Annotated in this window: 130 protein-coding genes and 11 pseudogenes (2 of these 141 cut by a window edge); 36 read left to right on the plus strand and 105 right to left on the minus strand. The window is 41.3% G+C overall.

Translation table 11 applies throughout. The features are described 5' to 3' along the window. From NYE53_RS12390 to NYE53_RS12430, 9 genes are all read right to left on the minus strand, one after another. Positions 1 to 108, minus strand: the 5' end (the start) of a protein-coding gene (locus tag NYE53_RS12390; protein ID WP_327829294.1) for an LTA synthase family protein. 1809 nt of this gene lie to the left of the window's left edge; the window shows 108 of its 1917 coding nt (coding positions 1-108); its start codon is at positions 106 to 108; its stop codon lies off the left edge, out of view. A 116-nt stretch (positions 109 to 224) separates the two neighbouring features. Beyond that, positions 225 to 1190, minus strand: coding sequence for a glucose kinase GlcK (gene glcK, locus NYE53_RS12395; RefSeq protein ID WP_153256917.1), 966 nt, complete (start codon positions 1188 to 1190; stop codon positions 225 to 227). A 10-nt stretch (positions 1191 to 1200) separates the two neighbouring features. Then, the gene (locus tag NYE53_RS12400) at positions 1201 to 1416 is read right to left on the minus strand and encodes a YqgQ family protein (protein ID WP_004399107.1); all 216 of its coding nucleotides are present in this window, start codon (positions 1414 to 1416) and stop codon (positions 1201 to 1203) included. Between the two features lie 109 nt (positions 1417 to 1525). Further along, positions 1526 to 3049, minus strand: coding sequence for a rhomboid protease YqgP (gene yqgP / locus NYE53_RS12405; RefSeq protein WP_327829293.1), 1524 nt, complete (start codon positions 3047 to 3049; stop codon positions 1526 to 1528). 89 nt (positions 3050 to 3138) lie between these two features. Beyond that, positions 3139 to 3312 (minus strand): hypothetical protein, encoded by a 174-nt coding sequence (locus tag NYE53_RS12410; RefSeq protein WP_003230126.1) that lies wholly within the window; start codon positions 3310 to 3312, stop codon positions 3139 to 3141. Positions 3313 to 3378: 66 nt separating this feature from the next. Continuing rightward, positions 3379 to 3942: a 5-formyltetrahydrofolate cyclo-ligase gene (locus tag NYE53_RS12415; protein WP_327829292.1), complete on the minus strand. Its 564-nt coding sequence runs from the start codon at positions 3940 to 3942 to the stop codon at positions 3379 to 3381. 84 nt (positions 3943 to 4026) lie between these two features. Continuing rightward, positions 4027 to 4176, minus strand: coding sequence for a 50S ribosomal protein L33 (gene rpmG / locus NYE53_RS12420; RefSeq protein ID WP_003153056.1), 150 nt, complete (start codon positions 4174 to 4176; stop codon positions 4027 to 4029). Positions 4177 to 4259: 83 nt separating this feature from the next. Next, complete coding sequence (locus tag NYE53_RS12425; RefSeq protein ID WP_327829291.1) at positions 4260 to 5339, minus strand: glycosyltransferase family 4 protein; 1080 nt, start codon at positions 5337 to 5339, stop codon at positions 4260 to 4262. Further along, positions 5336 to 5806, minus strand: coding sequence for a hypothetical protein (locus NYE53_RS12430; RefSeq protein ID WP_046160593.1), 471 nt, complete (start codon positions 5804 to 5806; stop codon positions 5336 to 5338). The genes NYE53_RS12425 and NYE53_RS12430 overlap by 4 nt, the downstream gene beginning before the upstream one ends. A 179-nt stretch (positions 5807 to 5985) precedes the next feature. On the opposite strand from NYE53_RS12430, the gene NYE53_RS12435 reads away from it, so the two are divergent. Both NYE53_RS12435 and NYE53_RS12440 read left to right on the plus strand, forming a co-directional pair. Continuing rightward, positions 5986 to 6339, plus strand: coding sequence for a hypothetical protein (locus NYE53_RS12435; RefSeq protein ID WP_014477348.1), 354 nt, complete (start codon positions 5986 to 5988; stop codon positions 6337 to 6339). Next, positions 6336 to 6800, plus strand: a complete 465-nt coding sequence (locus NYE53_RS12440) for an endolytic transglycosylase MltG (RefSeq protein ID WP_024571927.1) — start codon at positions 6336 to 6338, stop codon at positions 6798 to 6800. Before NYE53_RS12435 ends, NYE53_RS12440 begins: the two co-directional genes overlap by 4 nt. A 29-nt stretch (positions 6801 to 6829) precedes the next feature. On the opposite strand, the gene pstB (NYE53_RS12445) is transcribed toward NYE53_RS12440, so the two are convergent. The 9 genes from pstB (NYE53_RS12445) to NYE53_RS12485 form a co-directional block, all read right to left on the minus strand. Next, entirely contained in the window at positions 6830 to 7612 is a 783-nt protein-coding gene (pstB, locus tag NYE53_RS12445) for a phosphate ABC transporter ATP-binding protein PstB (protein ID WP_327829290.1), read from the minus strand. A gap of 10 nt (positions 7613 to 7622) precedes the next feature. Continuing rightward, positions 7623 to 8432: a phosphate ABC transporter ATP-binding protein PstB gene (gene pstB, locus NYE53_RS12450; protein ID WP_251187929.1), complete on the minus strand. Its 810-nt coding sequence runs from the start codon at positions 8430 to 8432 to the stop codon at positions 7623 to 7625. Between the two features lie 20 nt (positions 8433 to 8452). Next, on the minus strand, positions 8453 to 9337 hold the full coding sequence (gene pstA / locus NYE53_RS12455) for a phosphate ABC transporter permease PstA (protein ID WP_339244962.1): 885 nt from the start codon (positions 9335 to 9337) through the stop codon (positions 8453 to 8455). Then, positions 9337 to 10266 carry a phosphate ABC transporter permease subunit PstC gene (gene pstC / locus NYE53_RS12460; RefSeq protein ID WP_251187928.1) on the minus strand — a complete coding sequence of 310 codons (930 nt, stop codon included), beginning with the start codon at positions 10264 to 10266 and terminating at the stop codon, positions 9337 to 9339. Before pstC ends, pstA begins: the two co-directional genes overlap by 1 nt. A gap of 68 nt (positions 10267 to 10334) precedes the next feature. Next, positions 10335 to 11237: a phosphate ABC transporter substrate-binding protein gene (locus NYE53_RS12465; protein ID WP_014477353.1), complete on the minus strand. Its 903-nt coding sequence runs from the start codon at positions 11235 to 11237 to the stop codon at positions 10335 to 10337. 155 nt (positions 11238 to 11392) lie between these two features. After that, entirely contained in the window at positions 11393 to 13543 is a 2151-nt protein-coding gene (gene pbpA / locus NYE53_RS12470; protein ID WP_080529551.1) for a penicillin-binding protein 2A, read from the minus strand. Positions 13544 to 13656: 113 nt separating this feature from the next. After that, a complete protein-coding gene (locus tag NYE53_RS12475) occupies positions 13657 to 14949 on the minus strand; it encodes an MFS transporter (RefSeq protein ID WP_003230095.1) in 1293 nt (430 codons plus the stop codon). A gap of 109 nt (positions 14950 to 15058) precedes the next feature. Continuing rightward, on the minus strand, positions 15059 to 15667 hold the full coding sequence (gene sodA / locus NYE53_RS12480) for a superoxide dismutase SodA (RefSeq protein ID WP_004398583.1): 609 nt from the start codon (positions 15665 to 15667) through the stop codon (positions 15059 to 15061). A gap of 180 nt (positions 15668 to 15847) precedes the next feature. Then, entirely contained in the window at positions 15848 to 16330 is a 483-nt protein-coding gene (locus NYE53_RS12485; protein ID WP_004398518.1) for a DUF456 domain-containing protein, read from the minus strand. 109 nt (positions 16331 to 16439) lie between these two features. Here NYE53_RS12485 and NYE53_RS12490 point away from each other — a divergent pair, with 109 nt between their 5' ends. The 3 genes from NYE53_RS12490 (at position 16440) to ispG (ending at position 18851) form a co-directional block, all read left to right on the plus strand. Next, a complete protein-coding gene (locus NYE53_RS12490) occupies positions 16440 to 17201 on the plus strand; it encodes a DUF1189 domain-containing protein (RefSeq protein ID WP_015384107.1) in 762 nt (253 codons plus the stop codon). A 94-nt stretch (positions 17202 to 17295) separates the two neighbouring features. Beyond that, positions 17296 to 17595, plus strand: coding sequence for a LysM domain-containing protein (locus NYE53_RS12495; protein WP_003230087.1), 300 nt, complete (start codon positions 17296 to 17298; stop codon positions 17593 to 17595). 122 nt (positions 17596 to 17717) lie between these two features. Continuing rightward, the gene (ispG, locus tag NYE53_RS12500; RefSeq protein ID WP_010886567.1) at positions 17718 to 18851 is read left to right on the plus strand and encodes a flavodoxin-dependent (E)-4-hydroxy-3-methylbut-2-enyl-diphosphate synthase; all 1134 of its coding nucleotides are present in this window, start codon (positions 17718 to 17720) and stop codon (positions 18849 to 18851) included. 25 nt (positions 18852 to 18876) lie between these two features. On the opposite strand, the gene NYE53_RS12505 is transcribed toward ispG, so the two are convergent. Then, a complete protein-coding gene (locus tag NYE53_RS12505; protein ID WP_339244966.1) occupies positions 18877 to 19266 on the minus strand; it encodes a DUF308 domain-containing protein in 390 nt (129 codons plus the stop codon). A gap of 132 nt (positions 19267 to 19398) precedes the next feature. On the opposite strand from NYE53_RS12505, the gene NYE53_RS12510 reads away from it, so the two are divergent. Then, positions 19399 to 19980, plus strand: coding sequence for a nucleotidase (locus NYE53_RS12510; protein WP_003246215.1), 582 nt, complete (start codon positions 19399 to 19401; stop codon positions 19978 to 19980). 42 nt (positions 19981 to 20022) lie between these two features. Here the strand turns inward: NYE53_RS12510 and zur are convergent, their stop codons facing one another. Next, positions 20023 to 20460, minus strand: a complete 438-nt coding sequence (gene zur / locus NYE53_RS12515) for a zinc uptake transcriptional repressor Zur (protein WP_070547543.1) — start codon at positions 20458 to 20460, stop codon at positions 20023 to 20025. 137 nt (positions 20461 to 20597) lie between these two features. After that, positions 20598 to 21479, minus strand: coding sequence for a YitT family protein (locus NYE53_RS12520; RefSeq protein ID WP_003230077.1), 882 nt, complete (start codon positions 21477 to 21479; stop codon positions 20598 to 20600). Between the two features lie 115 nt (positions 21480 to 21594). On the opposite strand from NYE53_RS12520, the gene NYE53_RS12525 reads away from it, so the two are divergent. Further along, complete coding sequence (locus NYE53_RS12525) at positions 21595 to 21849, plus strand: DUF2624 domain-containing protein (protein WP_335388701.1); 255 nt, start codon at positions 21595 to 21597, stop codon at positions 21847 to 21849. Between the two features lie 26 nt (positions 21850 to 21875). Here NYE53_RS12525 and NYE53_RS12530 read toward each other — a convergent pair whose 3' ends face one another. Together NYE53_RS12530 and cshB are read right to left on the minus strand one after the other, a co-directional pair. Next, positions 21876 to 22769, minus strand: a complete 894-nt coding sequence (locus NYE53_RS12530) for a deoxyribonuclease IV (protein ID WP_009967756.1) — start codon at positions 22767 to 22769, stop codon at positions 21876 to 21878. Between the two features lie 9 nt (positions 22770 to 22778). Further along, positions 22779 to 24095, minus strand: a complete 1317-nt coding sequence (gene cshB / locus NYE53_RS12535; RefSeq protein ID WP_251187925.1) for a DEAD-box ATP-dependent RNA helicase CshB — start codon at positions 24093 to 24095, stop codon at positions 22779 to 22781. A 168-nt stretch (positions 24096 to 24263) separates the two neighbouring features. On the opposite strand from cshB, the gene NYE53_RS12540 reads away from it, so the two are divergent. Together NYE53_RS12540 and NYE53_RS12545 are read left to right on the plus strand one after the other, a co-directional pair. After that, positions 24264 to 25007, plus strand: coding sequence for a YqfQ family protein (locus NYE53_RS12540; RefSeq protein ID WP_038829716.1), 744 nt, complete (start codon positions 24264 to 24266; stop codon positions 25005 to 25007). A gap of 122 nt (positions 25008 to 25129) precedes the next feature. Beyond that, positions 25130 to 26074, plus strand: coding sequence for a 4-hydroxy-3-methylbut-2-enyl diphosphate reductase (locus tag NYE53_RS12545; protein ID WP_014477361.1), 945 nt, complete (start codon positions 25130 to 25132; stop codon positions 26072 to 26074). 22 nt (positions 26075 to 26096) lie between these two features. On the opposite strand, the gene NYE53_RS12550 is transcribed toward NYE53_RS12545, so the two are convergent. From NYE53_RS12550 to rpsU, 25 genes are all read right to left on the minus strand, one after another. Beyond that, on the minus strand, positions 26097 to 27218 hold the full coding sequence (locus NYE53_RS12550; protein ID WP_021480046.1) for a Nif3-like dinuclear metal center hexameric protein: 1122 nt from the start codon (positions 27216 to 27218) through the stop codon (positions 26097 to 26099). Beyond that, on the minus strand, positions 27211 to 27861 hold the full coding sequence (gene trmK, locus NYE53_RS12555) for a tRNA (adenine(22)-N(1))-methyltransferase TrmK (protein ID WP_069837638.1): 651 nt from the start codon (positions 27859 to 27861) through the stop codon (positions 27211 to 27213). Before trmK ends, NYE53_RS12550 begins: the two co-directional genes overlap by 8 nt. Before the next feature lie 258 nt (positions 27862 to 28119). Next, positions 28120 to 28482 carry a cytochrome c550 gene (gene cccA, locus NYE53_RS12560; RefSeq protein WP_003230068.1) on the minus strand — a complete coding sequence of 121 codons (363 nt, stop codon included), beginning with the start codon at positions 28480 to 28482 and terminating at the stop codon, positions 28120 to 28122. A 328-nt stretch (positions 28483 to 28810) separates the two neighbouring features. Next, a complete protein-coding gene (gene rpoD / locus NYE53_RS12565; protein ID WP_003226225.1) occupies positions 28811 to 29926 on the minus strand; it encodes an RNA polymerase sigma factor RpoD in 1116 nt (371 codons plus the stop codon). Between the two features lie 198 nt (positions 29927 to 30124). Beyond that, complete coding sequence (gene dnaG, locus NYE53_RS12570) at positions 30125 to 31936, minus strand: DNA primase (protein WP_014480290.1); 1812 nt, start codon at positions 31934 to 31936, stop codon at positions 30125 to 30127. A gap of 33 nt (positions 31937 to 31969) precedes the next feature. Next, positions 31970 to 32464 (minus strand): YaiI/YqxD family protein, encoded by a 495-nt coding sequence (locus NYE53_RS12575; protein ID WP_003230065.1) that lies wholly within the window; start codon positions 32462 to 32464, stop codon positions 31970 to 31972. Between the two features lie 253 nt (positions 32465 to 32717). After that, positions 32718 to 33530, minus strand: coding sequence for a pyruvate, water dikinase regulatory protein (locus NYE53_RS12580; protein ID WP_003230064.1), 813 nt, complete (start codon positions 33528 to 33530; stop codon positions 32718 to 32720). A 25-nt stretch (positions 33531 to 33555) separates the two neighbouring features. After that, positions 33556 to 34194, minus strand: a complete 639-nt coding sequence (gene ccpN / locus NYE53_RS12585; protein ID WP_003237058.1) for a transcriptional regulator CcpN — start codon at positions 34192 to 34194, stop codon at positions 33556 to 33558. A 132-nt stretch (positions 34195 to 34326) separates the two neighbouring features. Next, positions 34327 to 36366: a glycine--tRNA ligase subunit beta gene (glyS, locus tag NYE53_RS12590; RefSeq protein ID WP_339244972.1), complete on the minus strand. Its 2040-nt coding sequence runs from the start codon at positions 36364 to 36366 to the stop codon at positions 34327 to 34329. Beyond that, positions 36359 to 37246: a glycine--tRNA ligase subunit alpha gene (glyQ, locus tag NYE53_RS12595; protein ID WP_003226213.1), complete on the minus strand. Its 888-nt coding sequence runs from the start codon at positions 37244 to 37246 to the stop codon at positions 36359 to 36361. The genes glyS and glyQ overlap by 8 nt, the downstream gene beginning before the upstream one ends. 297 nt (positions 37247 to 37543) lie before the next feature. Next, the gene (recO, locus tag NYE53_RS12600) at positions 37544 to 38311 is read right to left on the minus strand and encodes a DNA repair protein RecO (RefSeq protein WP_015384118.1); all 768 of its coding nucleotides are present in this window, start codon (positions 38309 to 38311) and stop codon (positions 37544 to 37546) included. A gap of 36 nt (positions 38312 to 38347) precedes the next feature. Further along, positions 38348 to 38491: a YqzL family protein gene (locus NYE53_RS12605; protein ID WP_003230053.1), complete on the minus strand. Its 144-nt coding sequence runs from the start codon at positions 38489 to 38491 to the stop codon at positions 38348 to 38350. A 147-nt stretch (positions 38492 to 38638) separates the two neighbouring features. After that, the gene (gene era, locus NYE53_RS12610) at positions 38639 to 39544 is read right to left on the minus strand and encodes a GTPase Era (protein ID WP_003230051.1); all 906 of its coding nucleotides are present in this window, start codon (positions 39542 to 39544) and stop codon (positions 38639 to 38641) included. Next, positions 39525 to 39935 carry a cytidine deaminase gene (locus NYE53_RS12615; RefSeq protein ID WP_339244976.1) on the minus strand — a complete coding sequence of 137 codons (411 nt, stop codon included), beginning with the start codon at positions 39933 to 39935 and terminating at the stop codon, positions 39525 to 39527. Before NYE53_RS12615 ends, era begins: the two co-directional genes overlap by 20 nt. Positions 39936 to 40053: 118 nt before the next feature. Next, a complete protein-coding gene (locus NYE53_RS12620; RefSeq protein ID WP_015384119.1) occupies positions 40054 to 40425 on the minus strand; it encodes a diacylglycerol kinase family protein in 372 nt (123 codons plus the stop codon). Further along, complete coding sequence (ybeY, locus tag NYE53_RS12625; protein WP_003230039.1) at positions 40406 to 40879, minus strand: rRNA maturation RNase YbeY; 474 nt, start codon at positions 40877 to 40879, stop codon at positions 40406 to 40408. Before ybeY ends, NYE53_RS12620 begins: the two co-directional genes overlap by 20 nt. Next, the gene (gene pgpH / locus NYE53_RS12630) at positions 40880 to 43015 is read right to left on the minus strand and encodes a cyclic-di-AMP phosphodiesterase PgpH (RefSeq protein WP_339244977.1); all 2136 of its coding nucleotides are present in this window, start codon (positions 43013 to 43015) and stop codon (positions 40880 to 40882) included. Between the two features lie 78 nt (positions 43016 to 43093). Further along, positions 43094 to 44053, minus strand: a complete 960-nt coding sequence (locus NYE53_RS12635; RefSeq protein ID WP_014477373.1) for a PhoH family protein — start codon at positions 44051 to 44053, stop codon at positions 43094 to 43096. Next, positions 44050 to 45246: a sporulation protein YqfD gene (gene yqfD / locus NYE53_RS12640; RefSeq protein ID WP_339244980.1), complete on the minus strand. Its 1197-nt coding sequence runs from the start codon at positions 45244 to 45246 to the stop codon at positions 44050 to 44052. The genes NYE53_RS12635 and yqfD overlap by 4 nt, the downstream gene beginning before the upstream one ends. Before the next feature lie 18 nt (positions 45247 to 45264). Next, positions 45265 to 45546 carry a sporulation protein YqfC gene (yqfC, locus tag NYE53_RS12645; protein ID WP_003226191.1) on the minus strand — a complete coding sequence of 94 codons (282 nt, stop codon included), beginning with the start codon at positions 45544 to 45546 and terminating at the stop codon, positions 45265 to 45267. 56 nt (positions 45547 to 45602) lie between these two features. Then, entirely contained in the window at positions 45603 to 46022 is a 420-nt protein-coding gene (locus NYE53_RS12650; RefSeq protein WP_339244982.1) for a hypothetical protein, read from the minus strand. A gap of 24 nt (positions 46023 to 46046) precedes the next feature. Beyond that, positions 46047 to 47042: a flotillin-like protein FloA gene (gene floA / locus NYE53_RS12655; protein ID WP_251187919.1), complete on the minus strand. Its 996-nt coding sequence runs from the start codon at positions 47040 to 47042 to the stop codon at positions 46047 to 46049. A gap of 21 nt (positions 47043 to 47063) precedes the next feature. After that, a complete protein-coding gene (locus NYE53_RS12660) occupies positions 47064 to 48377 on the minus strand; it encodes a nodulation protein NfeD (protein ID WP_339244985.1) in 1314 nt (437 codons plus the stop codon). 130 nt (positions 48378 to 48507) lie between these two features. Beyond that, a complete protein-coding gene (locus NYE53_RS12665) occupies positions 48508 to 48954 on the minus strand; it encodes a GatB/YqeY domain-containing protein (RefSeq protein WP_003230022.1) in 447 nt (148 codons plus the stop codon). Positions 48955 to 48968: 14 nt separating this feature from the next. Further along, positions 48969 to 49142, minus strand: coding sequence for a 30S ribosomal protein S21 (gene rpsU / locus NYE53_RS12670; protein ID WP_003152957.1), 174 nt, complete (start codon positions 49140 to 49142; stop codon positions 48969 to 48971). Between the two features lie 172 nt (positions 49143 to 49314). Between rpsU and NYE53_RS12675 the strand changes: the two genes are divergently transcribed. Then, positions 49315 to 50238 (plus strand): Na/Pi symporter, encoded by a 924-nt coding sequence (locus NYE53_RS12675; RefSeq protein ID WP_339244988.1) that lies wholly within the window; start codon positions 49315 to 49317, stop codon positions 50236 to 50238. Between the two features lie 35 nt (positions 50239 to 50273). Here NYE53_RS12675 and mtaB read toward each other — a convergent pair whose 3' ends face one another. The 12 genes from mtaB to gpr all read right to left on the minus strand — a co-directional run bounded on the left by mtaB (position 50274) and on the right by gpr (position 64209). Further along, complete coding sequence (gene mtaB, locus NYE53_RS12680; protein ID WP_339244990.1) at positions 50274 to 51629, minus strand: tRNA (N(6)-L-threonylcarbamoyladenosine(37)-C(2))-methylthiotransferase MtaB; 1356 nt, start codon at positions 51627 to 51629, stop codon at positions 50274 to 50276. After that, positions 51629 to 52399 (minus strand): 16S rRNA (uracil(1498)-N(3))-methyltransferase, encoded by a 771-nt coding sequence (locus tag NYE53_RS12685; protein ID WP_339244993.1) that lies wholly within the window; start codon positions 52397 to 52399, stop codon positions 51629 to 51631. The genes mtaB and NYE53_RS12685 overlap by 1 nt, the downstream gene beginning before the upstream one ends. A gap of 22 nt (positions 52400 to 52421) precedes the next feature. Further along, positions 52422 to 53357: a 50S ribosomal protein L11 methyltransferase gene (gene prmA, locus NYE53_RS12690; RefSeq protein ID WP_004398884.1), complete on the minus strand. Its 936-nt coding sequence runs from the start codon at positions 53355 to 53357 to the stop codon at positions 52422 to 52424. A 24-nt stretch (positions 53358 to 53381) separates the two neighbouring features. Continuing rightward, positions 53382 to 54509 (minus strand): molecular chaperone DnaJ, encoded by a 1128-nt coding sequence (gene dnaJ / locus NYE53_RS12695; protein WP_003230010.1) that lies wholly within the window; start codon positions 54507 to 54509, stop codon positions 53382 to 53384. A gap of 199 nt (positions 54510 to 54708) precedes the next feature. Next, the gene (gene dnaK / locus NYE53_RS12700) at positions 54709 to 56544 is read right to left on the minus strand and encodes a molecular chaperone DnaK (protein ID WP_014477380.1); all 1836 of its coding nucleotides are present in this window, start codon (positions 56542 to 56544) and stop codon (positions 54709 to 54711) included. 23 nt (positions 56545 to 56567) lie between these two features. Further along, positions 56568 to 57131: a nucleotide exchange factor GrpE gene (grpE, locus tag NYE53_RS12705; protein ID WP_339244997.1), complete on the minus strand. Its 564-nt coding sequence runs from the start codon at positions 57129 to 57131 to the stop codon at positions 56568 to 56570. A gap of 71 nt (positions 57132 to 57202) precedes the next feature. Then, complete coding sequence (gene hrcA, locus NYE53_RS12710; RefSeq protein ID WP_003246126.1) at positions 57203 to 58234, minus strand: heat-inducible transcriptional repressor HrcA; 1032 nt, start codon at positions 58232 to 58234, stop codon at positions 57203 to 57205. An 80-nt stretch (positions 58235 to 58314) separates the two neighbouring features. Continuing rightward, positions 58315 to 59454, minus strand: a complete 1140-nt coding sequence (hemW, locus tag NYE53_RS12715; RefSeq protein ID WP_015714284.1) for a radical SAM family heme chaperone HemW — start codon at positions 59452 to 59454, stop codon at positions 58315 to 58317. A gap of 53 nt (positions 59455 to 59507) precedes the next feature. Next, positions 59508 to 61346 carry a translation elongation factor 4 gene (gene lepA / locus NYE53_RS12720; protein ID WP_003229999.1) on the minus strand — a complete coding sequence of 613 codons (1839 nt, stop codon included), beginning with the start codon at positions 61344 to 61346 and terminating at the stop codon, positions 59508 to 59510. A 133-nt stretch (positions 61347 to 61479) separates the two neighbouring features. Continuing rightward, a complete protein-coding gene (locus tag NYE53_RS12725; RefSeq protein WP_032726189.1) occupies positions 61480 to 61818 on the minus strand; it encodes a YqxA family protein in 339 nt (112 codons plus the stop codon). 16 nt (positions 61819 to 61834) lie between these two features. Then, positions 61835 to 63040 (minus strand): spore autolysin SpoIIP, encoded by a 1206-nt coding sequence (gene spoIIP / locus NYE53_RS12730; protein ID WP_339245000.1) that lies wholly within the window; start codon positions 63038 to 63040, stop codon positions 61835 to 61837. A gap of 62 nt (positions 63041 to 63102) precedes the next feature. Continuing rightward, positions 63103 to 64209: a GPR endopeptidase gene (gene gpr, locus NYE53_RS12735; RefSeq protein ID WP_109962781.1), complete on the minus strand. Its 1107-nt coding sequence runs from the start codon at positions 64207 to 64209 to the stop codon at positions 63103 to 63105. Positions 64210 to 64412: 203 nt separating this feature from the next. On the opposite strand from gpr, the gene rpsT reads away from it, so the two are divergent. Continuing rightward, positions 64413 to 64679 (plus strand): 30S ribosomal protein S20, encoded by a 267-nt coding sequence (gene rpsT, locus NYE53_RS12740; RefSeq protein WP_003229989.1) that lies wholly within the window; start codon positions 64413 to 64415, stop codon positions 64677 to 64679. A 14-nt stretch (positions 64680 to 64693) separates the two neighbouring features. On the opposite strand, the gene holA is transcribed toward rpsT, so the two are convergent. After that, entirely contained in the window at positions 64694 to 65737 is a 1044-nt protein-coding gene (gene holA / locus NYE53_RS12745) for a DNA polymerase III subunit delta (RefSeq protein WP_339245003.1), read from the minus strand. A gap of 39 nt (positions 65738 to 65776) precedes the next feature. Then, complete coding sequence (locus NYE53_RS12750) at positions 65777 to 65926, minus strand: hypothetical protein (protein WP_003229985.1); 150 nt, start codon at positions 65924 to 65926, stop codon at positions 65777 to 65779. A 40-nt stretch (positions 65927 to 65966) separates the two neighbouring features. Between NYE53_RS12750 and NYE53_RS12755 the strand changes: the two genes are divergently transcribed. Beyond that, on the plus strand, positions 65967 to 66101 hold the full coding sequence (locus NYE53_RS12755) for a YqzM family protein (RefSeq protein ID WP_003229983.1): 135 nt from the start codon (positions 65967 to 65969) through the stop codon (positions 66099 to 66101). Positions 66102 to 66140: 39 nt separating this feature from the next. Here the strand turns inward: NYE53_RS12755 and NYE53_RS12760 are convergent, their stop codons facing one another. From NYE53_RS12760 to comEA, 3 genes are all read right to left on the minus strand, one after another. Then, positions 66141 to 68471: a DNA internalization-related competence protein ComEC/Rec2 gene (locus NYE53_RS12760; protein WP_339245005.1), complete on the minus strand. Its 2331-nt coding sequence runs from the start codon at positions 68469 to 68471 to the stop codon at positions 66141 to 66143. Between the two features lie 3 nt (positions 68472 to 68474). Next, the gene (locus NYE53_RS12765) at positions 68475 to 69044 is read right to left on the minus strand and encodes a ComE operon protein 2 (protein ID WP_003229978.1); all 570 of its coding nucleotides are present in this window, start codon (positions 69042 to 69044) and stop codon (positions 68475 to 68477) included. Positions 69045 to 69110: 66 nt separating this feature from the next. Then, positions 69111 to 69728, minus strand: coding sequence for a competence protein ComEA (comEA, locus tag NYE53_RS12770; protein WP_339245007.1), 618 nt, complete (start codon positions 69726 to 69728; stop codon positions 69111 to 69113). Positions 69729 to 69811: 83 nt separating this feature from the next. On the opposite strand from comEA, the gene comER reads away from it, so the two are divergent. Then, on the plus strand, positions 69812 to 70633 hold the full coding sequence (comER, locus tag NYE53_RS12775) for a late competence protein ComER (RefSeq protein WP_014477389.1): 822 nt from the start codon (positions 69812 to 69814) through the stop codon (positions 70631 to 70633). A 65-nt stretch (positions 70634 to 70698) separates the two neighbouring features. Here the strand turns inward: comER and NYE53_RS12780 are convergent, their stop codons facing one another. From NYE53_RS12780 to NYE53_RS12815, 8 genes are read right to left on the minus strand one after another with little or no spacing between them, the layout of a single operon-like run. Next, a complete protein-coding gene (locus NYE53_RS12780; protein WP_339245010.1) occupies positions 70699 to 71442 on the minus strand; it encodes a class I SAM-dependent methyltransferase in 744 nt (247 codons plus the stop codon). Beyond that, positions 71439 to 71795, minus strand: coding sequence for a ribosome silencing factor (gene rsfS / locus NYE53_RS12785; RefSeq protein ID WP_041333759.1), 357 nt, complete (start codon positions 71793 to 71795; stop codon positions 71439 to 71441). Before rsfS ends, NYE53_RS12780 begins: the two co-directional genes overlap by 4 nt. A 17-nt stretch (positions 71796 to 71812) precedes the next feature. Further along, the gene (gene yqeK / locus NYE53_RS12790; protein WP_014480316.1) at positions 71813 to 72373 is read right to left on the minus strand and encodes a bis(5'-nucleosyl)-tetraphosphatase (symmetrical) YqeK; all 561 of its coding nucleotides are present in this window, start codon (positions 72371 to 72373) and stop codon (positions 71813 to 71815) included. Next, entirely contained in the window at positions 72363 to 72932 is a 570-nt protein-coding gene (locus tag NYE53_RS12795; RefSeq protein WP_004398676.1) for a nicotinate-nucleotide adenylyltransferase, read from the minus strand. Before NYE53_RS12795 ends, yqeK begins: the two co-directional genes overlap by 11 nt. Positions 72933 to 72943: 11 nt before the next feature. Beyond that, positions 72944 to 73234, minus strand: a complete 291-nt coding sequence (gene yhbY / locus NYE53_RS12800; RefSeq protein ID WP_003226133.1) for a ribosome assembly RNA-binding protein YhbY — start codon at positions 73232 to 73234, stop codon at positions 72944 to 72946. Then, positions 73228 to 74070, minus strand: coding sequence for a shikimate dehydrogenase (gene aroE / locus NYE53_RS12805; RefSeq protein WP_339245013.1), 843 nt, complete (start codon positions 74068 to 74070; stop codon positions 73228 to 73230). Before aroE ends, yhbY begins: the two co-directional genes overlap by 7 nt. 17 nt (positions 74071 to 74087) lie before the next feature. Next, positions 74088 to 75188: a ribosome biogenesis GTPase YqeH gene (gene yqeH, locus NYE53_RS12810; protein WP_003229966.1), complete on the minus strand. Its 1101-nt coding sequence runs from the start codon at positions 75186 to 75188 to the stop codon at positions 74088 to 74090. A 3-nt stretch (positions 75189 to 75191) separates the two neighbouring features. Next, complete coding sequence (locus NYE53_RS12815) at positions 75192 to 75710, minus strand: YqeG family HAD IIIA-type phosphatase (RefSeq protein ID WP_003226126.1); 519 nt, start codon at positions 75708 to 75710, stop codon at positions 75192 to 75194. Between the two features lie 361 nt (positions 75711 to 76071). Between NYE53_RS12815 and NYE53_RS12820 the strand changes: the two genes are divergently transcribed. Continuing rightward, entirely contained in the window at positions 76072 to 76212 is a 141-nt protein-coding gene (locus NYE53_RS12820) for a sporulation histidine kinase inhibitor Sda (protein WP_003226124.1), read from the plus strand. Positions 76213 to 76517: 305 nt separating this feature from the next. Here the strand turns inward: NYE53_RS12820 and NYE53_RS12825 are convergent, their stop codons facing one another. Both NYE53_RS12825 and cwlH read right to left on the minus strand, forming a co-directional pair. Continuing rightward, positions 76518 to 77249, minus strand: coding sequence for an SGNH/GDSL hydrolase family protein (locus tag NYE53_RS12825; RefSeq protein ID WP_003229964.1), 732 nt, complete (start codon positions 77247 to 77249; stop codon positions 76518 to 76520). Between the two features lie 251 nt (positions 77250 to 77500). Continuing rightward, positions 77501 to 78253, minus strand: a complete 753-nt coding sequence (gene cwlH / locus NYE53_RS12830; RefSeq protein ID WP_339245015.1) for an N-acetylmuramoyl-L-alanine amidase CwlH — start codon at positions 78251 to 78253, stop codon at positions 77501 to 77503. A gap of 186 nt (positions 78254 to 78439) precedes the next feature. On the opposite strand from cwlH, the gene NYE53_RS12835 reads away from it, so the two are divergent. Continuing rightward, the gene (locus NYE53_RS12835; protein ID WP_339245018.1) at positions 78440 to 79066 is read left to right on the plus strand and encodes a TVP38/TMEM64 family protein; all 627 of its coding nucleotides are present in this window, start codon (positions 78440 to 78442) and stop codon (positions 79064 to 79066) included. 18 nt (positions 79067 to 79084) lie between these two features. On the opposite strand, the gene gnd is transcribed toward NYE53_RS12835, so the two are convergent. Next, entirely contained in the window at positions 79085 to 79978 is an 894-nt protein-coding gene (gene gnd, locus NYE53_RS12840; protein ID WP_339245021.1) for a phosphogluconate dehydrogenase (NAD(+)-dependent, decarboxylating), read from the minus strand. 251 nt (positions 79979 to 80229) lie between these two features. Here gnd and NYE53_RS12845 point away from each other — a divergent pair, with 251 nt between their 5' ends. Further along, positions 80230 to 80952, plus strand: coding sequence for a DUF308 domain-containing protein (locus NYE53_RS12845; RefSeq protein ID WP_339245024.1), 723 nt, complete (start codon positions 80230 to 80232; stop codon positions 80950 to 80952). 32 nt (positions 80953 to 80984) lie between these two features. Here NYE53_RS12845 and nucB read toward each other — a convergent pair whose 3' ends face one another. After that, positions 80985 to 81395, minus strand: coding sequence for a sporulation-specific Dnase NucB (gene nucB / locus NYE53_RS12850; RefSeq protein ID WP_009967785.1), 411 nt, complete (start codon positions 81393 to 81395; stop codon positions 80985 to 80987). 195 nt (positions 81396 to 81590) lie between these two features. On the opposite strand from nucB, the gene sigK reads away from it, so the two are divergent. Together sigK and NYE53_RS12860 are read left to right on the plus strand one after the other, a co-directional pair. Then, positions 81591 to 82319: an RNA polymerase sporulation sigma factor SigK gene (gene sigK / locus NYE53_RS12855; protein ID WP_013308023.1), complete on the plus strand. Its 729-nt coding sequence runs from the start codon at positions 81591 to 81593 to the stop codon at positions 82317 to 82319. Further along, positions 82319 to 82435, plus strand: coding sequence for a hypothetical protein (locus NYE53_RS12860; RefSeq protein ID WP_339245027.1), 117 nt, complete (start codon positions 82319 to 82321; stop codon positions 82433 to 82435). The genes sigK and NYE53_RS12860 overlap by 1 nt, the downstream gene beginning before the upstream one ends. Here the strand turns inward: NYE53_RS12860 and NYE53_RS12865 are convergent. From NYE53_RS12865 to yrkP, 5 genes and pseudogenes are all read right to left on the minus strand, one after another. Continuing rightward, positions 82401 to 82597: pseudogene (locus NYE53_RS12865) on the minus strand (recombinase family protein); the annotation flags it as partial. The gene NYE53_RS12860 and the pseudogene NYE53_RS12865 sit on opposite strands and share 35 nt — an antisense overlap. Further along, complete coding sequence (locus NYE53_RS12870) at positions 82555 to 82719, minus strand: hypothetical protein (protein WP_339245030.1); 165 nt, start codon at positions 82717 to 82719, stop codon at positions 82555 to 82557. The pseudogene NYE53_RS12865 and the gene NYE53_RS12870, both read right to left, overlap by 43 nt. A gap of 544 nt (positions 82720 to 83263) precedes the next feature. Further along, positions 83264 to 83680 carry a phosphate-starvation-inducible protein PsiE gene (gene psiE, locus NYE53_RS12875; RefSeq protein ID WP_003246154.1) on the minus strand — a complete coding sequence of 139 codons (417 nt, stop codon included), beginning with the start codon at positions 83678 to 83680 and terminating at the stop codon, positions 83264 to 83266. Positions 83681 to 83725: 45 nt separating this feature from the next. Next, a complete protein-coding gene (yrkQ, locus tag NYE53_RS12880; RefSeq protein ID WP_339245033.1) occupies positions 83726 to 85024 on the minus strand; it encodes a two-component system sensor histidine kinase YrkQ in 1299 nt (432 codons plus the stop codon). After that, positions 85011 to 85706, minus strand: coding sequence for a two-component response regulator YrkP (gene yrkP, locus NYE53_RS12885; protein WP_021480140.1), 696 nt, complete (start codon positions 85704 to 85706; stop codon positions 85011 to 85013). The genes yrkQ and yrkP overlap by 14 nt, the downstream gene beginning before the upstream one ends. A gap of 266 nt (positions 85707 to 85972) precedes the next feature. Between yrkP and NYE53_RS12890 the strand changes: the two genes are divergently transcribed. Further along, a complete protein-coding gene (locus NYE53_RS12890; RefSeq protein ID WP_339245035.1) occupies positions 85973 to 87190 on the plus strand; it encodes a DUF418 domain-containing protein in 1218 nt (405 codons plus the stop codon). Between the two features lie 490 nt (positions 87191 to 87680). Then, positions 87681 to 88238, plus strand: a complete 558-nt coding sequence (locus tag NYE53_RS12895) for a GNAT family N-acetyltransferase (protein ID WP_339245039.1) — start codon at positions 87681 to 87683, stop codon at positions 88236 to 88238. Between the two features lie 493 nt (positions 88239 to 88731). Here the strand turns inward: NYE53_RS12895 and NYE53_RS12900 are convergent, their stop codons facing one another. Together NYE53_RS12900 and NYE53_RS12905 are read right to left on the minus strand one after the other, a co-directional pair. Then, positions 88732 to 89256: an NAD(P)H-dependent oxidoreductase gene (locus NYE53_RS12900; RefSeq protein WP_003246192.1), complete on the minus strand. Its 525-nt coding sequence runs from the start codon at positions 89254 to 89256 to the stop codon at positions 88732 to 88734. A 246-nt stretch (positions 89257 to 89502) separates the two neighbouring features. After that, the gene (locus NYE53_RS12905; protein ID WP_339245041.1) at positions 89503 to 89985 is read right to left on the minus strand and encodes an HXXEE domain-containing protein; all 483 of its coding nucleotides are present in this window, start codon (positions 89983 to 89985) and stop codon (positions 89503 to 89505) included. A 313-nt stretch (positions 89986 to 90298) separates the two neighbouring features. Here NYE53_RS12905 and NYE53_RS12910 point away from each other — a divergent pair, with 313 nt between their 5' ends. From NYE53_RS12910 to NYE53_RS12920, 3 genes are read left to right on the plus strand one after another with little or no spacing between them, the layout of a single operon-like run. Beyond that, positions 90299 to 90718 carry a MarR family transcriptional regulator gene (locus NYE53_RS12910; RefSeq protein ID WP_019260036.1) on the plus strand — a complete coding sequence of 140 codons (420 nt, stop codon included), beginning with the start codon at positions 90299 to 90301 and terminating at the stop codon, positions 90716 to 90718. Positions 90719 to 90738: 20 nt separating this feature from the next. After that, positions 90739 to 91131: a rhodanese-like domain-containing protein gene (locus NYE53_RS12915; RefSeq protein ID WP_251187903.1), complete on the plus strand. Its 393-nt coding sequence runs from the start codon at positions 90739 to 90741 to the stop codon at positions 91129 to 91131. A 4-nt stretch (positions 91132 to 91135) separates the two neighbouring features. Next, positions 91136 to 91561, plus strand: coding sequence for an EVE domain-containing protein (locus NYE53_RS12920; protein ID WP_339245044.1), 426 nt, complete (start codon positions 91136 to 91138; stop codon positions 91559 to 91561). Positions 91562 to 92100: 539 nt separating this feature from the next. On the opposite strand, the gene NYE53_RS12925 is transcribed toward NYE53_RS12920, so the two are convergent. Further along, on the minus strand, positions 92101 to 93228 hold the full coding sequence (locus NYE53_RS12925) for a Rap family tetratricopeptide repeat protein (protein ID WP_038429342.1): 1128 nt from the start codon (positions 93226 to 93228) through the stop codon (positions 92101 to 92103). 185 nt (positions 93229 to 93413) lie between these two features. Between NYE53_RS12925 and NYE53_RS12930 the strand changes: the two genes are divergently transcribed. From NYE53_RS12930 to NYE53_RS12940, 3 genes are read left to right on the plus strand one after another with little or no spacing between them, the layout of a single operon-like run. Then, a complete protein-coding gene (locus NYE53_RS12930; RefSeq protein ID WP_339245048.1) occupies positions 93414 to 95306 on the plus strand; it encodes a T7SS effector LXG polymorphic toxin in 1893 nt (630 codons plus the stop codon). Positions 95307 to 95327: 21 nt separating this feature from the next. Further along, positions 95328 to 95687 (plus strand): ribonuclease toxin immunity protein CdiI, encoded by a 360-nt coding sequence (cdiI, locus tag NYE53_RS12935; RefSeq protein ID WP_339245050.1) that lies wholly within the window; start codon positions 95328 to 95330, stop codon positions 95685 to 95687. Between the two features lie 52 nt (positions 95688 to 95739). Next, complete coding sequence (locus NYE53_RS12940) at positions 95740 to 96075, plus strand: tRNA-Val4 (RefSeq protein WP_339245053.1); 336 nt, start codon at positions 95740 to 95742, stop codon at positions 96073 to 96075. 152 nt (positions 96076 to 96227) lie between these two features. Here NYE53_RS12940 and NYE53_RS12945 read toward each other — a convergent pair whose 3' ends face one another. The 5 genes and pseudogenes from NYE53_RS12945 to terS all read right to left on the minus strand — a co-directional run bounded on the left by NYE53_RS12945 (position 96228) and on the right by terS (position 98756). Further along, entirely contained in the window at positions 96228 to 96644 is a 417-nt protein-coding gene (locus NYE53_RS12945; protein ID WP_015483456.1) for a hypothetical protein, read from the minus strand. 118 nt (positions 96645 to 96762) lie between these two features. Then, positions 96763 to 97593: an N-acetylmuramoyl-L-alanine amidase gene (locus NYE53_RS12950; RefSeq protein WP_339245057.1), complete on the minus strand. Its 831-nt coding sequence runs from the start codon at positions 97591 to 97593 to the stop codon at positions 96763 to 96765. Positions 97594 to 97637: 44 nt separating this feature from the next. Continuing rightward, positions 97638 to 97778 (minus strand): annotated as a pseudogene (locus NYE53_RS12955) (phage holin family protein); the annotation flags it as partial. A gap of 26 nt (positions 97779 to 97804) precedes the next feature. Further along, positions 97805 to 97990: pseudogene (locus tag NYE53_RS12960) on the minus strand (phage terminase large subunit); the annotation flags it as partial. Beyond that, positions 97987 to 98756: pseudogene (gene terS / locus NYE53_RS12965) on the minus strand (phage terminase small subunit). The pseudogenes NYE53_RS12960 and terS, both read right to left, overlap by 4 nt. A 181-nt stretch (positions 98757 to 98937) precedes the next feature. On the opposite strand from terS, the gene NYE53_RS12970 reads away from it, so the two are divergent. After that, a complete protein-coding gene (locus NYE53_RS12970) occupies positions 98938 to 99024 on the plus strand; it encodes a YjcZ family sporulation protein (protein ID WP_073991391.1) in 87 nt (28 codons plus the stop codon). Positions 99025 to 99064: 40 nt separating this feature from the next. Further along, positions 99065 to 99157 (plus strand): YjcZ family sporulation protein, encoded by a 93-nt coding sequence (locus NYE53_RS12975; protein WP_029318114.1) that lies wholly within the window; start codon positions 99065 to 99067, stop codon positions 99155 to 99157. Positions 99158 to 99420: 263 nt separating this feature from the next. Here NYE53_RS12975 and NYE53_RS12980 read toward each other — a convergent pair whose 3' ends face one another. Both NYE53_RS12980 and NYE53_RS12985 read right to left on the minus strand, forming a co-directional pair. Then, positions 99421 to 100416, minus strand: a complete 996-nt coding sequence (locus NYE53_RS12980) for a tyrosine-type recombinase/integrase (RefSeq protein WP_327829537.1) — start codon at positions 100414 to 100416, stop codon at positions 99421 to 99423. Between the two features lie 262 nt (positions 100417 to 100678). Then, a pseudogene (locus NYE53_RS12985) lies at positions 100679 to 101111 on the minus strand (sigma-70 family RNA polymerase sigma factor). Positions 101112 to 101369: 258 nt separating this feature from the next. Here NYE53_RS12985 and NYE53_RS12990 point away from each other — a divergent pair. Both NYE53_RS12990 and NYE53_RS12995 read left to right on the plus strand, forming a co-directional pair. Then, positions 101370 to 101639, plus strand: coding sequence for an LCI fold-containing protein (locus NYE53_RS12990; RefSeq protein WP_327829538.1), 270 nt, complete (start codon positions 101370 to 101372; stop codon positions 101637 to 101639). A 199-nt stretch (positions 101640 to 101838) separates the two neighbouring features. Continuing rightward, complete coding sequence (locus NYE53_RS12995; RefSeq protein WP_106020145.1) at positions 101839 to 102105, plus strand: transcriptional regulator; 267 nt, start codon at positions 101839 to 101841, stop codon at positions 102103 to 102105. A gap of 85 nt (positions 102106 to 102190) precedes the next feature. Here NYE53_RS12995 and NYE53_RS13000 read toward each other — a convergent pair. The 5 genes and pseudogenes from NYE53_RS13000 to NYE53_RS13020 all read right to left on the minus strand — a co-directional run bounded on the left by NYE53_RS13000 (position 102191) and on the right by NYE53_RS13020 (position 103975). Beyond that, positions 102191 to 102373 (minus strand): annotated as a pseudogene (locus tag NYE53_RS13000) (XtrA/YqaO family protein). Between the two features lie 83 nt (positions 102374 to 102456). After that, positions 102457 to 102907 (minus strand): annotated as a pseudogene (locus tag NYE53_RS13005) (RusA family crossover junction endodeoxyribonuclease). Between the two features lie 74 nt (positions 102908 to 102981). Then, positions 102982 to 103131, minus strand: a complete 150-nt coding sequence (locus NYE53_RS13010) for a hypothetical protein (protein ID WP_336154070.1) — start codon at positions 103129 to 103131, stop codon at positions 102982 to 102984. Then, positions 103122 to 103427: pseudogene (locus NYE53_RS13015) on the minus strand (ATP-binding protein); the annotation flags it as partial. The pseudogene NYE53_RS13015 and the gene NYE53_RS13010, both read right to left, overlap by 10 nt. A 149-nt stretch (positions 103428 to 103576) precedes the next feature. Then, positions 103577 to 103975 carry a hypothetical protein gene (locus NYE53_RS13020; RefSeq protein ID WP_339245063.1) on the minus strand — a complete coding sequence of 133 codons (399 nt, stop codon included), beginning with the start codon at positions 103973 to 103975 and terminating at the stop codon, positions 103577 to 103579. 425 nt (positions 103976 to 104400) lie between these two features. Between NYE53_RS13020 and NYE53_RS13025 the strand changes: the two genes are divergently transcribed. Both NYE53_RS13025 and NYE53_RS13030 read left to right on the plus strand, forming a co-directional pair. Beyond that, entirely contained in the window at positions 104401 to 105243 is an 843-nt protein-coding gene (locus tag NYE53_RS13025) for a sialate O-acetylesterase (RefSeq protein ID WP_339245065.1), read from the plus strand. Beyond that, complete coding sequence (locus tag NYE53_RS13030) at positions 105240 to 105782, plus strand: PadR family transcriptional regulator (protein WP_339245067.1); 543 nt, start codon at positions 105240 to 105242, stop codon at positions 105780 to 105782. The genes NYE53_RS13025 and NYE53_RS13030 overlap by 4 nt, the downstream gene beginning before the upstream one ends. A gap of 195 nt (positions 105783 to 105977) precedes the next feature. On the opposite strand, the gene NYE53_RS13035 is transcribed toward NYE53_RS13030, so the two are convergent. Further along, the gene (locus NYE53_RS13035; protein ID WP_268431908.1) at positions 105978 to 106514 is read right to left on the minus strand and encodes an AAA family ATPase; all 537 of its coding nucleotides are present in this window, start codon (positions 106512 to 106514) and stop codon (positions 105978 to 105980) included. A 229-nt stretch (positions 106515 to 106743) separates the two neighbouring features. Between NYE53_RS13035 and NYE53_RS13040 the strand changes: the two genes are divergently transcribed. Both NYE53_RS13040 and NYE53_RS13045 read left to right on the plus strand, forming a co-directional pair. Continuing rightward, the gene (locus tag NYE53_RS13040; protein ID WP_335388715.1) at positions 106744 to 107262 is read left to right on the plus strand and encodes an ImmA/IrrE family metallo-endopeptidase; all 519 of its coding nucleotides are present in this window, start codon (positions 106744 to 106746) and stop codon (positions 107260 to 107262) included. Positions 107263 to 107267: 5 nt separating this feature from the next. Next, positions 107268 to 107642 (plus strand): annotated as a pseudogene (locus tag NYE53_RS13045) (sigma-70 family RNA polymerase sigma factor); the annotation flags it as partial. A gap of 47 nt (positions 107643 to 107689) precedes the next feature. On the opposite strand, the pseudogene NYE53_RS13050 reads toward NYE53_RS13045, so the two are convergent. The 4 genes and pseudogenes from NYE53_RS13050 to bltR form a co-directional block, all read right to left on the minus strand. After that, a pseudogene (locus NYE53_RS13050) lies at positions 107690 to 107812 on the minus strand (recombinase); the annotation flags it as partial. Then, positions 107770 to 107934 (minus strand): hypothetical protein, encoded by a 165-nt coding sequence (locus NYE53_RS13055; protein WP_339248541.1) that lies wholly within the window; start codon positions 107932 to 107934, stop codon positions 107770 to 107772. The gene NYE53_RS13055 and the pseudogene NYE53_RS13050, both read right to left, overlap by 43 nt. Then, a pseudogene (locus tag NYE53_RS13060) lies at positions 107930 to 108025 on the minus strand (hypothetical protein); the annotation flags it as partial. The gene NYE53_RS13055 and the pseudogene NYE53_RS13060, both read right to left, overlap by 5 nt. A 206-nt stretch (positions 108026 to 108231) precedes the next feature. Beyond that, positions 108232 to 109053 carry a multidrug efflux transcriptional regulator BltR gene (gene bltR / locus NYE53_RS13065; protein ID WP_339245071.1) on the minus strand — a complete coding sequence of 274 codons (822 nt, stop codon included), beginning with the start codon at positions 109051 to 109053 and terminating at the stop codon, positions 108232 to 108234. 116 nt (positions 109054 to 109169) lie between these two features. Here bltR and blt point away from each other — a divergent pair, with 116 nt between their 5' ends. Both blt and bltD read left to right on the plus strand, forming a co-directional pair. Beyond that, complete coding sequence (blt, locus tag NYE53_RS13070; RefSeq protein ID WP_339245074.1) at positions 109170 to 110372, plus strand: multidrug efflux MFS transporter Blt; 1203 nt, start codon at positions 109170 to 109172, stop codon at positions 110370 to 110372. 168 nt (positions 110373 to 110540) lie between these two features. After that, on the plus strand, positions 110541 to 110999 hold the full coding sequence (gene bltD, locus NYE53_RS13075; RefSeq protein WP_339245078.1) for a spermine/spermidine acetyltransferase: 459 nt from the start codon (positions 110541 to 110543) through the stop codon (positions 110997 to 110999). Between the two features lie 156 nt (positions 111000 to 111155). On the opposite strand, the gene NYE53_RS13080 is transcribed toward bltD, so the two are convergent. The 3 genes from NYE53_RS13080 to NYE53_RS13090 form a co-directional block, all read right to left on the minus strand. Then, a complete protein-coding gene (locus tag NYE53_RS13080) occupies positions 111156 to 112460 on the minus strand; it encodes a hemolysin family protein (protein WP_046160623.1) in 1305 nt (434 codons plus the stop codon). 281 nt (positions 112461 to 112741) lie between these two features. Further along, positions 112742 to 112885: a YrzO family protein gene (locus NYE53_RS13085; RefSeq protein ID WP_017697705.1), complete on the minus strand. Its 144-nt coding sequence runs from the start codon at positions 112883 to 112885 to the stop codon at positions 112742 to 112744. Between the two features lie 17 nt (positions 112886 to 112902). Continuing rightward, positions 112903 to 113609: the 3' portion of a DMT family transporter gene (locus NYE53_RS13090; RefSeq protein ID WP_339245082.1), read on the minus strand. 259 nt of this gene lie beyond the right edge of the window; only the last 707 of its 966 coding nucleotides appear in the window; its start codon lies off the right edge, out of view — the gene reads right to left on this strand; the stop codon is at positions 112903 to 112905.

Below are 113609 nucleotides of genomic sequence, written 5' to 3' on the forward strand. Positions count from 1 at the left end.
GTCGATTTTAATATGAAAACTGGTTTTGTAAACAGCATACGTTTTCAGCCACATCAATAAAATGGCAATCAGCATAAATGAAATCTTCGAAAAAAACGTTTTTCGCATTTCAACCTCCTATGCAGCACGCTCAAAAAAATCAGTCTATTCCCAACATTCTCATTAACACATCAAATTAAATCTTAACCTGAGCACAACAAAAAATCAATTTCATTTACACAATTTTAACAATTTTGATGTTTAAGCCATTCATTTTTAGCGATCCAAGCGCCTCCGATAACGCCGGCATCATTTCCAAGTGCTGCGATTGAAATATCAGCAGCTTGGGCTGCCCGCGGAAACGCGCATTTGCGGAATGTTTTCTCAACTTTTGATCTCAGCAGTTCTCCGGCTCTCGATACGCCGCCGCCAAGAACGATTTTGGACGGATTAAGCGAGCTTGCCAAATTTCCGAGCACCAAACCAAGATGCTTGGCTACATAATCAACCACCTCAAGGGCAATTTCATCATTTTCACCCGCCGCTTCAAACACATCCCGCGCTGACAATTGTTCGGTTGCTTGTAAACGTGTCGTCTTTTTAGCATTTGCTATTTTTTCTTTTGCAATTCTTACAATTCCGGTTGCTGACGCAATTGTTTCGATACAGCCCGTTTTGCCGCAGTTGCAGGGCGCTCCGCCTTCAGGGATGCTGCAAATATGGCCGATTTCTCCGCCGGCGCCATTTATGCCATGTACAATTTCACCATTTGCAATGATGCCGCCGCCAACTCCTGTGCCAAGCGTCACGAGAATGACGTCTTTTGCGCCATCACCCGCTCCCTTCCACATTTCCCCGAGCGCAGCAATATTCGCGTCATTTTCTATAACAGCTGGGATGCCGGTTTCTGTCTCCAGATGGTTTTTCAAAGCATAATTTTCCCACCCTAGATTTACTGTTTCATAAACAACTCCTGCCGCCATATCTACAGGGCCTGGTGCACCCATTCCGATGTATTTGATGATGTGCTTCGGTTTTTGCAGCTCATCCAGCTTGCTGTCGATAGTTTTTGCAATTGTGACAGTAATCGTGTCGCCGGTTTTATCAGTCGGAACTTCCCACTTATGCTGAATTTCGCCATATTGATTAATAAAAGCGAGTTTAATCGTCGTTCCTCCCAGGTCAATGCCCACAAACCATATCTCGTCCATTTTTATCACCTTAGCCTTTATAGAAATCTCTTCCGTTTTTTGTTTGTTCCAATTCTTTTCGAAGGACAGCTGCCGCTCTGGCCCATTGCTCCTTTTCAATCATGTGGTTCATGTATAATTCCTTTAATTCATCCAGCATAAACTCAATTTCAAGCTCTCTGTCTCCAAAATAAACAATGTGGCCAAACGTTTTTAACAGCTGCTGCACATCATAAAATGTATTCATTTTCCTCACCATTTCTTGAACTTAACTATCATAAGCGTATTCATAAGGAAGCGGTCAGTCAAGAAGAAAACGCTGACAAAAAAGCCAGCCTCCTTTCCATATTCCACCTTTATGATTCTTTATTGTTTTCAATTTGCCGCTGCAGCTCCTTGTAGCGCTGCTCCTTCGGCTTCAGTTTCACAGCCGTCCGGATGGCCTTTTCTGCTTGTGCAAGCTCATTTTTTTCCGCATACAATAAGGCTAAATTGTAATATGAAGCATGGTCTCTAGGTTCTTTTTTCACTGCTCGTTCCAAAAGGGAAACCGCCTGATCATATTCGCCGATTTGAATATCAGATACAGCAAGAATTTTCAATAGATCAGCAGAGGCATCTTTTTGCGCTGCTTCTCCGTTCAGCAATTCTGTTACTTCCTCATACTTTCCTTCCTGATACAGCTCGTTTGCCTGCTGAATCAGCGCTGACTCCTGGTGTGAAGGCGAATGCAATCCGTAATATAAAAATCCGGCAGCCAAAGCAATCAGCAAAACCGCTGACAACAATCTTTTTCCCAAGGCTCTGGCTTTGGGCAACCCCAATGCCGCTGCAGCGAAAAAGCCGCCAATCAAGCCGCCGATATGTCCTGAATTATCAATATTCGAAACCGCAAAACCAAAGCCCAAATTGATGATAATAATGACAATAATATTGGTTCCTATGGTTCTTAAAAACATTTTCCGATTGGACAAAGCAACATACAGTAATGCACCTAAGCATCCGAATATGGCTCCTGATGCCCCTGCCGAAGGATACGGGCTGAACACAAAACTCGCAATCGAACCCATAATGCCAGCAGCCAGATAAATCAGCAAAAATCTCCCCGATCCATACATCCGCTCAACCGCTGTACCAACCGACCATAAAGCCAGCGTATTAAAAGCTAAATGCGCTATGCCGATGTGAAGCACGATCGGTGTCAGAAGCCGCCACCATTCTCCTTGTGCAATCAGGCTGTTTTCCTTTGCTCCAAAAGCGACCAGCGTCTCCGTATTAGTGCTGCCTCCGTTTATTTCGAGCAAGAAAAACATCAGGATCTGAAGCGCAATAAATAAATATGCAAAAAACGGTTTTCCGTTTTGAAAAACCGCCGCTTCAGTTTTTCTCTGTTCTTCTTGTTTCAGCACTAGCGAAAGGAAACGTTCTCGCGCCATTTGCGCGTCTTCAAACGAAGCGTGTTCCTCTATACAATCTTCTGTACGAAATGATGGAAAAACCGCTTGAAGATCATCTCGAAGCATCGTTCCTCTAACGATCGCCGGCTCAACTGACACAGTTCCCTTCTCAAAAGTTTTTTTTGCAATCTCTTCCCAGTCATCAACAGGGGCTTCCGTTGAAAAAAACACATTCAGCAGCTTCATCCTTCGTCTGCCCAATTGATGTCTGACTCGTTCTACTCGTTCGGCCTGCTCTTCGATGTCTCTAACCATTTCTTGACGGAAATCAAGATCGTGCTTATAAAGACGAACTAGATCATGAGAGGACTTGTCCGGCGCTTCCAGCCATATTTCATCTGACTCACCGGCTTGTATGACGCCATACCCGCTATTCACCAGGTGCGCCGCAATTTTCCAATATGTATACTCCAGTAAAAACATGTTTACCGCTCCAATAGTTTTTTTTCATTATAACAGCTGGCGCTCCGAAACGCCTACTGAAAGCAAAAAATCCCGTTTTTCACGGGATTTTAGAAAGCTTGCTGTATAAACTTATTGCGGATAAATGGAATTCTTAAAAACAAATGGATAAAAGACCGCCTGATTCCTGGCTGGCTGAGTACAGTATTCATAAGACGGTAGCGATTTTGATAAAACATGACGGCAGAAACCGCGAAAATGGCATATATCAAAAGTTTTTTCATTATATCCCTCCTGCCAATAGGGTTTGTTATTCTGCCTTATTTATTCTCGAATAAGGGACAGGAAAGTTATGAAAAACAAGAAATAATCCGATCCTCTGTTATCAGCTTATGTACCGGGATGTCATGCGGCAGACTGGGTACGTGCGCAAACAACTGGCACTCCAAAAGCAACGAGACTGTCTTCCCTTCATATTCACTTAAATAGCGATCATAATAGCCGCCTCCAAAGCCGACCCTAAACCCGTTAACATCAAAACAAACACCTGGAACGATCATCAAGTCAATTTGTGATGGGTTTACTTCTTTTGTTTTTTCAATTACCGGCTCGAGCAGTCCGGCGTACACGGTTTCGAGCTGATCATCAGTCTGATATGTGCGAAATTGCATTTTCTTCGTGTCCGGATGGCATTTTGGGATGCAAACTTGTTTCCCTTCTTCCCAAGCCTGCTCAATGACAGGACGCGTCGGTATCTCTAATCCTCTGGAGATGGTGACCGCAATGGTGCCGGCATTTTGCCACTCCGGCAGAGAAAACAAGTACTTATACATACGTTCCGTTTTTTGAAGAATATCTTCATTTGATAAAGCAGACAGTGCCTCCAGCGTCTTTTTTCTTAATTGTGATTTCATCTCTCATCCCCCTCGGAATAGAAAAAAAGCCAGAACCTTTTTCAAAGCTCTGGCTTTTTTCTTACACCTCAAACAGCAAAGCTGTTATTTTGTTTCACGGTGTAACGTAGATTTTTTATCACGTGGGCAATATTTTTTAAATTCAACGCGGTCTGGATTGTTGCGTTTGTTCTTTTTAGAAATATAGTTACGCTCACCACATTCAGTGCAAGCCAAAGTAATATTAACGCGCATTATTTTCCCTCCAAACTAAAATCATTTACTTATTCAGACTTATATATAATACCACTATAATGGACGGAATGCTAGGCTGTTTTTCAATGAATTGCTGAATTATTGAAGATACGCTCATAAAGCTGCAAATATGATGACATAATGAGTCGGGGGTGGTGGAGCTTGAACACTTGTTGTCTGCCAGCTTCTTTTATCCGGCGGGCTTTTTCCCGGTCTTTTAAAAAACTGTCCAGCAGATCAGCCGCTTCCTGTACGAGCGTAAAATCAGCGATGACTGCCGTTTTGTCATGAACGGCATAGTCACAAAAACCACCCGACTGAGAAACGACAGTCAGCACACCTTGTTCCATGCTTTCTTGCGCGGCAAGCCCAAACGGTTCATAAGAACTAGGGAAAACAGCCATTTCACAGTGAGACAGTAACGTTCTGATATCTTTCCTATTTAGAAACGGCAGAAACATGACGCGATCCTTCAGGTTATATGCCGCAGCCAATTTCTCATAGGAGGACAGAGACGGCCCCTCCCCAGCCAGCACTAGATAGAGGTCAGGCTGACGCTGCTTCAAGATGGCAAACACCTTTAACAGCTGCGAAAATCCTTTTTCCGGAACAAACCTTCCATATGAAAAGAGGAATCTTCTATTTATGCTTCTTTGGATTTCCCCCTTCTCTTCCTCCATAGATGCAGGGCTTGGGATAACGGTTATTTTTTTATGTGCTGCCTTATTAAGAGACCGCTTCATAAATGTGCTTAATACGATCAATGCATCAGCGGATTCTATAAGGAGCCGTTCGGTCTTGAGCCTGTATGGGTGTGGGGCTTCCCGGCACACCTTCTTCCTTTCTCTTTCAAGACCGTGGATTGTCGCAGTAAGCGGAAGGCCAAGCCGTTGTTTCAAATACTGGGCGGCAGGGGCAGTTGTGTCATCATGGGCATGAATCAGATCAAAGCGTTTATTGTGTGATAACACATGGCGAACCATTGTAAAGTTAGCATCAGCTATGTAATCTTCAAACTTCGCATACGAAAACAGCTGCCCGCTCGGAGTACAAACTGTAATGTTGATATGAGGGTTTAAATAGGAATTGAGGCGGTTTAAATGGACACCGAGCCCGCTTTTCGGCTCATCGGGATGTTCGGGTGAAAGCATGAGAATGTTCACCGTTCTTTTTCCCCTCTCCCATAACAGGTGTATGCAGAAAATTGCTCTTCCCACCTGGTGTGCGCTTCTTCAATCTGAAAACTGTTTATATGACGAATCCCATTTTCATCAAGATAGATGTCGTCTGTACCGGCAAGCTTGAGAGAGACATTCATTGAATTCACAATTCTGTATTCAGCCCGATATACAGCATCACCAGCCGCCTGTCTAATCGTCCATTCGCCTTTATCATACGTTGTGCGTTTTGTCCTGACAGCTTCAATGTCTTTTCTTTTGATGACAATGCGCAATTCTTTTATCATATCCTGCGTTTTTTCAAAAAGGACCGCTTCAGCCAGCCGCATTGTTTCTTCTGAGATTTCCCAGCTTACGGTCAAGGTGTGGGCGTTTTGAATGATTATGTCGAATGTGTCCCTAAAAAAGGAAAGCTTATGTCGTATATTATAGGGAAATGGGTGTTTATCCATGGACTCCTAACATTCTCCTTTCCAATCATTCACTTCGTGTTCCTATTAAACCATTACATAAAGAAGAAGCAAAGAAAGATTTCTCGACAAAATCTCGTTTTTTTCGCGAATTCCTTTAGAAACTATTGGTTTTATGGTATAAAAAAGAAGGATAAAAAAAGAATAGAAGGTGATGAAACGTGGAAATTGCTATTATTGCGTTGTTTATCGTCAGTATAGCGCTAATTGCATTCTCATATTCTCAAAGAGACCCGATGAAAGATGTAGAACAGGAGCTCGAAACACTGCAGCTTTCTGCGATGCAGGAAATTTACAAGCTCAAAAAGAAAATGACAGTGCTTGAGGAAGAATTACTGGAAACAAACCTTGTCATTCGCAAATCAAAGCAGAGCGACATCAATCAAAAAATCGCTAAACAAATACTTTCTAAATATAATAACGGTATGTCAGCTGAAGCGATTGCTAAAGCTGAGCATGTATCAGTGGAAGACGTGAATACGATTATCAAAGATAATGAGAAGGTGCTCGTATGACAAAACGGGGCATTCAGGCATTTGCTGGCGGCATCATTTTAGCGACAGCCGTTCTTGCAGCTGTTTTTTATCTGACTGACGAAGACCAAGCCGCTGCTGTAAAAGAAAATAAGACAGTAACCGAACAAGACGTGAACAATTATCTTGATTCTAAAAAATTGGTTTCTGTGAACCGTGATGAATATCAAAAACTTCTCGATTCAAAAGAGAAATCCTTAAACAATGACAGCGGCTCAGACACGAAATCAGACAAAGTCAAAACGTACAAGCTCACCATTAAAGACGGCATGAGCACTGCCGATGTATCTGCTATTCTTGAAAAAGAGGGCATTATCTCTTCGGCTCAAGACTTTAATGACTATGTCATTGATGCCGGCTATCACAAAGAAATTCGTGCCGGCGAGTTTAAAGTAAAATCAGACATGAGTTTCAAAAAGATCGTAAAAACGTTAACACGATAAAAAAACAGGCTGACTCAGCCTGTTTTTTTTCATCCAAACTTTCCTGAAATGTAATCGAGCGTTCTTTGGTCCTTCGGATTAGAGAACATTCTATTCGTATTGTCGCATTCAACAAGCTCGCCCATGTAGAAAAAGGCGGTTTGATCAGAAACCCTTGCTGCCTGCTGCATGTTATGCGTGACAATGACAATTGTATATTTATTTTTCAGCTCTAGAATGAGTTCTTCAATTTTTCTCGTTGAGATTGGATCTAGTGCAGATGTCGGTTCATCCATCAGCAAAATATCAGGATTGGTCGCAAGTGCTCTGGCGATGCAAAGACGCTGCTGCTGGCCCCCTGACAGCGATAGCGCGGACGTATGCAATCGATCCTTCACCTCATCCCATAACGCCACGTCTTTTAATGACTTTTCCACAATTTCCTGAAGCTTCTTCTTATTTTTGGTGCCGTGGACTCTCGGTCCGTAAGCCACATTATCAAAAATAGATTGCGGAAACGGATTCCCTTTTTGGAATACCATACCGATATTTTTTCGCAAATCCACGATGTCCACTTTATCCTTTAAAATGTTGCTGCCATTATAGTTCAGCTCACCTGCAAGCTTTACATTTGGCGTCATTTGAATCATTAAATTCAATGTCTTGATAAAGGTCGATTTCCCGCATCCGGATGGCCCGATAATCGCCGTAACTTTATTTTCATAAATGCTCAAATTGATATTTTTTAAAGCATGATGCTGTCCATACCATAAGTTCATTCCATTGACTTGATAGACTTCCTGTTTCATTACAGCTTCGGTAGCAATACTCATTGCCGCCCTCCTATCCGAATTTCCCGTTAATATAATCCTCTGTCTTTTGCTTTTTCGGACTCGTGAAAATCTGTTCGGTCTGTCCGTATTCTACAAGCTCGCCGTTTAAAAAGAATGCCGTCCGGTCAGAAACCCGCAGAGCCTGCTGCATATTGTGCGTGACAATAATAATTGAGTATTCTCTTTTCAATCCTGTAATTAATTCCTCTATTTTTGCATTTGAAATCGGATCAAGCGCTGAAGCTGGTTCATCAAGCAGAAGAACAGCCGGCTTCATCGCAAGCGTTCTCGCGATGCATAAACGCTGCTGCTGGCCGCCGGATAACGAGAGTGCGGATGAATGTAAACGATCCTTCACCTCATCCCAGAGGGCCGCTTTTGTTAAACTTTCTTCCACAATTTCATCTAAAACAGCTTTATTCCGCTCTCCGGCATATTTCAATGCATGTGTGATATTCGCATAGATCGACTTCGGAAATGGATTTGGTTTTTGAAAAACCATTCCGATTTCTCTTCTCAAGCTGACAACGTTAATATTGCCGCCCAATATATTTAATCCTTCATAAAGGATTTCACCTTCCGCTCTTGCAGATGGAATTAAATCGTTCATTCGGTTAATATTTCTCAAAAAAGTAGATTTTCCGCATCCCGACGGCCCAATTAAAGCAGTCACCGCATTTTTTTCAATATCCATGTTTACATGATGAACGGCTTGTTTATTTCCGTAAAAAATAGACAGATCTTTGACCTCAAGCACGTGGTTCTGCTTCGGAACAATAACAGCTCGCTCAGGTTTTTCTTTTACCATTTGTTCAGCCATGTTTTTCGCCTCTTTCCGTTCTAATTTGCCGTAAGCTTTTTGTAGATCATCGTGCCAAGCCATCTCGCCGCGAGATTAAACACAAGAACAGAAATCACCAGCACGGCAGAACCACCGTTGGCAATCGCTTCAGCATCCGGAATCATTCCTTGTGTATTGACGTTCCAAATGTGGACCGCAAGTGTTTCAGCGGGCCTGAAAATATTAAGCGGTGATGTTTCCGAAAACGGGTTCCACTCCGTAAAATTAAGACGCGGTGTTGTCAGGCCTGCCGTAAATAATAATGCGGCCGCTTCCCCGAACACCCTTCCTGACGCTAAAATTGCTCCTGTGATGATAGAAGGAATCGCACTTGGAATTAAAACGGTTTTTACGGTATGCCAGCGTGATACACCTAAAGCGAGAGAGGCTTCCTTCAGATCTTTAGGGACTGAACGGATCGCGTCTTCTGTCACACGCACCATGACAGGAAGGTTAAAAACAGTTAACGCAAGCGCCCCGCCTATGATCGTATATCCCCAGCCTGTTAAGTTGACAAACATCAATAATCCAAACATCCCAATGACAATAGACGGAAGAGATGAAAGCACCTCTATACATGTTCTGATGAAGTCAGTTACTTTGTTATTAGGCGCGTATTCAGCCATGAAGACTCCGCCGCCCACACCGAGCGGGATTGTAATCAGCATTGTAATAAACAAAATATAAAAGGAGTTAAACAGCTGATCTCGTATGCCTCCTCCAGCTGCAATGGCGCTCGATTTTGTTGTAATAAATTGAAAACTGAGCTGAGAAACACCGTTTATAATAATATAGGAAAACAAACCTACTAAAATGGCAGCAATAATGGCTGCACACAAACTAAACATTCCGGTCGCCAGTTTATCTGTTATTTTGCGGTTCATTACACTTTCCTCCTAGATGACAAGTAGCGAATAAGCATGATGAACAGGAATGACATTACCAGAAGCACAAGCCCCATTGACCACAGCGTATTGTTTTCAACACTTCCGTATGTGGTGTGGCCCATATTCAGCGTGATGATCGTTGTCAGCGTTCCCGCAGTATCAAACAGGCTTTCCGGCAATACTCTTGTATTTCCAATGACCATCTGAACAGCCAAAGCTTCACCGAACGCCCGAGCCATGCCTAACACAACAGCTGTCATCAATGTTGGAAAAGCTGCAGGCACAAGTACTTTTCTGATCGTCTGCCATCTTGTCGCACCGAGCGCGTAAGAACCCTCTCGTAAACTCTTCGGAAGAGAAGCCATTGCATCAGCAGAAATCGATGTGATCGTCGGCAGAATCATGACGGAAAGGACAATCGTTCCCGCCAATAAACTGTGCCCTGTTCCGCTCGATTTGAACTGGGCGATAAACGGCACCAATACTGTAAGACCTATGAATCCATAAACAACAGATGGAATACCGACTAAAAGCTCAATCACCGGCTGCAGCACTTTCTTTCCCCAATTCGGGGCAATCTCTGTCATAAAAATCGCACCTGCAATGCCAAGCGGCGCAGCGATTAGAGCAGAAAGAATCGTTACTGCAAATGAGCCAAAAATAAATGGCAGCACTCCGTATTTCGGATCACTATCTGTAGGATTCCAATTTAAGCTCGTTAAGAATTCAATTGGGCTTACACCATTTACAAGAAAAGATTGCAGCCCCTTAACGCCGAGGAAAATGGTAATCGCAACAGATGCCGCAATCATAATCAGTGCACAAGCTGTGACTATCATTCTTCCCCGAACTTCATCCAATTGCCGATTTTGCCTAGAGCTGATTAAGCGCTCGCTCACAGACATATTTTCTCTATTGTTTATCATTGTTTTACACTCCTATGAATGTGTTAAGAGGAGAAACGGTTGTCCCCGCACTCCTCTTTTTATTAAGATCAGCTTTGCTTCCCGTTGGCATCACGTGTCACTTTCATATCAGTAACTGGAATGTAGCCTTGGTCAGTAACAATGCTTTTTTGAATGTCTTCACTCTTTAGATAATCAAGAAATTCTTTAGCTAAACCTGTCGCTTCACCTTTTGTATAAGAATGCTGATAAGCCCAGATCGGATACTCGCCAGTTGTGACATTTTTCGCTTCAGGTTTTACACCATCAATTGATAGAGCAGTTACTTTGTCATCTGTTAAATATGAGAATGCAAGATATCCAATCGCTCCCGGAGTATCAGCAATGATTTTTTTCACCGTGTTGGAGGAATCTTCAGTAATGCCTTCTGCTGGTTCTTCTCCGTCAAGCGCATATTTTACAAATGTAGCACGTGTGCCGGAAGAATCAGGACGGTTTACAAGTGTAATCTTTTGGTCTTTGCCGCCGAGCTCTTTCCAGTTTTTAATTTTGCCAGTGAAGATTTTTTTCAATTCATCTTTTGAAATATCCTTCACACCAGCATCAGGGTTTACAGCTGCTGCCATACCAACTACAGCGACTTGATGATCGACAAGCGCTTTTGCATTGATGCCTTCTTTTTCTTCTGCAAAAACGTCTGAATTCCCGATCTGAACAGCTCCTTCAGAGACTTGAGAAAGCCCTGTTCCAGAACCGCCAGCTTGTACCTGTATGTCAGCATCAGGGTTTTCTTCCATAAATTTTTCCGCGGCTGCAAGTACTAGTGGCTGCATTGCCGATGAACCAGAAATGGTTAAAGAACCTGATGCCTTTTCTTCTCCTTTTGCAGAATCGCTATTCGATTTTTTACTTTCTCCTGCATTTCCGCATGCAGCTGCAATCATCATAAATGCAGCCATCAGAAGCATAAGCACCAATTTGTTTTTTTTCATTTCCTGAATTCCCCCTGCGTATATTGTGTAATTTGTCCTACACGTATAGAGTAAAGGTTCTATGTAAAAAGGGTTTGAACCGAATGTTAAGGTTTTGTAAATCAGTGCGTTTTTTTGTATAAAAAAAAACGCCCACATCATGTGAGCGTTTCTTTTTAGTTATCAGAAGACGTTGTGTTTTCTGCATTTTCTTCAATTTTGTCTTTATTCTTTTGCTGAGTATCTTCTTTGTCCTGCTTCGATTTCAGCTCAAAATATTTATCCATTACTTCCCTGCCGATTTCGTTTGTAATGGTATATTTAGCGCTGTAATCAATATAAGCCCAAGGGACTACTACAGAGATCGCAATCTCAGGATTATCAGCCGGTGCATAGGCAACAAGTGTCGTATTATAAGTCGCTGTTCCTGTTTTTGATTTATCAGGTCCATCATAGAACGATTGTGCTGTTCCTGTTTTACCGGCAGGCTGATATGACGCTGAAGCAAATTGACTGGCAGCTGTCCCTTTTGTCATTACCCGTCTGAATCCGGCCTGAACCTCTTTAATGTATTCACTCTTCATGTCGATTTTATTCAGCACTTCCGGCTGAACGGATTGTACGACAGCACCGATCCCTCTTTTAGCATCAGGTTCTCTGACTTCCTTTACAAGCTGAGGCTTTAAGCGATATCCGCCGTTTGCAATCGTTGATACGTATTGCGCAAGTTCCAGCGGTGTATACGTGTCGTATTGCCCGATCGCATAGTCAAGCAAGAATCCCGTCAATCTGTCTGTTCCTTTATAGCCTGTCATTTCATTCGGAAGATCAATTCCAGTTTTGACACCCAGTCCAAATTGGCTGAAGTAATTACGGAACGTATCAAAGGCCGTCGTATCAATCGGTAAAGCTTGGTGCGGTTTATATTCACCTTTTCCGAGCGCGATCGCTGTTTTGAACATAAATACGTTGGAAGACTGCTCTAAGGCTCTTTGAATGTTAACAGGTCCTAAAGTAGTCCAGGATTTTTTACCATTTTTATCCTGACCGATATACAATGGTTCATCCTGAAAAACTGTATTCAGGTTGATGGCACCGGTTTGAAGGCCTGTCAAGACTGTTGCGCCTTTGACCGCTGATCCCATGGCATAAGATGACGTCATTGTACCTAAAGCGTAATCATCAATTTTATATTTCCCATTTTCTTGTTTAATCTGCTTGCCCGCCATTGAAAGCACTTCACCGTTTCTTGGGTCCATCATGACAACGAATGCCCGGTCTAACAATTGCGTGCTTGGTCTTGCTTTAGCAGATTTGAGGTTCTTCTCAATGATTTTTTCCACTTCTTTTTGCAAATCAATGTCAATCGTAAGCACGAGATCCTTACCGGCTTTGCCTTCAGATACCGTTTTTGTTCCCGTGACATTGCCGTTTGAATCTGTGATATTTTCGACTTTGGCTTTTTGGCCCTGCAGAAGGCTTTCATATTGGTATTCCAGATAACTTTTTCCGACCCTGTCATTTCGGCTGTAGCCAAGCGACAGGTAATGCTCGAGCAAGTTGGACGGCAATCCTTCATTAGAGCTGGAAACACTTCCGAGCACTGAGCGAAGAAGGTTTTTATACGGATATTCACGTTCCCAATCGGACGTGACATCAACACCTGGCAGTTCGTCTAAATGTTCACTTACCACTGCCATTTCCTTCGCTGATACATCTTCGTTTTTGATATATTGAGGGGTCAATGCATAGCCCGAATCCATCTGTCTTTTGATAGCGAGGATCTGCATATCTTTATCCGTCAATTCATTCAACTGCTTATCAGTAATCCGTTTTAGCTGAAGCTGGTATAAATCGTCATCGGATATTTTTTTGTCTTCAACCTGCTGTCTTTCTTTAGAGCTAATGAGCTTTTTTGCTTCTTTCGGTCTAGTCAAAATCCAATAATCTTTTTTATCCCGTTCTGTTACTTTTTTTGTATCGACTTTGATCATGTCAGACAGCTTTTTTGCGATCTTTAAGCGCTGTTCTTGCGTGGTCGATTTAGATCTCGTGTATGTGATTGCATTTAAAGCCTTATTTGTCACAATGGCATTAAAGTTTCGATCATAAATTTTCCCGCGTGGTACCGCTGAGCTGACTTCACTTTGTTCCTGCTTATTCGCTTGGTTTTTGTAATCATCGCCTTGCACGATCTGCTTGATGCCCAGTTCCACAATAATCCAGGTAAATATAACAAAGGCAGCTAAAAATAAAATATTCAGCCGGATCGGAAGCGACTTCTTTTTCTCTTTATGATTTTGCTTTTTTGGTTTATTTCTCCTCATAACATCACCTTTTCTATTTACAGAAAGAAAAGACACTCAAGTAAGAGTGCCAGTTTTCATTTTAAAGGTTTTTTCGACTTTTTTCTACAGATAACCCCTTTTTGGCAAAAAAATTATCTCTCGCCTTTTAAAAGGGTCGGTTCTGTTACCCGTTTTTGGCCGTCTTCTTCCATGGTTTCATTTTCCCCTTCTTTCTCCTTAAAACGGATATCCTTGACAAAGTAATAAATCAAAGGATGTCCTATACCCAATATCGCAAGTGACAAAGGAATTCCCACATCCTCTTTCAGAAGGGCCACAATCAGGAGAAAGCACAAAATGGAAACAATTCTGCCGGCGTTCAAGAACATTTCTCTAAGCACGATATATTCAATTCTTGCTTTTCTTGCATGCCTCGCGCGCCCTATCACATCATATGTAAGTGATACATATGGCACAAGCAACAGAGGATAGCCGATGGCAATGAAAACGCCGTACGTTAATAATGTCGAAAAGCTCATATGGAACAGAATCAAAAACAGCGCGCCATACAAAATAAGTCCGCCCAGCAAAATCGATTTTTTTCTCGCCTTTTTCTTAATCAGCCTGGATGCAAAGTAGTAGGCAAAGAAGGAAACAGCTGAATTGACAAGACCGAATGTACCGAGAGCAAGTTCGCTGTTTGTCTCAATAAATACAAACACACTGATTAAAAAGACAAAAATCCCTTCTCTCAAACCCTGAAAAAAATGCGCATTCGTGATTCTCCGCCAATTCATATTGCTATGACGCTCTCCAAATACTTTGCTCAGCATAAAACGGCCCTTTGATTCTCTCCGTTTTAAGAAAAAGCTCATCACGACAGCCAGGGCAAATAAACTGAGAGAGAGACTGAAAATCACTGTATAACCCGTATTATTTTCAAGCCTTGAGATCACAAATCCGGCTACAATCGGGCCGATCATTCCTGCAGAGGAAGACAGAATGCCCATAAACCCGTTGAAAAAGTCTCGCGTATCCGGCTCTGTTATTTCAAAGGTCAGCACGTTAAACGCTAGCCAATAAAAGCCATAGCCCACTCCGAGCACCGCGCCGATTAGCACGAGGCGGCTGGCCGCCGTTTCTCCGGCTAAAAGCACACTTAAATAAAAGGCAGCTAAAAAAATGACGCCGAACCTTAAAATGAATACCCTGTCTATTTTTTTGGCTAACCGTCCAGCCAAATAAAAGGTTATCGGCTGCATTGTCACAATGGATAAATTATATATCGCCAAATCAATAAATTTCCCTGACTGCTTCCAAAGATACACATTAACAAATGTATTGGACAGTGCAATTCCCAGCGAATAAAGCCCGCCAATGGTCAGCAGAAAGAGTAACCCTTTGTTTACGTCTACATCGCCTATCACTTTTTTTAGTTTGCTCATTACTGACTCCCCTTTACTATCCCTTAGTCTGTCTCACTCAAACCGAGATATGTAAAAAGAAGACATAAAAAAAAAACAAGGTCCCATAATGAGGACCTTGTTTGTGCCATTATTTTGCTTCGCTGTATAGACGAGCCACTTCGTCCCAGTTTACAACATTCCAGAATGCTGAAATGTAATCAGGACGGCGGTTTTGATAGTTAAGGTAGTAAGCATGCTCCCAAACGTCAAGCCCTAAGATAGGCGTTTTGCCTTCTGAAAGCGGAGAATCTTGGTTTGGCGTGCTTGTGATTTCAAGTTTACCGTTGTTCACAACAAGCCATGCCCAGCCAGAACCGAAGCGTCCAGCTGCTGCTGCTGCGAATTGCTCTTTGAATTTGTCAAAGCTTCCAAATACACTGTTGATCTCTTCAGCAAGCGCGCCAGTCGGTTCGCCTCCGCCGTTTGGAGATAAAAGTGTCCAGAATAATTTGTGGTTCGCGTGCCCGCCGCCGTTGTTGCGGACTGCAGTGCGGATGTTTTCAGGAACAGAATCAAGATCTGCAACAAGCTCTTCAACTGATTTGTTGGCAAGAGCAGTGTTTCCTTCAACCGCTTTGTTTAAATTTGTCACGTATGTGTTGTGGTGTTTCGTATGGTGAATAGTCATAGTTTCCTTGTCGATATGCGGTTCTAAAGCATCGTACGCATAAGGTAATTCTGGAAGTTCGTAAGCCATGATAATTCCTCCTTAGTGTATATATGTACTGAAATGCCGCTTCACAGCGAGCCTTTCTTCATTCAATGTAACAAAAGAATGCTTTGTAATCAATGAAAAAGCTCACGATTTAGCTCATTTCAGCGGACATATTTCACTTTAACCGATAATCTGCCCCATTAAACCTGCCGCCAGCATTTCTTATAGAACCGTCCATAAAAAGTATCCGATCATCAAAAGCTGTATGATGCCCTTTGCAATAACCCCTGTTAAAAAACCAATGAGTGAGCCGAGGCCAATTTTAAACGCTGACTTTAAGTCCTTCTGATGGACGATAAGTTCTGCGCAAACAGCCCCGATAAACGGTCCCAATATGATCCCTGCAACCGGAATGACAAAAGGCCCGATTAATAAACCGATCGTGCTTCCCCATATGGCAGCTTTGCTTCCCCCGAACCTTTTTACTCCAAGCAGATTCGACACGTAATCTGCTGCGAATAATACTGCGGCAAAAACTGCCTCAACAAGCCAGAACATATAAGAATACGGACTGAAGGAAAATAAAAATCCGTACAATACAAATCCGGCAACAATAAATACTACGCTCGGAATAACAGGATACACCAGCCCGATAAAGGCAATGATAAAAACCGCTGCAATCAACAGCCAATACAACATATCCATAGCTTCCATCCTCCCATTTTACTCTGTCTTCTTCATGTCTTCCTTGTATTCACACGCATGCAACGATACAATAAGCAACATATATTAGTTTAGCTAGGAAGTGAAGATAGTGAATGTGTTTCAGCTTTTCATTAAAAGTACATACTCTCCCCGTGATATTGCAAAAACAAGATTTCAAGGAATCGGAAAAGCGATTCTTTATGTATTTTTGCTCTCTGTCCTGTTTGCAATCCCTACCGCTTATTATGTAAGTACAGGGACCGTAAAATCAATGAACGGCTTTAAAACTGTTTTAAACAAAGATTTCCCTGATTTCACAATTTCAAACGGCAAACTTCAAACGGATGAGAAAAAAGCCACGGAATCTCAAGCAAATGGTTTCGTTATCGTGTTCGATCCGACAGACTCCTATGGCACTGAACAAATTGAAGCAAAGCAAAACGCGATCGGCATCCTTCAGAACAAATTTGTTTTGGCCATTGACGGACAAGCCCAAGAAATGTCTTACTCAATGATGCCATCAGAGTTACAGAAAAAAGATGTCATTGCAGGGTTAAACCAAAATAAAGCGATGATTGTAACTGTTCTCTCAGCTCTTATTTTTCTCGTAACAGCAGCGGGAAAATTTATTGAAGTATCGTTTTTAGCGCTTATCGGGTTAATCATTAAGAATTCGCAGAAAAAACATTTATCCTATCATCAGCTCTGGAAGCTTTCTGCTTATTCCATCACCCTTTCAACTGTATTCTTTACAATCATGCGGGCATTAGAAGCAACCGTACCAAGTGAATTTTTGCTGAACTGGTTTGTCAATTTTGTCATCCTGTTTCTCGTTTTAAAAGAGATTCCGTCCAAAAAAGCTGCTGTATAAACCGAGGCTGCATTCGCAGTCTCTTTTCTTTTGTCATGAATCGAAATGGACAAGCATACTATGATATAAAATTTCGTATGCGGGAGGAAAAGCGATGAAGCGTCTCACCTTAGTATGCAGCATTGTTTTTATACTTTTTATTCTTTTTTATGACCTTAAAATTGGAACCATACCCATTCAGGACCTCCCTGTCTATGAAGCATCAGCAAAAACGGCTGTACAAGAACCGGCTTATAAAACGGTGAAGGTAAAGCCGGGTGATACGGTTATGTCGATAGTCGGATCAGCAGGTTCTCCGGATGACATTGTAAAGGATTTTGAAGCACTGAATCCAAATGTGAAAGCCAATGCCATTCAAGCGGGAACAGCGTATAAATTCCCGGTCTACCCTTAATTTAACGTTAATTTCTTGTCAGTTCGGCGAAGACACTGTTACAATGTAATTTGTAAAATAAATTCACATAAACCATACTAGAATTGTTATATCTAGAAGCGGCAACTACAATTAAGGAGCGATTGCAAGTGAGTGAAATCACACATCGTACAAAAACGCGTCCCGTCAAAGTGGGACCTTTAACAATAGGCGGCAACAATGAAGTTGTCATCCAAAGCATGACAACAACAAAAACACATGATGTAGAAGCAACGGTTGCGGAAATTAACCGTTTGGCTGAAGCCGGATGCCAAATCGTTCGGGTAGCATGTCCGGATGAACGGGCAGCAAACGCCATTGCGGATATTAAAAAGCGCATTTCCATTCCTCTCGTTGTTGACATACATTTCGATTATAAACTTGCGTTGAAAGCCATTGAAGGCGGCGCAGATAAAATCCGAATCAACCCCGGCAATATCGGCCGGCGCGAAAAAGTTGAAGCGGTTGTTAAAGCGGCCAAAGACAAAGGCATTCCGATCAGAATCGGAGTAAACGCCGGTTCATTGGAAAAACGCATTTTAGAAAAATACGGTTATCCGACTGCCGATGGAATGGTAGAAAGCGCACTTCATCACATTAAAATTCTTGAGGATCTTGATTTTCACGATATTATTGTCAGCATGAAGGCCTCTGACGTGAACCTTGCAATCGAGGCTTATGAAAAAGCGGCGAAAGCGTTTGACTACCCGCTTCACCTCGGGATCACCGAGTCAGGAACGCTGTTTGCCGGCACAGTAAAGAGCGCAGCAGGACTCGGCGCCATTTTAAGCAAAGGCATCGGGAACACCATGCGCATTTCACTAAGCGCAGACCCTGTAGAAGAGGTAAAAGTAGCAAGGGAGCTTCTGAAATCTTTCGGCTTAGCCTCCAATGCTGCCACGCTCATCTCATGTCCGACTTGCGGCCGTATTGAGATTGATCTAATCAGCATTGCCAATGAAGTGGAAGAGTATATTTCTAAAATAAAAGCGCCGATTAAAGTTGCTGTTCTCGGCTGCGCTGTAAACGGACCTGGTGAAGCGAGAGAAGCAGATATCGGAATCGCCGGCGCACGCGGTGAAGGACTGCTGTTCCGGAAAGGGAAAATTGTCCGTAAGGTTCCAGAGGAAACGATGGTAGAAGAACTCAAAAAAGAAATTGACATTCTTGCTGAGGAACACTACGCAAAACTTGAAGCTGAAAAAGCAAAATTAAAAGAAGAAACACAAAAAGCTTGACGGGAACCCGTCAAGCTTTTTTGTGTTAGAAAAATGGAATAATAAATATTCCAAGCACTAATGAAACGACACCGATACCCATTGCCCAGGCTCCAAGGCCTTGAGCACCTCTTCTTCTTGCGATATAGCCGACAATAATACCGGCAGCTCCCAATAAAACAGGCAGTACAAACAATGAAATGATGGACAAGGCTAAAGCGATGTACCCTATTCCCCGTCCTTCATTGACATTGCCGCCGCTGCGATCATTGTCTTGGTCATTGCTGCGGTCAGCAGCACGATAAGGCTCTGCGATTTCAGCAGCTGTTTCCTCAAAAAAACCGTCATTGTCGCGGGTAATATTTGTCCCTTCAGATCCATGATCAACATAGTAATTGTTGTTATCACGCTTTTCGTAATCGTTTGCCACCTTCAATTCCCCCTTCTGTTTTATTAAAGGAGCTTTTATAGTTTGATCCATTTTGCCTGATTCATGTTTGCTAAACTTTTCTGTTAATGTCAATTGTTTATGTTACACTTGAAGGGATGAAACTGAAGGAGTGTGGGCATGTTACGCTTAGGAATAGATATTGACGGCACAATCACGGCTCAGGATACATTCGTCCCTTATTTGAACCGTTCGTTTAATCTTTCCATTTCATTAAACGATATGACGGATTATGATTTAACAAAGCTGTTAAACATTACCCAGGAAGAATTTTGGGATTGGATGAATCAAAATGAAGCGATCATATATAAGGAAGCATTGCTTGCACAGCATGCGAAACAGTCACTTGATCTTCTCAAAGAGGAGCACAAGCTTATTTATATTACAGCGAGACGGACTCATTTAACTGATATTACCTATGAATGGTTTGACAGACAAAACATTCATTATGACCACATCGAACTCGTTGGCGGTCATCACAAAGTTGAAGCGGTCAAGAATCATAACATCGACCTGTTTTTTGAGGATCATCACGGTAACGCCATGATGATTGCGAAAGAAGCCGGGATACCGGTGATTTTGTTCAATTCCCCTTATAATCAGCTTCCGATTGATTCAAACATCATCAGAGTAAACAACTGGCTAGAAGCCGTTCAATGGATGAACAACAACAAGCATCACTTAATACGCGTCAATAACTGAAAAAGGAGCCCAAACCGGGCCCCTTTTTCATATATACGCATTTTACGCAGTAGTGTTGTCTTGGTTTTCCGCTGTACAATCAGGGCATGTGCCGTAAATCTCAAATTTATGTCCGCTGACCTGATAGCCATCCAAATCATCACAAAGCTTGTCCATCGGACATGATTCAATTTCCTTTGTTTTGCCGCAGGCAAGACAAATAAAATGATGGTGGTGATGGGTGAATGAACACTTAAATCGGAAGAGCTTTTCACCGGACAGCTCAGTTGTTTCCAAAATCCCAAGTTCTTCATATAAAGAAAGATTTCTGTAGATTGTATCAAAGCTTAAGCCTGGATAATCATTATTCAGTGCAGACAGTACATTTTTAGCGGTAAGATATCTGTCTGAATCAGCAAAAAGCTGCAGCATATCCTCCCGTTTGTTTGTATATTTATATCCGTTTTCTTTTAGTAGGTTCAGCGCTTCTTGTACGTTCATGAAGGGTCCCCCTTTTCGCTTTGCTTAAGAACGTATCACATGTATGAAAAAGAAAATGGCAGCTGTCTGTCCAGCAAGCCATTTTCTTTACTGCAGATAAAATTATACCCATAAAATGAATAAAAGTAAATGAAAGCCTAGTGGATTGCGTTTTTGAATTTTCCGCCTCTCGTTTCATGAGTATTCATAATTGTTATGAATGCATTTTGATCAACTTCAAACACGATCGATTTGAGCTTTGTCACTTCCAGCCTTGTGACAACCGCGTAAATTACGTCTTTTTCTTCGTCCGTATACCCGCCTTTCCCCTTCAGCTTCGTTGTGCCCCGACCGAGACGGTGCAAAATCGCGTCGGAAATCTCATCATACTGCTCAGACACAATAATGACAGCTTTTGTTTCATCAAGCCCTTGGATCACGGCATCAATCGTTTTCATCGCAATATAATAAGTCATGAAAGAGTACATCGCTTGCTCAGGACCGAACACAAAAACTGCCCAAATGAAAATGAACACATTGATGAACATAACGAACTCACCTACTGAAAACGGGAGTTTTTTGGTCAGCAAAATACCGAGAATTTCTGTACCATCCATTGAACCTCCGTTTCGAATAACAAGCCCGACGCCAAAGCCGAGTAAAAGACCTCCGAACACAGTAGCCAAAATAGGCTGGGTTGTAATGGCTTCTACATGGTGAAGTGAGGATTCAATAACGGCAAGCCCGACAATCCCTATAAACGTAGAGACTAGAAAGGTCTTACCGATATATTTATATCCGAAGATCATAAAAGGAATATTTAATATGACAACGAAAAAAGCGAAATTCAGAAAGGGGTTTGACATAAAGAGGTGGTCTAAAATAAGTGATACACCGATAATCCCGCCATCAATAAAATCATTGGGGATTAAAAATAATTCAATACTTACAGCCGCAGATGCAGCTCCTACCAGAATCATAAAGACCCTGAAAATAAAATGGGTAAATGTTTCTTTCTTATGTTGTTTTGTTGGGGTCATAAAATCTCCTTTCCTGCAATAACTATTTTAAATACATTATAAATCTATTTTACCATTAAACACTGACACATTTTACTGATTTGCCCATACATTAAGTCTGGAGGTGGAATGACCGATGATTTTATTTCAAAGAATTATTTTACAGCGGCTTAATCAGGCTACTGCTGATGATTTGATGAAGTACTCAAAACAATACGGAATCAGCTTAACAAGATCGCAGGCCGTTGAAGTAGCGAACCTGTTATACGGGAAAAATGTAAACATCTTTAATGAGAGTGAACGAATGCGGCTGCTGAAACAAGTAGAGACGATTACATCGAAAGAAACAGCTCAAACAGTTAATGAACTATTCAAACAATTTACAAGCTAAAAAATGGGGGTGTTATCCCCCATTTTTTATTGCTGTAAAATCTTTTCGAGCAATGTATCATCAAATTGTTTTTCTTTCAGCATTTCAATCTCAAAACGGTATGGCGGTTTTTTGTTCTTTTTATCTTCACCGACATATGGTGTTTCAAGAATTTTTGGAATGTCTTTTAACTGCTCATGGTGAACAACATATTGCAGTGCGTCAAAACCTATTTCACCAAAGCCAATATTTTCATGGCGGTCTTTTCTCGCACCTTTGACATTTTTGCTGTCATTGATATGAAGCACTTTAATACGGTCAATGCCAATGATTTTATCGAACTCATTTAGCACTCCGTCAAAGTCTTCGACAATGTTATACCCGGCATCATGTGTATGGCACGTGTCAAAGCACACTGACAGCTGCTCATTGTGTGTAACGCCTTCGATAATCTGCGCAAGCTCCTCAAAGCTTCTGCCGCATTCTGATCCTTTTCCAGCCATTGTTTCTAATGCAATCTGGACATTTTGATTCGGATCAATCACTTCATTTAAGCCTTCAATAATTTTTTTGATGCCAGCTTCAGCTCCTGCCCCTACGTGAGCGCCAGGATGAAGGACAATTTGCTTCGCTCCGATGGCCGCTGTCCGTTCAATTTCTGAACGAAGAAAATCAACACCCAGCTCAAAAGTGGACGGATTTGTCGTGTTGCCAATATTAATAATATAAGGCGCGTGTACGATAATCTCGTCAATGCCGTTTTCTTGCATATGTGCCCGGCCTGCTTCTATATTTAAGTCTTCAATTTTCTTTCGGCGCGTATTTTGCGGTGCGCCTGTATAGATCATAAACGTATTCGCCCCATAAGAGACTGCTTCCTGGCTTGCAGCCAGAAGCATATGTTTTCCGCTCATAGAGACGTGTGAGCCTATTCTCAGCAACAGGTTCCCCTACTTTCTTTTCTTAGATTGGTTTCTTCTCTGTTTTTTCTTGATTTTCTCCATCTCATAGCTCATTTTCTTTTTATACCCAGGCTTAACCTTCTTCGGCTTTTTCACGAGACGATGAGCAATTTCATCCGCTTCATTCGGCGTTTTTTTACGCTTTTTGCGGCGCTGACGGTCATCGCCTTTTTTCCATTCGCCATTTTCAAGCTCTAAGTAATCAAATTCGATGCCCATTTTTTCAAGTCTTACTAATGCATCCTCATCAGTAAGCTCATAAATGGTCATCGCTTGTCCTGATGAGCCGGCACGAGCCGTTCTGCCCACACGGTGAACATAGAAATCGAGATCATCCGGCAGCTCATAGTTGATAACATGGCTGACACCTTTAATATCAATACCTCTTGCGGCAAGGTCAGTTGCAATGATATATGTGAATTCCAAATCATTGATCTGCTTCATGACTTTTTTCCGCTCACGTGGTGTTAATCCGCCGTGCAGCAAGCCGATTTTCATGCCTTTGCCAGTCAGATACTGGGCAATATGGTCAGCCGTATTTTTCGTGTTGGCAAACACAATCCCCAGGTATGGATTCAGATGCGACATGATGTCAAAAAGAAGCTTGTCCTTGTCACGATGTTTCGAAGGAATGAGGATATGCTCGATTTTCGCAGCAGTCACCTGTTTTGGCTCCACATGGGCGTATTTCGGATTTTCCATGTATTTCTTCAAGAATGGTTTCAGCTTTTCCGGTATGGTCGCTGAGAACACAAGCATTTGCAGATCCTCAGGCATGCGGGAACCGATGTAATCTACATCTGCAAGGAATCCCATGTCCAGCATTAGATCCGCTTCATCAATAACAAGAGATTCCGCTTTATGAACACTTAACGCCTGTTCTTTGATTAAGTCAGCAATCCGTCCGGGTGTACCGACAACAAGATGCGGCTGTATCTTCAATTTATCAATTGATTTTTGTTTATCAGTGCCTCCGATAAAACATTTCGAGCGAATCTGACTGCCTTCCTCACCCTGCGTGATTTTAAGCGCTTCCTGATAAATCTGGTTGGCTAGCTCTCTTGTCGGAGCCGTAATGACTACCTGAACGACATCCTTAGCAGGATCGATTTTGTTTAATAAAGGCAGTAAATAAGCGTGAGTCTTTCCGGTACCCGTCTGAGACTGGCCGATGACGCTTTCTTTTTTTAACACTGCAGGAATCAGCCTTTTCTGGATATCAGTCGGTTCGTAAAAACCAAGGCGATGTACTGCATCTATAATAAATGGTTTCAATTCATAAAGTTCAAATTTCGTTTCTTTCATTTTTCCCAGCTCCTTAAAGCGGCACATTATGTGTCCATCATCACATTATACCCGATTTTGCTTAAAAACACCACGTTTGCAAGGCGTTTGTTTTATTCAGTTATGTAAAGCAAATACCGCAGCCCATGCATATTCTAATAGCAGAGAGAGCTGAAAGGAGGTACAAGTATGTTTTCACCGCAGCAGCCAATGAGAAATTACCCACAGCCCGGACCGCCCCGCCCCATGCCAAATCAGCGAATGATGGGCAGAAGACCGCCTAATATGCGAGGACCTTCATTTGGAGCACAGCAGCAAGGTTTTCAGCAAGCCGGACAATTTCTTCCTCAGGCAAATGCCGGAGCGAGAAATGGTGCAGGTGCAGGCGGAGGCTTAAAAGGAATGCTGTCAAGATTCCTACCCGGCGGAGGAGGCGCTGGCAGCGCCGGAGTTCCCGGAGTTCCAGGAGCAGGTGCCGCAGCGAGCGGAGGTGCTGGCCTGCAAGGCATTCAAAATATCGCCAATCCTGCATCATTATCCAGTATGCTTGGAAATGTGCAAAAAGTACTCGGCATGGCGCAGCAAGTCACCCCTATGATCCAGCAGTACGGCCCATTAGTCCGCAATCTGCCAGCAATGATGAAGCTGTACAGCCAATTAAGTAAAAGTGATGATACTGAGACAGAGGCCAATGAGGAAAGTGAAAAACAATCCGTTTCAGAAGAATCATCAGAAAAAGAAAAAGAGACTGAAACAAAAACCTCAGATGGGAACAAAAAATCAAAACCAAAAAGTTCTTCTCTCCCCAAGAAATCTAAAACAACTGACAATAAAGAACAAGAATCAAAAACATCCGCCCCGAAGAAAAAGGAAGCTGCCTCTCCTGCTCCGAAAAGAACATCAGGCAGTTCAAAACCGAGATTATATATTTAACATTCTTTGATATCTGAAGTGAGATTGGCTATAATGAGATCAGAAGAATGCAAGAATAGAGCCGTTTGATTACGGCTTTTTATATTGCCTTTACTCACTTCAGTATTGGAGGACAACCGAAAATGGACGTAATTAAAATTTCACCGCGCGGCTATTGCTATGGTGTTGTTGATGCTATGGTCATTGCCAAAAATGCGTCACTAGATAAAAGCTTGCCAAGACCCATCTATATACTCGGGATGATTGTTCATAATAAACACGTCACTGATGCGTTTGAAGAGGAAGGGATTTTTACATTGGACGGTTCTAACCGTCTGGACATCTTAAAGCAGGTTGACAAAGGAACTGTCATTTTCACTGCGCACGGTGTTTCTCCCGAAGTCAGAAGAATCGCAGAAGAAAAAGGGTTAGTCGCAATTGATGCTACATGTCCGGATGTGACGAAAACTCATAATCTAATCTTAGAGATGAAAGAAAAAGGATATCACGTGATCTATATCGGCAAAAAAGGGCATCCAGAGCCTGAGGGAGCCGTTGGCGTAGCGCCGGAGATCGTTCACTTAGTTGAAACAGAAGAAGATGTAAAAAACCTTGATATCCAAGCAGAGAAGTTAATCGTGACGAATCAAACAACAATGTCTCAATGGGATGTTCACGACATTATGGAGCTTGTCAAAGAAAAATATCCTCATGTCGAATATCACCAAGAGATTTGCCTCGCTACTCAAGTGCGGCAGGAAGCTGTATCAGAGCAGGCAAAAAAAGCGGACTTAACAATCGTTGTCGGAGACCCGAAAAGCAACAATTCAAATAGGCTTGCTCAAGTGTCAGAGGAAATAGCCGGGACAAAAGCATACCGGATCGGCGACTTAAGCGAATTGAAGCTCGAATGGCTGAAAGGCGTTAATACGGTTGCAGTTACAGCGGGAGCTTCCACACCGACGCCGATCACAAAAGAAGTCATTCGCTTTTTAGAGCAGTTTGATCACGAAGATCCATCAACTTGGACAACTGAACATAATATACCGCTCAAAAAAATACTTCCAAAAGTAAAAGCAAAAAACTGAGGCTGTAAAAGCCTCAGTTTTTTTATAGAAATGTAAATGGATTTGTATCTGTTTCAGAAACAAAGATATTCACGTCAAACTTTTTATCATTACACATTGATGTCAGTTTTCTCGTGACGCCTTCTTTCATGATTTTTTCCGCGTAATGGCCCGGATCAACCACATTTAGGCCAAGCATCATCGCATCATGGGCCACATGGAAGTATAAATCTCCTGTGACGTAAACATCGGCTCCCTTTCGTTTAGCATGATGAATATACTTGTTTCCATCTCCACCAAGAACAGCTACCTTTTTCACCATGCTGTCAGCATCTCCCACCATTCTGACACCATTGACGTCAAGCTTGTCTTTCACAAATAAAGCGAATTCCTTGAGCGTCATCTCATTTTTAAGGGTTCCGACACGGCCGAGCCCTTTTTCGGCGGGAGTCTGTTCGACAGGATAGATATCGTAAGCGACTTCTTCATATGGATGGCTTTTTATCATTGCATTGATAACAGCTTTTTCGACGCTTTTAGGAAATACAGTCTCAAGCCTTACTTCATGAACAAGCTCAAGCTCTCCCACTTCACCGATAAAAGGCTTAGCTCCGTCCAATGGCTTAAAGCTGCCGATTCCTTCAGATGAAAACGCGCAATGGCTGTATTCACCGATATGGCCGGCCCCCGCATTTCCGAGCGCGGCTCTGACCTGCTCTTCATATTCCTTCGGCACGTAAACTGCCAGCTTTTTCAGAGGATCCGTATAAGTAGGTGCCAGCACTTCCGTCTCACTCAGCTCTAATGCTTCAGCAAGCAAATCATTCACGCCGCCGTCCGCAACGTCTAAATTTGTATGAGCTGCATAAACAGCAATATCATGCTTCAAACACTTTTCAATTAACCTTCCGGCAGGCTGATCTGTTGAAATATGCTTTAACGGCCGGAAAATAGGAGGATGGTGTGCAATAATCAAGTCAACCTCTTTTTCAATCGCTTCATCGATAACGCTCTCTAACACATCAAGTGTAACCATCACATTTTTAATTGGTTTGTTTAAAGTGCCGATTTGCAGGCCGATTTTATCTCCTTCAACCGCATAGGCTTTCGGGGAAAATTGTTCAAACAGCTGGATGATCTGCTGCCCATTTACACTTTTAACCATGATCGATTACCTCCTTTAACAGCTCCATTCGATCGGCGAGCTCCTTTAATTTTTGTTTGTTTTGCTCTGTATCCGCCGCTTGGCTAATCTGTTCATAAATGCTTTGAGTGTGCTGAAGCTCTTGTGTCCACTTTTTCAAAAAGACAGCATTTTTTTCTTTTGCTAAGAAAGGGCCGACGAGCATCCCGGCTGATAAAGAAATACCGTCATAAGCCGCATCCCTGTCTCCCGCTTCTGCCACCAGCACCTCATAGCACTTTCCGTCCTCTTCAAGGATTACCTCATCTATCAGCGCATATCCTTCTTTATAAAGCCACTCCCTGATATGAACAGCATGAATATTCGGCTGTAAAATGAGCCGTTCCTTCCCCGTTAATTTGTCTTTGCCCGCTTCTAAAATGTGAGCGATCAAAGCCCCGCCCATTCCGGCAATCGTAATGGCATCAGCTTCACCTTTTTTAATCACTTCCAGTCCGTCTCCCTGCCTTACAGAAATGTGCGAGTTTAAGCCTGATTTTTCAACCTGCCGCTTTGCAGACAAAAATGGGCCGTCTGTTATTTCTCCGGCAATCGCCCCGCTGGCTTTATGATTCAGCACCGCATAACAAGGAAGGTATGCGTGATCAGAGCCGATATCGGCCATCACCGCTCCATTCGGTATGTACTCCGCTACTGTTTGCAATCGTTTAGATAATTTTAATTCGTTCACTTGTCATCACAACTTTTCTCAATCATTTTTTCCTTTACTATCATATAAAAAATCAGCCCGGAATCCAAGCTGAAGCAAATGATTTTGAGATTATTTCTTTTGATGCGGGTCTGCACGCGGCAGTCAAAAATAAAAGGCTGTCGAGAACATCTCGGCGGCCTGTGAATGTATAAAGAGAAAAAAATGGTTCTTTTATTTAATTTTTGACACCCACTCTGCCATATCATCCAGCTTATCGGCCGGAACAAGACCGGAAGGCATTCCATTACCGCCTTTTTCGATCTTTGTTTTAATTTCAGCGACATCTTTCTTATCCCCTACACCTTTTAAGCTAGGACCCGAAACACCTTCATAATTTTCACCGTGGCATGCGATGCAGTTTGCCTTGTAAATTTCTTCTGGTGAAGCGTTTGCATCTTTCTTTTCAGCAGATTTGCTTTCTCCTCCGCTTGCAATCTCCCGAGAGTCATCAAGTCCTTTTACTGATAAAAAGAAAGTTAGACCAATTCCTAAAACAGCGATCAGCAAAAATGGAATAAGCGGGTTCCATTTCATTTCCCTTCCCCCTTTTTGATCCTTCCCCCTATGTAAACACTTCTAATTCTAACTTATTTTTACAAAAAGTAAATGGATTGCTATACAAAAGTTTTTTATTCACACTTTATACAAAATTGAATAGAAACATGCCTAAATCTCTAATATCCTTTTTATTCTATTGTATAATGTATTGTATACGCTTACAATAGAAAATATGGAATTAGATTTTGAAATTTTTCACCACAATGTCCATTTGCAAATGACATCATTTTTCAGTAAAATAAAGGCATATTATCCATATATCTTTTTAAAAAAAGAAGAACGGATCTTCAAGACCCGTTCCATCTTATTCGAGGAAATCTTTCAAACGTTTACTTCTGCTAGGATGTCTTAGTTTCCGCAACGCTTTGGCTTCGATTTGTCGAATACGCTCTCTCGTTACTCCAAATACTTTGCCGACCTCTTCTAATGTTCTTGTACGGCCGTCATCAAGACCGAATCGAAGACGCAATACATTTTCTTCACGATCAGTTAACGTATCAAGCACATCTTCCAGCTGCTCTTTCAATAGCTCGTATGCGGCGTGGTCAGAAGGTGAAGTTGCTTCTTGGTCTTCAATGAAATCACCAAGGTGCGAGTCATCCTCTTCACCGATTGGTGTTTCCAGCGATACCGGTTCTTGAGCAATCTTTAAGATTTCGCGTACTTTTTCAGGCGTTAAATCCATATCTTCGGCAATTTCTTCAGGTGTTGGTTCTCTGCCTAAGTCTTGCAGTAATTGACGCTGCACACGGATTAATTTATTAATGGTTTCAACCATATGAACGGGAATCCGGATCGTTCTCGCCTGATCGGCAATGGCGCGTGTAATCGCCTGTCTGATCCACCACGTAGCATACGTACTGAATTTATAACCTTTGCGATAATCAAATTTTTCAACGGCTTTCATCAGTCCCATGTTTCCTTCCTGGATCAGGTCAAGGAACAGCATACCGCGTCCGACATACCGTTTTGCGATACTGACAACAAGCCGCAGGTTCGCTTCAGCCAATCTGCGTTTAGATTCTTCGTCACCTTCTTCAATCTTTTGAGCGTAGGCGATTTCTTCTTTTGCAGAAAGAAGGTTAACCCGACCGATTTCCTTTAAATACATACGAACTGGGTCATTGATTTTAACGCCAGGCGGTACACTTAGGTCATTAAGGTCAAACTCTTCTTCGGCTTTGGCAAGCTGCTGAATATTAGGATCTTCTGTTTCTTCATTCTCACTAATTAATTCAACACCTTGTTCACCTAAAAATTCATAATACTCATCCATTTGGTCTGATTCAATTTCAAAGCTGGACATACGCTCAGCAATTTCTTCATATGTCAAAACGCCACGTTTTTTACCAGACTCTGTTAATTGCTCTTTTACTTGGTCGAATGTTAATTCTGTCTCGTGGGTTTGTTTATCAGCCATTATGGATCCCTCCTTCCAAAGCTTGCAACGAATTCTATAAGCGGTATGATTCTTATTCGGTCCATTCAGGCGTTTTCTATGTGAACTGCCTTTAACAATGTGCGAATAATGAAATGACAATTCATGATGAGGTTAAGCGATCTATTTGCTCCTCCGCAAGGAATCATTGCCAATACATGCTCCTCATCAGTTCTCCAGTTATTTTAAAGATCGGTTCAATGTAACGATTTCTTGAGCCAGAGAAGCAGCTCTTAAAAAATCTTTTTGCCTTTCGGCTTCGGCTCTTTCCGCCTCTTTTTCTTTTATCATTGACCAATTTCTTTGATTCAACACTTTTTTTACATAATCTGATAACTCGGCTTCGCTAAGCTCTTGATTAACCTGAAGCATTAATATATCAGACAAGAGCTGGCTTATATGATCATCCGTCACCCTGGCCATCAGATGCTGAGGCGTCAGCTCGGCTCCCTCTTCATAAAAAGCATAAAGATAGGCGGCTAATGCCCGGTGCTCATCAATATTAAATTGAAACCCTACCCGGTCAATCACTTTTTTGATGACGCTCCGATCTCGAAGCATGTGAGCGAGTAACAGCCTTTCTGCATTTTCATACGCCGGACGCAAACGTTTTTGCCTTGCTTTTGTCGTCAGATGCGCTCGCCGCGTTTTTGTTTCACCGCTATTGTCAGCAGGTTTGTTTTGCTTGCTGAAAACAGACAGCTGCTCAGTTAAAGACTCCTGTGAAAGCGAAAACTCTGAAGCAAGCTGCTTTACATAGACTTCCTGCTCTAGAGACCCTGAAAGCGTGCTGATTTCTTTCAGTACGTCTTTAATGTAAGCTAGTCGGTCGCCTTCATCGGACAGGTTCTTTCCTTTTCGGAAATATTGCATTTTGAACGCCATTACGGTGACACTGGCGTCAATAATGTCGTTTTTAAATTTTTCCCCGCCGAATTTTTTGATGTAATCATCAGGGTCCAATCCGTCAGGAATCATTGCAACTCTGACTTTGCAGCCTTTTTTTTGCAGAAGCTCCGAAGCTTTTAAGGTGGCTTCATAACCGGCTTTATCAGAGTCATAGCAAAGAATGATTTCTTCGACGTTTCTTCTCAGGATCTTGACATGATCATCTGTAAGAGACGTTCCCATCGTGGCTATGCTTTCTTTTACACCCGAGCTTACGGCCGATATGACATCAGCAAACCCTTCAAATAAGACTGCTCTTTCCTGCTTTCTGATATGAAGGCGGGCCTTATAAAAATTGTAAAGCAGTTTACTTTTATGAAAGAGCGGGGTTTCAGGACTGTTCATATACTTAGGCTGCTGGCTGCCAAGAGCCCTGCCTGAGAAAGCAACAACAGCCCCGTGATGATCATGGATCGGAAACATGACACGGTTTCTGAAACGGTCGAAATATCCGCTTCCGTCTTCGCGTCTGATCAGGAGACCCGCTTTTTCCATTTGCGCCTCACTAAATCCCCTCTTTACAAGGAATTTCGTGATAAAGTCCCAAGAATCAAGAGCATAGCCAATCTGAAATTCATCAATCAGCTCTTTCGTAAAGCCCCTAGAAAGCAGATAATCCAGTGCCTCTTGACCTTCTTTTGTATTTATTAACAAATGATGGTAAAATTTCTTCAGGAGCTCATGTGCCTCAGCCATTTTTTGTTCTCCAGAAGACTCTGGCCGAGCTCCGGAATGGACTGTTATATCATCTGGAAAATCAATTTGGTATTTGTCAGCAAGGTGAGAAACCGACTCGGCAAATGAGTAGCCTTCCATCTGCCTTAAAAAAGAGAAAACATTGCCGCCCGCTCCGCAGCCAAAGCAATGAAAAATCTGTTTGTCGGGCGATACGGAAAACGAAGGTGTGCTTTCTCCATGAAAAGGACAGAGTCCAAAGTAGTTTCGGCCTTGCTTCTTTAATTGAACATAATCACCTATGACTTCAACGATATCTGCCGACTTTTGCACCTGATCCACAATTTCATCTGGTATCCGATTTCCCATCTTATAACACTCCGTCGTACATTATTCGATGCTTTAGTGCAAAATCCCTTCATCGTTCGACAGGATTTTTTGCAGCAGTGTAATAAATCGTTCTCGATCTTCTTTATTCAATTTTTTAGGCCCTTTGGCATATACGCCTTTTCTTCTTTGTTTGCCGGAAAAATGACGGCCCTCTAGAGCAAAATCAATCGTGTCTTCTTTGTAAAGACGACCTCTTTCCGACATAACGGAGACATTTCTGTTCAACAGCAGAGATGCTAATCCGATGTCCTGCGTCACAACAATATCTCCCGGTTTCACGTGATTTGCGATATATAAATCAGCAGCTTCTTTATGAGGATCAACATACTTCCATTTTTCTTCATTGCTTCTGGAAAGCTGATAATGTTCAAATGAAGCGACAAAAAGAACTTGAACTTCATACTCGGATGCTGTTTGTAAAATTTCATCTTTTACCGGACAAGCATCAGCATCGACAAAAATCGTCTTTTCTTGTTCATTAAGAAGAGTAATTCTCCATCCCTCCATTAAACTCCTGCATAAAAGCAAGCAAAATCGCACATCCTTTATTATTGTGGATGTATATGAATTTGTCGAAAAATTTCCGGGAGAAATTCTTGACATCTTACCCATAATAGTTTATTCGTATCACACGATCCTTAAACCTAAAATTAATCATTTTATCACAATTTTTTATTATAATACAAACTTCACAAAGATGCTATTGTTTTTCATTATTCCCTTTTGGCACAGCCAAAAACCCAGGATAGAGCGTCCTGAGTTATATGTTTTTTGTTTTGAGATGATGGATAATATTTGCTGTTTCCTCAACCGCTTTATTTGAAACATCAACAACCTGGCAGCCGATCCGATCCACAATCTTTTCGAAATACTCGAGTTCCTCTTTGATTCTGTTGATATTTGCATAAATCGCTTTATCATTAAGCCCGAGTGATTTTAAACGTTCTTTTCTGATATGATTCAGTTTATCAGGGCTAATCTTTAAACCGATGCATTTTTTCGGATCAACGTTAAAGAGTTCTTCCGGCGGATCAACCTCCGGTACAATCGGAACATTGGCAACCTTCAGGCGTTTGTGTGCGAGATATTGAGACAGCGGTGTTTTAGACGTTCTTGACACGCCGATCAAAACGATATCAGCTTTTAAAATCCCTCTTGGATCACGTCCATCATCGTATTTAACTGCAAACTCGATGGCCTCCACTTTTTTGAAATAATCTTCATCAAGCTGGCGCACCCGCCCCGGTTCGTATTTCGCTGTTAAACCGTAGGCTGTTTCCATTTTATCAATCAACGGGCCGATAATATCATAATATAAAACATTTGCTTTTTCCGCTTCGGCTATCAAATATTCTCTGATTTCCGGCACCACGAGTGTAAAACAGATAATGCCGCCGTCTGCCTTTGCAAGTGAAATCACTTCATTGATAGTGCCTATATCTTCCACATAAGGAATTCTTCTTACATGAGTATCATCCGCCGATCCGTTAAATTGGCTGAGTGCTGCTTTTACTACCAATTCAGCCGTTTCACCGACGGAATCCGATACAACATAGATGATGCGGTTATTCATATTATCCCCCCGTTAGTTTGCAATCTTATAGGATTTCATTTTCAGATAAACTGACAAGTATTTTGGTCATATTTGTTTTTGTCACTCTGCCGATCACTTCAAAGCCTTTATCGGTGTCTTTGATGACAGGAAGTGCATCAATTTGTTTTTCTATTAAGTGCTTTGCAATGTCCATCACATAATCCTCGCGTCTGCACACCGTAATGTTCGGCATCCTTGTCATGATGATGTGAACAGGGACCGATGTAAGCTCTTGCTGGCCAATGCTCGCTCTGAGCAAGTCTTTTCGTGAAAGCACCCCGACTAAAACAGCATCGCGGTCCACCACAAACAGAGTACCTACATCTTCTAAAAACATGGTGCAAATCGCATCGTACACAGAAACGTTTTCGTGAATCACTACGGGGATAGATTGAAAGTCTTTCACCTGAAGCTTTTTGAGTTTATCCGCCAAAAGCTGCGTGCCGGTTTTTCCCGTATAGAAATAACCGACTCTCGGGCGCGCCTCGAGGAATCCTGACATGGTGAGTATGGCTAAATCCGGGCGCAATGTCGCCCTGGTTAGGTTCAGCTTTTCTGCAATATGCTCCCCTGTAATCGGCCCGTTTTCTTTTACAATCTGCAAAATATGTTCTTGCCGTTTATTTAGTTCGATCGTACTCACCACCTTTTCACTTCATAGCTATGTAAAGAAATAATAATCCATATTATAACGTAAATATCTTGTAATCAAACAAAAAACTTATAAATGGGGAAAAGACGATTACCGATCACACAGCAACCGCCTTTTCTCTCTTTATTTTACAATAAGGGCATTCATATTCGCAAAGGACTTGATCTCATCCGCCAAGCTTACCATTTGCGCTAAACGATTTGCCTTTAATGACTCATTATCCGCTATAACCATTGTATGATCGAAGTAAGCATCGATCGGTTCTTTTAAGGCTGCAAGTGAAGCAAGCGCCGCCTCATAATCTTTTTTGCTGAAGTTTTCCTGCAGATTTTGCTTCGCTGTTTGGTAGGCATCAAACAGTTTTGCTTCGTATTCATTTTCAAACAGATCAGGCTGAATGTCTCCGCGGACTCCTTTTTTGCTGATAGAGATCACTCGGCCTAACGCTTCGGCTGTTTCCTTAAAGCCAGGTGCACCAAGCTTTTGCTCCAGTACTTGTGCTTTATGCAGCGCAGAGTACGGCTCAAGCTCAGAGCTTTCCAGCACGGCGTCAATGACATCATGTCTGATTTGTTCAGCATTCAAGACATATTTCAAGCGCTGAGTGAAGAAATCCAGCAGTTCATTTTCTTTATCGGTTTGAACGAAAGTAAGCAGCTCTTCAAATGAAATTCCCCAGTTGCGGTCAAGAAGAATCGCAACAATACCGCTTGCTTGGCGGCGCAGTCCGTAAGGGTCCTGGGAACCGGTCGGAATTACGCCGATAGAGTAGAATGAAGCGATTGTGTCAAGCTTATCCGCCATTGCTACAACAGCTCCGGTGAAAGTAGAAGGCGTTTCTCCGCCCGCTGATCTAGGCATATAATGTTCATTAACTGCCGCAGCCACAGCTTCATCTTCGCCAAGCATTCTCGCATACTTTTCGCCCATAATTCCTTGAAGTTCAGGGAATTCATATATCATATGCGTCACAAGGTCGAATTTAGAAATTTCAGCAGCCCGCTTCACATGTTTTAATGTATCTTCATCAGCCTGAAGACGAACGGCAAGTTTCTCTGCGATTGATGTGACTCTTCTAACCTTATCAGCAAGAGAACCAAGCTCTTCATGGAAAACGATATTTTCAAGCTTCTTCACATTTGCATCAATGTTTAGTTTCTGATCTTCCTTGTAGAAGAATGACGCATCAGATAAACGCGCGCGCAGCACTTTTTCATTGCCTCGGGCCACATTTTCAATCGCTTGGCTGTTGCCGTTTCGGACTGTGATAAAGTGAGGCAGCAGGTCACCGTTTTTGTCTTTGACAGGGAAGTAGCGCTGATGCTCTTTCATTGTCGTGACAAGCACTTCTTCAGGAATTGACAGAAACTCTGATTCAAATGAACCGTAAAGAGCTGTCGGGTATTCTACTAAATGATTCACTTCATCAAGAAGGTCTTCGTCAACTGGAATGCTCCAATTGTTTTCAGCAGCCATTGCTTCCAGCTGAGATTGAATCATTTGCTTTCGGACGCTAGGATCAGCAATAACATGCTGTTCTTTCAGCTGCTCTTCATAAGCTGAAGGTGATTCAATTGACACTTCATGTCCGAGGAAACGATGTCCCTGTGTTGTCCGTCCAGACTCAACGTTTGTGATCGAAAATGGAATGACATCCTGTCCAAATAATGCGACAATCCATTTGATCGGTCGGATATAACGCAAATCTTCATTTCCCCAGCGCATGTTTTTCGGGAAATGCAAGCTTGTAATTAAACCGCTCAGTTCCGGCAGAAGCGACTTCGTTTCTTGGCCGGCTTGGAATTTTTGCACGAATACATACTCTATGCCTTTTACTTCTTTAATGTACAGGTCTTCCACATTCGCGCCTTGGCCTTTTGAAAAGCCGATTGCCGCTTTTGTCCAGTTCCCGTCCGCATCTAGGGCAATTTTTTTCGCAGGCCCTTTTGCTTCTTCTTTTATATCATCCTGCTTTTCTGCGACATCCTTCACGAACACAGCAAGACGTCTCGGTGTATTGAAGAGTTTCACTTCACCGTGAGTAATATTTTTTTCTTTAAGCCAGCCTGTCAGCTTGTCGCCAAGCTGAACCATGCTTTCATTCAAAAAGCGCGCCGGCATTTCCTCTAATCCGATCTCTAAAAGTAAATCCTGTTTACTCATGAGAAGAACCCTCCCCTTTAAGCATTGGGAACCCTAGTTTTTCTCGTTCCTCATAATAGGTTTTTGCTACTTTTCTAGCTAAATTCCGCACTCTTGCGATATAGCCCGTCCGCTCGGTAACAGAGATCGCACCTTTGGCATCAAGCAGGTTGAAAGTGTGCGAGCATTTCAGCACATAGTCATATGCTGGATGAACAAGTCCGTTGTCCATTTGCTTGATCGCTTCTTTTTCATATGTGCTGAACAATTGGAACAGCATATCGACGTCTGATGTTTCAAACGTATAAACAGAATGCTCATATTCAGCCATCATGAATAAATCTTTTACTGTAAACCCTGACGTCCATTCCAAGTCAAACACGTTTTCTTTATCCTGGATATAAGACGCGAGACGCTCAATTCCATACGTAATCTCTACAGAAACGGGTTTACACTCTAATCCCCCGACCTGCTGGAAATACGTAAATTGTGTTATTTCCATTCCGTCAAGCCAAACTTCCCAGCCTAGACCCGCGCAGCCTAAAGACGGATTCTCCCAGTTGTCTTCAACAAAGCGAATATCGTGCTCAAGCGGATCAATTCCAAGAGCACGCAAGGAATCCAAATACAGCTCTTGAATGTTATCAGGAGACGGTTTAATAATGACCTGGAACTGATGATGCTGATACAGTCTGTTCGGGTTCTCCCCGTAGCGGCCGTCTGCAGGACGTCTGGAAGGCTCTACATAAGCCACTTTCCACGGCTCAGGGCCGATACTGCGCAAAAATGTATACGGGCTCATCGTGCCGGCTCCTTTTTCTACATCGTAAGCCTGCATAAGCACACAGCCCTGACTGGACCAATGCTTTTGCAAGGTTAGAATCATGTCTTGAATATTCATTTCAAGCACCTCCACTTTTCTTTCATAAGTTGACTGCGGCAGCAACCAAAAAACTCCCGTCTCTATGCTTGCCAGCCGCAAACATAGGGACGAGAGTTCTCCCGCGGTTCCACCCTAGTTGCTGAGAACAAAATCCCAGCCTCTTTTTTTAAAATTGCTCAAGAATGCCTTTCGTTGCGTGCTCATCCTTAGCTTACACCGCCCTAAGGTCGCTTTCATGAGGTAAACGCAAGTACTTCTTTCTCTCACTGCAACATATTTTATAATAAATGATCATATAAAAAGATGGACCAAATGTCAACTTTTGTTTTCACCCATAAGATGTTTCATGCTTTCCATTTGATCTAAAAAGCGCTTTGATTTTAAATACAATCCCGAATATTCTTCGTAATATAAATCAATCACTTGCTTTAATTCAGCTTTTGTTTCCTCTTTTAAGGACACATTGCCGAGCCTCGACAGATCAAAATAGTAAAAGAGTCTTAACAGCCTTGCCGTTTGCGGTTTAATCGGTATCCTGTAAGGATCTTTTTCAAAACAGCGGTGGCATATAAAACCATTATCACGAACAGAGAAATGAAAGGTTCCGTCTTGGCTTTTACAATGAACACAATGATTCAGCTCAGGATACAGGCCCATGACACCGAGCATCTTCATTTGAACAATGAAGGTGATAACATCCGGATCTGTTCCTTCATTCAGCTGTTTTAATGATTCTAATATGAATTCAAATAAATAAGGATTTGACTTTTTTTCTTCTGTGCCTCTGTCGACTAACTCAGCAATATAGGCAGCATATGCTGTTAAAAACAAATCTTCCCTGATGCCTCTCATGCTGAGGATCATTTCCCCCTGCTGAAGCGTTCCGAGGCCCGATGTTTTTTGCATTAAGAAAGAACCATACAAAAAGGGCTGGCTGACTGCTGATAAACGGCTGTTCGGTTTTTTGGCGCCTCGTGCCATAACACCTATTTTTCCGTGTTCTCTTGTCAGTAATGTTACGATTTTATTCGTCTCTCCGTAATCATTTGTGCGAAGAACGATTCCTTCACATTTTGTCAGCATTTCCGCACCTTCCTCAAGCAGGAGCGGCCAAGAGGTTTATAAAATTGGATAATCAAATCGGGCTAGCTCATCTTCTAGTTCTTCGGGTCTTTCCATGTTCTCTTTTTCCAGTTCTTTAAAAAGAAGATACGTATCAACATTTCCTGTTTGAGAAAATACGTTCCAGGTAAAATTCAACACAAGAAACCCACCTTTCTGTAGTTAAACTAGCTTACCTAAACTCCAAATTCTTACCTTTATCTTGACCAGATGTCCTCCATTTCATGTTAAACAAAATTTGCTAATGTATCCCTGTTCCTGTGAGATAATGACACACACGGGAAGAGATTAATATTCGTCCTCTTTAAAGCCAAAATCGCGAAGCTGGGACATTTTATTACGCCAGTCCTTCTGCACTTTCACCCACAATTCAAGGTAGACACGGGAGCCCAAAAGTGCTTCAATATCCGCTCTCGCTCTTTTTCCAACCTCTTTTAGAAGGCTTCCTTTTTTACCGATCACGATGCCTTTCTGAGAATCCCGCTCGACCACAATCGTTGCGGCTACGTGCACAGAACCGTTGTCCTGCCCTTTGATGGATTCGATGGCCACCGCAATGCTGTGCGGGATTTCTTCTCTCGTCAAATGCAGCACCTTTTCCCTGATTAATTCAGAAATGATAAATCGCTCAGGGTGGTCAGTTACCTGGTCACTCGGATAGAATTGCGGCCCTTCCGGCAAATACGCTTCAATCTGAGCGAGCAAGGTTTCGATGTTATTTCCTTCTAAAGCAGAAATCGGAACAATTTCCTTAAAAGGATAACGTTTGCGGTATTCGTCAATTAGCAGAAGCAATTGGTCGGGATGAATTTTATCGATTTTGTTTACGATTAAGAATACAGGCGTAGACATCGTCTGCAATTTCTCAATGATGAATTCGTCGCCCTTCCCGTAGCCTTCCTCAGCATTGATCATAAACAAGATCAAATCGACTTCTTTTAATGTATTTTGCGCCACTTTCATCATAAAGTCCCCAAGTTTATGCTTAGGTTTATGAATCCCTGGTGTGTCAATAAAAATGGTTTGTGATGTGCCTGTCGTCAGTACTCCTTGCACCTTGTTTCTCGTCGTTTGGGGCTTATCGCTCATGATCGCGATTTTTTGTCCAATGACTCTGTTCAAAAATGTAGATTTTCCTACGTTTGGTCTTCCAATAATGGATACAAATCCTGATTTAAAGCTTTCGTTCGTCATGTAAATCCTCCGATGAAAATGCGCCTGGCAATAATTCTTCCACAGTCATTTCTATTATTTGTCCTTGTAAATTAGTCAGTACGACAATAACGTCTTTTGTGCAAAGCTCAGAAATCACCTGGCGGCAGGCTCCGCACGGAGATACCGGTCCAGGGGTGTCAGCCGCAACGGCCAGCATCTGAAACTCTGTATCCCCTTCAGAAACAGCTTTAAATAAAGCGGTACGCTCGGCGCAATTGCACATGCTGTATGCCGCGTTCTCAATGTTGCAGCCTCTGTACACTTTTCCATCCTTGGTAAGAAGAGCGGCTCCTACTTGGAATTTGGAATACGGCGCATATGCCATATCACGCGCTTTTAAAGCTTCTGTTATTAATTCTTGTCTGTTCATGTGTACATTCCTCTCTTACCTATAATGGTACCGCTATCACTTTATATTTTACATAATCGCGCGCTTTTTTTCACGCCCATTTCTAAAAATGTAAAATAAATGTAAGAATTTTCAGCCATTACAGCTTTGGCAAAAAAATAAGTAAACCAATGATACACGAAATCACGGCAAAAACGCAAACAGCCCCGGCGGCAGCGTCCTTGGCCGCTTTAGCAAGAGGGTGATGTTTGTCAGTTATTAAATCAACCGTATGTTCAATGGCTGTATTTAAAAGCTCAAGCGAAAACATACCGCCTATCAAAAGGAATATAATCATCCACTCAATCATGCTGAGCTCTACAAGGAAGCCGCAAATGAGAACAGCGCAGGCGGCTGCGGCATGAAATTGGAAATTCCGCTCCGTCCGCGCTGTTTCCCAGATGCCCCGGCCTGCATGCACGAAGCTTTTGAAGAATCGCTTCAGCTCATTTCTATGATCTTTTGAGTCCATAAGCGTCCAGCAATTCCTTTTGCTTAGTAAACATCTCCTCTTCTTCCTCTTTCGTCATATGGTCATATCCTAAAAGGTGCAGAAATCCGTGTACAGCTAGAAATCCGAGCTCTCTTTTAAAAGAATGATTATACTCCTCTGCCTGCTCTCTTGTGCGATCGGCACTGATGATAATATCACCTAAAACCGGAGGCATTTCGGCGCCCACGATTTCGATCTCGCCTTCTCCCTCTTCTTCAAGAGCAAATGAGATGACATCTGTCGGAGCATCCTTTCCCCGGTATTCTTTGTTAATCTGATGTATGTCATCATTGGAAACAATCGTGACAGAAACTTCAGCCTGATCCTGAACGCCTTCACGCTCAGCGGCAAATTGAAGCAGATTTTCTACTTCTTTGAGCATCTCTTCTGAGACGCTTCCCGTTTCATCAACGATATCAATCAGTAAACTCATCTATTTCACCTTCTTAGTAGCCTCCGGATATTCAATCCGGGAGTGGAAAATTCCTTTTAACGTTGCACAGAGTGTTTTTGCGATTGTATCCAGCTCTTTAAATGTCAAATCGCATTCACTGAACTGTCCGTCCTGAAGCTTATCGGATATAATACCCCGGACAAGCTTTTCAATTCGTTCAGGATTTGGATTATGCATGGATCTGACGGCCGCTTCAACACTGTCGGCCACTGATATAATTGCGGCTTCCTTTGACTGCGGCTTCGGCCCCGGATAACGGAACTCTTCCTCTGTAATCTGGTCGCCTTTTTCCTTCGCTTTATAGTAAAAAAACTTTAAAAGCGAGGTTCCATGATGCTGCTCAGCAATATCGACAAGCTCTTTCGGAAATTTATAGCTTCTCAGCATATTCGCACCGTCTGTCGTATGCGAGATAATAATATTTTTACTCAGCTGAGGTGACAGCTTGTCATGCGGATTGTCAATATTCATTTGGTTTTCAATAAAATATTGCGGGCGCTTTGTTTTTCCGAGATCGTGATAATATGCGCCGACTCTTGCAAGCAAACCATTAGCCCCAACCGCTTCACAGGCTGCCTCTGATAAATTGGCAACCATTACACTGTGATGATATGTACCTGGTGTTTCCGTCAGTATTTTGCGCAATAGCGGATGGTTAGGATTAGACAGCTCTAGCAGCCTCATGGTGGATAAAATGCCAAAGCCCGTCTCAAAAAACGGCATCAGGCCGATGATTAATACAGATGAAGCAAACCCCGACACAACCCCCATGAGCATTAACGTGCCGATTTCAAGACCCGACAGCGCAGTGTTCTGGATCAATAATAAGGATAGAACGACAACCATATTAATAAACGCCACGAAAAGCCCGGTCTGCAAAATCTTTGATCTTGCATTGTGTTTTCCTAAAAATAATACACCTGAAATGCCGCTGATCAAATAATAAATCCCTATGACATAATTGAATGTTCCTGTCACACCCTGATTAAACATCATACTTCCGCAAATCGCAAGAATGATACTTCCCAAAATGGCAATGCGTTCATTCATCAGCAGTTTTATTAAGATGGCGCCGGCCGCAATGGGGACCAGATAGCCGATATTATTATACTCCATCTTCTGAAACAAACTGACAACCTCCATGATCACAAGCAAAAGTGTTGTGATAATCGAGAATAACAGAATGGATTGGTTTTTAAACTTCAGATTTTGTTTCTGTTTTTCAAAATAATATACAAGTGTTGCAATGAAAAGTCCGATCATAATCAATAGCCCGCTGATCGGTTTAAAGAGATTTGAGTTATTTAATAACCCGGTCAGCTCAAGTTTCCTGTACACTTCCCGATCAATGAGGTCATTTTCTTCCACGAGCACTTGCCCCTGTTTGATTTGAACCTGCTGGACATTATCTGAGGCTTCCTGCCGTTTTGCCTCTGTTGCTTTCGGATCGAAGACGTAATTCGGAATAATAGCAAAACGCCCGATTTCTGTCGCGGCTCCCAAGTATTTAGACGGAATAGAATTGCTCTTTAGCTCTTTTTCTACCTTATCCTTTGCATCAGATAGTTTATCCGAAGGGATTTCACTGCTCATGACCGTATTTACTGCGGTAATGACCGTATCTCTGACAAAAGAAAAGTCTTCACTGTCTGCTTTCAGCAATGTCTTAATTGAATCCTCGGATATGGAATCATTCACATCTGACGTCAATTTATCCTTTACGGATTTGACCATTGATTTTTCCGATGGTGATTTGCTGCCTTCTTCCAATGATTTTTTCACTTCACTAATACTGTCGAATATTGATGACACTAGGTCTATCCGATTATCTGTGTATTCTTTTTTTAATGTATATTGATCTTCAACCGCGTCTTCAGCGGCTTGCTTTTTTTCCTCTGTGGCTTTTTGATCTTCCACGGTTGCCGGAGCGTAAATGGTCTTGTCGCTGACTGAAAACAGGTCTAAATCAAGTGTTTCCGGCTTAACATGTACAAAGAGCAAAGCAAACATAATGGCAGCCAGCAGAAGATACAGCAGTACATGCATGGAGCGGGCATTTTTAAAATTGCTCCATTTTTTTGAGCTGCTTTTGGTCTTAGCCTTCTTTTTCAACACAAGAACCTCCTCTTGAAACATCAAGCCCACAAGCAATCATAAAAATGACCCGATAACGCGCGATCGGGTCATTCAGCATTAATTTTGCTTATCGTATGCTTCAATAATTTTCGCAACAAGCGGATGTCTGACCACGTCTGTCTGGTCCAGCTCAATCATAGAAATGCCGTCTATTCCTTTTAGCATCTCCTTCGCTACTGCAAGTCCCGATTTGACGCCTTTCGGCAGATCAATTTGGCTAACGTCACCTGTAATGATCATTTTAGAGCCAAAACCCAGTCTCGTCAAAAACATTTTCATTTGAGCAGGCGTGGTATTCTGTGCTTCATCAAGTATAACATAAGCATCATCGAGCGTCCGTCCCCTCATATATGCGAGCGGAGCAATTTCAATGATGCCTCTTTCCATCAGACGTTCTGTATGATCTGCCCCAAGCACATCATGGAGAGCGTCATACAGCGGGCGCAAATAAGGATCTACTTTTTCTTTTAGGTCACCTGGGAGAAAACCGAGGCTTTCACCGGCTTCCACGGCAGGTCTTGTTAAAATGATTTTTTTGATATGTCCGTTTTTTAAAGCATGGACTGCTTTTACGACAGCCAGGTACGTTTTCCCGGTTCCCGCCGGACCAATGCCGAATACAAGGTCATTCCGCTTCATAGCGGCCACGTATTCCCGCTGTCCCATTGTTTTTACACGGATTGATTTGCCTTTTGCGTTTTTTGTAATTTCTTCTTCATACATGCTTTCAAAGTATTCAAGTTCATTCTTCTTTGCCATTTTGATGGCGTAAATCACATCACGTTCAGAGATCTCTATCCCCTTGCGAATTAAAGCGAGGAGCGATCCCAGCAGCCTGTCTGCAATCTGAAACGATTCATCATCGCCTGAAACATAAATCGTCTCGCCGCGCGTAATGATATTTACATTCAGATCTTTCTCCATCAATTTCAAAAAAGAATCTTGGTTCCCGAAGAGTGAAAGCGCCTCGTCCGGGTTTTTCAGTTTTTGATTCATCGCAAGTAAATGTTCTGTCATTCTTCAGTCTCCCTGACAATAGGTGTGGTTTGAACGATATCTTCTATAACTTGGTAGAGAATAATCAACTTTACTTTACCATTCTCAACAGTCTGGTGCAAAACTTTTTCACTTTTCACCTCGCCGTTTTCGCCTATTTTATCCTCTACATCCTGTTTACCCAATTTAATGCCTTCTTGAACTGCTTCTTCTTTCGTATATTTTCGCAAAGCCTCTTCACTTTCTCTCGTTTGCTCTTTGACATAGGATACAGGGAGCTTAAATCCGAGAAAATGAAGCGAATACTTTTCTTGTTCTGTTTTTGGATGCTTCAATTCCTCTTTTTTAAACGTCATCCCCCAGATCGGGATTGCCAAAGAACCAAAAGAAAGCTTGTGCTTTGTCCTTACTTTGCCCGTATAGACGTTAAATAATGTTTCAAGCGGGACTGTCACTTCTGATCTATACCAGGTTTCTCCGTAAATTTCTGCTTTTGAGGCGACTTCCTGCTGATAGTCTTCGCTGCCGATCAGTCCCGAAACAAGCAGCTGCCCCTTTTCAACATGATCGTGTATGGCGGCCATGGGCTGTCCTTTTTGCACAAACATTCTCGTAATGGTTGCTTTCTTTTTAGCGACAATATTGCGCGGGCTAACATACTTTTCTTTTTCGGGCTCATTTTTCTCCACAACTTTCATGTGAATGGTCGTCCCCTTCAGATCAACTCCGACCCAAGTGATATTGTCTATTCCATTGGTTAATGATTTCTGTATTTTTTCGGGCGACATCATTAAAAACTGCAGACGGCCCGTTTTGACGCCAATTTCATTAAGATGCTGCCTCATTTGATGTTCTGTTTCAGGCTTAGCGCCTGTCACATCAATTTTCCACACCATATTGGACAGCAAAAACAAAAGGATGAAAAAAATCGCAAAACCGATCGTAAACCCTATATTCAGCTTTGATTTTATCAACAGGAAGGGAAAACCCTTCCGATTGATAAATCGGGCTTTACATTTAAATTTACTTCTCACCCGCCGAAAGGCATGTACATCCTGAAGCTGTATATATAACGATACGGCTTCTTTCTTTTTTTTGACATGAAAGACCGGAATCCCCTGTCGTGTGCATTCATTAAGGAGCCGCTCAATCCCTCTTCCCGTCAATTCAAGCTGGACCTTACCCGAAAAAAAAGACAGCCATTTATTTTTCACAATATTTCCCCCTCGGCTTTATGACTCAACATATCGAACGACATCAATCGTACCCTCCAAAAGTATCTCTTCCGGTAGAATCGCCTTGATGACAAAATTTTTACCAGATATGATGCACTGGCCCTGCTTCAGCATCAGCCTCACTTCATTCTCACTGAAAAGCAAAAGACCTCTGTGGTTTTCTATGTAGATATGAAGTCTGCCAACCATTGTAATCCTCGGCAGATCCATCATAACGTCCGGGGGAATTTCCAATGCTCTTGTCAGCCAAGCTTTCATACGATTCTTTCTTTGCCCCATACAAAAAGAACCCCCTTTCATCTCATATGTATGATTTGAAAGGAGGTTCTAACACTTTAATTTTTACGGGCCGGGCGCATCGTACGGTGAGGTTTTTTCGCCCGTGGAGGCCCGAACACCTCTCCTAGAACGATCCCCTGTACGACGGTGTCTTTATTCACCTGAAGCAACATTTGTTTTGTATATACTGTTTTTTGTTTGGCAGCAGCAAGATCTCGTTCCAGCCCTTTCAGGTTTCTTGCTGTTTCCCTGCGTCTTTCTTCCGCTTCCCGTCTTGCCTGTTCCATACGGTTAGGGATAGGTGCAGGGGCATCTTCTTTTGACTGCTTCTTTTGAGGAGAAGCAGATTGCACGTGTTGAGGTTTTTTTCTTTTTTGGCTGTTTTGCTTTTCTTCTTTGCTCTTTTTGCCGAAAATCGCAGAAATGATTCCGATGATCGCTGCAATAATAAGCGGATTGGTCAGTAAATCTTCCATCAGCGTTCTCCCTTCTTAGAGAGATTATGATTTGCGGTCTTCATCCGAAGGGTCTTTCGTCAGCTTGCCGAATGAATCACGCATTTCTGTGTCAGCATCGATGTTCTTGATATTCATGTAATCCATGACGCCAATATTCCCTTCACGCAAAGCTTCTGCCATCGCAAGCGGCACTTCCGCCTCGGCTTCTACCACTTTCGCGCGCATTTCTTCTACGCGGGCACGCATTTCCTGTTCTTGAGCGACAGCCATCGCACGTCGTTCTTCCGCTTTTGCCTGCGCGATGTTTTTATCAGCCTCGGCCTGATCGGTTTGTAAAATTGCACCGATGTTTTTGCCGATATCTACATCTGCAATATCAATTGAGAGAATTTCAAACGCAGTTCCTGAGTCCAATCCTTTTCCAAGGACTGTCTGAGAAATCATGTCAGGGTTTTCAAGCACTTTTTTATGATTATTAGATGAACCGATTGTAGAAACGATCCCCTCACCTACACGAGCTACAATGGTTTCTTCCCCTGCTCCCCCAACGAGGCGCTCGATATTCGCTCTTACTGTGATTCTCGCTTTCGCTTTCACTTCAATCCCGTCCATTGCGACACCGGCAATAAACGGTGTTTCAATCACCTTAGGATTAACGCTCATTTGAACAGCTTCCAACACGTCCCGACCTGCAAGATCAATGGCAGCACAGCGCTCGAATGTGAGTTCAATGTTAGCTCGCTGAGCGGCGATAAGCGCGTTGACGACTCTGTCAACATTACCTCCAGCCAGATAGTGGCTTTCAAGCTGGTTTGTTCCAACATTAAGTCCCGCTTTATGCGCTTTAATCAGCGGGTTAACAACCCGATTCGGAATGACACGGCGAAGCCTCATCCCAACTAGAGTGAAAATGCTGATTTTCACTCCGGCTGCCAAAGCTGAAATCCAAAGCATTACAGGCACAAATGTAAAAAATACTGCCAAAACAATGATCGCTACTGCGACAATTGCCAGAATCATAAGTGTTGACGGATCCATATAACTTCTCCTCGTTTCTATTTAAATTTCTCTCACGACAATGCGTGAGCCTTCTACTTTAATCACTTTTACTTTTTTATCTTTTTCTGTAAACGATCCCTCCGAAACAACGTCAAGGCGTTCATCATCAATAATCACGGTACCGGAAGGACGCAGCGGTGTAAAGGTTATACCCACTTTTCCCATTAAGTCCGTGCGCGTTTGATTTGAAACGTAGCCGCTCTCCGTATTTGTAGAATCATTTAATATCAATTTCTTAAAGAATTTCATACGCTTTCCCAACACCCTTGTCAGTAAAATAAAAGCTGTAATCGAAACAGCTGAGGCGATCAAGAGAGAAACCGCCATGACAGTGAAGCTCCCCGCGGCTAAAAACAGGCTCGCAATAATCGCTCCCAAGCCCAGTAATCCAATGATTCCTCCGGGAAGAAAAATCTCAAGCAGGATGAGGATCACCCCTGCTATAAAGAGGAGAACCGTCTCATACCCGGCAAGGCCGGCTGCAAGATGCCCGTAAAAGAACAGCAATAACGCAATGAATCCAGCCGTTCCAGGGAGGCCGACACCCGGGGAAAAAAGCTCCACCGTCAGACCTAAAAAAGCGATTGTCAGCAGAATAGGGACAATGACCGGATTCGTCAGCCATCTTGCTGTCTTTTCCGCAAAGCTCTCCTTTGCATAGCTGATCTGCGCCTTTTCGAACCCAAGCTTCTTTACGAGCGTGGACAAATTGTCAGCAGTGCCTTCTGAATAGCCTACCTCAATTGCCTTGTCTGCGTTAAGTGTCAGCAGATCTCCCTTAGGCGCGCCGACTTCCTTGGCATCTATATCTGGGTCAGCCATTGCGAGCGCATATTTTGGATCGCGGTTATTTTTCACTGCGGCATCTTCCATCTCTGCCAGCCAAAGTGATTGAGCTTTTTGGTCAGCGGCATTGCCTTGGCCATCAACAATCGCAGCGGCTCCCATTTTTCCGCCAGGCGCCATATAAATGTGATCTGCTTGAAGTGCAATATATGCACCAGCAGACAACGCGCGTTTGTTGACATATGCAGTTACGGGGATCTCGCTTTCGGTTATCAAATCGGCCATATCAATAGCAGATTTGACCAATCCCCCCGGGGTATTGATATCAAGAATAATATGGTCTGCATGTGCATCCTTTGCGTCTTGTAACGAACGGGACAAAAACGAGACGAGACCCTGTTCGACATTTTTTTCAACCGGAATCACATAAACAGTTTGTTTTTCTGCTTTTGCGTTCAGCTGTACGCCTAATAAAGAAAGCAAAAATATACCCAAAAGAGCAGCACGGAATCCTTTGATTTGAAGCAAGGGCGGTGTATCCCTCCTTCCTTTTATAATAAGTGCCTTCTCTTCATACGTAACAAATGTATCAAAGGTTTCATTTTTTTATGTATAAAAAAAGACATCTCTCTTAGAAAGATGTCCTTTTCTTTGCCATTTAAGACAGTTGACTGCTCACAAGTTTATTAATTAAACTTCCGTCAGCTTTACCTTTTACTTTAGGCATAATTGCCCCCATCACTTTGCCCATGTCCGCTTTTGAGCTCGCACCGACCTCCGCGATGGTTTCATTTACGATTGTACGCAGCTCTTCTTCTGACAGCTGCTCAGGTAAATAAACTTCTAAAATGTCCAGCTCTTTTTGAACTTTATCTACTAAATCTAAACGATTAGCGTTTGAAAATTCCTGGAGGGAGTCTTTACGTTGCTTAAGTTCACGAGAAAGGACAGTGAGTTCCTCATCCTCGGTCAAACTGTCTTTCTTAAGCTTAATTGCTTCATTTTGAAGTGAAGCCTTAACCATTCGAACGACAGTCAGTTTGTCTTTCTCACGGTTTTTCATATACAGCTTCATATCCTGGTTGAGACGCTCAAGAAGACTCATAAATCCACCCTCTTTTAGAATTTGCGTTTTCTAGCAGCTTCAGACTTTTTCTTGCGCTTTACGCTAGGTTTTTCATAAAATTCACGCTTTCTTGCTTCTTGCAAAGTACCTGTCTTTGATACACTGCGTTTGAAGCGACGAAGAGCATCTTCAAGCGATTCGTTTTTTCTAACGACCGTTTTTGACATTCTCTTTCCCTCCCTCCGAATACACCAATCGACTACCTTTAAGTTACACATATAAACATGTACTTTGACATTATAATATAAGCCATCAGTCAGGTCAACTAAGTGAGTTCACTTTTCCGTCATGAGTGCGACTGCCTGTCTATATAATGATAGAAAGGGGTTGGTGAATAGGATGTTAATTCTGATTAGCTTTACTGCTCTTATATTATTCTTTCTCACAGGCATGAACATGCTTCGAAAAGGCTTAATTTCTATGGCGTACTCAAAAATTGAAGATCGTTTGCTTTTATTTACAGACCATCCGTTAAAAGCGTTTCTTATCAGCATTGTATTTACGGGGATACTTCAGAGCAGTTCAGCCTTTATGGTCATTGTCATCGGCTTTGTAAGTGCGGGCGTTCTTTCTTTTAAGCGGACGATACCGATGATTCTGGGGACGAATGTTGGCTCTACTTTTACAACTGAATTTATTGCTATCAAAATGGATATTTTGATTTGGGTTCTTTTAATAGGAGGTTTATTGTTTTTTCTGACTGGCAGGTATCCTTTGAAACAGCTGGGAACAAGCTTCCTTGGACTGGGCATCATCTTCTTTTGCATCAGCGGATTCAGCCACCTTGCCGGGCCGCTGACGAAGCTGAAAACGGGAGCCGACGTTCTACACCATGTTAACGATTCAAACTGGTCCGCTTTGCTCATCGGGATGGTGTTAACTGCCATCATTCACTCCAGTTCTGTCTGTATCGGCATTTTGATGAGTTTTATGAATGAAGGGATTATCGGACTGACACAGGCGATGAGCGTCGTACTCGGATCCAATATCGGGACATGCATTACAGCTGTCATGGCTGCTGTATCCGGCGGATATGCGGCGAAACAGACAGCGTATGCGCATGTGGTATTTAACGTGCTAGGGGTGGCTCTAGTATTGCCTTTTCTGACCGCAGCGACCGGCTTTGTAGAGCAGTTATCACCCGATCCTGCCCAAAGGATTGCTCATTTCAGCCTTTTATTTAATGTAGTAACAGCTCTTTTATTTCTTCCGCTTACAAACTTGTTTTACCGCTTGATTCACTTTCTTATTCCAGCTAAATAAAAAACCGGTACATTTTAATGCACCGATTTTTTAGGTTAAGAAGACAAACGCATGTGTTCAGTTATTTCATCCTCAACCACACGGACAAACTGTCCTTCGTTGTAAGGATAACCTGCTTTTAGGATTTTGACTTTTACGATTTTGCCGATCATATCTTCCGCACCTTTGAAAACAACCTTCATATAATTGTCTGTGTAACCGACAAACATATTTTCTTCTTCTGTTTCCTTAAACGCTTCCTCAGGGATAATCTCAAGCACTTCATTTTCATACTGAGAAGCGTATTCTTTTGCAAGCTGGTCAGAAAGAGCAATCAGGCGGTGCACACGTTCGTTTTTCACGTTTTCATCCACTTGGTCTTCCATTCGCGCAGCTGGTGTTCCTGTACGTTTACTGTAAGGGAAAACATGCAGCTCAGAGAATTTATGTTCTTTAATAAAGTTATAGGTTTCCATAAATTCTTCTTCTGTTTCTCCAGGGAATCCGACGATAACATCAGAAGTAACAGCTAAGCCTGGCAGTGCTTTTTTCAATTTATTTAAACGGTCTGCAAAGAATTCCATTGTATATTTGCGTCTCATCCGTTTAAGCACTGTGTTTGATCCGGATTGGATAGGAATATGCAAATGATTCACTATCTTATCTGAGCGGTCTAAGACCTCGATCACTTCGTCAGTGATTTGGCTGGCTTCGATTGAAGAAATTCTGATCCGTTTCACGCCTTCCACACGGGTGTCTAATTCGCTCAAAAGCTTCGCGAAGTTGTAATCTTTCATATCTTCGCCGTAGCCGCCTGTATGAATACCCGTAAGAACAATTTCCTTATATCCGGCATCGACAAGCTGCTGCGCTTGTTTAATGACTTCTTCAGGATCGCGGGAGCGGAGCAGGCCGCGCGCCCACGGAATGATACAGAATGTGCAGAAATTATTGCAGCCCTCCTGTATTTTTAATGACGCTCTTGTGCGGTCCGTGAAAGCAGGCACATCAAGCTCTTCATATACTCTTGCTTTCATGATGTTGCTGACGCCATTAATCGGCTGGCGTTCTTCTCGGTACTGGTCAATGTAGCCAAGCATTTTTTCACGGTCCTGTGTTCCAACTACAATGTCGACACCGGGAATCGCCATAATCTCAGCAGGTGAGGTTTGCGCGTAGCAGCCTGTGACACAGATGACACCGTCAGGATTTTGACGAATGGCGCGTCTGATCACTTGGCGGCTTTTTTTATCTCCCGTATTTGTAACCGTACATGTATTAATGACATATACATCAGCTGTTTGTTCAAAGTCTCTTCTTTCATAGCCCGCTTCTTTGAAAAGCTGCCAGATTGCTTCTGTTTCATAATGGTTGACTTTACAGCCAAGCGTATGGAAAGCAACAGTTGCCATTACTGATCACCTCTTAATAACTCTGTTTGATACGAAATCGCGCTCAACGCGTATAGCGGAGCGGTTTCTGTCCTTAAAATTCTCGGTCCAAGGCCGCACGTCACACCGTCTTGCTCTGTGAGCCGTTCAACCTCCACTTCTGTTAAACCGCCTTCGGGACCAAATACGATCAATAGAGATGATCCTTTCGGAAGGCTGCTTACAATCGCGCTGAATGCGCTTATTTCTCCTTGCTTCGATGACTCCTCGTATGCAACGACACATTTATCGAAATCCTGCATCCTTTGAAGAAGCTGCTGAAAAGAATGGACATCCATTACTCGCGGCACTTCGTTACGGTACGATTGCTCAGCCGCTTCCTTTGCAATTTTCGTCCATCTTTCCCGCTTTTTCTTTGCCTTTTTGTCATCCAGCTTGACAACAGAACGCGCGGCTTGGAAAGGAATAAAGGCATGAGCTCCGAGCTCAGTCCCCTTTTGGATAATCCATTCAAGCTTATCTCCTTTCGGAAGGCCGCTCGCAATATAGACCTTTATCGGAAGCTCTCTGTTTTCATTCGTCCATTCTATCACAAGGCAGGACACTTTATCTTTGGAAACAGATTGAAGTTCACATTTTGCCTCGAAGCCGTCTTGAGAGCAGCAGATAATCTGATCTCCCTCATTCATTCTCATCACGTTCACAATATGATGAACATCTTCGCCGGTAATCGAAAAAGCCGGCGCTTCCTCTATTTGCTGCTTCGTGAGCTCGATAAAATATCGTTGCATACGCTGTGACACCTACTAACTGTTATTTTTTCGCAATAATGCTGACCCAATCTTCCATTGAAAGGATTTCTACAATGGTAAAGCCAGCTTGTTCCAGTGCTTCTTTTACTTCTTGTTTTTTATGACCGATGATTCCTGACGTAATAAAGTGGCCGCCTTCTTTTAACAGGCTGTACGCTTGTGAAGTAAAGCGAAGAATGACTTCAGCCAAAATGTTGGCCACAATCACATCATGTTCCCCTTCAATCCCGTCTAACAAATTGTTTTGCTTCACTTGAGCAATATCGCTGACTTTGTTCAGCTTGAGATTGAGGCGTGCACTTTCTACAGCCACGGGATCAAGATCGTAGGCATGAACCGATTCAGCCTCAAGCATTGCAGCCGCAATACTTAAAATTCCCGAACCAGTGCCGACATCAATCACCTTATCACCCTTTTGCACAAAGCGTTCAAGCGCCTGAATGCAGAGTACGGTTGTCGGATGTGTCCCTGTGCCGAAAGCCATTCCCGGGTCCATTTCAATAATCAGTTCATCAGTATGGACCGGCGTATATTCCTCCCACGTCGGCACAATTGTAAACTTTTCAGAAATTTTCACAGGATGATAATACTTTTTCCAGGCAGTCGCCCACTCTTCTTCATTTACTTCAGAAATAGTGATGTGGTTTCTGCCCAAATCAATATTGTAAAGAAGGAGATTATTAATCGTTTCTTTGATGCCGTCTACAGTTTCGCCCAGAAAACTGTTAACCGGCAGATATGCTTTGACAATGACACCCTCATCTGGGTAATCATTGGGGTCGAGCTGGTAGATTTCCCCGTACACATTCTCACGTTCTTTAATTAAATCAAGCGGGTCCTCTATCACAACCCCACTTGCACCAGCTTCATGCAATATATTTGAGATAGGTTCGACCGCTTCATGTGTTGTGTGAATGCTTAATTCGGACCATTTCAAAACTACCAACTCCTCATCCAATAATTAATCGCCTTTAAACGCGCGTTTTACCTTGTCAAAGAAACTCATTTCCTGTTCGTCAGGCAGGTTTCCGCTGACTTCGGCAAATTCGCGGATAATGTCTTTTTGTTTATCTGTCAGATTTGTCGGCGTAACGACGCGGACGACGATATGCTGGTCACCCTGTCCATAGCCTCTGACATTTTGAACGCCTTTGCCTCTTAATCTAAATTTCGTTCCTGTTTGTGTACCGGCCGGAATTTTCAATTTCACTTTTCCATGCAGCGTCGGCACTTCCACCTCATCTCCAAGAGCAGCCTGAGCAAACGTTAACGGCATTTCACAGTAAATATCATCGCCGTCACGCTCGAAGAACTCGTGTGCGCGTACATGGAACACGACAAATAAATCCCCGGCAGGGCCGCCGTTTATTCCTGGTTCACCCTGTCCCGAGAGACGAAGCTGCTGCCCGTCATCTACACCGGCTGGAATTGTCACATTGATTTTCTTACGTTTTTTGATTTTTCCTTTGCCGCCGCAGTCCGCACATTTGTTTTTAATGATTTTGCCTGTACCTTCACAGTGGTGGCAGACCCGTCTGTTAACGACTTTTCCAAACGGTGTATTTTGCTCCACGTTTAACTGGCCGGAGCCTCCGCAGTGGGAGCATGTTTCTGGATTTGTTCCAGGTTTCGCACCTGAGCCTTTACATGTTTCGCACGTTTCCTCGCGGGGAATTTCGATGGTTGTTTCTTTACCGAAAGCCGCATCCTCAAACGACAGGGTCATCGTATACTGTAAATCAGCACCCTGGCGCGGAGCATTTGGATCTCTCCGTCTTGTGCCTCCGCCGAAAATACTTGAGAAAATATCATCGAAACCAAAACCGCCGAAATCGCCGCCGCCAAAACCTCCGCCGCCGAAGCCTTGGTTAGGGTCAGTGTGACCAAATTGATCGTAATGCGCACGTTTTTGGTCATCTGACAGCGTTTCGTACGCTTCTTTTACCTCTTTAAATTTTTCATCTGATCCGGCTTCTTTGTTAATATCAGGATGATATTTTTTTGACAGCTTCCGATAAGCTTTTTTAATTTCATCCTTTGAAGCGCTCTTACTTACTCCCAGCACTTCATAGTAATCACGCTTACTCATCTCGCTTCACTCTCCCGAATTTCTCACATAAATTAGATTGTATCATTTTGAATTATGATTTTTCAATTCCTTTTATCCCGGGCAAGAAAAAAAGTCAAAGCCAAGAGATGCCTGACTTTGACTTTCTAATCATTGAATCAGATTATGAAATGTGTTCTTTTCGGTCAGCTCCGGAAGCGGGGCTGACACTAAAAAGAACTTATTTTTTGTTTTGGTCGTCGTTTACTTCTTCGTATTCAGCGTCGACAACGTTGTCATCCGCTTTGCCTTCAGCGTTTGCTCCGCCTTGAGCTTGCTGTGCTTTAGCAGCTTCTTCATAAAGCTTCATAGAAAGCTCTTGAACGATTGTTTGAAGCTCATCTTTTTTCGCTTTGATCTCTTCAAATTCGTTTTTCTCAATCGCTGCTTTTAAAGCGTCTTTGGCATCGTTGGCTTTTTTCACTTGTTCTTCGTCCACTTTGCCTTCAAGATCTTTTAATGTTTTCTCAGTTTGGAAAACAAGCTGATCTGCTTCGTTGCGGACTTCGATTTCTTCTTTTTTCTTCGCATCAGCGTCAGCATTTTCTTCCGCTTCTTTAACCATGCGTTCGATCTCTTCATCTGAAAGACCTGAAGAAGATTTAATTGTAATGTTTTGTTCTTTCCCTGTGCCTAAGTCTTTTGCTCTTACGTTTACGATACCGTTTTTGTCAATATCGAAAGAAACTTCGATTTGAGGCACGCCGCGCGGTGCTGGCGGGATATCAGTAAGCTGGAAGCGGCCGAGTGTTTTGTTGTCGGCAGACATTGGGCGCTCACCTTGAAGAACATGGATATCAACAGCTGTTTGGTTATCAGCAGCAGTTGAGAACACTTGAGATTTGCTTGTCGGGATCGTCGTGTTGCGGTCGATCAGTTTTGTAAACACGCCGCCCATTGTTTCGATACCGAGAGAAAGCGGTGTAACGTCAAGAAGAACAACATCTTTTACGTCACCTGTGATAACGCCGCCCTGAATCGCAGCACCAAGCGCTACAACTTCATCCGGGTTTACGCCTTTATGCGCTTCTTTTCCAGTTTCTTTTTTGATTGCTTCTTGTACGGCAGGGATACGAGTTGATCCGCCGACAAGGATGACTTTGTCGATTTCGCTTGCAGAAAGTCCTGCATCTTGAAGCGCTTGACGGACAGGACCCATTGTGCGCTCTACTAAATGAGAAGAAAGCTCTTCGAATTTCGCGCGAGTTAATGTAAGTTCAAGGTGAAGCGGTCCTGCTTCTCCAGCTGTGATAAACGGTAAAGAAATTTGCGTAGAAGATACGCCGGAAAGATCTTTTTTCGCTTTTTCAGCTGCGTCTTTCAAACGCTGAAGCGCCATTTTGTCTTTTGATAAATCAATGCCGTTTTCTTTTTTGAATTCAGACACAAGATGATCGATGATAACTTGGTCAAAATCGTCCCCGCCCAGACGGTTGTCGCCGGCAGTTGAACGAACTTCGAATACACCGTCGCCAAGCTCAAGGATGGAAACGTCGAATGTACCGCCGCCAAGGTCGTATACTAGGATCGTTTGATCTTCATCTGTTTTATCAAGTCCATATGCAAGCGCTGCTGCAGTTGGCTCGTTGATGATACGTTCTACTTCAAGACCTGCAATTTTACCAGCGTCTTTTGTTGCTTGGCGCTCAGCATCGTTAAAGTATGCAGGAACTGTGATAACTGCTTTTGATACTGTTTCGCCAAGATAGCTTTCAGCGTATGATTTGAGGTGTTGAAGGATGATAGCAGACACTTCTTGTGGAGTGTAATCCTTTCCTTCAATTTCAACTTTATAATCAGTACCCATATGACGTTTGACTGACATAATTGTGTTAGGGTTTGTAATAGATTGGCGTTTAGCCACTTCCCCTACTTGACGTTCGCCGTTTTTAAATGCAACAACTGATGGCGTTGTGCGGTTTCCTTCAGCGTTAGCAATAACTTTAGGCTCGCCGCCTTCAAGCACTGCCACACATGAGTTTGTTGTTCCTAAGTCGATTCCGATAACTTTACTCACTTGAATAACCTCCTGCTATGTAATTATTGATTCACTTTGACCATGGAAGGGCGAATGACGCGATCCTTCAGCTTATAGCCTTTTTGCATTTCCTCAACAACAATGTTGGAGCCGTAGTTTTCGTCTTCAGCCTGCATAACAGCTTGGTGCAGATTAGGATCAAATTCCTGCCCTACAGCTTCGATGGCTTCGACGCCTTCTTTTTTCAAGGCTTCTACGAGCTGACGGTGGACCATTTCCATTCCCTGGAGCAAACTTTTCATCTGTTCATTGTCGGCTTCAACCTGAAGCGCTCGTTCAAAGCTGTCAAGAGCCGGCAGCAAATCAGTCACGATATTTTGAGAACGGTATTTTTGGGACGCTTCCATCTCTAAACGGCTGCGTCGTTTATAGTTTTCAAAGTCTGCTTGAACACGCAAAAGTTTGTTTTCTTTTTCCTCAAGCAAACCTTGCAATTCGTTAATTTGGTTTTGAAGAAGTTCGCTTTCATTTGTTTCTTCCTGCTGTTCATCAGCGGCAGCTTGTTCTTCAATGATTTCTTGCTCTTCTGTTTCGTTTTGTTCAACGGTTTGTTTTTCTTCTGACATTGTGTTCACCTCCCTCAAAGTGTAAGGAGAAGGACTGGTGCTGCCCTTCGATAAAATTTGCCAAAATTCCCTTATTCATCATACAGACTTGTTAATGCTTTTGACAAGTCCGAAGTCACATGCTGAAGCAGGCTGACAACCCTGGAATAATTCATGCGGGTCGGGCCGATGATCGCAATTGAGCCAATCTGCTTCTGGTCTACGGAATAAGAAGCCGTAATCAGACTGCAATTTTCCATCTCTTCATAGTCGTTTTCTTTTCCGATTTTAATCGAAATTCCCGTGTGCGGGGATTGAACCAGCTTTAAAACATCCTGTTCTTTCTCAATTAATGAAAGGAGCGACCGAACGCGAGTGATATCATGGAACTCAGGCTGGTTCAGCATATTGATTTTCCCGCCAAAAAACAACTTTTCAACATGATTTGTGGAATGAAAGGTTGAACGAAGCGCGTCGAGTATATTGTCATAGTTCTTAATGTGCTGTCTTAGGTACATGACAACTTCCTTAAAAATGCGCTCATTCAGTTCATCCATTGGAACGCCGCTTAAACGGTCGTTCAGTATATTGACCAGTTTTTCAATATCAGACAGATCCATTTTGGTCGGAAAGTTAATCGTTTTGTTTTCCACATGCCCCGTATTGGTAACGAGAATCGCTACCGCCATATCAGGCTGAATCGGAATGATTTGAATCTGTTTAAGGTAATTCTCACTCAGCTTCGGCCCGAGTACGATGGATGTGTAATTCGTCAGATCGGACAAAATTTGCGCTGATTTTTGAACTGTCTTCTCCAGCTCGAAAATTTTCTCTTTGAAGATCGAGTGGATTTGGTCCAGGTCGCTTTTCGTCAGTTTGACGGGTGACAGCAAATGGTCAACATAGTACCGATACCCTTTTTCTGACGGAACACGTCCTGAGGATGAATGGGTTTTTTCAATAAAGCCCAATTCCTCCAAGTCAGCCATCTCGTTTCTTATTGTTGCAGAGCTAAATGTGATTTCATCTTTTTTCGAAAGAGTTCTTGATCCCACCGGCTGTGCCGATTTAATAAAATCGTTGATTATAACCTGAAGGATCAGCAGCTGACGATTTGTTAACATCATCATCACCTCTGTTAGCACTCTCAATAAGCGAGTGCTAATTCTATAACAAAAGTATCAAACCACAAGAAAAATGTCAATTATAACTCACCCAAAAAAGCGCCAAAAACTTCATTGCCTAATAATTTCCCTTGATGAGTCAAATAAACGGCAGACTCCGAATTGTGAATCAGCCCTTTTTCAGCGAGGTCTTTTAACACGCTTGGGAAAAGTCCATCCAGGGAACGGCCGTATTTTTCTGCGAATCGTTTTTTGCTGACACCGGCTGTTTTTCTCAAACCTAAAAACATTTCTTCCTCAATCTGTTCTTCTGTTGTCACTTCATGTGTATCTCTGTACGGAAAACCCTTTTCAGCTATCAGGTCAATGTAATGCTTAACAGGTCCGACGTTCACTGTTCGTGTGCCGCCGATATATCCGTGAGCGCCGGCTCCGAAACCGAAATATTGTTCGTTGCTCCAATACGTTAGATTGTGCTTAGATTCCATGCCTGCCTTAGCAAAGTTGCTGATTTCATATTGATGAATGCCGTGAGCTTCCATCTGGCTCATCACCATTTCATACATTTCAGCTTCCTGCTCCTGCGGCGGAAGATGAAGCCGCCCTTTTTGCATCAAATTATAAAATACCGTTTTCGGTTCTACAATAAGGGAGTAAACGGAATAATGCTCGGCGTCCAATGATAAAGCAGTGTTTATGGAATGTTCCAGATGCTTGAGGGTTTGCCCCGGAAGCCCGAACATTAGATCAAGACTGATATTCTCAAAACCGATTTCCCGCGCTCTTTCAAAAGAGGTGAATACATCTTTTTGCTTGTGCACTCGGCCGATTTTTTCTAACAGATCGTCTTCGAACGTTTGCACACCAAAGCTGAGGCGATTTACGCCTGCTTCTTTTAATATTTTTAATTTCTCTGCGGACAAGTCGTCCGGATTCGCTTCAACCGCAAATTCCGATAAGTCGCTTGAGGGCTTCAGCACGCGGTTGATCATGTCCATCAGCTTTTTAAGCTGTTCCTCAGACAGGGAGGTCGGCGTGCCTCCTCCGATAAAGATTGTTTTGAGATCAGGCTGCCCGGTTTTTGCTATTGTATTTATCATTTCCTGTTCGAGTGCGTTTAAATACTCGTCGACTGGCTGACTTTGAATAAAATATTTATTGAAATCGCAGTAGTGGCAAATATGCTCACAAAATGGGATATGGATATAAGCTGATTTCAAATGGATTCACCTTCTTTACAGAAAGAAGCCGCAGTACAAGACTGCGGCGGCTTCTATTGTTTTTTCGGACTGTCGTCCATTTTCAGAACTGCCATAAATGCTTCTTGCGGCACTTCAACTGAGCCGACCTGCTTCATACGGCGTTTTCCTTCTTTTTGTTTTTCAAGAAGTTTCCGTTTACGCGAGATGTCCCCTCCGTAACATTTAGCCAATACGTTTTTACGCATTGCTTTTATGGTGGAGCGGGCCACGATTTTCTGGCCGATTGCGGCTTGTACCGGAACTTCAAACTGCTGGCGCGGAATGAGTTCTTTCAGTTTTTCAACGATCACTTTTCCGCGTTCATATGCGTAATCACGATGCACGATAAAGGAAAGGGCATCGATTTTTTCACCATTCAGCATAATGTCCATTTTCACAAGCTTGGACGGTTTGTAGCCGATCAGTTCATAATCAAAGGACGCATAGCCTTTAGTGCTTGATTTCAGCTGATCAAAAAACTCATATACGATTTCCGCTAATGGCATATCATAAATGATGCTGACACGGTTTGCGTCTAAATACTGCATATCAATAAAATTGCCGCGTTTTCCTTGGCAAAGCTCCATTACAGCGCCGACATAGTCATTCGGCACCATCATCGTCGCTTTTACGTATGGCTCCTCAACCCTTTCGATCTTTTGAGGATCCGGCATGTTGGACGGGTTATCGACAACGACCTTTTCGCCGTCTGTCATATACACGTCATAGATAACGCTTGGCGCTGTCGTAATCAGGTCGATGTTGAACTCACGCTCAATTCGCTCCTGAATGATCTCCATGTGAAGCATGCCTAAAAATCCGCAGCGGAACCCGAATCCAAGCGCTTGCGAAGTTTCCGCTTCATATTGAAGGGAGGAATCATTCAGCTCAAGCTTTTCAAGAGCTTCCCTTAAATCATTATACTTCGCTGTATCAATCGGATACAAACCACAGTACACCATCGGGTTTAGCTTGCGGTATCCCGGCAGCGCTTCTTCTGCAGGATTGGCAGCGCTCGTTATTGTATCACCGACACGTGTGTCACCGACATTTTTGATTGAGGCAGTCAGGAAGCCTACATCACCGACCGTCAGTTCATTTGTCGGAGTTGCTTTCGGCGTGAACACGCCCACCTCTGTTACTTCGAATTCTTTGCCGGTTGCCATCATTTTGATTTTTTGTCCCGGCTTTACCGTTCCTTCAACGACTCTGATATAAGCCACGACACCGCGGTAGGCGTCATAAAGCGAGTCGAAGATCAGCGCTTTGAGCGGCGCCTCCGGATCTCCGGTCGGAGCTGGCACCTTTTCTACGATTTGTTCTAAAATCTCCTCAATCCCGATACCGGCTTTTGCTGAAGCAAGCACGGCTTCTGATGCGTCAAGGCCGATAACGTCTTCTACCTCTTGGCGCACACGTTCGGGCTCGGCGCTCGGAAGGTCGATTTTATTGATGACCGGAAGGATTTCAAGATCGTTGTCAAGCGCTAAGTAGACATTGGCGAGCGTCTGCGCTTCAATCCCCTGGGCTGCATCCACGACAAGAATCGCTCCCTCGCAGGCAGCAAGGCTTCGGGATACTTCATACGTGAAGTCGACGTGTCCCGGCGTATCGATTAGATGAAAGATATATTCTTCTCCGTCTTTTGCTTTATATTTAAGCTGAACAGAGTTTAATTTAATGGTTATGCCCCGCTCACGTTCAAGATCCATAGAATCGAGCAATTGTTCTTTCATTTCTCGTTGAGTGATTGCCGACGTTTTTTCTAAAATACGATCCGCTAAGGTCGATTTTCCGTGGTCAATATGGGCAATGATAGAGAAATTCCGTATTCTCGATTGCCTCTCTAAACGCTTTTCTTTATCTGTCACAATCTATCACTCCTACTATTAAACGCAAAATACACTAGCTTAGATTATATCAATAGGATTGTAAAGATTCAATGTAAAACAAGAAAGAGAAAAGTTCCCTATCATATCTGGGCTGCTTTTCTCTTTCACGCACTTATTGATTCATATCCCGTATCCATTCATACATTGACTGGGCAGTATTGGTTACGGTGTTCGAAAGCGCTTGTCCGGCTTTTGAAAACATATTGAATGTCTCCACCTTTTCCAGCTCTTTTTGTTTTTCTTCTAAATCTTTTGCCGTGACTGTTTCTCCTAGGATTGAGGCTTCTTTTTCATTATCTTTTCCGTCGGTGAGCGTAAACGCCCCCTTCAGTGAAGGGTCATGATAGCCTTTCATACTCAGCATCCCGTTGTTTGCCTGCTGCATGCCGAACAGAACGCCTAAAAACATGATCGTGACAAGCAGTAAGCATTTTCCAAAGTATGCAATCAAATCAACCACCTATTTCTTATTGTTTTTTCATCTCCCCGCTCGCTGCGTTGACCTTTTCAGCATCCCAGTACATTTCGCTGAATACGTCCGCGGCCGCGTTAGCCGCACGCTGCAGCTCTTCGAGATTATTATCTACTCCGCCAAACTCGAGCAAAAGCGCTCTATCGGTTAAATCCTGATTGTAAACACCATTATCGCCTGGCGAGCCTTTGGAAAAGACACCTGTGCTAAGTCCGGGGTATTTTTTCTCCATCAGTTTATGAAGCTCACTCGCAATTTTATAGTTTTCTTCGAAGTTTTTGCTTTTTTTCCCGACGACAAAGGCTACCCTGGCATAGCTTTTTCCTTTAATCGTTGCGGTTGTGTCTTTTTTGCGCCGTGAGTCTCTGTGGATGTCAATGATATATTGCAGATTTTTGTTTGAAGCGAGGGCGTCTTTCACGACCGGCCTTGATTCGTCATAGGACCTGGCATAGTTTAAGCCTTTTTTATTCAATTTTGACTGTATATCGGTTTTATTCACTGTGGCTCCGATTCCCTGGGATTCAAGCGCTTGTCCGAACATATCTCCTACAAGCGTGACGTTGGCTTTAGAATGGCGCGCCATGTCAGGATCGGTCTCGCCTTTTAATAGAGGGAGATACGATTCCGTATTGTGCGTGTGATAGATAAACACGACCTTTTTATCACCTGTTGTTTGTTTGGGCGGATCTTTTTGTGCATTATCTGATTGCGTTTGCTGTTTTTCAATCTCTGCCAAATTCGCTTCCCTTTCTTCCTCCATCACCTTAGACGGCGGCGGCGATTCCGCAGGCATATTCGTATAATCGGTCCCTTGTCCAGCTAACAAAATCTCGGTATCAAATTGTGCAAACCCTGGCAGCTCCCGACCGAGAAAGCTCCGCGGATCTTCGAGGTTAATGCTCGTCGCCAGCTTTAAAGAAAGACGAGAAAGATGAAATGAGCTGTCGGTTTGAGAGAGGTCAGAAGCGAAATAATGGTTTTCCATCCGCAGCAAATGTGCAAATACGTCACCCGGCAATTCTTCAGCAATCCCATAAAAAGAGTCAGACGACGGCCTAAGTTCCGGCCGGAGAGACGTCAGCACACCGGATAGAACAAAAATCACGATAAGGCTTACGATAAATAGAAAGATGGCTTTTACCGCTTTCCCTCCATTTACCGCAACAACAATCTGTCTGTTTCTGCGTTTATTTCTCATTGAATCCCTCCAGCGCTTGTCTAGTAATTACTCTATGAACAAGCTAGAGGAAGTAGAACTGTTTAGTGATTGTAGGAGCCTTTGTTTTCTTGTGACACTTTTTCATGAAGCGCTGTGTTTAGTCCGTTCGCTAAAACATTTGCCATATCGTCGATAAATGAATCGACTTCCTTCGGCGTAACCATTAAGTTGTGCCCTAAAGGCGAAAGCACCTCGTGAATGAGCTGCCGTTTTTCATCTTCTTGAAGGGTTCCGACAATCCCTAGGAACGATTGGCGCTGCTTTTGATCGGGAAGATCTTCTTCAGTGAGCACTTTCTTTTTCCCAAACGTCATGCCTGCCGGAACAAGCGATCTTGATGGCCTGTTATCCTTCATTTCTCTGCCAAAATGTTTTAATATGTAGTCCACCGTGTCGCTGGCAATTGTCACGGCATCAACTACTGTCGGAACACCGATAGCAATCACCGGAACACCAAGCGTGTCTTTGCTTAAATCTTTTCGTTTATTCCCCACTCCAGATCCCGGGTGAATGCCTGTATCCGATATTTGAATGGTTGTGTTGACCCTTTCCACCGCCCGCGCCGCCAACGCATCAATGGCGATGACAAAATCAGGCTTCGATTGCTCAATCACACCTTTAATAATGTCACTTGTTTCGATTCCTGTTATCCCCATTACACCCGGTGCAAATGCACTGACAGGCCTGTAACCCTCCTGTACGTTTTCCGGCTGAAGCTTAAACAAGTGCCTTGTTACCAACAGATTTTCTACTGCCATCGGTCCAAGCGCGTCAGGTGTCACGTTCCAGTTGCCGAGCCCAACGATCAAACAGCTCGCATCTTTTGAGATATTAAGGTTTTCAAGAAAAGCTGAGAATTCCTCTGCAAAGACAGCAGAGACCTTCTCCTGCATTTCCGAATCATTCTCCCTGATTCCCTGTGCTTCAAGCGTTAAATAGCGCCCTTCTTTTTTTCCCGAAAGCTCTGCGCCTTCCTTTGTAACATCAACTGTGCGGATTTTAATGCCGCCGTGATCACGCTCTTTTTCAATAAAGCCTTTAATTTCTTTTGTCGGCACAGCCTGCTGATTGGCCATTGCTTCCTTCGTTTCCACTGCCAAATCGGTCCGTATCAAATACTGATTCACATCCAGCTCACTATTTTTCATACAGGGGCCTCCTTCACATTAAGTACCTATATTGTTGCCATTTGCTGAATAAATCATGCTAAAAAGAGAACCTTCAATGAAAAATACTTTACATTTATATTGCAATCTAAAGGTGTGTTTGATAGAATACAATTTGTTCTATTGTGAAGAAGATTTAACCTTAAGACACTGTGCTACAGGTTGTATCTTAGGAGGTGAAACACATGCCAAACATTAAATCAGCGATTAAACGTACAAAAACAAACAACGAACGCCGCGTTCATAACGCGACAATCAAATCTGCTATGCGTACTGCAATCAAACAAGTTGAAGCTTCTGTTGCCAACAACGAAGCTGACAAAGCGAAAACTGCTCTTACTGAAGCAGCTAAACGTATTGATAAAGCAGTGAAAACAGGTCTTGTACACAAAAATACCGCAGCTCGATACAAATCAAGACTAGCGAAAAAAGTGAACGGACTTTCTGCATAATATAAAAACGATCCTCAATAATGGGGATCGTTTTTTTCATTTCTTTTTAACAGCTGTAAAAGGAACAGTTCGAGCAGAAGCTGCTTGTCCTTTTTCCCGGTTTTCATCTCATAGTCCATGACGGCAAGCTGTTCAATAATTGAACGGAGCTCCTCCTCTGAAAAAAGCCTTGCTTGATCCATCGCCAGCTTTACCCGAAATGGGTGAACTTTTAGATTAGAAGCGATTTGTTTTTGTCCGTATCCCTGTTCCGCAAAGTACTTTGTCTGCAGAATCAGCCGGAACTGGTTCGAAATAAGCGCCATAATTTTGATCGGTTCTTCATTTTGTTTAAGCAAATCATAAAAAATTTGCAGACTCTCAGTTCGTTTTCGGTTGACGATTTTATTGATCAGCTCAAAAATATTTTGTTCAAGGCTTCTAGCAACAAGCATTTTCACATCATCCAGCGTAATTTCTTCACGATCTCCAATAAACGTGCAGAGCTTTTGAATCTCCTGAAAAATCGATGACAGATGTCCATTCACAAGCAGAACCAAATGCTCCGCCGCTTCCGTGCCGATTGTTTTCTGCTCTGTTTTTGCAAGGTTGACAGTAAAGTCCGTCGTTTCCTTTGCGTTTAATTCCTTCGCCTCCATCATAAACGCGTGCTTCTTTAACGCTTTCGTCAGCTTTTTCCGCTCATCAAGCTTTTCATACGGAGCAAGCAGGACAAAGACTGTGTAAGGCGCAGGTGATTGTATATATGATTCAAACGCACTGACGTTGTGCTCAATTTTTTCTTTTTTCTTTTCACCTGTTAAAAAATATGGATTTTTCACAATGACAAGACGCCGCTCCCCCATAAACGGAAACGTTTCAGCATCTGCAATTGCTTGATCCAGCGGGTCCTCTTCCAGATCAAAAACGGACAGATTGAAATCCTTTGTCTCCTGATCAACGACCGTCTGTCTGATCCTGCTGACGGTTTCTTGCAGCAGATATGTCTCTTTTCCGTATAAACAATAAACCGGATGGACATCTCCTTTTTTCAGGCTTTTCCACACATCAAATACCATTGTTGTACGACTTCCTCTCTTTCATCATCCCCTTCTATCCTAAATTGAGTTTGCAAAATAGTAAAGAGGAAGCCTGACTGCTGCTTCCCCATTTATATTAAACGCCTGTTCGCAAGCCCCCGGGACAGCTTGTAAAAAGGCGATAATCACCAGAACAGAAAACGTTACCTTAGCTTCTAGATTTTTCAAAACAATTCCATTATACTTAAATCAGTCAGGAGGGATAAAGTTGAATGATTTTGAAAAAAACGTTCAAAGCAAACGAAATGATGCTGTAGATTCAGCTGTTGGTTTTGTTGTGTCCTTCGGATTTTTCGCCTTCTTGTTTGTCATGGCAACGGTTATTCACCTAGTTGGTTCATAACAGCGACTGCCCGGGCTGCTGATTTCTCGGCAGTCTTTTTTAGTTCGTCTCTGTTATATCTGATGTATCATATGGAGGATAGACAGAAAAGGTTCCACCTCTGTTTTTGTATCTATATTGGATCGTTCCGTTTTGATCTGTTCGCAGCACGCGGATAGAATGTCTCTGTAATAGTTGCAGAACTTCTTGATGAGGATGATGGTACCGATTGTTTTTCCCAGCTGAGATAATGGCCGTTTTCGGCTGAAGCTGTTGGATGAATTCTTCACCGGTAGAGCCTTTGCTCCCATGGTGCCCCACCTTTAAGACATCTGCTTTAATATTTGGAAACACGTTCATCACCTCCTGTTCCCCTTCTTTCTCCAGATCACCCGTCAAGATCCAGCTCATACCGCCCGTCTCCATCCACAGAACGAGAGAGGAATTATTTTTGCTTGCCGGATCAGGTGCTCCAGGTGACAGTACATGGAACTGCAAATCCTTTATTTGCAATACATCGCCTCGCTTCACCTCTTCAATTGTCACTCCCTCTTCTCTGGCTGTCTGCAGCACTTTCTCATCTTTAGGTTCAGAAACGAACCCTTTCGGAATCACGAGGCGCTTTATTTTATGATGCTTCAGCAGAGTCTCCGCCTCTCCGATATGATCTTGGTCAGCGTGCGTCAGAATTAAAGCGTCAAGCTGTTTGATTCCCTTAGCAGTTAAAAACGGAATCAGCACCTTTTCCCCCAGTGAAAACGGATGCTGTTTTTCGCGCCAAGGCTCTGACGAGTAAGACAAAGTGCCGCCGGTATCAATTAAGACACGCCCCCGCTGATGCGGAGCACCTACAAACATGCTGTCACCCTGTCCAATATCGATCATATCCACTTCTCCTTCGGAACTAAGACACGGATATATAAAGAGCAGAAACAGCACCGTGCAGCAAATGCCTCCGGTTACCATCAACTGCGACAAGGAGCGTTTTTCAATCGCCATAAGCAATAGGATGATCGCAACCGTGAATAAAAAAAGCAAAACAGGTGCAGGATGTGCGATCATAATCGTGAACACATCAACATCTGCAATGTTTGTGATTAGCCTATTGGTCCAGCTTATCAATAAATCAAACCAGCTGAAAAACAATCTCCCAAACGAAGCGGAAAGACTTAATAGAAGAACACCTGCTACAGCTCCCGGCAAAATACAGAAGGTATAAAATGGTACCATCAACATATTCATCGGTACGCTGATGATAGAAAACTGATGAAAATGATATAGGAGAATCGGAAGCGAGCCCAGCTGAGCGATGAGTGATACAATTGTCAGCTGCCCCAAGGAGGTTTTAACCTGCTGAAAAATAGAAGAGGATAGAATTAAAGAAAAACTGACGGCGAACGATAGCTGAAAACCGGCTTCAAAGAGATGATAAGGATTGAAGAGCAGAAGGACGATGTATGAAAGACAAATTGCAGTTGCAGAGTGGACACGCCATTTGACAAGGCTTCCAGCTAAGTAAACACCCGACATGAGAGCGGCGCGTAGCACTGAAGGAGCAGCGCCGGTCAACATCACATAGAGCGGCAGAAATAACAGCAACAGAATTGACGCCTTTTCTCTAGTTATACCAAGGCGAATCATGATATAAAACAAACCTGCTGTCAAAATCCCCACGTGGAGCCCTGATATTGCCAAGAGATGGACAACACCAAGCTTTTGATACGCGGTAAGCACTTCATCCTCCACATAAAATCTGTCACCAACTGTAAGTGCCTGTACAATCCCTGCCGAATCAGGAGGCAGAAGGCTGTTTGTGAATGATATGATATGTTTTCTCAAGCTGAGCACCTTGTACTTAAAATTTTCAGGTTCGCTGCAGTTTTGGATAGACGTGACAGAGTAGTTCCAATGAATATGCTGCCGATAAAGATACTCGTTATAATCAAATGCACCCGGCACAGTTGCGTGATTCGGTTCTTCTAATGTACCAGTCAACTCACATGACATTCCTGGTTCTATGTATAGCAGCTGTTCTTTTTCACCAGCAGACTGAATGCGATACGCAGCAGCCCATTTTTCCTTATTAGGTGTCTTAACCATCATAGACATACGGTCGCCGTCAATTTTGGGAATAGTGTCAATCACTGCCTTGAATTGATAGGTTCCCTGCCGATAGGAAGAGACATTCTGAGAATCTGTGACTGCATACAGTACAAAAAACAATATAAAAGAGAAGAAACAAACAATAATAAGAAAAGCGTGCCTCGTTTTGATTAAAATGATGAGGAGAAGGAGGATGAAAAGAAAAATAGCGGGGAAATAAGCGGCGGCAGTAATTCCAGCCGTTGCCGAAGCTGCCGCCATAGGCAATAACAAACGCGAATTACGCATTCATCACACGTAGCTCGTGAAAAGTGTATTCGCCTGTTCATGTATCTTTTTCAATTCTTCCTCCGCTAAACCGGCATCGGCCAATTTCCCTATAAGACCCGCTACAAATGAAAGCTTTTCTCTGTTTTTCAGATCAACGATCATTTCATCGAGTTCAACCTGTTCAACAGTTACACCCGCCTGTTCAAATAATTCCTGCGCATACGGATGTGTTTTGTAATCCTCAGCATAATAAACTGTTTTGATACCAGCTTGAATAATAGATTTGCAGCATTGAATGCACGGATAATGCGTCACATAAATCTCAGCTCCATCAGTCGGCACCCCAAACTTAGAGCATTGAAGAATCGCATTCATTTCAGCGTGAATGGTTCTTGCGCAATGATCATCTATCATTAAGCATCCTTCATCTGCACAATGTACGCCGCCCGCGATTGACCCGTTGTAGCCTCCTGCTATCATGCGTTTGTCTCTGACTATAGTAGCGCCGACAGATAATCTCGGACATGTGCTGCGCAGCGCCAATAAATGGCTTTGAGCCATAAAGTATTGATTCCATGAAATTCGTTCCACGTTGTTCCCTCCAAATGTTGTGTTGCCTGACCTATAGTTTACCTATCATAATGCATGACCGTCAAATCACTTTACTGTAATGGAAGACTTTATTTTCTCAAATGACTTTTCACCTATTCCTGAAACCTTAGTGATATCTTCAATTGTTTGGAAACGCCCTTTTTCTTCCCGGTATGCAATAATAGCTTCAGCTTTGGATGGCCCCACCCCTGAGATGCCTTGTAACTCCTCTAAGGTTGCTGTATTGATATTCACCAGCGCTCCCTTCCCTCCATCGCTTTGGACAGACCCTCCGCCACCTTGCTGCACTGCTGTTTCCTCTCCCTTTTTCGGGATGTACACCACTGTCCCGTCCTGCAGAATCTCCGCCAAATTTACTTGCGCTTCGTCTGCTTGTTCACTGGTCCCGCCCGCTTTCTCAATTGCCTGAGATACTCTGTCCCCTGTTCGCATTTCATAAACGCCAGGATGCTGAACAGCACCTTTGATGTCTATCACAATTGTTTCGTTTGACTCGTCGTTGTTTGCTTCCTGCTTTACCACTGTATTTTCTGTCTCTGTTGGTACAGCTTGCTTCACCGGCTCTTTATTTTTCCCTGTGGCCAGAAAGATCATAATTGCTGTGAAAACAACCGCAGAAGCCGCCAAAATGATTGCTTTCTTATGCTGATTCAACCAATTCATCGTGCATGTTCCCCGCTTTCGTCATATTTTATTTTCATAACACATATGGTTTAGAGGATAATAGCTCAAAGGAGGGGAAACCATTGAAGATAGGCTTTATCGGCACAGGAAATATGGGTACGATCCTTATCGAATCATTTATTGAATCAAAAGCGGCCGATCCCTCAAACATGACAATCACAAACCGCACAATTGAAAAAGCGTTGCACATAAAAAACCGCTACAACAGCATCAACGTTACCGAAAGTCTCGAAAAGCTCGTTTCTGAAAATGAGATGATTTTTATTTGTGTTAAGCCGCTTGATATATATCCTTTACTGGCAAGAGCGCTACCTTATTTAAGAAAAGATCATATTCTCATTTCAATTACAAGCCCCGTTCAAACCGAACAGCTCGAACAATATGTGCCGTGTCAAGTGGCGCGAGTGATCCCAAGTATTACGAACAGAGCGCTGGCAGGTGTTTCTCTTGTCACATTCGGCACAAGCTGCGGCGAATCTGCAAAAGCGAAAATCAATGAGCTGATGCAGCATATCTCTCATCCGCTGCAAATTGAAAGTGATATCACAAGGGTTGCATCAGACATCGTAAGCTGCGGCCCCGCTTTTATGAGCTATCTGATTCAGCGGTTTATAGATGCAGCTGTCACGGAAACATCAGTATCTAAACAGGACGCGATTTTAATGTGTAAGGAAATGCTTGTCGGAATGGGAAAACTGTTAGAAACCGAATTGTATACCTTGCCTGCATTACAGGAAAAGGTTTGCGTTAAAGGCGGTGTAACAGGAGAAGGCATTAAAGCGCTGGAAAGCGGTGTGCAGGATATGTTTCACCGGGTATTTCAAAATACTCATATGAAGTACGAGGAGGATATTTCTGCAGTGAAAAAGCAGTTTCATGTGTAGACGAGTATGTCATACTTTCGTCTGTACTGCAAAAGCATAAAAAAGCATTTTAAAAAACCATCGTTTTAAGAAACGATGGTTTTTGATTTCTGCGCCTTGAAAAAGAGGCGTTCTGATTGTGCTGATGGCTCGGAATCCGTAAAATCAGCTGTCACGCGATGGAGCTGAAAGCCGCAGTTCTTAAGCATTTCTTCGTATTCTTCCACTGGGAACGTTCTTTGCTCGTGTGTCTCATCAAAACGATCATACGCTTCTCCATTCCACACAAAAAACGACATATCATGAATGACAGAAAGTTCTTCACTTCCGGCAAAGCTCTGCCAAATATAGCTGATATCTTCGTCCTGGTCAGCAAATGTGCTATCCGGAAAGACTTCCGTAATTTTATAAGATGAATGAACATCAAACAGCAAAATGCCTCCAGGCTTTAATACCCGAAATACACTTTTAAAGGTTTCGATCACATCATTTTTTGTTTTTAAATAATTTAATGAGTCACAGCATATCACAACAGCGTCAAACTGACCGTCAAAGCCGGTAATCTCTCTCATATCCTGCTGAAGAAATAAAATAGGCTGGCTACTCGATACCTTTTGCTGGGCGAAAGAAAGCATCTCTTCGCTGAGATCGATGCCTGTAACCTCGAAGCCTTTTTCGGCAAGCCGGATGGAGATTTCCCCCGTGCCGCATGCCAGATCGAGAATACGGCCTTTTTCCGGGAGAGATGCTTCAATCCATTTTGTCCATTGATCGTAAGGCGCGTGTGACATTAACTCGTCATACACGCTTGCAAAGCCTTGATAAATCATTGATTCATTCCAAGGTCAAGATCTGCGAGCGGAGCGTCTCCCCACAGCTTTTCAAGGTTGTAGTAGCTTCTTTCGTCCTTATGAAAGACATGGACAATCACATCGCCTAGATCAACGAGAACCCATCTTGCTTCATCAAAGCCTTCCATTTTTTTGACTTGAATGCCGTTTTCATCAGCCTGATCCTTGATTTCACGGGCAATCGCCTGTACCTGTTTATCTGAATTTCCGTGGCAGATCAGAAAATAATCAGCAACCAGAGAAATACCTTCCATATCCAGTGCTAAAATATCCTCTGCCCGTTTATCGTCGCAAGCCGCAGCTGCGATCTTTAAAATGGACTTATGGTTCATTCACAAATTCCTCCTGTTCAGCTGCCAGACACAAGCCAGTTATACGTTAAAAATGTGTCTGGAAAAACCGGTTGATTTTTTTTCATAAGAAAAACCATTGTATTTTTAATGGACTGAATCAGCGCTTGATTCAAATCTGTCTCAGCAAGCTTACGCACCTCATCGACACCGGGAAATGCCCGGTTTGGCTCAATGTAATCGGCAACGTAAATGACTTTTTCTAAAAGTGTCATGCCGGGGCGGCCTGAGGTATGATACCTAATGGCGTCAAGAATGTCTTCATCTTGAACCCCTGCCTCTCTTTGGACCAAATAAGCGCCGACCGGAGCGTGCCAGAGCTCCGGATTATGATCCAATAAATGCGCAGGCATTTTTTCACGCGCAATAATTTGTTTCATTTCTTCTTTCGGGCGGAATTTGGCGTAATCATGAAAGATTGCCGCTGTTTCCGCTTTTTTAGAATCGGCTCCAAAACGCTCCGCAAGTTCGATCGCCGTGTTCATCACGCCAACCGTATGGATATATCGGTGTTCGGTCAATTGCTGCTTCACGCATGCAAGTGCCTCCTCACGATTCATATAAACCATTCTCCTCTACATACTTCTTCACTTTATCAGGGATTAAGTAGTCAGTGGGCTTCTTGCTTTTAAACCGTTCCCTTATCATAGTTGATGATACCTCAAATTCCGGAACGTCTGCAAAGAGAAGCGGATAAGGGGTTTCAACATGAAAACCGGGGCGCTTTACTCCAATAAATTGAATGAGGTTCAGCAGCTCGTCCAGCTTATACCATTTCGGCAAATATTCAATCATATCAGCGCCTATAATAAAGAACAGCTGATCATTTGGATAACGCTGCTTCAGTAAAGAAACGGTATCAAAGGTATATGATGGCCCTTCTCTTTCCATTTCAACAAGCTCCAGCTTAAAGGACGGATTAGATTGAATTGCAAGCTTTAGCATTTCCACGCGATGAAAGCTGTCGGTATAGTCTTCGTTCTGTTTATGTGGCGGAATTTGATTAGGCATAAACCAAATTTCATCAAGCCCCGCCTGGTACAGCACCTCATTCGCCATTAAGAGGTGACCATTATGCGGAGGGTCAAACGTGCCTCCGAAAATTCCGATTTTCTTCATTTCAACCACCTTTAAGGAAGCTCGATTTGTTTATTTTCCTTTGATTCCTTATATAACACAATCGTATTGCCGATTGTCTGCACCAATTGAGAGCGGCTTCCTTTTACAAGAGCTTCCGCTACATCGTTTTTATCCTCTTCGCAATTCTGAAGCACGCTGACTTTAATCAGCTCTCTCGCTTCAAGCGCCTCAGCAATTTGTTTAATCATGTTGTCGTTTACTCCGCCTTTACCTACTTGAAAAATCGGCGTTAAATGATGCGCTTTTGAACGCAAAAAACGTTTTTGTTTACCTGTTAACATTCTGTTCCTCCTAATTTTCCTATTACAATGGATCTCATTTTTTCAATATCAGGCTCTTGTCCAGTCCACAATTGGAAAGACAATGCTGCCTGTTCAACAAACATGCCCACACCATCGAGTGTTTTCAAGCCTTTTTGGCTTGCTTCTTTTAAAAGGGCCGTCTGTATTGGATTATACACGATATCACATACGACGGCACTGCTCGCGGCACGCTGTAATGAAAGCGGCACATCGTCAACGTTCGGATACATGCCCACAGACGTTGTATGGATGATAACATCATACTGCTCAAGACGTTCTTCTGCTTCTTTTATGCTTAATACTTCTTTATTGTGAAACGAGGGAGTAGCTTCTGTAAGCCGCTTTGCTTTTTCTAACGTCCGGTTGCAAATGTCAAATTTTTTCGGGGTATTTCGGACAATTGTTGTAAAAATGGCTCTCGCCGCTCCGCCAGCGCCGATCATTAAGAATGACAGTTCAGAGATGGGCTTGTCTAATACCTTCATTAATGACTTCACGAAGCCTTCCCCATCGGTATTGTATCCGACAAGCTTATCTCCATCTCTTCTGACCGTGTTTACGGCACCGAGCACTTTTGCACTCTCATCAATATGATCCAGATAATCCATAATGGAAACCTTGTGCGGAACAGTCACATTGATTCCTTGTACGCCTAGAGCTCTTATTCCTTTTACCGCATCCTCCAGATCATTCTCTTCTACCTTGAAGGCATGATAATGTCCGTCAAGCCCGAGGTCTTTCAATGATGCGTTATGAATATCAGGTGACATAGAATGGCCAATCGGATTTCCGATAACCCCGTACAGCTTTTTCATACTCCTCTCCCCTTTTCTTAAATTAATGAACGTCGAACAAATACATGAACGCCTTTTGGCGCGTATGCAGTTACCTTTTTATCGGCGTCATGGACAGTAACCCAGCCTAACCCAGAGAAAACGATATCTGTCTTTTTGTCTTTTATCGTAAACGTATGGGCGACCAATTCCGGAAACTCATCCATTTCATCTTTACCCGGAGGTGTGAGCAATTCCCCTGCATGCTTTTCATAAAGCGCGTCTGCATTTTCAAGTTTTGTTCTATGAATCATCAGCTCATTCGGCATATAGCAAATAAAAGGAGATCTTTCCCCAGACACATAATCAAACCTTGCAAGTCCGCCAAAATACAGTGTTTGCTGATCATTAAGCTGGAATGTGCGAGGCTTCAGCTCCTTTTTAGGAGATAATATTTTCAGATCCTTTTTATTGACATAATGCGCCATTTGATGGTTGTTGATAATTCCCGGTGTATCATAAAGCGATGAACCGTCATCCAGCGGGATTTCAATCGCATCAAGGGTTGTGCCAGGAAATTGGGATGTTGTAATAATATCTTCTTCACCTGACACTTCTTTAATAATCCGGTTAATAAAGGTTGACTTTCCTACATTTGTACATCCGACAACATAGACGTCTTTTCCGTTGCGGTAATGCTCAATCGCGTCAATTACTTCTCTTATTCCCTGGCCGCGTCCCGCACTGACCAAAAATACGTCAACCGGTTTTAAGCCAAGCTCTTTCGCTTCACGCTTCATCCATTGGATCAGACGCTCTCTTTTCAGTGACTTAGGCAAAATATCCGCTTTATTGCCAACTAATAAGATAGGGTTTCCCCCCACCAAGCGCTGCAGCCCATTAATCCAGCTGCCGTTAAAATCAAAAATATCAACAATTTTTACGACAAGAGAGTCCGTTTCTCCAATACCGTGAAGAATGTTCAAAAAATCATCATCAGTTAAGGAGACATCTTGTATTTCATTATAGTTTTTCAGTCTGAAGCAACGCTGGCAAATCACATTTTCTTTCGTAAGCGATGCAGGCGGCGCGTACCCCAAACCTGTTTTGTCCTCGGTTTGGATCGTAACTCCGCACCCGATACAAACAACCTTTTCCATTTCTTACTCCTCCCACTGAATGTGCCCTTTTCGTTTGAGAGCACTCAGTATTCTGCGTTCGACCTGGCGGTTAAAGCGCGTAATGAATCCGTCAGAGGAAGCGACTGGCACGACCAAAATCGTATGGTAGCCGTTTCGGTTTCCTCCGAGTACATCGGTCAGCAGCTGGTCTCCGATGACAACGCAGTCCTCTTTTTTCAGCTCCATATTGCGCACCGCTCTATTAAAGGCTTTACCCATCGGTTTTCTTGCTTTATAGATGAATGGGATTCCAAGCGGTTCTGAGAAAAGTTTCACTCTTCTTTCGTTATTATTAGAGACAATTGTCACTTTAATGCCGTGTTCCTTCATTTCTTCAAACCACTCGATCAATCGCGGCGTCGCATTCGGCCTGTCCCATTCAACAAGCGTATTATCCAGGTCAGTAATAATTCCTTTTACATTTCGTTCCTTTAATTTCTCAGGTGTAATATGAAAAATATTTTTTACAAACTCGTCAGGTAAAAAAAACTTTTTTAACAAAACCCGCACCCTTCCCTTTTTCTTTCTTTCAAAATGATTGTCGAAAAAAATCGAACTTGTGCCTAAAGAAAAACTGAGCAAAAAAATTTCGACAAAAATTGGGTTTCTTCACCAGGTGTGGATAAATTTACACACACTATCCACTCTTATCACATCACTCTTTAGACAAATTATAAACACGATACTCACAAGTTATCCACTTTTTGGTGTGGATAACAGAACGATTGTTCTTATATGCATTTCATGGTAGATTAAAGATAACTTCAACCTCAGATGAACGCAACTTATCATTGTATGCGTTAAAATCATGAATGATTCCAACTTTTAAGGAGGTGCCTCTCCCATTAATTGGGTTCCTAGCATGAGAAAACTGTCTGATGAATTACTAATAGAATCTTATTTCAAAGCCACCGAAATGAATTTAAACCGTGACTTTATCGAGTTAATTGAAAACGAAATAAAAAGAAGATCGCTCGGACATATTATTTCCGTATCTTCTTAATAGGAATTTGTCTATTTTTTCCGGGCGTATTTCCTTTTTTTACTCAGATGACTGATATTATATCACTTTGGCTGCGCGCTTTACTACTATTTTCAGCAAAAAACACCCCTAAAAAGAGGTGTTTTAAAGGGCCGGTTATTATGCTAACCAGTATATCCCGCCCACAACCAGGAGAACAACAACTAAAACAACAATAAAAGCGTATCCATATGCTCTGCCTGCGCCATACATGTGAAGCGCCTCCTTAATAAGGTTTTATAACAGCCTATGTAGGAGAAATAAATCGGACTAGGCGGTTGTCCGGCTCAACGCTGCAGGATCTGCCCATCTTGTATTCCTTCATATACGATCCTTGCCCCTTTAGGTGTCATATGATTTCCAGAAGGATCTATTAAACCAGATTGGATAAGCGCTTCATCAGTTGCTTTTCCGCCGTCTGCTTCTATAAAATGCTTCCAGTTATCTACAAGAGGGACATCCAGGCGCTTCGACACATCTCTTGTAATATCGTTATATGAGTTGTGCCATTTCCTTGCTCCGCCTTTTGGTTCAAAAGCAGCTGCTTGGTATCTGGAATAGTAAAACAGATGATGCTTCCCATTACCTTCTATAATTGGGATACACGTCATTAAGATAGGCTTGATCCCGTGTTTTCTGCTTTCTTCAATAAAATAAACCAGATTTTCTCTAAAACGCTGCTTCGACACTCTCGGTTTCCCTTCAGTCAGTATGGCAGCGTCATTGGTGCCGAACATAATAAACAAATACTTCGGTTTTTGATCCAGCACATCTGTCTGAAATCGGAGACGGGCATCCTCTGTCGTCTGTCCGCCGATTCCCGCATTGAGTATATCAAGGTTACCGCGCTCAGCTGTTTTTAATATATTGACCCACTGCTGTGCTTTTGGATAATCGCGATAATCCCAATTAGAGCCACGCGTATTGCTGTCACCAAATGCTACAACGTCTTCGTATCCCCTTCCCTCGCATCCTGCTGTAACGAACAGCAGAAGGAAAAGGATGATAAAATGTTTCATCTTTACACCCCCAAAAGCCTCACTTTAATGTTATACCTCTGTTTCTCTTCGTTCAATGAAGAGTTTTTCGCTATCACTGTTTTTTCCTATAGTTAACGTGTCCCCCTCAGTGAATATCATTCTGCTTTCATTGCGGCGCAGCTGATGATTTTTTAAAATTCCCTTCTTTCCAATCTGAAAAACACACAAACCAAAGAAAAGAAAATAACCTGAATCCGCACTGGAAACAGGTTATCCGTTAAATCCTGCATTTACTTTAACTTCGATTTAAGCTTGGCCTTTGTTTTTGGCCCATAAATCCCGTCTGCAGTTAATCCGTTCATGAGTTGAAAACGCTTGACGGCATTCGCTGTTTTCGGTCCGTAAACTCCATCTATGCCATTGTTGTTGGCTCCCTTATCAGGGTAAAAGTGAAGTGCAGCTAAAGCCTTTTGCAGCTGGAGAATGTTTGTGCCCTTTCGATAAGGCGAAGTGAGCTTTATAACCCCAGACGGCAGAGGATATGATGGTGAAGTTTCTTTTGGAGGTGTATCCGAGGAAGAAATTCCGTTTAGAAAAGAGTTCCAGTGGTCCAAGAGTTTCCGCGGACATTCTTTCCCGGACCATTTTTTGTGGGGAACAACACGATTTAACGGAATATTGTTTTCCTTCATCAGCTTTCTGATCAGCCACTGGGCATTTGATGTTGCTTTTTCAAAATCGCCGTCAGCATTTTCGCAGATTTCAATCCCGATCGATTTGCGGTTTCCTGTCCCGTTTGTACCGTCTCCCGCATGCCAGCCGTTTTCATCTATCGGGAGATGCTGATAAATGACTGAATCGTCAACTGTAAAATGCCAGCTTTCGGATGTGTTCGGGTTTTTCACAAACTTGGCGTGCATTTTCGCATCAGCGCCTTTGGCTGTATTCGCTGTATTATGCACCGTAATATAAGCAGGCGTCATCGCATATCCAGGACGATTATCATTTGATACCGGTATAAAATCCTTTTTTATGGTTACCATTTCTATCCCTCCCTATTATTAAGAATGCAGAAAACAGAGAGCTGGACAGCCTTTTTTATGAAGTAAAGAAGAATTGTGTTCTCAACCTGGTTTTCAGTTGAACCGCTGAAATGGCACCAGTTATACTAATTTAGATGACGGAGGTTTTGGCTCCTGACATCACCTAAGTTGGGAGTGACCATAGACATGTTAAAAAAAGTAATAGGTATACTTGTGATTATCGCTATAATTGCAGTCGGTTTTTTTCAGAAAGAAGCTTGGCTTGATGCAATCAAAGCAGGAGGGATGTTTTCCGTTTTATTTAGTATGCTGCTGATTGCTGCCGATGTTTTTTTCCCAATAGTGCCGTTTGCTTTGGTTGCTGCTTTAAATGGCGCAGTGTTCGGGACTGCAAATGGAATTTGGATTACACTGACCGGCTCAATGCTTGGTACTATATTGCTGTTTATTCTCGCCAGGTACAGTTTTAGAGATTGGGCCAGAAAAAAAGTTCAGGCCTATCCTGCCATACAGAGCTACGAGGCTTCCTTCAACAAAAACGCTTTTACCGCTGTTTTATTAGGAAGGCTGATACCAGTCATACCTTCCCTTATAATGAATGTGATCTGCGGTCTGAGCCAAGTTCGCTGGCATGTTTTTTTCTTTGCTTCTTTAATAGGGAAAATCCCCAATATTGTTGTTGTCACTATTGCAGGCGCCAACTTCACCAGCAATAAATTATTGTCTATCAGCATTTACGGTACATATATTCTGATCATCATGGTGGTCATTTATAAAAAGTTCCCTCATCTTCTGAAGGTGCCAAAAAAATAAGGAGGCTTGTTGGCCCCCTTACTTTTTTTCTGTCGCATGGCCTCCAAATTCATTTCGAAGCGCAGCGACAACCTTTCCTGTAAACGTATCGTCTGTTAAAGAACGGTATCTCATCATCAGTGACATGGCGATGACCGGAGTTGCCGTCTGCAGATCAAGCGCGGTTTCCACCGTCCATTTTCCTTCACCTGAGGAATGCATAATGCCCTTGATCTGATCCAGTTTCGCATCCTTAGAGAAAGCTCGCTCAGTCAGTCTCATAAGCCAAGAACGAATGACAGAACCATGATTCCACACTCTGGCAACCTTCTCATAGTCAAAATCAAATTGGCTGTTTTCAAGCACTTCAAATCCTTCACCAATCGCGGCCATCATTCCATACTCAATTCCATTATGGATCATTTTTAAAAAATGTCCGCTTCCCGCTTCACCAGCGTATAGATAACCATTTTCGACGGCGGTATCACGAAAAAGTGGTTCCACAATCTCCCATGCTTCATGATCGCCCCCCACCATAAAACAGGCTCCATGCCGTGCGCCTTCCATTCCGCCCGACGTTCCGGCATCGAGATAGTGAATACCCGCTTCTTTCATTTGATTGTAGCGGCGAATTGATTCTTTATAATGAGAGTTACCAGCTTCGATAATCATATCGCCTTTACTTAATAAAGGTGATACATCACGCAAAACAGCATCGACAATGCCATGCGGTACCATAACCCATAGGATACGCGGCGGGTCTAATAAAGAAATTAACTCTTTAAGATTCGTTGTCCCCTCAGCCCCGTATGCTTTCAGTTCATCAACAGCCGCTTGATTTACATCATATCCTACCGCTTGATGATTGCGGTCAATGAATTGCTTTCCTATGTTTATGCCCATTTTCCCTAAGCCGATTAATCCGATTTTCATATCTGTTCCTCCTGATTGTCTAAAAAGCCTTTACTCTTTATGTTCCCTTTGGATTGTATTGTGATACGCAGAAAACAAATGGGGCTTACATCGTCTGCGCATGTAAATTTTATTTTTCATGACCGACGGCGCCTGCCAGTTCTATTACTGAATCTCTTTATATCCATAATTATCGCTTTATCCTTGATTTACCATCAGTTTAAGTTAAAATATGGGAAGGAATTCGATTTTTTCAGTAAAAAGAAGGTGACATGTTGCAGAATCAATCTCATACTCTTATTGGAGTTACGAAAACCGCTGTATCCTTTTTATACGCTGCACTTGCAATCATCGGTTTTGCAATCGGGTATTTTATCCCGCAGATTGCGAAATGGGCATTATCCCTCCCCTGGATCCCTCTTGAAGGACCGCTTCGGCTCATCACCTCTTTTCAGGGATCTACAGCTGCATTTATCACTGCTCTTCTCGGTATGTGTGCGGGGATTTGGTTCGCTCATTCTGTTATTGCAATGCTGCTGTCTGTCAAAATTACAGATCACACAGTGGAATTCATCAAAGGAAAAAAAGTGCAAACAATTCATTCCGATGACATCGCTCTTGTATTTATGGATCACAAACGGCTTGTCCTCCTGGGAACAGCCGGATATGAATTGGTACGGGAAGAAATTGATGAAAAACCAGTAAACGTTGAGAAGGCCTTTAGACAGCATCATTACGAATGGGCAACAGATGGTGATCCGTTTAAAGATCAATTTCGCCGATGGATTCCTGATGCACCAGACCTATCGCAAGGCGCCCATGCCTTATTAAAAGCTCGTCACAAAGCGCTGCAGGACGAAGAAAATGACGATATTGAAGAATTCCGTCTCGAACTGGCACAGCTGGGCATCGTTGTACGGGACGAAGGCACACGCCAATATTGGCGAAAAGCAGAAACCTATCCCCCGAAAATTCAGCTCGGCGAAGGATTGTAACAACAGAGGCTCAAGAAAGAGCCTCTTCTTTACTACTGCACAATAAACAGCACTCTGGTGCCGTCAGGATAGCTGCTCATTTGATTCCCTACCCACGAGCCGGCGCCGCGATTATCAGAAGGCGTCACATATCGGACATCAGCCCCTGCGCCGCCTTCCTCGCAGACCGCCATCGGCCACTCATCCCGGTCATAGCCCGGCTTGGTCGGGATTCCCTTTAAAGATTCCTCCCGCCTTTTGTCTGCTCCATCTCTATCAATGGTACAAATATCTGGATGTCCCTCTGCAATCGCATCTCTAATATGACTGCCGGTTTCCGGATAACGAGACAGCGGAAAATATAACACTTTGTCATACGAAGATGCGCCTTGGATCTGCTGCGGAACCATTAAACAAAGAAGAACTGCTGCAGCAAGAAACAGGCCTGCCATCCATTTTTTCATTCCCATCCCCCCATACCTTTGTTCATTTCAATGTATGGGCGCTTGATGAAGAATATTTTTAACATTTGAAGTTCGTATGCTGCTTACCAAAGCCGGACTCCCCCGCGAGAAATTTCCCGGTACAGACACAGACAGCCTCCAGGTCACATACATTTACATATAGGCTTTTGCCTACATACTTTTGTGGAGGTGACGATGGTGACAGGTGTTTTCGCAGCGCTCGGCTTTGTTGTTAAAGAGCTTGTCTTTTTAGTATCTTACGTGAAAAACAATGCCTTCCCACAACCGCTCTCAAGCAGCGAGGAAAAAAAATACTTAGAGCTCATGGCTAAAGGGGATGAACATGCCAGAAACATGCTGATTGAGCATAATCTTCGCTTGGTCGCCCATATTGTGAAAAAGTTCGAAAATACAGGTGAGGATGCAGAAGACTTAATCTCCATCGGAACGATCGGGCTGATAAAAGGAATTGAAAGCTATTCCGCTGGTAAAGGGACAAAGCTGGCGACGTATGCTGCGAGGTGTATTGAAAATGAAATCCTCATGCATTTGCGCGCATTGAAAAAAACAAAAAAAGACGTCTCCCTTCACGATCCAATCGGGCAGGATAAGGAAGGGAATGAAATAAGCCTGATTGACGTTTTGAAATCAGAAAACGAAGATGTGATTGATACGATCCAGCTCAATATGGAGCTTGAAAAAGTGAAACAATACATTGACATTTTAGATGACCGTGAGAAGGAAGTGATAGTCGGGCGGTTTGGGCTTGATTTGAAGAAAGAAAAAACGCAGCGTGAGATTGCCAAAGAGCTCGGGATCTCGCGCAGCTATGTATCGCGGATTGAAAAGAGGGCGCTGATGAAGATGTTTCATGAGTTTTATCGGGCAGAGAAGGAAAAGCGGAAGAAGGCGAAGGGGAAATAATGCAGAAGAGGCCGGATCTCAAGTTCCGGCTTTCTCTATTTGAAAGAGTTATGAAAATCATTTTTTTCATCGCTGATAAGCTCTCCGAGAAAGACAGGCAGGATCGTAACAAATAACTTGACCTATAAGTCCCTTGCTTGCATCCTCCCTCAAGCATTCAAAGCCGGACGTTCTAAAAGCTCCCCAGAAAATCCTTCATCGGCATACTTCAGCACATCCTTAGTCCCTGCTTTCTTTATACAGGCCTCGAACTGGCTGTCGATGCTCGATCCCTTGATCGCTTGTTCCTCGGTATATTGCTATTACCCTGGATCTCCTTCCTATAAAGTTTTATTAAATAATGATAACAATCGTTCATGCATTTGTCAGTTTGCAGTCCCTCGATGATTATTACCTTCATAAAATGCATCACCCCTTGGGTAATGCTGCGTAATACCTGTTTGTCCTAATGAGGTGATTTTCAATGAGTATGAAAACAAATAAAAAAACCGATGGTTTGAACCATCGATCTGTTTTCTATATCACTGGGCCCTCAATATAGTAAATCTAGCTCATTGGTTATGAAAGCTTATTTTCATTACACACTCTATATTCATTTGTTATCATTTCTATACGTTTATATCAATTATGGTAAAAAAATGGTGACAAAAACCAATAAACGTCCATCCTAACTTTTTCATCTTATTTATTAAGAATTTTAACCTCTTCCTTGTAAAATAAAGAAGCGATTTTCATCTCCAGACAGTTAATGCTATTTCATCGGGACATGTCTGTTAAAGTAGCCAATAAATACATTCAGATATCCACTTACAACCACGATTCAATTTGATCCACTACAGATTTCTGAGCTGACATTAAACAGATAGACTGATAAAAATCTGTACCAGTTCCCTTTCACAATTAGGACATTTCGGTGGCGTATCGGCATAATGCGAACTAATTTATTAATGTTCAACAACAGAATTTCGTCTATTGGCAATAAAGAATCCACAAATCATGGCAAGAATGGCCATCGCCCACCAGAACGTTGAGATCGCCTGATCATGATCGATGATAATCAAACGAATGACAGCTGTGATGCCAATATAAATGAAGTAGCGAAGCGGAAAATGAAAGTCTGATTTGAAGTATTTGATAATCAAAGCAATGAACTCAAAGTACATGAAGAATATAAGCAGTTCTCCAAGCATCTCATAATAGCTGTCCACTTTGTTGAACAGTGACTTGTATACGAATAGCACAATGTACCAAGTCTCGCTGATCAGAAGTGCGCTTAAGGCTAACGCTAGAAAGAACAGACAGACGTTGAGAAGCGCTTGTAACAGGTAAGGCACCTTTTTGAATTTGTTAGAAAATCTCATCATGTTGTCTCCTATTTCAATATATTCGTGGTTTTTATTCTCAGCCTACATCTTGGTGTTCCAAAATCGTAGCACAATGTAGTACTTAGAATTCTTTTGTATACTTTGAAACTGTCCCTGCATGCGGGACATCATTCGCGCAATGCTTCTTTCACCGAGTCCGTTGCTTTCCGGTGTTATCTCTGCAAGTTTAATCGTATTGCTAACATGGATCTCAAATATCTCTTGATCCGATACAAACGTGATGCTGATTTCTTCTTCCGGATCTGCGTATTTCAATAAGTTTGACATCACATTATCAAATACACGACCAAGCTCCTCCAAACTCACGTTAATATAGGTTTCCGGCAGCTCGCCTGAAATATGGACCCGAAAATGCTCCTGATGAAGGATAGCAATCTGATCTGATATTAGATCGTAGATCACTTCTTTCACTGCAACGGTCTCCAGATCGGCCTCATATTCCTTGTCCAGCAGGAAATACGCAAACAGGTTGTCAGACAAGCTTTTTAATTGCAGTGCTTTACCATAAGCATTGGCTACATACCGATCTTTGCTGGCACCCGCTTCGCCTCCCTCTTTTTTGGCAAACTCCAGATTCATGATCAGCGACGTCAGCGGTGTGCGCATATCGTGCGACATTTCGGTAACCAGGCTGCGGCTCTCAGCTTGCAATTCCTCGATAGCTTTAAGTTTATCCAGGAAAGCTTTCCGCAGATCCTCAATGCTCTTTGCAATCATCGCTAATTCATCATGCCCTTTTATCGTCATCTCGTAGTCCAGTTCGCCCCCTTCAAGAATATGAATCTCTTGGTGAATCGTTTTAAGGTAGCGAAGACTTTGGCGAATTCCGAAGAGAACAATAATTAAAAAGATGAGGGTTGCCCCGAACAAATCCAATGCAAAAGCCAGATCATAATATCGGGAAGAGTAGAAACCGTCGATAATGACTCGTCCTTCACCATCGCTAAACTTGACAGGATGTGAATGATTTTGAGCATACTGAGTCAGCTTTTCCTTTCCATAATCCGATTCGGAATAAATAGAATCATATTGCAGCTCCTGATCCTTGAATATGGTGAGGTTAATGTAATTTTCTTTTTTGACCCACTCGCCAAACGCTTTTCTATCTGATGTAGACAACTCATTTTCTGAAACGTACTTGCTGAATTTTTGAATGTATCTTGCTGACTCCTTGTGATAATACTCTTCCGAACTCAGATATCCCTCGATCAGATTATCTGTGATCTTTTGCAACGTCAGAAAGATCACACCACTCACAATCGCAGCAACCATTATCAGCAAAGCCAGTTTTTTGGTTAGCGTAAATTTAAGATGCGCCAAATCGATATCCTCTTCCCCATTCAGTTTTTATATAAACCGGACGTGCCGGATCATCCTCAATTTTGGAGCGCAGCTTCCGAATATGCACCATCACCGTATTGTTGGAACAGTAAAAGTAAGGCTGTCCCCACACACTCTCATATATATTTTGGGCAGAAAATATTTTGTTTCGTTTGCTCATCAGAAGTTTCAAGATACGATACTCCAGATCTGACAACTTGATTTGCTTCTCCTCTTTCCACACCTCATTAAATTCTTCGCTCACTCTTAGTTTACCCCCGATAAGAAATGTTTCTTCCTGTTCCTTCTTTTCCTGATAGATAGTATATCTGCGTAATTGAGCAATCACTCTAGCGTGAAGTTCCTCTTCCGAGAATGGTTTAGTCATATAATCATCGCCGCCGGCGAGTAATCCCTCAGTTTTATCGAGTGTACTCGATCTGGCCGTCAGAAACAGAATCGGGACGTTAGAGGATTTCCTGATGTGCTGACATGTTTCAATCCCCGAAATGCCTGGCATCATAATATCCAAAATAACCAAATCAAGCGAGTCATTCACAAGTTGCAATGCTCGCTTTCCATCCTTGGCTCTTAGCACCTCGTAACCTGCACGTGTAAGGGATTCCTCCAAAAGATCACCAATATCCTCATCATCCTCTACGACTAATATTCGATAGGCCATGTCTCTCTCACCTCATGATTCTTGTTGTTATTTCTCGTGTGTCCTTACTATATATCGTTCATAGTAATAAGTACGTTATAAGATACTACGTAAATCTTAACAATTTATGAAAGCTGATGATCGCCACAAATTTGTCACATTTTTTAAAAAAATGATGACTCTTCATAAATTGTTAAGATTCGGTCTTTATATTTATCCATTGTAAGGCTCAAGTTTTTCAGATCCGCACTACACATTGCCGTGATAAATGGGAAAGGAGTATTGATATGATTGTACAAAAAGAAGGACGCGGGCAACCGGTGAGTCTGCGGGAACGGGTTCATTTTCTGGACATCGTACGAGGATTTGCCTTGCTTGGCATTATTATTGTCAATTATTTTCTGATCGTAGATTCAGTAAAGGGATTCGAAATGGCCTCCGATGACGTACTGCACAAGCTGGTTTCCTGGTTTGCCGAAGGGAAATTCGTTACGTTATTCTCCTTCCTGTTCGGAGTCGGGTTTATGATCTTTATGGATCGAGCCGCGCAGAAGGTAGATAGTCCCAACAAGCTGTTTGCCCGCAGGTTATCTATCCTGTTGGGATTTGGCATTTTGCACATCACATTTGTTTGGGTCGGTGACATATTGGCCTTTTACGCCGTAAGTGGCTTCCTGTTACTCGCCTTCCATAAACGCAAGGCCAAAACGATACTTAGATGGATTATCGCACTTATCGTGTTTCAATTCCTGACTCCTGTTTTCACAATGTTGTACAATGTCATCAATACTGCAGGGTCAAAAAACCCGAATTTTTCAGAGTTTACTTTGTTTAGCCACAGCAGCCTTACCTACATGGAATCCATCAGCACTCGGTGGACAGATATGGTCACGATGGCTGCCGGCTCTTTCTCTATGATCTATTCCATGTTTCTCATGTTTCTGCTGGGCGTGTACTTTGTTAAGATGGAATTTTTCAAAGACATGGAAGCGAAAAAGCCTATATGGAAGCGTATATGGATCATTAGCACAATCGCTTTTCTAATAACACAAAGCAGTATATTACTAGACATGTTTAATCTTTCTGAGAATATGCTGTGGAAGGACATTTCCTCTGTCTTGGGTCAAAATGGCGGCTTAACCGGAAGTATGTTTTATATGAGCACTTTTGCAATGCTGTTTCTATACGTTCCTCAGCTGCGAGGCCCTATGATGATATTCACCAAAGTCGGACGGATGTCATTGACCTGTTATCTGCTTCACTCTATCATTGGAACAGTTCTGTTCCTCAGGTACGGATTCGGGCTTGCGGACCATATTCAATCCGCCGGCACGTTCATGTTCAGTCTGGCCGTGTACTTCGTGCTTATGAGCTTTAGTACATTGTGGTTGAAACGGTTTAGGTACGGTCCGATGGAATTAGTATGGCGCAAGCTGACGTACGGAAAAGTAAACGGGAGTCCCAAAGCAACTCCGCTGCATTCGGAAAAATCTATTCAGAAATAAGCATGACTTCAAATTAGTGTTGTTGAATGAAGCGGGCATTAAACGGATTTGACATATGGACTAGTTATTTTTATATCATTTAGGCTTCTTTGGGCTAATAAATCCACCAGAGTTTACCCAATGTGCATTGCTCATGATCGAATCTAAATTGAATCTTTTACGCATGTTCATAGTCAAAGGCGCCCCATTCGACTATTTTTGTAACTTTTCGCAGGAAAATTCGAGAATGATGACAAATCCCGCCTACGACACTTAATACGGTAGTGAACAATAGTAAATTAGGGTTACATGCAGCTTGTTTTCCAATGAAACAAAGAAAAAGAATCATACAAAAAGACAGGAGAAAGCTTTTGAAGTATTTTAACGCCAAATTTACCGCGGAAGAAAGAGCGACGGAATCACTTTTTTGTGAAAAGACCTCGCAGAGCAGCTCGAATGTTTTACTGAACGACTGAACTCGATATTTCAGCAACTGAGGGAGTGAACAATCATGAAAACAAAAAAGGAACCAAAAGTTATTCTGGAACTAGCAAAGGAATCTGATCTGCCAGAATTCCAAAAAAAATTACAAGAAGCCTTTGCGATCGCCGTGATTGAAACGTTCGGTGATTGCGAAGATGGGCCGATTCCATCGGACAATGATGTTCAGGAGTCTTTCAATGCTCCCGGAGCAGTGGTATATCATATTCTTCAGGATGGTAAGAATGTCGGTGGTGCAGTAGTACGTATCAACAGCCAAACAAATCATAATTCGCTAGATTTATTCTATGTATCTCCAGAATATCACAGCCAAGGGATTGGTCTTTCTGCTTGGAAAGCCATTGAAGCAGAGTATCCGGATACTGTGCTTTGGGAAACCGTGACACCTTATTTCGAAAAGCGAAATATCAACTTCTATGTGAATAAATGTGGATTCCATATCGTAGAGTTCTACAATGAACATCACTCTGATCCGCATATGCATCGCAATGGACGCGAAGATGACAAGCCCCTGCCGGATGATGATGACTTTTTCAGATTTGTAAAGATTATGAAAAAAAAGGACTAAACAATTGAACACGGCAAGATGCCGCAGAGAGTTGCTGGTAACTTTTTTATATTTCATTATCAGAGGAAGGTAATAATGATGTTTAAAAGGTGTTTTGATCCCTGTCTCATAAACAGGGGTCAAAACACCTTTGAATCATCGGTTTCTTTTCTGACATATACCACGCCCACTAGTCCCTCAACATAGTAAAAACATATCATGAGTTACAAAAGCTTTTATTCAAAGCATATGTTTACTTTATTTATACCTATTTTCATCATTTTTCAGAATTCTGGACACAAATCGGGAACCTATTAGAGACCAAGGAACTCTACATTTCATTAAGAAATACGTACTCATTGCCCTGCTTTAATTAATTTTAAGCCCTCGCTCGCTCTATGCTCCCCTGAATTAAGTATTCGATGTAACTTTGAAATTAAGTTTATGAAAATCTGTCACAAACCCTTATTTTCATAACACATCATTTGTTTCAGCTTCCCTCGCGAATACCGGATTAATGCTCGGCTTTAAGATAGTCAACCAATCTCTCCGCACTGTTCTTAACATCTTCTTTTGAAAGATGAAGTGTCCCATATTGTGTAAACGCAGGAAGAAAACGCATTCCTATATAGTTAGCAGTGACTTGAAACGGTCTGATAAGCTCGCTGATCGTGATATTATATTCTCCGCCTGCTTGATAATCAGATTCCTGTGCGCCTAAGGAGATAGCTAAGAGTAGTTCTTTTCCATGCAATTTAGTTCCTCCAGTTCCATAAGCCCAGCCATGTGTTAACACATCATCTTCCCATTGTTTGAGTAACGCGGGACTGCTGTACCAATACATTGGGAACTGAAAAACGATACGCTCATGATCTAACAGGAGCTGCTGCTCTTTTTCTACATCAATGATAAAATTAGGGTATTCACCGTACAGGTCATGAACCGTAATGTCTTTCTCTTGCTTTAAACGATTCATCCAGGTTTTGTTGACAACAGACGTTTCCAAATTAGGATGTATAACGATAACTAATGTTTTCATTAGACTGATTATCCTTTCTTCGCCAATTAGTTATTATTGCTTTTACGATAATGAATTGATTCTAATTTTAAAATAGCAACTTTATTTACACCTATTTTATCCTTTTTCATGAATTCAGGGCAACTAATTGGGCACCAAAATCAATGATGAATTAAGACATTGTTTTGTAGAAATCCGATATAACAGAATAATCCCTTATTTAGAAAATTTCCACCTATCCCCTCAATCCTTACCAATTCAAACTCATTAAGGAGATACTTTATCACCAACTTTAAATAATAATGGAATAAGTGCTAATAAAATAATTCCTACAACCAACGCAGAGATTATTAACTCCTTCCATACAATCAAATTCTTTAAAAACATTTGATAAATAACTAATGAGTTTACTGGAATGTTAAGCAATAAGCCCGTAAGAAGTCCAGGTGCATACTTTTTCATTACAACAGTTGCGATAAGATGTGGAAAAATAGCGTTGATAACCATAGAACCTAGAAAGCCAATGAAAATCCATTTTGCAATATCTGATTCTGGCATATATAAAAAACCAAATGCAGATAAATAAGACAACATAGTTATAACAATGACAGCAAAATGAAATTCATTTGAAGTTACTGGCTTTTGAAACTTTGAAAATTGTTGTGACCACTCAGGTAACCAAATAGCTTCCTCAATATTATGCAGTGTAATAGCAAAACAAAAAAATCTACGAAATAAACCACCTATCATTTCCTCCCCGGTGCCACGTCTCTTAAGGGAATCAACCAATATGGTTTAGCAACATTATATTACATATGAGGGTGATCTGATATGGTGTTAAAAGACAGAAGAAGCTGCCTAAGTAGTTGCTTCTTTTTTATGTGCAATAACGTGTTGTTGGTGTCATGTCTATTAAAATAGCCAAATGTATAAATACTACTACTTGAATAGACAATTCCTGTTTGACACACTTTTATAAAATTGAACTTAAACCTTGTGTCCTAAAAAATAATCAGTTAAACTGATTATATGTTATGCTGATTAATGGGAGGTGCAAACTTAATTGGAAAGATGGAATCAATCTTATGGTTTTTTACTCGGAAAAGTTCTTCAACGATTGGAAAGTAAATTTGCTGAAGGGCTTAATCCATATGAGATTAATGCTAGACAATACGGAGTTCTATTGTTTATCAAAGGAAACCCTTACTCATCACAAAAAGATATTTCTGAAAATCTGCAAATAGATCGGACTACTATGGTAGGTCATATCGACCACCTCGAAACTTTAGGATTTGTTGAGAGAACAAAAAATCCTAATGACAGAAGATCCTATAGCCTTAAAATTACCGAAAAGGGTAACGATGTATTGGATTCGCGTTGGGAGTTCTTAATGAAGACGGAATTAGAAGTATTAGATCCTTTAAATCAACAAGAAAGACAATTATTTAAAGATTTTCTTATTAAAATTTGGAAGTCACTATAAAAAACAGGAGGTTACATAATATGCATGCTCTCGATTATTTTAATGCACGTCTCGAAGCAACGATAAGCCCTATGGATTATTTAAAAGCGAAGCAAATGAGTCCCGAGAAATACTTCTTAATCGATGTCAGAAACGGCCCAACTCATGTAAGGAGTGTAACAATTAAGGATTGTAATGTTATTCCTGAACAAGAACTGCAATCTCGTTTAAATGAAATACCAAAGGATAAAGAAATTATTGTTTACTGTTGGGATGTCTGGTGCAATACAGCTGCCAAAGTTGCTAAGTTTTTATTAGAAAATGGATATAAAGTCAAAGAATTGACCGGTGGTATTGCAGCCTGGAAAGAAATGAACTTTCCTGTCACAAACTCAGATCAAGGCAATAACATACCTGATAATTGTGGGTGTTGACTTAGTGCAAGATAAAAGATACTGGATTGGGGTTGCTTCTCGAGATCATGTAATGAGAGCTGTCCAAGGTGGTTTTGCTCAACTTTGTCATGGCAAAGAGGCACCTTTAAAAAAGATGAATACTGGTGATTGGATTATTTATTACTCCTCCAAGATGAATTTTAAGGAAAGCATACCACATCAAAAATTTACTGCTTTAGGCAAAGTAGTAGATAATCATATTTTTCAGTTTGAAATGGGAAATGACTTCAAACCTTTCCGGAGAAAAATAAGTTTTATTCATTGCACAGAAACACCGATTCGCCCATTAATCCCAAAGCTTTCTTTCATTAAAGACGAGCAGCGTTGGGGGTATTCTTTTCGATTTGGACATTTTGAGATAAGTGAAAAAGATTTTAAGCTAATTGCAAAAAAAATGGTCGATGCTTAAGGAGATTAGACTATTCTAATCTCCTTAAAACTTTCTTATATATCTTTGACTTGTCACTATTTGCATCCCGATTCAACAAGTTTTAAAATTAACGATTTATCACAGGAAGAAAAGATTCAAACTCTAAGCTATTCCGAAACCACCATTAGAAGCACTGTCTTCAGCTACTAAATGCTTTTTTAATGAGCTAATTAGGAAAAACACTTAAATCCCCATTGAGAGATTTTCCATGAGAACCAAAAAGTTATTGCGGTCTCACCGAAAATTTAAATTGCGGTGCCCTATTGCCTTTTACTCTCCCAAAAAATAAGGTTAGGCCTTAAGGATTTATAAGGAGATACTGTATTTGATTCCATTGTTTCTGATGATATCAAATAAAAAAACCTCCATTTTAGAAGGAGGTTTAGAAGTAATATTATCAAGTTTGAAAACGATCAGAGGCAATATGAAATGTGTTTTGAGTTTGATTTTCTGTTATGTTTGATCCGAAACCACACACTAAAACAAGTGACAAACCCAGGATTAGGCATACCTTCTTTTTAAAAGTCATACAGGCATTCTCCCCTTTGAATTTGTGTTTGAGTCTCAAGCATTTTCTGATGATATACATAGGATGTTTCAAATTCTTTTGAGTTTGCGTAAGCAGCTGCGGTCTCACAGGCAATGTCTTCAATATATGAATAGTTCTTATTTTTTTCTAAGTATTCTATTGTTTGATTAACACCTTGTTGGTCCACTGCATCGACATAAAGAGCTTTTAAATATCCCTGTAATTTTGCGAAAAGCTCATCACCTTGATAAAGAGCTGCTGACAAACCTTTCTTACTTACTTGGATAGCCTCATTCATTTTTCCTTGTTTAAAAAGGATTTTTGCATAAGAAAATAAAGAATGTGGCAAGTTTGTGAGCTTTTCTTTTTCTGTAATCTCCACTGCTTGCTTTATGTATACTTCCGCCTGCTCGTAATCACCACTGTCAGCAAAATTAGTGCCTAAATTATATAGTGCAGAACTAATCAACCTTTTGTTATTCAATTCCCTAGATAACTTTAATGCCTTTTCAAGATGCGGCTGACTTTTTTCGTAATGTTTAAAATCAGTATAATTCCCTGAGATAACAAACATACATTGAACTTTTCGCACCTTATAAAGTTCATATTGATTATAAATATCCAATGCTTGTTTAACGTGATGCATAGACACATGACTTTGCTTCATACCATAATATGCTTCAGCTAACTTAAAATGAAACTCTGCCCTTTCGATCTCATCAGGGACATGTATAAGCTGCTTTTCGGCTTCTCTATAATAGTAGATAGCTTTCATGTATTGCTTCTTATCAAACTCGTACATCCCTCTGAAAAACAGAGAATAATACGACAACAGACCAGATATGCCTTTATTTGAAGTCTCAATTTTTTCAAGAAGTTCCTCAATAGTTGGTCTTATACGTGTAGTTACGGGTTCCAAATAATCTAACATGAGCTGATGACGGAATTTCATTAGGGAGAAGTAAATGAGTAAATACTCATCTTCCTCCATCCGTTGGATTTCTTGCTCCACCTCTGCCTTTAAAATCTCTGCATCCGGGACACTAAATTGACGTATCATTTTATACCATTCATTGATCTTTACGCCAACTTCTGACGATGATAAAACCGGATTCACAGGACCCCTCCTTTTATGTCTTTTTATGTAATATTCTAACATTTCCGAAAAGTGTTTGAACCGCAAAAAAACCGCAAACTTTTTATTCGCTATCTTTGATATGAACAATCAAGTTAATTTTAGGATCGTTTCTTCTTTCTTCCATGGTAATATTTTGTTATATGGTTAAATGAGAGGGTATGATTATGAAAGTCTTTGAAGCTAAAACACTTATGTCTGAAGCTACAGACCGCGCCAAAGAATATAAAGAACTAAGGACGCAAATGGTCAACTTGAGAAAAGCTTTACAAAGCGTTGCTGAACTGGACGACAGCGAATTCTCAGGTAAAGGTGCTAATAACATTAAAGCATTCTATCACGATCATGTTGGTGTCACTGATCAATGGATCGACTACATTGATATGAAAATCGCATTTTTTAATAGCATTGCCGGAGCTGTAGAGGACAAAGGTCTCTCTGATGCTTATATTGAAGAGTCTTTTTTAGAACATGAACTGGCTAACGCCCATAAAAAATCAAAGTCCATCATGTCTGAACAGAAAAAAGCCATGAAAGATATCTTAAATGACATTAATGACATCCTTCCGCTTGACCTGTTTTCAACAGAAACCTTCAAGGATGAGCTTACGGATGCCAATGACAAACGCAAAAAAACAATTGAAAAACTAGGTGACCTTGACGAAGATTTACTGACAGAATATGCTATGTCGGAACCAAATGAACAATTCATCAAGTCAGATTTCCAAAAGCTCCAAGAAGCAACTGGCAAAGGCAAAAACGCTACGCCCATCCACTACAACGCCAAGGCATACCGTGAAAGCGACATACATAAGAAAAAAGGCGATATTGAGAAGCGTACAGAGGCTTATTTAACGATTAAGAAAGAGGAAGCGAAGGAACGCGAGATAAAAGATTTAAAGAAAAAGCTTGCGAATGGTTTCTCAGATCCGGATGAGTATTTAGAAATTGCGAAGAAGATTGGGTATGAGAACCTTGAGCCTGCACAGTTACAGTATGTGGTACAGCTTGAACAAGCAAAACAGCTGAAGTCCGTCGGTGAAAGTGTAATCAATGCAGGTAAAACGGCATTAGATATCATCGATGGGGTTAATGATGGGCTTAACGATGCGATTGATGATACGATATATGGCATCAAGGACTTAGTTGTAGGCACATGGGAATTTTCACAGCTCCCTATGGAACTAAAACTTGCAAAAACAATTACAACAGTCTTAAGTGTCCCCTCCTACCCTAAAATAATTTGGACAAACATCGTCGATTCATGGAATGATAAAATGATAAATGGCGATGCATACACAAGAGCACATTATATCAGTTATGCGGTCGGTAATATCGTTGGTCCAAAAGGTGCAGGTGCTGCAGTTCAAACCACTACTAAGCTCTCAAAAGTAGGTAAAGTGGTTGAAGGTGGAACAGCAGCTTCTCATGTGAATAAAGGAATTACAAAAGGAAACAACCTTATTAATCCCTTTTTTAAAAACAGATATGAACCTGCACTTGTAGGAATTGCACAAGATGTTGAGAATACTCATAACGTTAAAAACACACCACTGTTAAAAAGTATAATTGAAGAAGAAAAAAATAATGCTTTTCACAAAATAAATGTTACTTTTAGACAAGGATATGATACCCATTTAGTTGAGGTAGAAGATATAGTTAGAAAGAAAAATAAAGGAATTGTCGGCGGTCACAATCTACAGAATTTTGAAAAGGCATTTATTGATAAAGGTTGGGATTTAGAGAGTTGTATAATTTCAAAAAGAGAACACCCCACAATTGATGGTATCTATGAAATTGAATATGGTTTACCTGCATTAGATAGAGAAGGAAATATCAAACCTGGAGAACTGAAAAAAGTCCGTACTCCAAAGACAGTTTATGATCCCGAGAAGATCTCAAACGAACAAATGTTGCAGTGGGGAGAAGAAGCAATGAAAAATGGAGAAGTAGTCGGGAGAAAAGTAACTGGATACGCTAAAAATGGTCTCAAGTTTGAAGGTTATATTGATGAAGCTACTGGAGAAATAACAAATTTTTTCCCTACCTTAAATGATTAAATAATTCGGAGTGAAAGTGAAATGGATAATAAAAACAAAGACTTAATTAACTATTTTTTTCAAGTTATGGGTGATGAACGTTTTTTACGCATTTTAGAGAAATTCTCCAACGGAGAGGGTTATGGTATAGAGAATGTCTGGTGTGTATTTGCTGATGACTACGAAGAGTGGGAAGAAGATTATTTTGGAGATGAGGGTATAGCTTTTTATTTCGATTACCCAGCAGTCGAGGAAGATGAAGAAGTCATATTAGATTACGAAAATTTCTATAAATATTTAAATGAAATTGTTAGGGAATATGTAGAACGACACCCAGAAAATAAACCCAAGGTAGAGAACTACATAAAAAGAATTAAGGAAAAGTATGATATTAAGATATAAACAAAACTGCATATCCGTTATATAAATAATAATCTTTAAGGTGAAATAACATATGAAATATTCATATACATTTGAAGAAGATCCATTTGGTGATTTAGGAATAGTATTGCCAGAAGAAATCAGTATCTTCTCTGATTTCATTGAAAACATCGCTACAGAAGAACAAACCAACGAGTATATAGATTACATTGAGAAAATTTCAGAAGGGATATATGAAGACTTTGAGATTGAGTTAAATGCTACAAATGTTCTCATCAAGAAAGATGTGACAATTGTTGAAAACTCTTTTAGGATAGAAGAACCCTATGAAAACTCAATTGAAACCGATCAATTTAGAGAATTGCTATTAATATGGCGAGATAAGATTCCAGATATATTTAAAGGTTGAATAAAATTAAAACCCTTCTTACATAAAGAAGGGTTTTACATATCGAGGCGGTTGGTACATTCTTGACGAGAACAATAGCAAGCGAGGAATCATTGTTCCTGCTGTTTACCCTGATGTAGTAACTTTAAAAGGGAGCCATCGCTCCCTTTTGTTCACTGAATTACAGAACTTTCTAATGTGTATGATCCGCCAGTTTTTGCAGTGCTATATCCAGCAACCCTTATGCTATAAGTATAGCTTTTACTGACTGCAATAGTATGTTTCGATAATTCTGAGGAATCATAAGAATTCACAAAAGTTGTCCCACCACCATTTACATCCGTTTTGTAAATACTAACTTTTAACGGAGTTGTTGTACTATCTTTGGACAAATAAAACTTTACTTTTGTAGCTGATCCTGGATGGAATTGCCACTCATGCCCTTCTTTAGCAGCAGCGGCATCAGCAAAAGATCCACTTACCTTGTCATTAAGAGGCAGCATACCTTTAAATTCATAGGCTGAAGCACTTCCCATAGCAGTAAACATTAAAATCAGAACAAAAAACATTGATACTAACGACTTTTTCATTTCATATTTCCCCCTTTTAAATTTAAGTCACTGTAATAATACTTCTCTTCATTTAACAAATCCTCCCACCCGGATTAAACTTCATAAATTTGACACAACAGGATTATAAAGGTTATTATCAATTTCTGTTATCCTTCAATTTCTCTTCAATTTTCGCTTTTGTCTTAGGACCATAAATGCCATCAGCAGTCAGACCATTCACTGACTGGAATCGCTTGACTGCATTTGCTGTTTTCGGGCCATAAACGCCATCAATGCCGTTATTTTTCGCCCCTTTGTCCGGGTAGAAATAAAGAGCTGCCAGAGCATTTTGAATTTGTGTTACCTTTTCCCCTCTCATCATTGGGCTCTTCACTTTGAAAATACCGGAAGGCAGCGCATATGACGTTTTTTTGCTGCTTGTGTTTGTTGTTTTCTTTTTAGCTACACTTGCTTTGCTTGAGCTTGTTTTCCCACCTAGCGCCTTTAATTCTTTTTCAACGGCAGTCTTAACTTGAATCCATCTTCCCTCTGACAAAATACGGTGCGGGCAATACTTGCCGTTCCAGTCTTGGTGCTTACGGACACGATCAACACCCCAGCCGCGTTCTTTAAGCAGCTGTGCCACAAACTTAATAGCGAGCTTTTCCGCTGCCTTATATCGTGCCCCTCCTGACTTGCTATAACAAATTTCGACACCCATTGAGTTACGATTCCCTGTACCGTTTGTTCCATCTCCTGTGTGCCAAGCGTTACGATTCGTTGGAATACCTTGATTGACTTGCTTATCGTCTACTGCAAAGTGAAAGCTCGTTGAGCTAGAGTTATTCTTCATATATGAAATTTCATTGGCTGCTGAAGCATCATTCGCAGTGTTGTGAATAGTGATATATTCAGCTTTCATTGGATTAGGACATTTCAATCCATACTTTGATTTAGAGACTAAATTCTTTACAACTTTAATGGCCATATATCTTCTCTCCCTCTGTCTGTGTAATAAAAAAAGCCACTGGCTTAGCCAGCAGCTTTGTCTGCGTTATCCTTACTCTGTTCTTTTTCGTTCTCAATTGTTTGTAATCGATCTGTTATTGTTGAAGGAATTTTAACACCGATCTGTGCTAAGTTTTCAGTTATTGACAAGCCTTCATTAGCGACAGCTTCCTGACGCACGTAGGTAAAATATCCCTATGCGTGTCGTACACCTCTCTGATAACAAGTGCAGTTCGTTTTTCTTTAAGCAATTTCAGAACAATTTTGAGTGCCACATGATAGCTTTTGGATGATCCATAACCACCCACAAGAAACTGAAACTTTTGATTCCAATCAAAGAGAAATTCTTTAAAATGTGGGTTTACTTGTTTAATCATTTATCATCACCTTTGTTCACAATGGTGATGATAAAGGTTTATCTTCTTCTGTAAGTTCTTCAATCTATAATTTTTTCTTGTTGATATTTAAACGCATATGCTCCAATTTAAGGCGTCGTTCGTCTTCCGAATGGGCTAATTCGTCAAATTGTTTAATTAAGTTCCTGAGCTCTGCCATAGCCCGAGATTGAGCATTTAAGAATGTGGCATGACGATCCCAAGAAAATTGGAATTCGTATTCTTCCTCTTCGACTTCGTTTGTCTCAGATAGGACAGACTTTTTCTTTTTTAGTTCCTTAATCATTTCTTGCTTATCAGAAACGAACATGATTTTTTGCGCCCTTATAATTGCGGCATATTGGATCTGTATCTGATCCCATATCATATCGACAGGCAAACGTTCTTGAATACCTTCCATGATGGATAGCGTTTCTTCTGGCAGGAACTTAGAGAAGAATCCATGAGTCACAGCGTTTTGATTTCTCAGTGGAGCTGCACCACCTTTATTTCCTAATGCATTTTTATTTCCAAGCGGTGCTCTTCCTCCCTTATTTCCTTTTGCATTTTTGTTCCCTTTAGGTGCGCCTCGACGCAAAAGAGCGCTCCCTTTTATTTTTTCTTCCCATTTATCGTTTGCTTTCCATTTTCGGACAGTGCTACTTGTTACGTTTAATTGCTCAGCAATGTCTTTTAACTTCTTACTCCCGCCGCTCTCTTCCCACAAACGAAAAGCTTTGTCTCTGCGTGGATCTCGTGGTCTTGGCATTACATCTTACCCATCTCCGGACCTCATGTTTGAGTTTGTGTTTGTTTTAATAGTTTTTGCTGATGTATCTGCTATTACACCTTTAGACAAAATATTCATTTTCTCTTATTTAGACTTAAATCTATGTCGAAAATTATTGTTTGACATATCTTATACTAACTCCATTAAAAGAGGTGATAACATGTCAAATGGTTACAATAGCTCCTTCGTGTTAGTTGTGGTGTTGTTCATCCTGTTAATCATTGTGGGTGCTTCATTCCTTTATTAGTCTTGAAATATTTTAATCTACTATTAAAGGAGGTAACTATATGGGAAACACAAATGGTTATGGTAGCACCTTCGCATTAATCGTAGTGCTATTCATTCTATTAATCATTGTTGGTGCTGCATTCCTTTATTAGTCTTTAGGCACTTTAATCCAAAGCGGCCTTTTGAATTTCACCTCCCTGTACGAAGACGCCATAAGAAGTTTTTATGGCGTTTTGCTATGTTATTAACTTTATCAATGCTGATAAAATTTCAAAACCAGGTAAATGCCTCCTTTTGGATTGAGTTGCTTTGGAAAGTAATTTCTAAAGTGAAAGGCACTCAAATCATTACGTTGACTAAATTGCATATTCTGAGTATTAAAAAGTACAAAAAAAGATACCTTTAAGGTATCTAGTTATAAAGTATTAAAAGAAGCCATTGACATAAAAATAGAGTTTAAGTGTCTATTGTCCTTATCTAGATCAACAACTTCTTCGCGGCACTGCTCATAAAATTTAGTTCCAATTCCGGTTAACTTCCTTATTACGTGTTCATTCATTTCATGTTTTAACATATTTACCACGGAGTATTTTATTAGACCATTTAAATCACTTCTATCTATACTATTCTTTAAGAAGTTAGCCGTATCAGCTGTAGTCTTTTTTAAATGCTCTCCCTCAAATTCAATAAGTAAAAAATTGTTATCTTTTTTAAAAGTAAGTTCATTTACTAATTTTAAATATTTTTCAAATTGATCTCTGAAATTATTGGGTAAAGGCACAGAATAATCATTTATCTTTAAATTGTTATATTTAAGGTCTAGATTATTTTTTTTCAAGTTGCAAATTATTTCATAGCGTACCCCAGTTAATATTATCAATTTAATGATTATTGCTGATCTAAATTTATTAAAATATCTTTTCTCTTCAAAAGCATTTATATATATATCATCTGAATTTAATGTTTCATCACATTGCTTAATGAGATCATTAACCTCTTCTTCGAGTAATGTATTAAAACCTCTACTGTCTTTTAATATAGAGTTGTTTGAGATAAATTCATTCATTTTATATCTATATGATGAATGATTGCTAGCTGACAAATTTAACTCTCTTTCAAAGTCGAGATTCTTGATACAATGTTCAGATTGGAGATACAGAAAAAATTTTTTTATAACAACACTATACATATAAGCAGTTTCTTTTTTCAAAATTTTTTTCTTGCTCTGTGTTCGATTTTCAATATTAAATTTTAAAGAATCAATTATCCTTTCTGTTCTAACACCTTGAAGAAAATCTATAATTGTATCATCAGTGACTTTTAAGTGTCTCAGGTAATCTTTAAAAGCCTTCAAATGAGTGAAATATGTATAAGGTACACTTTCAAGAAAAGACTCAAATATTTGTTCCATTTTACTCATCTCCCATCTTATTATCGACGAAAAACAATAATGATGGAACCATCTGCAAAATTTGTCGAACGAAACTGTTGAATAAAATCAAATTTGTCGGGGATATTAATTTGAACGAAATACTGCTGCTGTTTTATCACCCGATTCACTATGTAAGACCTCCCGATCGAGTTAATCCTCGCTTATCGTTGGGAGGTTTTATTCGTTGTATAAAATTGGTGGTGACGCAGTAATAACCTGCCGCGCCGACCCGCCTCCCATTTTACACCTCCGATTTTTTCGGATTCAACAAGCGCTCAAAGTGGCAATCTTGGCATAATTGGCTGATCAACTCGTCTTTCATTTTGCGTACAGTTTCCCTTGAAATGCCAAGGTGAAGGCTAATAGCACGGTAACTCATCCCCTCCATCATGCAATCATAAATGACTTATGCTGCTCCCCTTTGATTTTTTCTGCCCCCAACTCAACTGCATAAGACGTTTGAAAAGACGTTCCTCTCGCATATCCATTTGACGAAGCTCTGCCTGACTCTTCCCGGGACTTCCTTTTGGTATAGCAGCGTCTAATCCATATTGGGCAACTCCCCAATTTTTCATAGGAATTGCTGAACCATAAAACACTCTCTGTAACCGTTGAACTTCTTTCACCATCCAGTGATAGCTATTGATTAGATTTTCAATGTCTTTTGGATTCATGAAACGTCCTCCTTTTTAAACAATAAACCGGACACTAAACAAACAGTGTAATGCTGTAAGTTTAGTGTCCGCAGGCTTTCCGTCTTGGACAATATTTCCTCAACAGGACCCAGACTGCACCCTCATTTCGGGCAGCAGGCATTCGGGAGGATTCTATATTTAAACTAAGTTCACAAAATATTAACAAAAAATCCCTTGGTTATTTTTTCATATTATGTAATAATACAGTTGTACTAAAAAACAAAGGGAGTGTTTAAAATGAAATTGAAAAAAGTTTTAACTGGTTCTGCATTGTCCCTTGCTTTACTCGTTTCTGCAGCTCCTGCTTTTGCTGCGACTCCTAGTGTAGATAGCACTAGTCAGAAGGCAGTAACTCCTCAAGCTGAGATAAAAACTATATATCTCACAGCTAACACACGTGGAGAACTTGCCAATGTAACGGTATTTGCTGGTGTTAAATACTATTTAAAAGATGCCTGGCAGAACAGTGACGGCACATGGACTGGCTTATATCAAGGTTGGTATTAAGTATCTGAGAGATAAGAGGAAAATCCTCTTATCTCTTTTTTTGGACAACCCCTTTTCCCTTTCTAAATTTGGGTAATCACGCCAGGGTGCTGTAACGATAAGAAATGCTCGTTCATAATTAGTTAACATTTATTTACAAGGGTATTTTTTACATGCAGCGAAACCTTTAAGTGTATCAAAAAACTAAAGGAGTGGTAACATGAAATTTAGAAAAGTATTAACTGGTTCTGCTTTATCACTTGCTCTACTTGTTTCTGCAGCTCCTGCCTTTGCCGCAAGCCCTACTGATACTCATTCTGGAGAAATTACAACGAAGGAAGTTTCTGCTTTAGATACCTTGGTTATTTATGGAACAGCTTCTGATCCAGATCCAGCACAAACAATTATTCATAAAGGTATAACATATTATTTAGACAGTGTTACTTTTTATCCTGATGGAACTTATATCGCATACTATTCAAGTTAACTATGAGGGGGCTCACAGCCTCCTCTCCCCCTAGTATAGTTACTCCAATCCATTCGATTGTTTATCTAACTTTGTAACCTATCTCCTAATCAACCCGCGCAAAACTGCCCTTTACAGTTTGAATCACTGTTTTCCCGTGCTCCGGAGCATCTTAGATATGGGCTGTACCTTGATTTCCATATAAAACAATGATTTGAACTCTCCCTGGGTCAATCTTCTGCTGAATAGTTAAGTCTTTTTTGATGTTTATTTCTCTTGGATTGTACACTCAAAGGTCCCCCCCTGTGTTTTGATAGAAGTACCAGTTCATATCGAGAACACTGAGGCTAAGCGCTTCGGTGTGTTTTATTTTTAGGCAGAAACCTCTTTTAACATGATTTCCACCCTCGGCTCTTCGCTATAAAACTTACTGACTTTCAGATCCACAACCTGACTATCATCTTTGTATATCAGATGATTCAGGGCATCTTTTACACCCTTTACATAGTTATCAACATCAGGCTTTGTAGTCGGCCGCAGAAGACCCTTTTCAGCTTTTTCTTTCTTCTTTTTTGAGTTTGAAACTGATTTTGGCATTTGTCTGTACACTTTGACATCCATTTGAGACAGGACCAGTAATAATTGTTTCTGGGCGATGCTGAGACGCAACCAATGCCACATACTGTTTGAAATACTTTGTTTTTGCTGGATCTCGCATATGCACCTTCCCATTTCGTATTGATCCACGCGGCCGTCCTTGTGCGACTGGCTCACCATAAACAGTGAACTTAATGCAATCAAACTGTTCTTTACCTCCCGTCAAGCTGTTCACATAGCTGAATTTCTTTTTTGATTCTCGGTGCGGAGAGTAAAATTGCCAGCAGAAACACGACTGCTTTAAGCACTCAGCATCGGCTCCATTTGCTTTATTTTTTCATCAAGTAAACGGATAGTTGGCGTAAGATCTTTACCTTTATTTCGATCTGAAGGTCTAAACATATAAAGTCCACCAGTTGCTTTTACATTCATTTTCTCCTTCATTCCCAATCACCTAACCTATGATTTAATTGCATTCGATCGCCTTTAATAATCACTATGTAATCACGACACATCTGGTGAATCTGTGAACCAAGAGCCTCGTCTATATCCAAAATCTCATCGACTGTTAACTCAGAAGAAATCAGCAAAGGCTTATGATTCAAATAACGATAATTTAAGACTGACTGGATTTGTTCAACCTGCCAATCGGTTGCCCTTGGCTGACTGTTTATTGGTTTGAATAAGTCATCAATGAATAGGACTTCGACCTTTCTCATGACATCGAGTTTTACAACTAAGTTGTCAAGTTATGCCAGCAATACTTATGATAATCTTCTGGAATCATGGTACTTGCAAGGAAAGAAAAAAAGGGCTCTTAAATCCGTTTAAATCTAAACACAAAAGAACCGCAACTGGCGGTTCTTTTAGTATATATTCCTATTTGACTTCATTATTATTGGACAGTACCATAATCAAAATCAATATCTTTCTTGTCTAAATCCCCCTTAACATTTTTAGCATAGGTCATGGTTAAATGTACGCTTTTATCTATCCACCAAGTTCCATCATCAGTATTCGTATCCCAAGTAACATCTATATCTCTGTCAAAATTCTCAAAAAACACCAAATCCCCAACAGCTACTGTTTTTCCGTTGATCTTGTAATATATTAGAACAATTTTCTTATCAAATATACCTGTCCCGTGCTTTACGATTGTTAAACTATAAGGCTTATTAGGACATTGCTCTTCAAGTATAACTTCAGGATTTAAAAATAAAACATAACAAATGAATAGAATTGGTACAATCGTTAACCTTTTTAATAATTTTTTATTGATATTTAACCCCTTCAACATAGCCCTCCCTTTTTAACAATCCATTTCATTTGGGATACACCCCCATCATTGAACGTATTTCCTATGAAAAATGATTTTGAAGCTCATAGGAACCCTTACATGACAGGGTTTTTGTTGTTTTTTCATTGTTTATCAAGATCTAAATCAAAAAAAGCTATAAAAAATAAGGAGTGATACATATTATACATGACTAATATGTATCACTCCTTTAGTTTTTGTTCAATAATCGCCCCCGATAGTGGGATAAGAAAAAGCAAAAGAACTTGCTATTTCTCAAATACATCCACCAAATTTTCAATGTTAGTTTGTTTTTCATACATACTAATAATAAAAGTAAAACCTTATTAAAACTTTACAAGACAAACTGAATCAACTATAGTCTAATTAGACTAAAATATTGGTGTAAAGAAGGGAAAAATGAGATGATAAAGTCTTTTTTAATGTTGGGGCAGTCGAATATGGCGGGCCGTGGATTTTTGAATGAAGTAGACCCGATCTATAATGAAAAAATAAAAATGCTGCGCAATGGACAGTGGCAGATGATGACAGAGCCGATTAATTACGACCGTCCGGTTTCCGGCGTTGGCCTGGCGGCATCTTTTGCAGATGCATGGTCGAAAGCTCATCCCGATGAAGAAATTGGCTTGATCCCTTGTGCGGAAGGTGGCAGTTCATTGAATGACTGGCATCCGGAAGGCATCCTTTTTCAGCATGCTTTGTCCGAAGCCCGCTTCGCCCTCCGGTCCAGTCAAATTTGTGGAATCCTTTGGCACCAAGGTGAGAGTGACAGTTATCGTTCGCTACATGAAACTTATTACGAGAAATTAACTCTTATCATCGAGACGCTAAGAAACGAGTTGGAACTTGATGAGGTACCGTTGATTATTGGAGGGCTTGGTGACTTTCTTGGGAAGACTGGTTTTGGACTGCATGCGACTGAATTTCGACAGGTTAATGAGGAATTGCTGCGTTTTGCTAATGAACAACAGAATTGCTATTTTGTTACTGCAGCAGGTTTGACTGCGAATCCTGATGGCATTCATTTAGACACAGCTTCACAACGCAAATTCGGTTACCGCTATTTCGAGGCTTTTTCGAAAAAACACCATATCCTGAAACCCATTTCGGGAGAGGAGCAATCGCTGAAAGTGAATGGTGACTATTCTAAAACAGAACAGATTTACCTTCATAGTATGGATTTGGCTTCGGGTAAAATCACGTACGCGGAATTTGAGGCGCGGATGGCGAAGGTGATAAAACCATGATTCCCCTACTTATCCTTGGCTTGCTAATCCAAAACCCCGGAGCTCACGGCTATGAACTTCTGGCCTTAATGGAAAAACGTCATTACAAATACATTGTTAACTTCACGAAAGGTTCATTTTATTACAATCTGCAGCAACTTGAAGAAAAGCGTTTTATTGAACAGATTCAGCAGAAACCCTCAACCAGCGGGCGTGAAATCCGTAACTTTAAAGTCACAGAATCGGGAAGGGCAGAATTCGAAAAATTAATGATCAAATACGGCACCAAATCGGAATATGTGAACCTGCAATTTTATGGGGCGTTACTCTTTGCCGATGAATTCGACAAAAATAAATTACTGGATCTGATCCAATCACAAATCGATCAGACTAAAGCTCGAATCGAGCTCCTTGATGAATACCTGTCCATCACTCAAGAAATTCCCGGCACAATCGATTACTTTCGCCGTATGAACGAAAATTCCCGTTCACATCACTTGGTTAATTTAGAGTGGTTTGAAAAATTGAAAACAGAAATAGAATCAACTATTGCAGAATAAAAAAATGCAAAGTTAAATATAAGAACATTAGTTACCTACATATAAAACCTGTGTCGTAGATATCTAGTAACATCTTTGATACAGGTTTTATACTCCTTCTTTAATTAAACCAGTAATAGGGTTGTCAACACTTGCCCCCAACAAGAGCAAGTGAATCAGCTGCGTGTTCTTCTTTTTCAATCACTAGCCGTTAGTTTAATTAGAATTCAAAAAATCCAAGACACGGTCAACTCTTTCATTGACTGAGCAATCGCCTTCAATTTTTAACACTGGACAAGATAAATCTTCCATCCAATGTTCATGCAAAGCTTTACTTCTAACTTCCATTCCAGCATTATCATATAAAGAAGCCCACTCTAAAAATGCTTTTGATTGTTCATATTTACTGCCACCGGCTAACACTTCATTTCCATAACGCTGAAATTCCCTATGCCTTAATCTCTCAAGCCGTATTTCCTGTGGAATCCATAAGAAGACGACAAGGTCAAAATAACTTTTTAGATTATCGCCCCAGCCACACACTGCACCAGAAAGAATCCATTTCTCATTTATTGTTAAGTCTTTTTCAAGCAACTTTCTTCTTTCAGGAATTTCTCTTTTTTTAGTGAATTTATCTAACCAATAGTAATTATCAGTATCAAGATGCGTATGAGGCAAACACTTTGACAATGCAGCACCCAATGTTGAAGTTCCGACACCAGAGGCTCCCAATATGTGAATATTTTTTTTCATACTTCCCCCTCCTTATTAAGCAACCAAACTCCCTGTTTGTTGCATAAGGTACCTACTATTATTTTGACATAAATCCCTAAAGACCTTTACTTTTCGAGGGAAATCCAGATGCGTTTTATTCATATTCCATCTCATTAGACGCATTTACCTATAAAAAAAGTCTTGATTTCCCTATAATATTTAAACGAATCCAATTTTTGGATTGTCGTCTTTAAGGAGGTTTTTTATCTTGAGGTATACAAACAGTCATTTAGAGGATTGGATTGAAAACTTATACAGAAAGATTGATATTACAGAACCTGAACAAATTAATTTTGAACGGATTGCTGAGTCATTAGATATCAGGCTTTCGTTTAAACCTGTTACAAGCTTCGCACTTAAACACAGCGGAATTTATAACATATGCTTGGACAGCCGAAAAAGCCGAGTTGATCAATGGTATGATTTTGCTCATGAATTTTGCCATATATATAGACATGAAGGCGATAAAAAAACAATGCCTGCAACTTGGACTGATTATTTGGAGTGGCAGTCGAATTATTTTACATATCACTTTTGCATTCCAACTTTCATGTTGCGTAATATCAATCTTCCGTACATACAATCACATGCAATTGAAAATGTAGCTTGGTTATTTAAGGTATCCTCTTCATTCGCTAAGAAACGTTTGAGCATTTATTACAGGAAACTGACTCAACATTTATTTAGTCAAACTGTTACGGGAAATTTATGCACCCCCCTTTTGTAATGAATAATGAAATCCTCATGCATTTGCGCGCATTGAAAAAAACAAAAAAAGACGTCTCCCTTCACGATCCGATCGGGCAGGATAAGGAAGGGAATGAAATAAGCCTGATTGACGTTTTGAAATCAGAAAACGAAGACGTGATAGATACGATCCAGCTCAATATGGAGCTTGAAAAAGTGAAAAAATACATTGACATTTTAGATGACCGTGAGAAGGAAGTGATTGTCGGGCAGTTTGGACTTGATTTGAAGAAGGAAAAAACGCAGCGAGAGATTGCCAAAGAACTCGGTATCTCACGCAGCTATGTATCGCGGATTAAAAAGCGGGCGCTGATGAAGATGTTTCATGAGTTTTATCGGGCAGAGAAGGAAAAGCGGAAGAATATGAAAATCATTTTTTCATCGCTGATAAACTCCCTACCTCAAGCATTCAAAGCCGGACGTTCTAAAAGCTCCACAGAAAATCCTTCATCGGCATACTTCAGCACATCCTTAGTCCCTGCTTTCTTTATGCAGGCCTCGATCTGGCTGTCGATGCTCGATCCCTCGATCGCTTGTTCCTCGGTATATTGCTATCACCCTGGATCTCATTCCTATAAAGTTTTATTAAATAATGATAGCAATCGTTCATGCATTTGTCAGCTTGCGGTCCCTCGATGATTATTACCTTCATAAATATAATTTTTATCATCTTCAAGTTCTTGTTTCTTAAGCTCTTCTCTATATTTTCTTTGAACCTCTTTCATCTTTTCATTCATTTTCATGATTAAATCCCTTTGAAGTCCATTTTATTCTCCTTGCCCCTTTCACTAGACATTTTAATAATTTATAAATAATTACAGGTTGTCATTGCTTTTTACTCAATGGTGCAGTTTTGAAGTTCGGCTGTGGGCTCGCTTTTAGTAAACCAGTTTATATTCTTTTTGGGCACACAACAGAAACAATTTTTCCATATGAAAATCTCGTAATCTTACACCTCCTTAACTTGAAGGAGGATTTTGGCATATGTATTTTCATACCCGTCAACTACCATCTCATCAAGCATATATTCCTCATATGCATTTTCCCCTATTTGCATTCCATTTCTTTCAATGAACTCAATGATTCTCCGGTACGCCTCTTCAGTATTTCCGCCTATTTCATATCCAACTGCATACAGGCCTTTTGGTCGTACATGATAATTTATGTTCTCTACCCCATCTTTTACTTTTATATAAAAGTAACTGTAATTGTAGAAGTCTTTTTCTAAGATTTGTTCCCGTGCAAAGATTCCGCCTATCGGATATCCTTCATCTAATTCATATTGCTGAACTTCATGAATGAGTTCTGAAATGGCTGCCACATATTTTCGTTCCGGTAAGTTTAATGTTTTTCGGCTTAACATGAATGTTTCTTCATTTAAATATTCAAAAGAAATTGAGGAAAAATCAGTCTCAAGTGCTTGTTCTGTAAGCGTCACTTTTGTTTGTAAGATCGTTTGCAACTGCTTAAGCTCATTTATTTTTTTATCAATCTCAATAGACTTTTCTTTTAGAACATGCAGGATCTTGTCTGGTGTTTTTCCTTTTATTAGACATTTTATTTCTTTTAATGGAACCCCAAGCTCTTTAAATAGAGTGATGACTTGAAAAATCTCAAATTGATGATAGGAATAATATCTATACCCATTTTCTTTTTTTATTTCCGGCGAGAAAAGACCAATCTCATCATAATGAAATAAGGTTTGTTTTTTTACACGGCAGAGCTTCGAAAACTCCCCTGTTGTGAAATACTTCTTAACATCTTCGCTCATAAAAACCTCCTTGACTATACGGTAACCATATACCTTATGATTTGATTGTACTTGAAAAAAGCTTCAAGCGAAAAGGATAGGTAAAAAGGGTTCAATTGAGTAAAAGGGGAATTCAGATGAAAAAATCAATAAATGAGCAAAAAACGATATTCATTATACTATTAAGCAACATCTTCGTAGTATTTCTTGGTATCGGTTTAATCATTCCAGTTATGCCTTCTTTTATGAAAATCATGCATTTATCCGGCAGCACAATGGGTTATCTTGTTGCGGCTTTTGCCATTTCTCAGTTAATTACTTCACCTTTTGCAGGTAGGTGGGTTGACCGTTTCGGGAGAAAAAAAATGATTATTCTCGGGTTGCTTATATTCAGTTTATCTGAGTTGATTTTCGGATTAGGGATCCATGTTTCAATATTTTATTTCTCGAGGATATTGGGTGGTGTAAGCGCGGCTTTTATCATGCCCGCGGTAACAGCATATGTAGCTGATATTACAACCCTAAAGGAAAGGTCAAAGGCTATGGGGTATGTTTCTGCTGCAATTAGCACAGGCTTTATTATTGGGCCTGGTGCGGGAGGATTTATTGCCGGCTTTGGCATCCGCATGCCGTTTTTCTTCGCCTCCGCCATCGCGTTAATAGCAGCTGTCACTTCCGTTTTTATACTAAAAGAGTCATTGTCGATAGAAGAACGCCATCAACTCTCATCTCATACAAAGGAATCAAATTTTATTAAAGACTTGAAGAGATCCATTCATCCTGTCTATTTCATTGCATTTATTATCGTCTTTGTAATGGCTTTTGGTTTATCAGCTTATGAAACGGTATTCAGCTTGTTTTCTGATCATAAATTTGGCTTCACACCAAAAGATATTGCAGCCATTATTACGATTAGCTCCATTGTTGCGGTAGTTATTCAAGTTTTACTATTCGGGAAATTGGTCAACAAACTTGGAGAGAAAAGAATGATTCAGCTGTGCTTAATAACCGGTGCGATCTTGGCTTTCGTGTCTACTGTTATGTCAGGATTTTTAACTGTTTTGCTTGTAACTTGTTTTATTTTTCTAGCGTTCGATTTGCTACGTCCCGCCTTAACCGCTCATTTATCCAATATGGCCGGTAACCAGCAGGGTTTCGTAGCAGGCATGAACTCCACATACACCAGCCTGGGAAATATATTTGGACCTGCTTTAGGCGGTATACTATTTGATCTTAACATTCATTATCCTTTCCTTTTTGCAGGTTTCGTTATGATTGTCGGCCTTGGTCTTACAATGGTTTGGAAAGAAAAAAAGAATGATGCTGCAGCTTTGAATTAATTCATTTTCTATAAAGTCAAGTCATTTGGATGCAGGGAATGCCTCTGGTTAGGCACAATAAGAAAAGGTACTTAATTTGATAGGCTACATGTTGCTTGATGTGAAAATAGTTTATGCTGAGTTTTAGCAATATCAGGATACCGGGATAAGAAAAAAGGAGAATGTAGTATGAGTATAAAAATAAAAGGAGTAACTGATGATAATCGTGCTGCAATTCTTGATCTGCATGTCAGCCAGAATCAATTATCATATATTGAATCTACAAAAGTATGTTTAGAGGATGCAAAAGAATGTCACTATTATAAACCTGTCGGGCTTTACTATGATGGAGATCTAGTCGGTTTTGCAATGTATGGATTGTTTCCCGAGTATGATGAAGATAATAAAAACGGACGAGTCTGGCTTGACCGATTTTTTATTGACGAACGCTATCAGGGAAAAGGATTAGGGAAGAAAATGCTTAAAGCCCTCATTCAGCACCTTGCTGAGCTATATAAATGCAAGAGAATTTATTTAAGTATATTTGAAAATAATATTCATGCTATACGCCTTTATCAAAGGTTTGGTTTTCGATTTAATGGTGAACTCGACTTTAATGGTGAGAAGGTAATGGTAAAAGAGCTATAGATATCCAAGCCTCCTTGTTTGCTGAGAAACGTTTGAACTTCGATCATGATTACCTACTTAAACTGCAAGATCATTGTTTAAAAAAGCCTGGATGAAAATTTCATCTCAGGCTTTAAGCATCTTATTAGTCAAAATCTCATGTGATTTATCCAGATGTTATTCTTTTTTCCGGACAATTTCTAAATAATTAATATGCCGGCCAACTGTTTTGTGCACTTTAAAAATATACCCATCGGCTTCTATAACGGATCCAACGGCAGCGTCTATTTGTTGAGTCATAAACCAGCCGCCTATCGTATCCACTTCGTCACTTGCTAACGTCGTTCCCAATAAATCATTTACATCCTCAATGAGCACTTTCGAATCTATGATATAGTGATTATCGTTTACTTTTCTAATATCAGGCACTTCATCTTTATCAAATTCATCTCTGATATCCCCGACAATTTCTTCAAGAATATCTTCAACAGTGACTAAACCTGAAGTGCCGCCATATTCATCCACAAGAATAGCGATATGTGTTCGCTCTTTTTGCATTTTTACCAATAAATCATGAATTGGAACGGATTCAATAACATGGATAACAGGGTTGATATGATTTTCTAACTTGAAATCCTCTTTTATCTTCTGGTCTGTGTCAATATAAGCTGACAAGAATTCTTTAGCATTGATAAAACCAATGATTGAATCTTTATCTCCATTTAGGACTGGGTACCTTGTATAACTCTCTGTCTTAATGGTCTTAACAATAGTTTCATAAGAATCCTCACTAGAAATCGCTACGATCTCTCTTCTCGGAATCATAATTTCTTTGGCGATTCTTTCATCAAATTCAAAAATATTATTTACATATTTCAACTCATTTTTATTGATTTCACCGCTCTTATAGCTTTCAGATAGTAAGATGCGCAGTTCTTCTTCAGAATGAGCAAGTTCATGTTCTGATGCAGGTTTCAAACCGAAGAGTCCTACTATAAACCGGGCTGAACCATTTAAAAACCATATAAAAGGGAACAGGATGCGGTAAAACCAAATAATTGGCTTTGCAGTCAAAAGAGTGATGGTTTCCGCTTTTTGGATAGCGAGTGTTTTAGGAGCAAGTTCTCCAACTACAACGTGCAAAAAAGTCGCCATCACAAAAGCAATCACTAAGATCAATACATGTGAGACTGTTTCACTTACATGAAAATGAGCAAATAAGGGGTGCAAAATCACTTCAAAAGTCGATTCTCCAACCCAGCCAATTCCCAACGCTGTAACCGTGATCCCTAATTGACAAGCTGACAAATATTCGTCCAAATGAGTAATGACCTTTTTGGCTGATACGGCACCTTTTTTGCCCTCTAATATGAGTTGGTCAATTTTTGATGACCTGATCTTTACTATCGCAAATTCAGTCGCAACAAAAAATGCTGTTAAGACAATTAAAATAGTAAAGATTATAAGGTTAATGGTTGTCAATGATTTGCCTTACTTAGTAAGGCGTACACCTCCGATATAAATATTTATTTTTCTAACCCGTTTTTTCTGAATAAACAAAAAACAGTATATATAACATTATAAGTTCAAAAGAACCTAAAATCAACTCTGAATGATGTAAATAATCATCTTTTTCCGTATGGAGAGTGGTTCCCATAGTATTCAACTAGCGATTGGTGACGTTTTAAGGCTTAAAAAAGAAAGCAAAATAAAAACACACCTGAATTTTCTGGTGTGTTTCAATAATACCCAAACGTCTTAATTTATTTGATGTCTTTATTAAGGTTTTCTCTTAAAATTTGAATCAATTCCGCCTGTTGCTTTATATTTTTGCGGCCATTTCTATTAATTGCAGCAAGTTCACAGACAATTCCAGCTGAAATGAAAAACAATAGACCTTCAAACATTTTAAATCCCCCACCGTCTAAGTGATAGTCAAATGTGTTTTTTCTTTTTGCAATACCTGCTTATAATCTTCCTTACGCTGATATATGTTATTTAAAATGAGTCCAATAATGACAAACAGTGTTCCTACTATATCAAAAGCAGTTATGTTATATCCTTTGATCACCATGATTAACAATGTAGTGATGGGGACAAAGTTAATAAATAAAATCCCGTTAATGGATGATAGGATTTTAATGCCATAGTTCCAACTAAGGAGGGCTATGATACCTGGTAAAGTAATCATAAATAAAAAATCATACTTAATTGCTGCAACTACTTTAATACTCGGTACCGACACGTAACCGTGCGCGGTAAGTATAGTTGTCATGATTCCTGTTATAGCTGTGCCGAATAAACATGTCAATGTTGAATAACGAAGTGTGGACCACTCTTGGAATAACTGTCCCCCCATTGTGTAGACAACCCATCCTAAAACACCAATGAATATAAAGAGTAGCGAGAATAGATGATCCCCTAATGAAAAAAAGAAACTTATATTACCTTTGGTTATGACCATCGAAGCCCCCAAAAAGGCAATCAATATACTGATCATTGTGTATTTTTTAGGTTTCACATGTTTATATCCCCATAGAATAACAATTGAAAGCATCGGCATGAGTGCCTCGGCAATGGACGCTGTCATAATTCCAGACTTCCCCATCAACCTTTGACCTAAAAAAATAA

This window comes from Bacillus sp. FSL R5-0523, from assembly GCF_037975295.1.
Taxonomy (GTDB): Bacteria; Bacillota; Bacilli; order Bacillales; family Bacillaceae; genus Bacillus; species Bacillus subtilis.

Coding starts and splice junctions, on each gene's coding strand:
- glcK (WP_153256917.1), bottom strand. CDS start 1,190: ATGGACGAGATATGGTTTGTGGGCATTGACCTGGGAGGAACGACGATT.
- NYE53_RS12400 (WP_004399107.1), bottom strand. CDS start 1,416: ATGAATACATTTTATGATGTGCAGCAGCTGTTAAAAACGTTTGGCCAC.
- yqgP (WP_327829293.1), bottom strand. CDS start 3,049: ATGTTTTTACTGGAGTATACATATTGGAAAATTGCGGCGCACCTGGTG.
- NYE53_RS12410 (WP_003230126.1), bottom strand. CDS start 3,312: ATGAAAAAACTTTTGATATATGCCATTTTCGCGGTTTCTGCCGTCATG.
- NYE53_RS12415 (WP_327829292.1), bottom strand. CDS start 3,942: ATGAAATCACAATTAAGAAAAAAGACGCTGGAGGCACTGTCTGCTTTA.
- rpmG (WP_003153056.1), bottom strand. CDS start 4,176: ATGCGCGTTAATATTACTTTGGCTTGCACTGAATGTGGTGAGCGTAAC.
- NYE53_RS12430 (WP_046160593.1), bottom strand. CDS start 5,806: ATGGATAAACACCCATTTCCCTATAATATACGACATAAGCTTTCCTTT.
- NYE53_RS12440 (WP_024571927.1), top strand. CDS start 6,336: ATGACAAAACGGGGCATTCAGGCATTTGCTGGCGGCATCATTTTAGCG.
- pstB (WP_327829290.1), bottom strand. CDS start 7,612: ATGAGTATTGCTACCGAAGCTGTAATGAAACAGGAAGTCTATCAAGTC.
- pstB (WP_251187929.1), bottom strand. CDS start 8,432: ATGGCTGAACAAATGGTAAAAGAAAAACCTGAGCGAGCTGTTATTGTT.
- pstA (WP_339244962.1), bottom strand. CDS start 9,337: ATGAACCGCAAAATAACAGATAAACTGGCGACCGGAATGTTTAGTTTG.
- pstC (WP_251187928.1), bottom strand. CDS start 10,266: ATGATAAACAATAGAGAAAATATGTCTGTGAGCGAGCGCTTAATCAGC.
- NYE53_RS12465 (WP_014477353.1), bottom strand. CDS start 11,237: ATGAAAAAAAACAAATTGGTGCTTATGCTTCTGATGGCTGCATTTATG.
- pbpA (WP_080529551.1), bottom strand. CDS start 13,543: ATGAGGAGAAATAAACCAAAAAAGCAAAATCATAAAGAGAAAAAGAAG.
- NYE53_RS12475 (WP_003230095.1), bottom strand. CDS start 14,949: ATGAGCAAACTAAAAAAAGTGATAGGCGATGTAGACGTAAACAAAGGG.
- sodA (WP_004398583.1), bottom strand. CDS start 15,667: ATGGCTTACGAACTTCCAGAATTACCTTATGCGTACGATGCTTTAGAA.
- NYE53_RS12485 (WP_004398518.1), bottom strand. CDS start 16,330: ATGGATATGTTGTATTGGCTGTTGATTGCAGCGGTTTTTATCATTGCC.
- NYE53_RS12495 (WP_003230087.1), top strand. CDS start 17,296: ATGAAGCGTCTCACCTTAGTATGCAGCATTGTTTTTATACTTTTTATT.
- NYE53_RS12510 (WP_003246215.1), top strand. CDS start 19,399: ATGTTACGCTTAGGAATAGATATTGACGGCACAATCACGGCTCAGGAT.
- zur (WP_070547543.1), bottom strand. CDS start 20,460: ATGAACGTACAAGAAGCGCTGAACCTACTAAAAGAAAACGGATATAAA.
- NYE53_RS12520 (WP_003230077.1), bottom strand. CDS start 21,479: ATGACCCCAACAAAACAACATAAGAAAGAAACATTTACCCATTTTATT.
- NYE53_RS12525 (WP_335388701.1), top strand. CDS start 21,595: ATGATTTTATTTCAAAGAATTATTTTACAGCGGCTTAATCAGGCTACT.
- cshB (WP_251187925.1), bottom strand. CDS start 24,095: ATGAAAGAAACGAAATTTGAACTTTATGAATTGAAACCATTTATTATA.
- NYE53_RS12540 (WP_038829716.1), top strand. CDS start 24,264: ATGTTTTCACCGCAGCAGCCAATGAGAAATTACCCACAGCCCGGACCG.
- NYE53_RS12545 (WP_014477361.1), top strand. CDS start 25,130: ATGGACGTAATTAAAATTTCACCGCGCGGCTATTGCTATGGTGTTGTT.
- NYE53_RS12550 (WP_021480046.1), bottom strand. CDS start 27,218: ATGGTTAAAAGTGTAAATGGGCAGCAGATCATCCAGCTGTTTGAACAA.
- trmK (WP_069837638.1), bottom strand. CDS start 27,861: ATGGCCGATATCGGCTCTGATCACGCATACCTTCCTTGTTATGCGGTG.
- cccA (WP_003230068.1), bottom strand. CDS start 28,482: ATGAAATGGAACCCGCTTATTCCATTTTTGCTGATCGCTGTTTTAGGA.
- rpoD (WP_003226225.1), bottom strand. CDS start 29,926: ATGGCTGATAAACAAACCCACGAGACAGAATTAACATTCGACCAAGTA.
- dnaG (WP_014480290.1), bottom strand. CDS start 31,936: ATGGGAAATCGGATACCAGATGAAATTGTGGATCAGGTGCAAAAGTCG.
- NYE53_RS12575 (WP_003230065.1), bottom strand. CDS start 32,464: ATGGAGGGATGGAGAATTACTCTTCTTAATGAACAAGAAAAGACGATT.
- NYE53_RS12580 (WP_003230064.1), bottom strand. CDS start 33,530: ATGAATAACCGCATCATCTATGTTGTATCGGATTCCGTCGGTGAAACG.
- glyS (WP_339244972.1), bottom strand. CDS start 36,366: ATGAGTAAACAGGATTTACTTTTAGAGATCGGATTAGAGGAAATGCCG.
- glyQ (WP_003226213.1), bottom strand. CDS start 37,246: ATGAATATTCAAGACATGATTCTAACCTTGCAAAAGCATTGGTCCAGT.
- recO (WP_015384118.1), bottom strand. CDS start 38,311: ATGCTGACAAAATGTGAAGGAATCGTTCTTCGCACAAATGATTACGGA.
- era (WP_003230051.1), bottom strand. CDS start 39,544: ATGACGAACGAAAGCTTTAAATCAGGATTTGTATCCATTATTGGAAGA.
- NYE53_RS12615 (WP_339244976.1), bottom strand. CDS start 39,935: ATGAACAGACAAGAATTAATAACAGAAGCTTTAAAAGCGCGTGATATG.
- NYE53_RS12620 (WP_015384119.1), bottom strand. CDS start 40,425: ATGGACTCAAAAGATCATAGAAATGAGCTGAAGCGATTCTTCAAAAGC.
- ybeY (WP_003230039.1), bottom strand. CDS start 40,879: ATGAGTTTACTGATTGATATCGTTGATGAAACGGGAAGCGTCTCAGAA.
- NYE53_RS12635 (WP_014477373.1), bottom strand. CDS start 44,053: ATGACAGAACATTTACTTGCGATGAATCAAAAACTGAAAAACCCGGAC.
- yqfC (WP_003226191.1), bottom strand. CDS start 45,546: ATGGGGCAAAGAAAGAATCGTATGAAAGCTTGGCTGACAAGAGCATTG.
- NYE53_RS12650 (WP_339244982.1), bottom strand. CDS start 46,022: ATGGAAGATTTACTGACCAATCCGCTTATTATTGCAGCGATCATCGGA.
- floA (WP_251187919.1), bottom strand. CDS start 47,042: ATGGATCCGTCAACACTTATGATTCTGGCAATTGTCGCAGTAGCGATC.
- NYE53_RS12665 (WP_003230022.1), bottom strand. CDS start 48,954: ATGAGTCTTCTTGAGCGTCTCAACCAGGATATGAAGCTGTATATGAAA.
- rpsU (WP_003152957.1), bottom strand. CDS start 49,142: ATGTCAAAAACGGTCGTTAGAAAAAACGAATCGCTTGAAGATGCTCTT.
- NYE53_RS12675 (WP_339244988.1), top strand. CDS start 49,315: ATGTTAATTCTGATTAGCTTTACTGCTCTTATATTATTCTTTCTCACA.
- mtaB (WP_339244990.1), bottom strand. CDS start 51,629: ATGGCAACTGTTGCTTTCCATACGCTTGGCTGTAAAGTCAACCATTAT.
- NYE53_RS12685 (WP_339244993.1), bottom strand. CDS start 52,399: ATGCAACGATATTTTATCGAGCTCACGAAGCAGCAAATAGAGGAAGCG.
- dnaJ (WP_003230010.1), bottom strand. CDS start 54,509: ATGAGTAAGCGTGATTACTATGAAGTGCTGGGAGTAAGTAAGAGCGCT.
- grpE (WP_339244997.1), bottom strand. CDS start 57,131: ATGTCAGAAGAAAAACAAACCGTTGAACAAAACGAAACAGAAGAGCAA.
- hrcA (WP_003246126.1), bottom strand. CDS start 58,234: ATGTTAACAAATCGTCAGCTGCTGATCCTTCAGGTTATAATCAACGAT.
- spoIIP (WP_339245000.1), bottom strand. CDS start 63,040: ATGAGAAATAAACGCAGAAACAGACAGATTGTTGTTGCGGTAAATGGA.
- gpr (WP_109962781.1), bottom strand. CDS start 64,209: ATGAAAAATAGTGAGCTGGATGTGAATCAGTATTTGATACGGACCGAT.
- rpsT (WP_003229989.1), top strand. CDS start 64,413: ATGCCAAACATTAAATCAGCGATTAAACGTACAAAAACAAACAACGAA.
- holA (WP_339245003.1), bottom strand. CDS start 65,737: ATGGTATTTGATGTGTGGAAAAGCCTGAAAAAAGGAGATGTCCATCCG.
- NYE53_RS12760 (WP_339245005.1), bottom strand. CDS start 68,471: ATGCGTAATTCGCGTTTGTTATTGCCTATGGCGGCAGCTTCGGCAACG.
- comEA (WP_339245007.1), bottom strand. CDS start 69,728: ATGAATTGGTTGAATCAGCATAAGAAAGCAATCATTTTGGCGGCTTCT.
- NYE53_RS12780 (WP_339245010.1), bottom strand. CDS start 71,442: ATGATTTATCAAGGCTTTGCAAGCGTGTATGACGAGTTAATGTCACAC.
- rsfS (WP_041333759.1), bottom strand. CDS start 71,795: ATGAACCATAAGTCCATTTTAAAGATCGCAGCTGCGGCTTGCGACGAT.
- yqeK (WP_014480316.1), bottom strand. CDS start 72,373: ATGAATCGTGAGGAGGCACTTGCATGCGTGAAGCAGCAATTGACCGAA.
- NYE53_RS12795 (WP_004398676.1), bottom strand. CDS start 72,932: ATGAAGAAAATCGGAATTTTCGGAGGCACGTTTGACCCTCCGCATAAT.
- yhbY (WP_003226133.1), bottom strand. CDS start 73,234: ATGTTAACAGGTAAACAAAAACGTTTTTTGCGTTCAAAAGCGCATCAT.
- aroE (WP_339245013.1), bottom strand. CDS start 74,070: ATGAAAAAGCTGTACGGGGTTATCGGAAATCCGATTGGCCATTCTATG.
- yqeH (WP_003229966.1), bottom strand. CDS start 75,188: ATGGAAAAGGTTGTTTGTATCGGGTGCGGAGTTACGATCCAAACCGAG.
- NYE53_RS12820 (WP_003226124.1), top strand. CDS start 76,072: ATGAGAAAACTGTCTGATGAATTACTAATAGAATCTTATTTCAAAGCC.
- NYE53_RS12825 (WP_003229964.1), bottom strand. CDS start 77,249: ATGAAACATTTTATCATCCTTTTCCTTCTGCTGTTCGTTACAGCAGGA.
- cwlH (WP_339245015.1), bottom strand. CDS start 78,253: ATGGTAACCATAAAAAAGGATTTTATACCGGTATCAAATGATAATCGT.
- NYE53_RS12835 (WP_339245018.1), top strand. CDS start 78,440: ATGTTAAAAAAAGTAATAGGTATACTTGTGATTATCGCTATAATTGCA.
- gnd (WP_339245021.1), bottom strand. CDS start 79,978: ATGAAAATCGGATTAATCGGCTTAGGGAAAATGGGCATAAACATAGGA.
- NYE53_RS12845 (WP_339245024.1), top strand. CDS start 80,230: ATGTTGCAGAATCAATCTCATACTCTTATTGGAGTTACGAAAACCGCT.
- nucB (WP_009967785.1), bottom strand. CDS start 81,395: ATGAAAAAATGGATGGCAGGCCTGTTTCTTGCTGCAGCAGTTCTTCTT.
- sigK (WP_013308023.1), top strand. CDS start 81,591: ATGGTGACAGGTGTTTTCGCAGCGCTCGGCTTTGTTGTTAAAGAGCTT.
- NYE53_RS12860 (WP_339245027.1), top strand. CDS start 82,319: ATGCAGAAGAGGCCGGATCTCAAGTTCCGGCTTTCTCTATTTGAAAGA.
- NYE53_RS12870 (WP_339245030.1), bottom strand. CDS start 82,719: ATGAAGGTAATAATCATCGAGGGACTGCAAACTGACAAATGCATGAAC.
- psiE (WP_003246154.1), bottom strand. CDS start 83,680: ATGAGATTTTCTAACAAATTCAAAAAGGTGCCTTACCTGTTACAAGCG.
- yrkP (WP_021480140.1), bottom strand. CDS start 85,706: ATGGCCTATCGAATATTAGTCGTAGAGGATGATGAGGATATTGGTGAT.
- NYE53_RS12890 (WP_339245035.1), top strand. CDS start 85,973: ATGATTGTACAAAAAGAAGGACGCGGGCAACCGGTGAGTCTGCGGGAA.
- NYE53_RS12895 (WP_339245039.1), top strand. CDS start 87,681: ATGAAAACAAAAAAGGAACCAAAAGTTATTCTGGAACTAGCAAAGGAA.
- NYE53_RS12900 (WP_003246192.1), bottom strand. CDS start 89,256: ATGAAAACATTAGTTATCGTTATACATCCTAATTTGGAAACGTCTGTT.
- NYE53_RS12905 (WP_339245041.1), bottom strand. CDS start 89,985: ATGATAGGTGGTTTATTTCGTAGATTTTTTTGTTTTGCTATTACACTG.
- NYE53_RS12915 (WP_251187903.1), top strand. CDS start 90,739: ATGCATGCTCTCGATTATTTTAATGCACGTCTCGAAGCAACGATAAGC.
- NYE53_RS12930 (WP_339245048.1), top strand. CDS start 93,414: ATGAAAGTCTTTGAAGCTAAAACACTTATGTCTGAAGCTACAGACCGC.
- cdiI (WP_339245050.1), top strand. CDS start 95,328: ATGGATAATAAAAACAAAGACTTAATTAACTATTTTTTTCAAGTTATG.
- NYE53_RS12940 (WP_339245053.1), top strand. CDS start 95,740: ATGAAATATTCATATACATTTGAAGAAGATCCATTTGGTGATTTAGGA.
- NYE53_RS12945 (WP_015483456.1), bottom strand. CDS start 96,644: ATGAAAAAGTCGTTAGTATCAATGTTTTTTGTTCTGATTTTAATGTTT.
- NYE53_RS12950 (WP_339245057.1), bottom strand. CDS start 97,593: ATGGCCATTAAAGTTGTAAAGAATTTAGTCTCTAAATCAAAGTATGGA.
- NYE53_RS12970 (WP_073991391.1), top strand. CDS start 98,938: ATGTCAAATGGTTACAATAGCTCCTTCGTGTTAGTTGTGGTGTTGTTC.
- NYE53_RS12975 (WP_029318114.1), top strand. CDS start 99,065: ATGGGAAACACAAATGGTTATGGTAGCACCTTCGCATTAATCGTAGTG.
- NYE53_RS12980 (WP_327829537.1), bottom strand. CDS start 100,416: ATGGAACAAATATTTGAGTCTTTTCTTGAAAGTGTACCTTATACATAT.
- NYE53_RS12990 (WP_327829538.1), top strand. CDS start 101,370: ATGAAATTGAAAAAAGTTTTAACTGGTTCTGCATTGTCCCTTGCTTTA.
- NYE53_RS12995 (WP_106020145.1), top strand. CDS start 101,839: ATGAAATTTAGAAAAGTATTAACTGGTTCTGCTTTATCACTTGCTCTA.
- NYE53_RS13025 (WP_339245065.1), top strand. CDS start 104,401: ATGATAAAGTCTTTTTTAATGTTGGGGCAGTCGAATATGGCGGGCCGT.
- NYE53_RS13030 (WP_339245067.1), top strand. CDS start 105,240: ATGATTCCCCTACTTATCCTTGGCTTGCTAATCCAAAACCCCGGAGCT.
- NYE53_RS13035 (WP_268431908.1), bottom strand. CDS start 106,514: ATGAAAAAAAATATTCACATATTGGGAGCCTCTGGTGTCGGAACTTCA.
- NYE53_RS13055 (WP_339248541.1), bottom strand. CDS start 107,934: ATGAAGGTAATAATCATCGAGGGACCGCAAGCTGACAAATGCATGAAC.
- bltR (WP_339245071.1), bottom strand. CDS start 109,053: ATGAGCGAAGATGTTAAGAAGTATTTCACAACAGGGGAGTTTTCGAAG.
- blt (WP_339245074.1), top strand. CDS start 109,170: ATGAAAAAATCAATAAATGAGCAAAAAACGATATTCATTATACTATTA.
- bltD (WP_339245078.1), top strand. CDS start 110,541: ATGAGTATAAAAATAAAAGGAGTAACTGATGATAATCGTGCTGCAATT.
- NYE53_RS13085 (WP_017697705.1), bottom strand. CDS start 112,885: ATGTTTGAAGGTCTATTGTTTTTCATTTCAGCTGGAATTGTCTGTGAA.